We start from the raw sequence: 115,343 nt of genomic DNA on the forward strand, positions 1-115,343 counted from the left end.
CAAAGCACTTCTCGATACAATTTTTCTGCATTTTATTCCGAAAAATCACTCGAAATGACGTCAAGAACTCCAAAATACAAAGGGGAAAAGACTTTTGATTACAAATCAAATTCCAATCTATTACTTCATAGCAGTAAGCAATAATTTAAAATTCAACATATAACATTTAAAATAGCAAAAATCTAAAAAGCAAAACACATCTAACTTTCAAAGCACTTCTCGATACAATTTTTCTGCATTTTATTCCGAAAAATCACTCGAAATGACGTCAAGAACTCCAAAATATAAAAGGGAAAAGACTTTTGATTATAAATCAAATTCCAGTCTATTACTTCATAGCAGTAAGCAATAATTTAAAATTCAACATGTAACATTTAAAATAGCAAAAATCTAATAGCGAAAGCGTTCTAAGAGGCAAAGCCGATCTAAAAGCGATAGCGTTCTAAAAGCGAAGCGCTCTAACAATCCAAAAACCATTCAGCAAAAAAAACAAACAGTTCAGAAATAAAACCAAAAAAAATAGTGGTTCACCAATGACTTTTGTAGCGTAAAACACAAAATTCAAATTATGAACTCACGATTACTCTCAGTATTCCTAGTATGCTGTTCTATTGCATTCGGACAAATTCCCACAAATGGTCTGCAACGTGCGTACGACTTCACAAATGGAAGTCTTACCGAAGCAGCCAATGGCGAAAACTTCACACAAAACGGAACCACACTTGCAACAGCAAACGACCGATTTACAAACGCTAATAACAGTATTTCCCTAAATGGTGACTATTTATCAAGTTCCAACTTCGGATTTACAGACTTAACCATTTCTTTCTGGATAAAAACAGATATCATTGACGGAAACGAACGTACTATATTTGATAAAAGTACCCGACCAGGAGCAAATTTTAATATCAACGGGCCAGGATCAGGATTCTTTATTTTCCTAAAAGATGGTAAAATTAGTGTCAAAACATCACGACGTGTCGTAGCAAATAACAACACAGGTGCACAAGGTTACAGTATTTCAAACCTTGAGTTTGCAGAATTTATAGCAAATGATTCTTGGCGACATGTAACGATTACCATCAAAAAAGAAGCAACACAATTCAATACCGCTTCTGGACGAAATACCTATCCGTTCACCTATAACTATTATGTAGACGACGTTTTAGAACAAACACGTGTTGAAAACGTTCAAGTTGGTGGAATTTTTACCAGTCAAGGACTCAACACAGCAGCAAATTTTATGGTTGCTAACAATCAATCAGGAAGTTTAGCAGCAACCAATATTTTTGATCAAACGGTAGATGATATATACATTTACAACAGAGTATTAACAGCTTCCGAAGTATCACAAATTACAACGGATAACAGTTATACGGTTTGTGAAACACCAGACATTGCAGATTTTAGCACTTCAAACATCTCAGAAAACTCAGCAACTTTAGTATTGCCACAAACAGCTACTTTTGATGTTGCTTACGGACTGTCGTCACAACCGTTCAACTCACATACAATCGTAACTGATGTAAACGGAAATGTATTCATAAACAACTTAGATTTTTCATCAGAATATACAGTTCGTTATCGTAAAAAATGTACTGGAAACATAACGTACAATCCAGCTTCTGGATGGTCATTTCCTGCTACATTCCGTACAAAAGGACCTTTATTCGTAAATGTAAACGCAACAGGTTTAAACGATGGTTCATCATGGACAAACGCATACACTTCGTTACAAGATGCATTAGCGACCGTAAATGCAGGAGAAGAAATTTGGGTGGCGAGCGGAACCTACAAAGCGAGTACAACCGACAGAACACAATCGTTTACCGTAAATGTTGATGATGTAAAATTATATGGTGGATTTGCAGGAACAGAAACATCGCTTTCGCAAAGAAATATTGCCAATAACGAAACCATTCTTTCAGGAGATTTAATGAGCAACGATAATAGCGTAATTGAATTTACCGAATCAACGCGTTCAGATAATACACAACATATCATCAGATTGAATGCACAGAATACGACCATTGATGGTTTTACCATTAGTGACGGACATACAATGGGCGCTTCAAACGAATCTGGTGCAGCAATTTATGTTACAGTTTTAAATCCGTTAGGTTTCAACGTAAACAACTGTATCATAAAAAATAATGTAGCAGATAATGGTGCATTTTTTAGATTTTCAAGTCTAGGTGCATACTCGAGTGGAACTCGAAATGTGAACGTTACAAATACAGTTGTGGAAAATAACTTGAGTCGTATTGGAACTATCTATCTCCGTGACGCCAACGCTGAAGATACAAACGTTACGCTTTATAATTGTTTATTTAAAGACAATGTGGTAAAAGATAGAACAGGTGGACCAGCAGGTTTTGCCGGAAGTGTTGTTTGGGCAGTTTCAAATAGTGTTCCTGCACGATTGACAATTACTTTAAATATTATTAACTGTACAGTCGTTAACAACCAAGATTTAGGAACGAATGGCGGCTTAAATAACTTTACACGTTCGCCAATTGTATTTGGAGATAATGGATCTACCATGGTTACAGATATTTCAAATACAATTGTATGGAACAATACCACAACTGGCGGAAACACATCAAGAGCAGTTTCTATAGGAAATATTGCAAATACAGGAACAGTTTTAATTTCTGATAGTATTTCAAACGACGATTTTTCAAATATTGCTTCAGGAAGTAAAGTAAATACAAGCAATGCAGATCCGTTGTTTACGAGTACAACCGATTTTACACTACAACCGACGTCGCCAGCAAAAGATTTTGGAGACAATTCAAAATTACCTGCACCACTTAATGTTGATTTAGCTGGAAATAGTAGAATTTTCAATGTCGCTGTTGATATGGGCGCTTACGAATTTGGCGCAACTACCTTCAGACCTGTATTAAATATATTGGCAACAGATGGAAGTGTGACTACAAATCCAAATCCAACAAATGGCGCGTATGATTTTCTAGAAACAGTATCGCTAACGCCTGTACCAAATGCAGGATTTGAATTTACAGGCTGGTCAGGTGCTCTTTCAGGGAATGCTGCCAACGAACAACTTTTAATGGACAGTAGCAAAGCACTTACTGCTACATTTACGCCAATTCAACGTACATTAACTATAAATTCTACTGGTGGAACTTTTACAACCAATCCAAATCCTGTAAACGGAACGTACGATAACGGAACAGTCGTTACGATTACAATCACTCCAAATACAGGTTTTATGTTTGATAGTTGGAGTGGTGATGCAACAGGAAATGCAAATCCCTTAACTATTACGATGGATGGTGATAAAGTGATTACGGCAAATTATTTGAAAAATATTGTATACGTAGATTTAGATGCAACTGGAGCAAACGATGGAACTAGTTGGACAGATGCATATACTTCGCTACAAAATGCATTGGACAACAATCCAATTTCAGATTTTTGGATCAAAGCAGGAACATACGTGCCAGGTACTACTAGAGGAGCTATTTTTACGCTTATGGCAGATCAGTCTTTATACGGAGGTTTTAACGGAACAGAAACTATGTTGAGTCAACGCGATCCAGCAGTAAATGTCACTGTCTTATCAGGTGATATTTTAGGAAATGATGATGGCGTATTGACACATGGAAATACTACTTATTCTGAGAATTCATATCGAATTTTACAGATACTTGAAGATAATGCACTTGTGGACGGACTTACTTTTTCAGGCGGAAATGCTAATAATACAGGAGATACTTCTTTAAAATTTGGTGCAGCAGTAAGAATCATAGAATCGTGTAAAAGTGCTACCTTCAACAAGGTTATATTTACGGACAACCGAGTAGAAAATGCAGGAGTTGTATACTATCAGCATACAACTTCACAGACAGGAAATTATGATTATGTCTTTACCAATTGTACATTTAAAAATAACTTAGGACGTTTTGCTACGCTATTATACAGTGTAAATCCACGAACAAGCGGAACACTCACAGTAAGTTTAACTAATTGTTCGTTGACAGATAATATTGTTGCTAATATTTCAAATAGTCTTACTGCTCGTAATTCTTTAGTATGGTTTAGAACAGATGTTGCCACAACACATAACGCTATACTTACCAATTGTACAATAACTAACAATTCTTTAAACGGAACTAGTACTTCGCTTGTTGGTGTAATCTCAGCTTCAAGAGTTGGTGGAACATGTAACTTAGAAGTTAATAATACAATTATTTGGAATAATAAATTGTCTAATGGAAACGAGCAGACAAGCGTGCGTCGTTGGGAAACACAAACATCTCCAAATACAGTAACGATTAGGAATAGTTTGGCACCAGATGGATTTTCAAATTGGACAACTATTTCTAACATTCAAACAACCAATCCGATGTTTGTAGATCCTAATGCAGAAGATTATACCTTAATGATGGGCTCACCAGCAATTGATGTAGGAGATAATGCATTGTTTCCAACAAGTATTCTAGAAGATATTAAAGGAAATACCAGAGTTGTAGGCGGAACAATTGATATGGGCGCTTACGAGTTTGATCCTACATTGAGTACGGACGAAGTTTCTATTATTCCACTAGATTTTGCGATCTATCCAAACCCAGCAAAAACTATATTAAATATTCAAACAACTGAAAATATTGAAACTGTAAGCATTTTTGATATGACAGGAAAGCAGATTTTGAAAACGAATCAAACTACAATTGACGTTCGTAGATTGCAATCGGGAATGTACATACTTCAAGTTACATCAAATCAAAAAAATAGCACAAAACGATTTATCAAACAGTAATTTGTTCATAATTCATTTACCCCAAGTCAACTTGTGTTTAGCAAAAGCCTTATCTGTATTAGATAAGGCTTTTATGCAGTTTATAAATCGCTGAATATCCTTCAAATTCTCTACTAAAAGTTCGAACTTTGAAGGTTTTTATTTCTGCAATTACTTTATGATTTTGATTAAATTCTGTTTATACACATTTCCAATGGGAATGGTAGTTTCCCCAATTTTTAATCGATTCCCTTCGATGGTTTGTATTTTTTTTAGCGCAATGATGAACGACTTATGAACGCGAAGAAATTGATTTGAAGGAAGTGTCTTTTCAAAATTAGTCAAACGATCTAATGTCGTAATGGTTTCACTTTCTAAATGAATTTTTACATAACTTCCCAAGCTTTCTAGATAAAGAATATCGTCTAACTGTATTTGGTGTATTTTTTTATCTCCTTTAATAAAAATTCGTTCAATAGTAGTTTCTGGAATTGTAGCTTGAATGGTTTGTGGTTTGGAATTTCCTGTTGCTGATAAATCCAATAATTTTTTATGATCTTGTGCTTTTTGTATGGCTTTTAAAAAACGCTCAAAACTGAAAGGTTTCAACAAATAATCAATCACATTCAATTCATAACCTTCCATAGCATATTCTTGATACGCAGTCGTAATAATAACCAATGGCGGATTTTTAAGCGTACGTAAAAAATCCAATCCTTTTAGTTTTGGCATATTAATGTCCAAAAAAATCAAATCAACTTCATGTTCGTGTAAATAATTAATGGCTTCAAAAGCAGAATGACACTCACTTTCGATGGTTAAAAACGAAAGATTGTCACAATAATTCTTTATAATTTTGTGCGCTAATGGTTCGTCATCTATTGTAATACAGTTCATTACAGCTGCAATTTTAAATCCACACGAAATACAGGAGCTGAATTGGTAATATGTAATTCATGTGTGTTTGGATAAATTAAAGATAATCTTCTTTTTACATTTTCAAGTCCTATACCGACTGAATTATTTTGGTCTTCTTCATTAAAATTATTCTCAATAAAAAAATGGAGGAAACTTTCTTTTACGGTCAGTTTACTATTTAAAAAAGCATCTTTCTCAAGCAAATCAAAGCCATGTTTAAAAGCATTTTCTAAAAATACAATCAAAATCATGGGCGCTACTTGCAATCGATCATTCGTAATTTCTTTTTCAAAACGAATTTGACCGCGATTGTGATGTCGCATTTTTTGTAACGTAATAAAATTTTCTAAGTACGATACTTCACTCGTAATCGCAACGGTATTTTCTTTACAATCATAAATAGTATAGCGCATCATTTCAGAAAGTTTTAAAATAACTTCTGAAGTTTGATCTGATTTTTCCAGCGAAAGCGCATATAAATTATTTAAGGTGTTGAAAAAGAAATGTGGATTAATTTGATTTCGCAACAGAGATAATTCTAATTGTAATCGATCGTTTTCAATCTGTTTTATTTTGGAAAGTTGAGTGAACCAACGATAGGAAAGGTTTAACAGTGTTGTAACCAACATGATAAACGCCATGGCAAAAACGCCATTAAAAGGAGTGGTTTTTTTCTCATCAATTTCATGAAACCAATGTTCGTCAATCCAAGGTTCTACAGTTCCGATAAACAATCCCCAAACAACGACCAACAAGACTAAAAAGATGGTGTATTGAATATATTTCTTAGGAACAAGATAGGTCGGAATCAACCAATATACTTTTAAATAGATAGCAGGAGCTAATAACAAAATAATACTTGAAGAAGCCTGCAAAAAGTAGATTAAAAAAGTGGTAATTGATAAAGTCTCCCAAGTAGCAATTGAGAATCCCATGGCAATACAAACAGAAATGCTAACTAATATAAAAGCATGTATGAGTATTGTTTTTTTGATTGATATTGTTTCCATAATTCGTACGGATATAAAAGTATCAAAAGTAATAGCAATGTCCTATTTTATTTAATGAACTCATACAAATATCACACAAACAATTGGTTTTTATCAATAAACAACGTTAACGTATGGCAGATTGTTTTTTATGTTTAGAAATAGGCAGTTGGATAAAAAAAGTTGATAAGCGGTTTTTATAGTTTTTCTTTTGAAGGAAGATTTTAAAAACATTCATCACATGAAACTCACAATACAAAATTTAAACAAAACCTATGCAAATGGAGTAAAAGCGTTAAACAATCTTTCTTTAGAAATAGAAACAGGAATGTTTGGGCTATTAGGACCTAATGGCGCAGGAAAATCTTCTCTAATGAGAACTTTGGCAACACTTCAAGAAGCGGATCATGGAACAGCGCATTTAGGAGAGATTGATATTCTGAAAAACCCCAAAGAACTTCGAAAAGTATTGGGCTATTTACCACAAGAATTTGGCGTATATCCTAAAATTACAGCAAAACAATTACTAGATCATTTGGCAATATTAAAAGGAGTTTCGCAACGAAAAGAACGCAAAGAATTGGTGAGTTATCTACTGCAAAAAGTAAACTTATACGAAAAGCGAAACAAAGCTGTCAAAAGTTTTTCGGGTGGAATGAAACAACGTGTAGGTATTGCGCAAGCTTTAATTGGAAACCCGAAACTCATTATTGTCGATGAACCTACGGCAGGGTTAGATCCTGGAGAACGCAACCGATTTCACAATCTACTAGCAGATGTAGCCGAAAATGTCATCGTAATTCTATCCACACATATTGTGGAAGATGTTAGAGAATTATGTCAAAACATGGCAATCATGAATCGTGGAGAATTGATTTGCAAAGGAAAACCACAACAGGTCATTGAAGAATTACAACATAAAGTGTGGCAAAAAATGATAGAACGCAATGAATTGGAAAATTATACCAACAATTACAAAGTGATTTCTAACAAAATGGTAGGAGGGAAGCCTTTAATTCATGTATTACACGATGAAAATCCAGGAGCAGGATTTCAGCAAGTACAACCTACGTTGGAAGATGTTTTTTTCTCAAAAATCAATTCGGTTCCACAAGCTAACTAATCAAAAAAACGCAACATTATGTTTAAAACATTCTTTTTCAAAGAAATAAAAACTGGATTTAAAAGTCCGATGCTATACATTTTCTTCTTCCTATTTACGATCATAACGGTTATTGGAGTTGTCAATGAAAGCATTACGCTTGGTGGATCTGTTGGAAATACATATAAAAACGCACCACATATTATGTCGGTTTACATAGGTAGATTGTCATTATTTGCGGTATTAATTGCAACGGCATTTTTTAATAATGCAGCGTTAAGAGATCACCAACATAATTTTAGCAATATCATTTTTAGTACTGCAATTGATAAAAAAAGTTACTTTTTCGGACGCTTCTTTGGTGCTTTAATCATAGCGATCATTCCATTAGTAGGTGTGTTTTTTGGGTTTGTCATAGGAACAAATATGAGTGTCGAAACAGGCATGATTTCTCCACATAGAATGGGCGTTTTACATACGGAAGCATTTATCAATAACTTTTTGCTATTCATTCTACCCAACATGTTTATTGTAGGTGCGCTCATTTTTGCCATAGCAAATAAGTGGAAAAGTACCATTGTTTCTTTTATTGGAACCATTATAATTATTGTGGGATATTTAATTTCTGGAGCATTCTTAAATGATGTAAGTACAGAAAGTTGGGCTGCAATAACCGATGCTTTAGGAATCAATGCATATACGATTGATACAAAATATTTTACAAGTCTTGAGAAGAATACTGAAATTGTATCATTCAACGGATTATTACTATGGAATAGAATGGTTTGGATTGGTATTGCAAGTGTATTATTGATCGTTTCATACCTGTCATTTTCATTCACACAAAAAAATCAAAAAGTCAAAAAAGAGAAAAAAGCGATACGGACAGAAACTACACAACTGTTCAGCTTTCCAACGGTGAAAAATAAGTTTGATTTTAAAGCACAAAAAGCGCAATTCATCAGCTTGTTTAAGATTAATTTCTACACACTATTTAAAAGCAATACCTTCAAAATTATGCTCATTATTGGTGCGTTAATTTTATTGAATAAACTCATCAATGGACTTGAATACTACGGACTGCAATCGTATCCGGTGACACATAAAATGTTAGACTTTAGTCGTCCCATAAGTATGATTGTTGGAATGATCATGTTAGTATTCTTTAGTGGAGAACTCATTTGGCGAGAACGTACAAATCATATCAGCGAAGTCATTGACGGAACGCCACACAATTCACTAACGATGCTAATCGCCAAAATTGTTGCATTGATAAGTATCAACGTCGTATTTGATATCTTTTTAATGATGGTGGCTATACTATATCAATTCGCTAACGGATATACACATATCGAACTTGGCGTGTATGTTTTAGACTTTTTATATTCAGGATTGCCGTTATACATTACATGGTCGTGTATTTTTATTGCAATTCAAATTGCTGTAAATCATAAATATGTAGCGTATTTCATTGCAGTCTTATTATTATTTCTGTTTGAATTTGTAATTGTAGATGCGCTTGGAATTCAATCTTATATGATGAATCTTGGCTTTACACCAACCTATACGTATTCTGATATGAATGGTTTTAGCAGTGCTGTCATTGCTAAAAACTGGTTCAATTTGTATTGGATTTTATTTGGGATAGTTCTCATCGTCATTACAAGCGTTTTTTTGATCAGAGGAAACTTAAAAGGAATAAAAAACAGATGGAAATCTGCTAAAAAACAGTGGTCAACAAGTTATGTAACAAGCTTAGCAGTTGTTGTGATATTATTTATAGGAACCTCAAGTTTTGTGTATTACAATACGCAAGTGGTAAACTCGTATCATTCTGTAGACGAAATTAAAGACATGCAAGAATTGTATGAGAAAAAATACAAACAATATGAAGGCATTTTGCAACCGAAAATTACAGCTATTGTGTATGATGTTGCTATATATCCTGCGAAACGAAATGTAGTAGCAAAAGCGAAACTGACCATACAAAATAAAGGAAATCAAACTATAGATTCGCTACATTATTCGTTGCTAAACTTTGTAAGTTTTGGGAATGAAGGAATCACGCTAAAAAAGTCCGATTGGAAAAAAACGGTCACAATTCCGAACGCAACATTAGTTCATAATGATGAAACATTGGGTTATCAAATTTTCAAATTGAACACACCATTATTGCCAACTGAAACTATGGAAATTCAATTAGAAACTACCTATACAAGTCAAGGTTTTGAAAATTCGGTATCAAACATTCGTGTCGTTAACAACGGAACATTTTTCGACAGTACCGATATTTTACCAACTTTTGGATATGAACTCTATAATGAGATTTCGGATGCAAACGATCGTAAAAATAGAGGTTTGGAAAAGCATAAAGGAATGAAATTATTAACAGACGAACATGCAAAAACAGAAAATTACATTACCAGAAACATGTCCGATTGGGTTCAAATATCAACGACGTTATCTACGGCAAGCGATCAAATTGCAGTTTCTCCGGGAACATTAGAAAAACAATGGACTGAAAATGGGCGTTCGTATTTCAGCTATAAAAATGATCATGCTTCTCTAAACTTTACCAATTTTATGTCGGCCAAATATGAAGTAGCTCGTAAAAAATGGAATGGAATTGATATTGAAGTGTATTATCATCAAGCACACGATTATAATATAGAGATCATGCTTGCTGCGGTAGAAAAATCATTAACCTATTATACAGAGAATTTTGGGCCATATTTTCACAAGCAAGCAAGAATTGTAGAGATTCCTAGATATTACAATTTTGCACAGGCATTTCCCGGAACAATGCCCTATACAGAAGGCGGAGGATTCATTACAAATCTTTCAGATGTAGAAGATTACAATATCATTTATTCCACCATAGCACACGAAATAGCACACCAATATTGGGCGCATCAAGTAATTGGAGCCAATGTGCAAGGCGCGACAATGTTGTCAGAGAGTTTCGCAGAATATTCAGCGTTAATGGTCATGAAAAAGGAATTGAAAGATTCTATCAAAATGAAAAAATTATTAGCGTATGATTTTGAACGATATCTTAAAGGAAGAAGTGCAGAAAGTGGAGAAGAAAAGCCATTATACACTGTAGAAGATCAAGGATATATTCACTATGGAAAAGGAAGTTTAGTATTATATGCGTTACAAGAATACATAGGAGAAGAGAAGGTAAATGAAGCGTTGAGGAATTTTTTAAAAGCGTATGCGTATAAAGAAGTACCATATCCAACCACATTAGACTTTATAAGGTATTTAGAACCGCAAATTCCGGCTGATCTAGAGTATGTATTAACGGATTGGTTTAAGAAAGTTACATTATATGATTACAGTATAAAGGAAGCGAGGTATAAAGCAAAACCAAACAAAAAATATGAAGTTACAATGACTATTAAAGCTATGAAATTTGCTATTGATACTACTGGAAAACCACAAGAAGTAGCACAAAACGATTGGGTTGAAATTGGTGTGTATGCAGACAATGAAGAAAAAGAATTATTATTTGTAAAACGTGTATTGATCACTGAAAAAGAAATGAATTTTACGTTTGAAGTAGCCGAAATTCCTGCAAAAGCTGCTATTGATCCCAAACGTTTATTAATAGAGCGTGTTATTGATGATAATGTGAAAATTGTAGTAGAAGAGTAGTGCCATTTCAAATAATCAATAGTATAAGATAATTTTCAAGCTCAAAGAGCCTATCTAATATCGATCTGAGGAAATTAAAAAAAGACTGTCTGAAAAGACAGTTTTTTTTCTTATTTATGACTAAATCGATCTTTATTTGAGTCACTATATAAAGTTTATAATTAAAATAGAATATTATTTTTTATTCTGTAAATAGCCTCATTAATTAGATTGCTAAAACTTCCTGTAAGTGCTTTTTTCAGGAGTTCTTCTTTATGATTAGGATTCCAAGAAGCATTAAAAATATAGACAATAGGATCTTCTTTGTCTTCATCCAAAAAGAAAATACTATATTGACTATCAAGTTTATCGAATACAAAAAATGGGCGTTTCAATTTATTTCCCCAATATTCAATATCATCTTCGCAATCTTCTCTAAGATCATCCCAATCTTCATAGACTACTCCTGTTCCGCCATAATCTCCAGCTAAGAATAAGTATTCCCTAAATGCCTGTGGAAATGGTCGTCCTTCATTATATTTTGTTTCTAACGCAACTATTTTTGACTCTTCCCAACCTACTCTAGGAGAAATTGCTATATTCAAATTTGGATTATCTCTTAACTGTTGTAAATACTTTATCTCAATCATTTTTTGAAAGCTATTCCGAGATTTGTCATTTTCTCCAAGGTCTTTTTCGAGTAATCCTAATCTTGTGGTCAATAACTATTTTATCACTTAAAACCATTAATTTTGTTTTTTCTTCATCTGTTAGCGTTGTATTGTACATCATGACACTATTTTCAATAATGAATAATTCTGATAGTTCTGGGCAATATTTAAATAATTTTGTGTAAAGCTCTAATTCAATTTCATCTAGTGGATATGCTTTTTTTACATTATCATAATGAACATTTCTTAGTGGTTGGTAATTAATCATTCTTTTTTGCCATCTTAGAATAGATCGAACTAAACTGACCAATATATCTTCTCCAAACTCTTCCTCCGCTCTTTTTAAATATTTAAGAGTATACGGCTCTTCATGATAATCTATATAACTAACTAATTCCTGTATCAATTCTAGTTTTTTCATATCTAATTTTTTAAACGTATTTAATCAGGCTTAAAATTTTAATAAGCTTAAATAAAATTTGATTTCCATATCTTCTACGTTCACCCAAGTTGTGTAAGTTTTAGAATAACTGTAAAATAAAAAAATATAGTTGATTGCGTGACCTAAATTATTCAATTGTTGGATAATTTACATTACCAAATTCCACGTTCTGTAATATCGTATGCTCTATCAATTGCTTTGTCAATTACCTGACTAAATGTAAATTCAGATTTTGTAACGGTTTGTTTTTCATCATTTTGATAATCATAATCTACTCTGTATATATATGGGTCATCACCATCATCTAAATAGAAAAAAGCAAATTGCTCACAACCATTGCTTTCAGCATACAACCAAAAAGGTCTGTCTAACACTGTACCATATTCTGTCATTGTTTCTTTCATGATTTCTTGATGCCAATCAGAAGATAATTCTTCTAAACTAGCTGTGTCGTACAAAGGTAATGCACCACAATACGCTCCAGCTAGATGTAAAAATTCGCGATATGCCACAGGAAATCGGATATCAAATTTCTTTTCAACTGACACTATTTTTTCTTCACTCACTCCTCTTATAGTAGATTTACCAATTGTAGAGTTCTCTAACAGTTTTCTTAAATATATTATTTCCATGTTATTATTTTATGAGATTCATTTCTATTAAATCTTTATTGCCTTGCGCAAACTTACCCTCTTTAACACTCCATGCAGCTTTTACTTTAACTTCTTTCATTTTGTAAATCTGTTGTCTTAATATTATTTGTTTTTTACAAGATGCACATGGTTCATAAAGTGTTTTTACTTCCATTCCTAAAACTTCAACTTGCTCAGCTCCATATTTAGTTTCAAGCCTCTTCACTGCATCATCAAAAGTATCTAAAACTTTGACTTCGCTATCAAAAAAACGATTGATAAGTTTCCCTTCATCATTATAAGCTTTAAAATGGTCTATTAAGTCCTCTATTTTGTCGAAGCCATGAAGTTTAATATTGATACTACTGGAAAACCACAAGAAGTTATACAAAACGTTTGGTTTGAAATTGGTGCATATACAGACAATGAAGAAAAAGAGTTATTATTTGTAAAGCGTGTGTTTATCAAACAAAATTGAACATAGAAGATTCAGGATCGAAACAAGGAAGAAATCACGTCAAATAGAAGTGTTTTTTGTTTTTATAAAAAGAAAGATGGAAACCACTCCATCTTTCAACCATAATAAAATAAACTAACCATCAATTCTATCTAAATTGTTCAATTAGATGCTATTAAAAGTAGTCTCTTTTCAATATTTTACTCGATTATCTAGAAGTAAATGTTTTATAATACTATCTAGATAACTTTTTTATTTCATTTAATTATTACTTCCTTTTAGTAAGACATTAAAAAGAGTGAACACCCTATTTTTAAATTATTTTTTATTTATCGAGACAATGACAGAAAAATTATAAAACACAACGTTACTTTATCTTTTGGATAATAAAACTGCAAATACGTCCCATAAACATACAGTGTAATATTTTTTTTAAAAAAAATATTTTTCTTGTTTCACATATTATTTTTTTATGTAATTTGGTTTTAGCAATTAGCCAAGCATCATGAAACGTGTTTTTAGTTTCGGGCTTTTGGAAATTAGGGAGTCAAATCCAACAGCAGCTTATGGGATAAGTAACCGAAATGTAGAGCTAACTTCCGTTAAAAACTACATATTAAAATATATTGACGCAGTACTTGTCGTCACCTTGCTGTCCAGACCAATACGAGTCTGACATTTCTCTTTACATAGACTAGCAACTTTAAAGTTATTACTTTAAAGAGATACTCTTATACACATATTTTAACTTACTGTAAGGATCACATATGAAAACAAAATATATTGATCTTGTGGATCAAACTTATTATTTTCCACAAGACGAATATGCTTTACATGAAGGGAATTTACACTTTCATGATATTGATATGATGGAGTTAATTAAAACTTATGGAACTCCATTAAAATTTACATACTTACCACAAATCTCCCACAATATTCAACGAGCAAAAAAGTGGTTTGAAAAAGCAATGAATACGCATAATTATCAAGGGAAGTATCATTATTGTTACTGCACAAAAAGTTCTCATTTTAATTATGTTATTGAAGAAGCTTTAAAAAATAATGTTCATATAGAAACGTCATCGGCGTTTGATATTGACATTGTAAATCATTTTAAAAAACAAGGTAAAATATCAAATGCTACTTATATCATTTGCAATGGATTTAAGCGTGATTTATACATTCATAATATTACTCAGCTGATAAATAATGGACATTACAATTGCATTCCTGTGGTTGATAATTATGAAGAATTAAAATTACTTTCAGAACAAATTCAACCAAAATTTAACATTGGTATTCGAATTGCTTCAGAAGAAGAACCAAAATTTGAATTTTACACAAGCAGACTCGGAATAGGCTATAAAAATATTGTCAAGTTTTATAAAGAACAAATTGCCGATAAGCCAAATGTTTCCCTAAAAATGCTGCACTTTTTTATCAATACAGGCATTCGCGATACAGCTTATTATTGGAACGAATTGCATAAATGCTTAAAAGTTTATGTAAAGCTAAAAAAGATTTGTCCAACACTCAATGCTTTAAACATTGGCGGAGGTTTTCCGATAAAAAACTCATTAGCCTTTACATATGATTATCAATATATGGTGGATGAAATTATCAATCAAGTCAATATAGTTTGTCAAGAAGCTAGAGTAGATGTGCCAGATATTTTTACTGAATTTGGAAGCTTTACAGTTGGTGAAAGTAGTGGAGCTATTTATGAAGTATTATATCAAAAACAACAAAACGATCGTGAAAAATGGAACATGATCAATTCATCATTCATTACCACATTACCTGACACTTGGGCAATTAATAAGCGTTTTATCATGCTGCCAATCAATCGTTGGTATGACGAATATGAACGTGTGCTTTTGGGAGGACTCACTTGTGATAGCGATGATTATTACAATAGTGAACAACATGTAAACGCTATCTATCTTCCAAAATACGATAAAGACAAGCCGCTTTACATAGGTTTTTTCAATACAGGTGCTTATCAAGAAACGATAGGCGGTTATGGAGGTTTGCAACATTGCTTAATTCCACAACCCAAACGAATACTCATTCAAAAAGATAACGAAGGAAACATAACAACACAGCTTTTTGCTGAACAACAAAAGGCAGAAGAATTTTTAAAAATTTTAGGATACAATGACAACGAATAAAACTTATGCAGGAATTCCTGAATCATATGCAAAACTAGATACTTCAAAAATTGTACTCATACCAGTTCCATACGACGGTACAAGTACTTGGCAAAAAGGAGCTGATAAAGGTCCAGAGGCTTTTTTAGAGGCTTCTGAAAATATGGAATTATACGATATAGAAACAGGCTCTGAAGTATATAAAAAAGGAATTTACTTAGCAGAATCTGTCACCGAAAATAGTTCTCCTGAAGCCATGGTAGAAGCAGTTCATAAAACCACCAAGCATTACATCAATAAGAACAAGTTTGTGACTTTATTTGGCGGAGAACACTCTATCTCAATTGGTAGCATAAGAGCATTTAATGAATGTTTTAACAGTCTTACGGTATTGCATATTGATGCACATGCCGATTTGCGCAAAGAATATGAGGGAAGTAGTTGTAATCATGCTTGTGCAGTATATGAAGCCAACCAAACGACCAATTTAATACAAGTTGGAATTCGAAGCATGGATGTTTCAGAAACACGTGTCATGAATGCCGAAAAAGTATTTTTTGCACACGATATGGCAACCAACGAATATTGGATGGACAATGTGGTTGATTTACTGACCCATAATGTATTTATCACCTTTGATTTAGATGCTTTAGATCCTTCTATTATGCCAGGAACAGGAACGCCAGAACCTGGCGGATTATTATGGTATGAAACCTTAGAATTCTTAAAGACAGTATTTGAAGAAAAAAATGTAGTCGGATTTGATATTGTTGAGTTATGTCCAGAAAAAAACAACAAACGTTCCGAGTTTTTAGCAGCCAAATTGTATTACAAAATGCTTTCCTATAAGTTTTCAGAAACACAAGACGATGAAAATGTAGATGATTTTAAAGAGAACTCACCTTTTTCTAAAATTTCAAAATTTAAAGATACAGATGACTATGAATAAAGGCGCAATATCAAACTTTATAGAAAACCACTTTTTACACTTCAATGCTGCAGCTTTAGTAGATGCTGCCAAAGGATATGAAGCACAGTTAGAGCAAGGCTCTAAGATGTTAGTTTCGATGGCAGGAGCAATGAGTACAGCTGAAATAGGGAAAGTATTCGCTGAAATTATTAGACAAGATAAAGTGCACATCATTTCATGCACAGGAGCTAATTTGGAGGAAGATATTATGAATTTGGTGGCGCATTCTCATTACAAAAGAGTGCCAAATTATAGAGACTTAACACCATCAGACGAGTGGGAACTTTTATTAAAAGGACTCAATAGAGTAACTGACACCTGCATTCCTGAAGAAGAAGCTTTTCGACGTTTACAAAAACATATTTTCAAAATTTGGAAAGAAGCCGAGGAAAATGAAGAACGTTTTTTCCCTCATGAATTTATGTATAAACTTTTACTATCTGGTGTATTAGAAGAATATTATGAAATTGATTTAAAAGATTCTTGGATGTATGCTGCGGCAGAGAAAAACCTGCCAATGGTAGTTCCTGGCTGGGAAGACAGCACTATGGGAAATATATTTGCTTCATATGTCATGAAAGGAGAATTAAAAGCATCTACGATGAAATCAGGAATTGAGTATATGACTTTTTTAGCAGATTGGTATACGGACAATTCTGAAAAAGGCATTGGTTTCTTTCAAATTGGAGGTGGTATTGCAGGTGACTTTCCTATCTGTGTGGTGCCGATGCTTTATCAAGATTTAGAACGAGAAGACACACCTTTTTGGAGTTACTTCTGTCAAATATCCGATTCAACAACAAGTTATGGTTCCTATTCTGGAGCTGTTCCTAATGAGAAAATTACTTGGGGAAAACTTGATGTAGATACCCCCAAATTTATTATAGAAAGTGATGCTACCATTGTGGTGCCGCTCATCTTTGCCTATTTATTAAACATGTAAAACCTACTGAAAAATGAAAAGAGTTATTGTTGATTATCAAAAATTGACACAAAATATATTAGATCTTCTAGTAGAAAAATATCCTGATGGATATGATGATATAGATATTATCAAATTTAAAAATGCTAAAAATGAAAGTATAGAAGCTGTTGAAGTTAGGACAGACGATACTATTTACCTAGTAAAAGTAAGCAAACGACTAGCAGATTCTATAGAAAACTATGAAGATGATAAGAATACTGATTTAGACAGCAGTGGAAATGATTTCATAGATGACTTGGATTAAAAATGAAAAAGAAACATAAAGAAAAATCAAGATTACTTATTGTAAGTAATTTGGAAGTATTGGTCCTACGAAAAAATAGAGATAAGAAAGAATATGGACTTATTGGAGGTTTTTCTAAAAAAGGAGAAACTCCTGAATCGTGTTTAATTAGGGAAACTTTTGAAGAAGTTGGAGTACACTTAGATTATGATGATTTTCAATATGTCTCAACATCTTGTAACGTAGTCAATAAAAAACCAATACTAACAAGACATTACTTTCTTTTAAAAAATATAAGAAAAACGTTTTTATTGCGTGAGCCTCATAAATTCACAGCATTAGAATGGGTGAATTGGATGGACGCTTGTCAATATTTAGGAGCATCCGATAAAAACGCTTTGGAACGTTTTTTCTTTATACAACGTGGAAGTGCTAATTAAAATTTGTTGCTTATGAGCTATTATGAAACACAACAAACCAAGAGTGAAGAAGGTGTTTTTATTAATTACAGTAATGGATATTACACCTTTGTTTTTTCTTTTGAAGAAAAAATAATTTTTGAAGAAATTTCAAAAAGTGTGCTAGAAGAATACAACTTGCAAGATGGTTCTATGCTACATAAAACATTTGATGTTACTTATGAAGAAGTCATAAATGATTTAGATGATGATGATTTTATCATCTTTAGATTGTTAAAGTTAGAGTTGTTGGATGCATATTGATGATTGATATATGTTTCAATTAGGAGATACTTATTAGAAAAATAGTTAACCAATCTTCTTTTAAAGGAAAAGCGCAACAAATTTAAACTTGTTGCGCTTTTTTGGCTTTTACATATTTTAATATGTGATATAGATTAAGACTCTAAATCACATTTGATATATTTTGTCCCTCTCAAAATATACCCACAGCTGACATCGCCAGCAAAAGTACCCATTCCTCCACCACAAGTAAGACTTACAGTAGGACCATTTCCAGAGTGTTGACATACGCCTCCAGTTCCTCCTAAAATCTCATTTGTTTCGGAATTTAATTTAGAAATAATAAGTTTCTTTAAATCTAAACTTGTTTTTTCTTCTTTTTTCATGTGTAAAAGTTTTAATGTTACACTCAAATATAGACAAACTGAATTACTCTATCCATGATAAATCAAAGTTTTTTGGGTTTAAGGGATATATTTTATCTTTCATGTATCCATACACAATATCTAGGTTTTCTTTGTTGATATTTTCTTTGTGTAAACTATGAATCCATAATTTTATAAAAGTAGCATCAGGAAAAGGCGCTAAGTTGTATTTTTCTAAGTATTCTTTATTGGTCAGAATGTTCTCTATTTTAGTATCAAACGGAAAAAGCTCCACATTTAAAATAGCAGCATAATAATCCAATGATAACTTCATGAACATAACATAATTTAAAACAAAAAACGGAGAGTCGATATCAGTTTTATTTAAATAAGTATACCTGCTATAAAGTGAATACATCATTGATTTCAATTCTTCATCAGCGATGTTTTTTTTCAAAAAAGGTTGCGAATAATAATAGGAAGCAATTTCTTTTAAGGAAGTTAGTTCATTGTTTTTTTGGTATAGAATTCTCCCAATATGTATTGATTTTGCTTCAAGTTTTGACGTAGAAAAGAAATCTGAATTAAACTTTCGCTTGATCGCTTCTTCAGTTCTACCGATATATGAAAAAGAAAATCCATCTATTTCACAGAGTCCTTTGATGCTTTTCTTTTGCGTGGGACTTACTATTAATTTTATATCAACATCCGAATGTTGATTTGCTGCATTTACAGCAAAACTCCCAGTTAGTAATATTCCGACAATCTCGTCTCTATCTTTCCATAGATTGACAAATTGCGTAAGCGCTTTTTCCATCTTTATCAAATCAACAGACATTCTTTCCAAGTATTTAGTTTATGATTTTTAGAAGCCATTATTGTCAGAGCAATTCCCGATAAACCATCCCAAATTCCATGAGATATAGTAGCAATACCTTCTAAGTCTAATTGGTGCATTCCATTGCGCAACCATTCTTTTTTTAAATCCAGAAAATCATGATTTCCTGTAGTTTTGTAGATGAAATCATAAAAAATACTGATTCTAAAACAATCACTTGCAGCATGATTTCCTTTGGAAAAATGATTGCTTTTAAAAATGTTTTCTTGTATTTCTTTTACAGAATTTTGACCTAAAATAATCGCAGATTTCCATAAAGAAAAAGCAATTTCAGGATGTGTAATATCAGTTGTTTTCTGAATATCGTATAGTAGATTGCTAAATTCTTCAAGCATAGGTTTTGCTATGGCATCAAAGGATTTTAACGCTACTACTTTGATAAGAAACCTACACATATTTGCAATATAAATTGCGAAATCTAAATCTCTAGAAATCGGATGATTGGAGTATTGAATACGAAAACGTTCTAAATGAAAAAGTAAATCTATGATGTGTTTTTTGTACTTCTTTTTCAGTGTGTCAGAAGTTGTATGTGTATATCGATGTATAAAATAAAAACCGTTGCCTAAAGCTCCATCATAAAAGTTTCTGTTGCCATTATACAAATACTTTAGCATGGTGTCGTATAAATATTCATCAAGTGCATTTTCAAGCAAAGCATCTGCATCTAAATCAATTATTTTACTTGCAGTAAGATGATCTATAACCCAACCTAGTCCGGCAATTCCGCTAGATAAACTCGGTGTGCTTGTTTGATTATTTACATTGCTCACAAGAACTTCTAATAAATGTGTAGCTTTTGTATAATATTTTTTATCTCCTGTATACACATAGTAATGAAAATAGAACAACATGATTCCTGCATTACCATCAAGCATTGAATTATTTTCTTGATAACGAATCGTATTGGAAATCGTATGTAATAAACGTTCTTCTTCTGTCATTAGCTAATCATTAAGCATTCGTCCCAATTGGAGTTCAAATTCGTTAAGCAATCCAACATGACCAATCCTATTCCTGCGACGCCATTAACAATGGAAAAATTATCTTGGATAGAAGCATTATAATCTTGCGCCCATTCATTCGTAGTTTTTTCAGATTCCGAAAGTGGCGACATGACATCAATTCCTATTTGTAACCAAAACTCAAAAGCTTCTTTAAAAACATCGATGTTGGTTTCTTTATAAATTCGATGAAAAATTTGAGCATTTCCAAAAGTACCATGACAAACAAAAGGATCTTTTACCCAAGTTTCTTCAGGAGTTTTTCTTTTTGCGGCATGCATAAGTATGTCAATGCTGGTTTGTTTTAATGTGTTGTCATTTAGTTGTTTGCCAGCGTTGTATAATGCAATTCCAATTCCTAAATCACCATAACACCAACCCAATCTACTTTTACGGATGATCTTATCAGCATTAAAAATAGTATTCGGAAATATAGAAAATGTTTCTTCTTGACCATTTCTTACACTTAATAAATAATTGATAGCTTTTCGTAGCATATCATCCGTTGATGGTTTAAAATCATCGTAAGCGTTTAACTTAGTTAAAATAGAAATAATACTAGCTGTTCCATGTGCTAATCCCAAATCATAAGTAGCTTCATCAAAATTATTATTAGTACTTTTCCATTTCAAGGTTTCACCTTCTTCCTCAGCAGTTGATAATAATAAAACTATAAACTCACGAAGTACTTTTGCATACCGTTCTTTATCACTTTCAGTTTCAGAATCTCTATATCGATTTAAAAAGTAATAAGCAGAACCAATAGCTCCATGCATATAATCGTAGAAATTAATTTCAAAGGAGTATTGCATAAAAGAATAAATGTCAGAATCAAAAGCTTTGAGAAAAGAGTTATCATTTTCAACAATGCCTTCTATGTTGAGATGATCCAAGAGCCAACCAAAACCGGCAATTCCATTGCAAAAAGTATAATTGTTAAAACCATTGTTAATTTGATCAATACAACGGTTTAAGATTTCTGGACCTAGGTTTTTATGATTTTTATCTTTTAAATACTTGGCATAGTGAAATTGAAAAAGAGAAACTCCTGCTAAACCATTGAGAACTCCAATAGGTTGTTCTGCTTCTAAACTCTCTTTAATTATAGTATGAATCTTTTTTAATTCAGATTCAAAAAAGGGTACATTCATGTGTTGAATTAAAATATATTTTGGAAGTAACTAATATAGAAATATCTTTCATATATTACACAATTATTCTGTATACATTAAAACTCATATAAATGAAATCAATACCAGATTTTACTGATAATCACTTATTACCTCCGAGCAAAGGCGATGAAAAAAACATGGATTTTATAAGTCCTTATAAATGTACCACATTAGAAGTTTGTGAGCGTTTTGCTACCTCTGAAATTAGGATTGAAATACTCAAAGGTTTATTAGCTTTTAGAAAACGAATTAACGAAGAAAAGATTACGTTTGGATTTCAATGGTTGTACGGAAGTTTTACAGAAAGAATAGAGATTAGAGAAGGCAGACCTCCAAGAGATTTAGATGTTACTACGTTTTTTCAAGGGATTTCTAACGAACAAAAAGAAGGCTTTAAAGAAACATTTCCTGAATTTGTGAATTTTAAAAAGTCTAAGAACAGATTTTATGTAGATCATACGGCTTTTGATATTTCAATTTCTGCAGATCATACGTTTAATATTGTAGGTTCTTTAATGCAACTTTTTTCGCATACGCGCGAATGGGAATGGAAAGGAATACTGCGAATAGAATTAAACACTCCTGAGATAGATGAACAAGCTTTAGAATATTTAAATAACTTAAAACTTTGAAGGTTTGTAATCACAAATAATTAAATAAAAAGCAAGCTAAAATCATAGCTTGCTTTTTATTTTGTACTCTAAAGACTGTAAAAAATCCTGTGGAGTTCGTTTAAATTTATAATTGCTTATCGTGTCATTTTTGTATGCATTTTTTAATTAAAATCGACGACAATTGAATCTCCATATCTTCCATTGTGATATATATTTACTCTTGTAGGTCTTGGTGAAGATTGCCCTACCCAAGAAGGAAACATTCCTGGATTAATTGTCATTGGAAATGTTAAACTTGTTTGATTTGAATTCACAGATACATACGAGCTATTGTACTGATAAACATTAGCGTTTGCAGGTATTCTTAAGCCTGGAAGTAAATTATTTCCACTTAAAATTAAGGTGTCATTATAAGAATACGAGAGTTGATTTGCAGAAGTTATTTCTGGAGCATTTTCCTTTAAAACATCTATTTCATAAGGAGTTTCAGCTTCAGTCAATCCGTTAATTTTAAACCTTAATTTATAATCAAGCGCAGTTTCTATATTTTCATCAAAATAAAAATAGAAATTAGTTGTAGGAACACCATTATTCACCCAAGTTTCTGTATCAAAGTAATTTAAAAGATAACTGTTGGTGTCATTTTCTAGATACAACTGATAGTTTTGACTTAAATCTAAATAGGTCACTCTACCAAATGAAGTAGCTCTAACATAACACTTTCGGATAGTTGAATTGATTTCACGTTTTGAAACATTTACGGTGTAAATATTACTAGTTCCATCTTGAGCAGTAACAGTATAGTAAACAGGACTGTTGAAATCTTGCGCTTCATCAGAATTAGGGGAAATCGTGGCATTTTCTGAAATTTCAATAATAGGCGCAACACTAGATACGTCTTTATCAGTTATAAGAAATATTGTTAAATTATCATGATTAATAACTCCTTCAAAAATTTCATTATCAATATCAAATTGAAAACTTAAAATCTTTTTCTCGTCTGAAAACAACGTATTGTTCGTAATTACAGCATACGTAGTTTGAGCTCCATTTTGAGCAGTTACGGTGTATTCAATATCTTGACTAAAATCTTGTGCATCAGATGCATTAGGTGAAATTGTAGCGTTTTGAGAAAATTCAATTTGTGGAACTAACGTGCTATTTTGCTCCAGTCCAACGGTTTCAATTGTTATTGTATGATTAGATTCATCAATTACTCCAGAAAACGTTGTTTCGTGAGGAGTAATACTAAAAGCCGTTATTTTGTTGTCTGAACTATTTACAGTAACAGTGTAAATAGCTTTATCTCCATTTTCTGCTGTAACTGTATATTGCACATTTTGACTAAAGTTTTGAGCTGTAGAAGCAGAAGGCGAAATACTTGCGTTATTTGATATTTCAATTGTTGGTACTATCGAATTGGATAAATCAATATCACTTGTGGTAACATTTATAGTCTTTGTGGATTGATTGATAATTCCATCAAAATCTTGCCCGTTTTGACTTATTTTAAATGAAATAATTTTGTTTTCGGAGCTGAGTTGAGGTCCATCATCATCTGAACAGCTCATAAATGTTAAACTAAATAGTAGTAGGAGTAATAAACTTTTTCCTTTCATTATGTATCGGTTTTAATTAAATATAGTATAGCTATGTGTGTTGCATTGATTGGAATAGTTACACTTTATTTTAACTTTTTGTTTAGCGAGGAAACTTCGCTCTAATACTTTCTAAACATAAATTATGAATGCTTCCAATATGTGAATGCTTTTTGGATGTTTCGGCAGTATATGTTCCTTTTTGGACTTGCGAGCCTATTTTTTGATACGCTTCTCTAAAAGAAACACCGTCCATCACCAAATTATTAATACTATCAACGGTAGAAAGATATTTGTATTTTTCATCGTTAAAGTCAATTTTCTTTACATGAACTTGTTTGATGGAATGATTGAAAATCTCCAATACATTTTTTATATCAGTAAAAGCCGAAATCATAGGTTCTTTTAACAGTTGAAAATCTCTGTGATAACCACTTGGCAAATTAGTAGTGATCAGTACTATTTCTGTCTGTAAAGCTTGAATCTTATTGCATTTTCCACGAATCAATTCAAAGACATCCGGATTTTTTTTATGTGGCATAATGCTACTTCCTGTAGTCAAAGCATCCGGAAACGAAATAAAATCAAAATTCTGACTCATATACAAGCAAATATCCATCGCAAAACGCGCCAAGGTATTGCTCAAACTTCCCAATGCCATAGAAACCGTACGTTCACTTTTTCCTCTACTCATTTGAGCAGCAACTACATTATATTTCAACGTATGAAAGCCTAATTCTTTGGTGGTAAAAGCTCTGTCAATAGGAAATGAACTTCCATATCCTGCCGCCGAACCCAAAGGATTCTGATCTACAGTTTTTAAGGCAGCTTGCAACAAATACACATCATCGATCAACAATTCTGCATATGCAGAAAACCACAAACCAAAAGAAGAAGGCATGGCAACTTGTAAGTGTGTGTATCCAGGTAATAAAGCTTCTTTATGTGTGTCAGCTACTTGCAGAAGTGTTTCAAATAACACCTGTACTTGTTCTATAATAAAGTTTAAATGATCCTTATAAAATAATTGCAAAGCCACCAATACTTGATCGTTTCTAGAACGCGCCGTATGAATCTTTTTTCCAACTTCGCCATAGGTTTGCGTTAGTTCATATTCAATTTTAGAATGTACGTCTTCAAATTGCGACTCTATCACAAAAGTGCGATTGTGTATTTGAGTAAGTAAGGTTTCCAAACCTTCTGTAAGTTGCTGTAACTCTTCAGCAGTAATAATGTTGATTTTCTGTAACATTTTTGCGTGTGCTAAGGAAGCCAAAACGTCGTACTTAGCAATATGTAAATCAATTTCTCGATCGTTTCCAATCGTAAATGCTTCTATCTTTTTATCAATAGTAATTCCTTTGTCCCAAAGTTTCATTTGTTCTTTCTTTTGTCATTCCTTTATGTCACATCGAGCGCAGTCGAGATGTAACTAGGAATCTATTTTTTTATAATATCTTCTTTAATAATTCTATATAAATTTGAATACCTTCTTCTATTTCTGCTACATAGATAAACTCGTCCGCGGTATGTGAACGTGTACTATCTCCAGGACCTAATTTTAAGGACGGACAAGACAATACTGCTTGATCGGATAGCGTAGGAGAGCCATAAGTTTTTCTGCCCAAAGCAATTCCAGCTTGTACCAATGGATGTTTCTCAGGAATAGAAGAGGAGTTTAAACGCAAACTTCTTGGAATGATTTCCGTACAAGGCGCTTCTTGTTGTAAAATATCAACGATTTCTTTATTTGTATACGCATCATTTACACGGACATCTACGACTAAATGTACATTGGCAGGAACGGCATTGTGTTGTTTTCCCGCATTGATCTGTGTTACGGTCATTTTTACTTCACCCAACACGGCAGATGTTTTCTCAAATGTATAGGCTTGAAACCATTGTAAAACGTCAATTGTATTATAAATAGCGTTGTCTGTATTTGGATGTGCGGCGTGACTTGGCGTTCCTGTGACAGAAGCATCAAAAACGAGCAATCCTTTTTCGGCAATGGCCAATTGCATCAATGTTGGTTCGCCCACAATAGCAACAGCTACTTTTGGAATGATGGACAACATACTGTTCAACCCATTTTCTCCGCTGCTTTCTTCTTCTGCGGAAGCGACAATGACAAGATTATAATTCAAGTCAGGTTGTTTATAAAAATAGGTAAACGTTGCAATTAATGATACCAAACAACCGCCAGCATCATTGCTTCCCAAACCATACAATTTTCCGTTTTCTACAATGGCTTCAAACGGATTTTTGGTATACCCATTGTTTGGTTTTACCGTGTCGTGATGAGAATTTAAAAGTAGTGTAGGTTTCTTTTCATCAAAATGTAAATTCGTTGCCCAAATATTATTATTGGTTCGTTTAAAAGGAATCTCATGCTCTTGAAACCAGTCTTCTATATGCGTTGCTGTCCCTTCTTCTTCCGAGGAAAATGAAGGTGTTTCAATAAGCTTTTTAAGCAAAGCAATGGCTTTATCTGTTAATTCTGTATGATTCATTTTTGAATGGTTGTGTGTTTTAATTTTTTATTTAAAAGCATTTCAGAAGTGCCAATATGAACTTTTTGCACTTTGTGATTAATCGCATGGAAACAATTGGTGAGTTTGGGTAACATTCCATCCACAATGATGTTTTTTTCAAGTAAAGATTGATAGTTTTTAGTATCAATCGTTTCAATCACAGAATTGTCATCATGGATATTTTCTAAAACGCCATTTTTTTCAAAGCAATAGTATAATTCGGTTGTATAATCATTCGCGAAAGCAATCGCCAATTCGGAAGCGACGGTGTCTGCATTTGTATTTAATAATTGTCCGTTTTCATCATGTGTGATGGCGCAAAATATAGGCGTAATAGTATGATCGAGTAGGAGTTGTAAGTGTTCAATATTTACTTTTTCAATATCGCCTACAAATCCATAATCAATAGCAGTTACAGGACGTTTTTTAGCAATAATACTATTGCCGTCGGCTCCCGAAAATCCAATAGCATTGGTGTTTTTTGCTTGTAATATTGCCACAATTTTTTTGTTGATCTTTCCTGCATATACCATGGTAATAATGTCTAAAGTTTCTGCATTTGTAATGCGTCTTCCGTTGATCATTTGTACGTCAATGTCCATTTGCTGCGCCAATTGCGTGGCTGATTTTCCTCCTCCGTGGACTAAAATTTTAGGAGCTTCTAACTGCGCAAAATCATCCAAAAACAAATGCAATGCCTTTTCATCATTAATGATATGACCGCCAATTTTTACAATTTTTAAAGTTTGCATAACTATTGTTTTTTTATATTTGAATTATGTATGAATATTTAATTGAACCTATTTTAAAATTCTTATTTCGCCCATTTTTAAACTTGTTAGAACAATTATTTCAACTGTTTGGAGATCTTTTTAGTTCTCGAAAAAAGAAGAAATAACTACAGATTTTCTAACATTTTCTTCAAGACTATTTGTGCCGAAAACACTCTATTAAGCGCTTGTTGAATCACAATAGAATTTTCGCCATCCAAGACAGCATCTTCCACAACAACGTTTCTTCTCACAGGCAAACAATGCATGAATTTTGCTTCCTTTAGTGTATCTTTTGTAAGCATCCAATTAGAATCCTGATGTAGCACTTTTCCATACGATTCGTAACTGCTCCAGTTTTTTGCATACACAAAATCAGCATCTTGTAAAGCTTCTTTTTGATCATAATAAACAGGAACATTTTTAGTGATTTCTGAATCGAGCTCATAACCTTCCGGATGTGTAATACTGAAATCGATATTAAGCGATTGCATCATTTTTACAAACGAATTTGCAACTGCTTGTGGCAATGCTTTTGGATGTGGCGCCCAAGACAAAACGACTTTAGGTTGCTGCTTTTTTTGCAACTCCGTAATGGTGATGGCGTCTGCCAATGCTTGCAACGGATGCATAGTGGCACTTTCCATATTTACAATGGGGACAGTGGCATGTTTTGTAAAACTGTTCAAAATCCATTCAGAAGTATCTTTTTCTTTATCTTCTAAACTTGGAAAAGCTCTAATCGCTATGATATCTGCGTATTGCGAAATGACCTGTGCCGCTTCTTTGACATGTTCAGAGGAATTTAAATTCATAATCGTACCTTCTTCAAATTCTAAATTCCAAGCGTCATTTACGTTTAAAATCATGACGTCCATTCCTAAATTTTTAGCTGCTTTTTCGGTGCTCAATCGCGTTCGTAAACTTGCATTAAAAAAGAGCATGACCAATGTTTTATTAGTACCTAAAGCTTTGTGTGCAAATGGATTTTCCTTTAATAAAATTGCTTCCTGGATCGTTTCAGGGATATTGTCTATATCATAAATTGTGGTATACTTTTTCATGCTAAAACCTTTTTTAATGCTTCAAAAAATACATTGATATGTTGTTTGGTAATCGTCAATGGCGGAAGGATTCTCAATACATTCGGATTGGCAGCACTTCCTGTAAAAATTTGATGCTTATGAATCAGTGTTTTTCGAATTTCTGTTACAGGAAAATCAAATTCCAATCCGAGCATCAATCCTCTTCCTTTTGTGTTTTTGACTTTGGAAATTTTGGCAGCTTCCGCTAGAAAGTACTCAGAAACTTCCGTAGCATTTTGCATTAACTGTTGTGTTTCAATCACCTCTAAAACGGCTAAAGAAGCACTACAAGCCAAGTGATTTCCGCCAAAAGTGGTGCCCAATAAACCATGCGAAGCTTTGATTTTTGGGTGAATCAAAATACCGCCAATCGGGAATCCATTTCCCATCCCTTTTGCCATTGAAATAATATCGGGCGTAATAAGATGTTTTTGAAACGAAAAGAAATCGCCCGTTCTTCCAAAACCTGCTTGGACTTCATCGGCAATGAGCAGTGTATTGTATTGTTTGCATAGAATATCAAGTCCTTGATAGAATGCAGTTGTACTTTCATCCAATCCGCCAACACCTTGAATACATTCAATAATCACAGCACAAGTATTGTCTTCTTTTAGTACAGTTTCGACCGCGTTTAAATCTCCCAAATCGACAAAATCAACTTTTTGTTGTGCGTTTATGGGCGCTACAATCTTAGCATTATCGGTAGCTGCAACTGCTGCTGAGGTTCTTCCGTGAAACGCCTTTTTAAAAGCCAATACATTTGTTTTGTGTGTGTGAAAAGATGCTAGTTTTAATGCATTTTCGTTGGCTTCTGCGCCAGAATTACACAAAAACAATTCATAACCTTTACAATTGGATAGATGGGTTAGTTTGCTTGCTAATTTTTCTTGAAGCGGATTTTGAACGGAATTGCTATAAAACCCTATTTTTCGCAACTGATTTGAAATAGCCGTTACATATGTTGGATGCGAATGTCCAATGGAAATCACAGCATGGCCGCCATACAAATCAAGATATTTGGTACTGTTTTGATCGTACACATATACATCTTTGGCCGAAACAGGCGTGATATTGAATAGTGGATATACGTTAAATAAACTCATAATGATGTGTTGTTAAAAAAAGGTAGCTTTCAATTGAAGTCCTTCCGTTTCTTCAAAGCCAAACATCAAATTCATATTCTGAATTGCTTGACCAGAAGCACCTTTTAAAAGATTGTCAATACTACTTGTGATTAATAATTTGTTTTCGTGTTTGTGAAGATGTAGTAAACATTTATTCGTATTTACTACTTGCTTTAAATGCACTTGTTGAGTGCTTACAAACGTAAATGCGGCATCCTTATAGAAATCCTTATAAAGTATTTCAGCTTCTTCTAAACTGCCTTCAAACTTGGTGTATACTGTTGCAAAAATGCCTCTGCTAAAGTTTCCTCTGTTCGGCATAAAATTAATTTCAGCATTAAAATCATTTTGCAACTGTTGCATTGTTTGATGAATTTCACCTAAATGCTGATGTGTAAAAGGTTTGTAATAAGAAAAATTATTGTCTCTCCATGCAAAATGTGTTGTTTTTGACAATGAAGTTCCTGCGCCAGTAGCACCAGTAACCGCATTGATATGTACATCATTTTGTAACAATCTATGATGCGCTAAAGGAAGTAATGCCAATTGTAAAGCAGTGGCAAAACAACCTGGATTGGCAATATTCTGAGCTTTTTTGATGGCTTCTTTTTGTAATTCTGGCAATCCGTATACAAAAGATAACTCTTCAAACTTTTGATCGTCTTTCAATCTAAAGTCATTACTCAAGTCTATAATTTTAGTGTTTGCTGAGAATTTATGTGCTGCTAAAAATGCTTTTGAGTTTCCGTGTCCCAAACACAAAAACACCAAATCGACTTCCGTATTAATAGTACTCGTAAATGACATCTCTGTAGTACCAATTAAATCTTGATGAACAGCACTGATTTTATTTTCAGCATTGGAAGTACTATACACAAAATTGATATTGACTTTCCCATGATGTATCAATAACCTGATAAGTTCGCCTGCGGTATAACCTGCGCCGCCTATGATGCCTACTTCTATCATATTGCTGAGTTTATATGTTGATATATTTTGTTTTGATTGCCCAAAATTTTGATAAAACCTTTAGCTTCATTGGCAGTCCAACCAGAGTTCATTTCGCCGTAACTGCCAAACTTTGCATTCATCAAATCATGTGCTGATTGAATGCCATCTAAAGTAAAATGATACGGTTTGAGCGTGATAAAAACGTCTCCAGAAACCTTAGTTTGACTGCTTTCGAGATAACTTTCGATGTCTCGCATCACAGGATCTAAGTATTGTCCTTCATGTAAATGCATGCCGTAAAAATTGGAGAGATATTCTTTGTGTTGCAATTGCCATTTGGTCAATGTGTGTTTCTCCAATAAATGATGCGCTTTGATGCAAATAATTGCTGCTGCCGCTTCAAATCCGACTCTTCCTTTTATACCAACAATGGTATCACCAACATGAATATCTCTTCCAATTGCATAAGCAGCTGCTAGTGTGTTTAGGGTTTCGATGTTGATTTCTGGTGCATTTTGTTGTCCATTTACAGCAACCAATTCACCTTGTAAAAATGTAAGTTGAACTTTTTCTGCTTCTTGTTTTTGTAGTTGAGAAGGATAAGCTTCTTCGGGTAATGATTTATGAGAAGTCAAAGTTTCATCGCCACCAACACTCGTTCCCCAAAGCCCTTTGTTAATGGAGTATTTTGCTTTCTCCCAAGATAAATCGACACCATTCACTTTTAAATACTGAATTTCTTCTTCACGCGTTAATTTCTGATCTCTGATTGGTGTTATGATCTCAATTTCTGGAGCTAAGATTTGAAAAATCATGTCAAAACGCACTTGATCATTTCCTGCACCTGTACTTCCATGCGCAATATAGTTGGCATCAATACTTTTTGCATATTCAATAATTTCAATGGCTTGCACAATACGTTCGGCACTTACAGAAAGCGGATAGGTATTGTTTTTCAATACATTTCCGAAAATTAAATACTTCACTACTTTTTCATAAAAAGTTTTAATAGCGTCAATATTTTTATAGGTTGAAACGCCCATTTGATATGCGTTTTCTTCAATTGTTTTAATTTCTTTTTGTGTAAAACCGCCCGTATTTACACTGACTGCATGTACTTCAAAATGTTGCTCTTTGGTGAGATGTATGGCGCAATACGACGTGTCCAATCCGCCACTATACGCAAGGACTAATTTCTTTGGAGTTTTCATTTTTTATCTTTTTTTAAAAACAAGGCTTGTTTGATGCTTTTTAATCTTTTAAAAACCTGTTCTTTTACTCGATAATCGAGATTTAAATTTTCTGAGGTTTGCTCAACTTGGTTCTTATTTGTTTTTTGTGTTGAATCATTTGAATTTGGATCGTACAACATGCCTGTACATAAGCACATTTTTTGCTTTGTACGTTTTAAAACATCAAAGTTTTTGCAGGTTTGACAGCCATTCCAAAAGGATTGATCTTCTGTGAGTTCTGAAAATGTTACAGGTTTATAACCCAATTCGCTGTTGAGTTTCATCACAGCTAATCCTGTAGTGATGCTGAATACTTTTGCATTGGGAAACTTGGTTCTGGAGTGTTCAAAAATCTTTTTCTTGATTTGTTTGGCAATGCCTTTTCCTCTGTAGTCAGGATGTACAATGAGTCCAGAGTTTGCGACAAATTTTCCATGACTCCAAGCTTCGATATAGCAGAAGCCTACAAATGTTTCGCCATCTAAGGCAATGACAGCATTTCCTTGCTCCATTTTTGAGATGATGTATGCTGGCTTTCGCTTTGCGATTCCTGTGCCTCTTACTTGTGCAGCTTGTAAAATAGTTTCACAAATAGTTTCAGCGTAAACGCGATGTGAATTGTTTGCAATGACAATTTCCATGGTGTTTCATTAAAAATGATTAAAATATTGTTTGATGTATGTTGGAAAGAAGAACCGGACTCACCTAAGTTCCCATAATAGAAGTACACCCTTACGGGCGGCGAATGAAAAAGCGGCGTACGGGAACATTGTTATTCGTTAAAATAACACAATTTTGATAAAATACTATGGATATAAAATGATTCAAGAAATAATAAATAAAACTATATAAATACTAAAGTGTTGCTAGATCGAAGAATTAGCAGCGGCGGCGTCGGAAACGCATCTCGGGTAGTATCGTGTATGTTTTATTTGGTGAAATCATCACTACAAATCTACAAATTATAGTTTTATGTGAGACATTAAATTTGATTTTCTAGTAAATTTTATGAATATCTTAAAAAATGATTTTCAATTTTGAGATTATGAAAATTATTTATGGTTTTAAATGATAATTTGCTAGTATACAGTATTTGCAGAATGTTGTGTTAAAAACTGTCTTTGTTTTATTGGATGAACAGCTATTAAAATAAAAACCACACGAATTTGATACATTCGTGTGGTTTTTTTATAAAATTTTAAAAAGTTATTGGCTAGGCTTTATCTTTAATAAAAGGTCCTGCAATTCCCATGATACATCCAATTGCACCAATCCAAAGTCCCATACCAGCAGTTGCTAGTCCTGAACCAGAAGCCTCAGATATCCATATGATATCCATAATTAAAGCTAGAATAGCCGCAATGACAGCAACTATATTAGCCCATTTTTGTTTTTGGCCCATATATGAACATACTGCAACGGCAATACCAAATGCCATGAATACATAAATAATAGGATTAGCACTAGCTCCAGCCCATAAGCTTACAGAGATAGGTCCTACAGAAACAGAAGGTAAAAAAACAGAAATAAAGATTAAGATTCCTCCAATAACTCCAATGAATTTTTTCATAATTAGTTTGTTTTGAATTAGATAGTTAGTTTTGAATTAATTGATATTAGTGTGGTTTACTTGGGTTGTAAAGGTGTTTTACAACAACCTTTTTTAGGCTATTTAATTAATTGAGGAGATGTTTTTTTGATATATCGAATATGTTATGTCTATTTGAATTATGTCTACAATTTATGTTTTTTATTTAAGAATTTGCAAATAATTTTAAGTAAAAATTAATAATTATTGATTTTTTTAAGACAAATATTGTTAAATGTAATGATTTGGTGGCTGTAAAAAATGATGCTTTATTAGTGAGTTGCTATCTTTAACGAAGTGAAGCAATTAAGTCAGAAAATACAGTGATACATTTTTGTTTTAATTGCTTTTCATGGAGCTCTTCGGGAAGTTGAACGTATTGTACGGGCAATTGATGATATTGTTTTTTTTGTAATGTCTGAAGTTTATTGGTAGAAAGTAAAATAGCGCCGTCCACACTTCCGTCACTGATACTTTGTAAGCATTCTTTTTCACGTTCTAATGCAGAAAAGGATTGAAACAATACAATTCGATATCCAAATTTGGAAGCGGCTTTTTCAATATGGTATAAAAAACAACTGTAAATTCCAGTATTGATTTGCGGAATGATAATCGCAATAGCATTGGTTTGTTTTTTACGCAATGCTACCGCGTAATTATTAGCTACATAATTATGTTTTGAAGCTATCTTCTGAATTACTTTTCGGGTAGTAGGACTGATGTCAAATTTGTTATTTAAAGCTTTGGAAACCGTAGAAATCGAAAACCCCGATAGTTGTGATAATTCTTTTAATGTGATGGCAGATTGTGTTAAGTTCATGTTTTTAATGCTTTTATGATTTGAAGCGCTTCTTTGGTTAAACTTTCTATTTTTTGTAAATCAAATTCACCGTTTTCTTCCTTTTTAATCAGTTTTGAACCCATTCCAACACAAGTTGCGCCCGCGTTAAACCAGCCTTCTAAGTTTTCTTTTGTTGGAGCAACGCCACCAGTAGGCATAATACTTGTCCAAGGTTGCGGTCCTTTGATGGCCTTAATAAAGTTAGGTCCATAAATCCCACCTGGGAATAATTTTACAATTTCGCAGCCTAATTCTTCAGCTTTGGCAATTTCAGTTAATGAGCCACAACCTGGCGACCACAATACTTTTCGTCGGTTACAAACAAGAGCAATGTCTTCTCGTAAAACAGGAGTTACAATAAAATTTGCGCCAAGCGACATATACAAAGAAGCGGCAGCAGCATCAGTTACAGAACCAACTCCCATAATCATTCCTGGTAGTTCTGCAACTGCATATTTTGTTAATTCTCCAAAAACTTCATGTGCAAAATCGCCACGAGCTGTAAATTCTAGTAAGCGCGCACCGCCATTGTAACATGCTTTTAATACTTTTTTGCTTACTTCTATATTGTTATTGAAAAATAGCGGAACCAATCCAGTTTCCTGCATTACTCGAGCTACTTCTATTCTTGAATATTGTGCCATTATATAATTTATTTTTTATTCCCGTTTTCACGGGAATTTTTTGAATATTAAATTAAAGTTCTACAGATTATCTTGCAACTCTTCCAGAAGCATCTCCACCCATTAATTTTTCTACTTCAGCGATGGTTGATAAGTTGGCATCACCTTTTATGGTATGTTTTAAACAAGATGCTGCAACTGCAAAATCTAAGGCATTTTGGTCATCTTCTGGATATTTTAGTAATCCATAAATTAATCCTCCCATAAATGAATCTCCGCCACCAACTCTGTCTACGATATCCGTAATTTGATATTGACGTGTTTCATACATTTTTGAACCATCATATAAAACACCAGCCCATGTATTGTGTGAAGCTGATATAGAGCCTCTTAACGTAGTAATTACCTTTTTTGCCCTTGGAAATTTTTCCATCATTTGTTTACAAACAGATAAGAATGCTTCTGCTTTTACATCGTGTCCGTGTTTGTGTACATCTAATCCTTCAGGGTGAATTCCGAAGTGTTTTTCTGCATCTTCTTCATTCCCTAAAATAATATCACAATATGACGTGAGTTCTGTCATAATTGCTTCACGATCTCCACCGTATTTCCAAAGTTTGGCTCTGTAATTTAAATCTGTAGAAATAGTTATTCCTTTGGCGCTAGCTGCTTTTACTGCTTCTAAACAAACATCTGCAGCTCCTTGTGATATGGCAGGCGTAATTCCTGTCCAGTGAAACCATGCTACACCATCAAATACAGCATCCCAATCAATCATTCCTGATTTTACTTCTGCAATTGCAGAATGTGCTCTGTCATACACAACTTTGCTTCCTCTACTTACGGCACCAGTTTCTAAAAAATAGATTCCTAAGCGATCACCGCCCCAAACAATTTTATTGACTCCAACACCACGTTTTCTCATTTCCATCATAGCACAATGTCCAATATCGTTGTCGGGTAATCGTGTTACAAAATCTACATCAACTCCATAATTTGCTAAAGAAACGGCTACATTAGATTCTCCGCCACCGTATACTACATCGAAGCTATTTGTTTGAGAAAATCTTAAAAATCCAGGAGGTGCTAAACGAAGCATAATTTCTCCAAAAGTGACTACTTTACTCATTTTTATATCGTCTTAAATTGTTAAAATATGTTTTTTGCTTAAACGTTTAAGCAGTTTGTTAAAAATAAATCAAAACTAACTAAGTTTTGATTATCTGACATAAAAAGCTACTTTTGCTTAAACGTTTAAGCAAATATATAAAAACTAAGTGAAAAAAAAAAGAACTACAATAAAAGACATTGCCAATGTTTTGAATATTTCACCTGCGGCTGTATCGAAAGCACTTCATGACGATTCTAGAATTAGTGCAAAAACGAAAGCAGCTGTTAAACGTGTTGCCAAAGAATTAAATTATCAGCCAAATCATTTAGCCAGTGCGCTGCGAAAAGGGAAAAGTAATTTAGTGGGCGTTATTGTCCCGAGAACGAGTAGTAACTTTTTTTCTTCCGTGATTCAAAATATTGAAGAAGTACTGAATAGGGAAGGTTACAATATTATTATTACACAGTCTAACGAGTCTTTTAAGAAAGAATGCAGTAATATAGACACACTACTTTTTACCCAAGTTGATGGAATTATCGCTTCGATGGCGAATGAAACCGTAGATTTATCGTACTACGAAAAGATAAAATCGAAAGGAATTCCTTTAATTTTGTTTGATAGGGGAGAGAATGATTTGAATGTGGATTATATTGGAATTAACGATTATGATAGTAGTTTTATGATTGTGGAACACCTTATTTCAAAAGGGTGCAAGCGGATAGCTCATATTGGTGGTTTTAGACATACGCGAATTTTTAATAATAGAATCAGAGGCTATATTGATGCTATACATAGGTATAATTTGCCTCATGATGATGATTTACTCATAGAAAGTAGCTTAACGATGGAAGATGGAAGACTAAAAATGCAAGAATTATTAGCATTGGAAAATCCTCCTGACGCGGTGTATATTGCTGGAGATTACGCAGCTTTGGGCGCATTGCAATTGTTGAAAGAAAAGAATATAGATGTACCAAATGATATTTGCTTAGTAGGCTTTGGAAACGAACCTTTTACTTCGCTAGTTACACCAACAATTACAAGTATTAATCAACATAGTGAACAAATAGGGCAGTTGGCTGCCAAAACTTTTTTGGAACGTGTGAAGATGGATCCGTTAAAACAAACACTGAATAAAATTATTTTAGACGCAGCATTGATTGAACGCGATTCTTCTTAAAAAAATAAGCGCTATTGCTAAAAAACAATAACGCTTATTCATTTTGAAAATAAAATTTTCACTCAATAATCGAGATTTAAAATGCTCCGACGCTTGCGTCGAAATGTTTTAATGGTCTCAACTGAATGCTTCGTGGGCTTGCCCCGAAGTAGTTGACTATATGTTAGATTCCTAAAGCTTGTCCACCACCAATTTGGATTGTTTCCGCAGTAATGAAAGAAGCATCTTTGCTTGCTAGGAATGAAATAACACCTGCAACATCTTCTGGTTGTCCTAAGCGTCCTAACATGATATTGTTTGCCCAAGAAGCAAATACCTCTGGCTTTGTTGATTTTATTTGTGCATGAAATGGTGTATCAATAGTACCTGGCGATACAGCATTAGATCGAATACCATATTCAGCTAAATCTTTTGCTAATGCTCTTGTAATTGCATGAACACCTGCTTTTGAGGTTCCGTAGATTCCAGCTCCTGGTCCACCAGCAGTCCATCCTGCATTTGACGTATAGTTAATAATGGATGGATGTTCTCCTTTTTTTAAGAATGGAATTGCTGCTCTGGAAGCAAAAAATACAGAATCAAGATTTAGCGCCATCACAAAACGGTAGAATTCAGTAGTCATTTCTTCAAAACGAGAACGTCCGCCTAATCCACCAGCGTTGTTCACAAGTACATCTATTTTACCATATTTTTCACCTATTTTAGTGATGTTTTCAGTTACTTGAGCTTCTTGAGTAACATCAAAACCATAATATTCAGCGGTAATTCCTGCATCGGTTAGTTCTTTTAGTCTTTCAGCACCAGCTACATCATCAATACCGTTCATAATAACTGTATATCCATCGGTTCCTAGTCTTTTAGCTACTTCAAAACCAATGCCGCCAGTGGCTCCTGTAATGATTGCTACTTTTCCGTTGTTTGTATTCATTGTATATATTTTTATGTATTGTTTTTAATTATTTTTTGGTTTTAGGGGTTCAATTTTTGGAATTAAAAACCAAACGCTTGCTATTACTATAAAAGCTAAGATTGCTCCAATGATAAAGGCAGGTGCATAGTTACCACCATCTGTTAAAATTGGTACCAAGGCTACTAACCCTGCACCAGATAATTTTGCAGCTGTACCCGCAAAACCAGAAAGTGTACCCACCGTTTTCTTACCATATAAATCACTAGGTAAAGTTTGTACATTACCAATGGCGGTTTGAAAACCAAAAAGGACAACTGCCATGATCAACACTGCTGCAAATGGCGAACCTGGATTAGATAAGGCTATTAAGGCAGGAAGCATTATAACGCATCCAAGGATGATAACTACTTTACGCGTTTTATTGACATTCCAACCCGCTTTTAATCTATTTTGAGCATATAAGCCACCAAACCAAGCACCAAACATAGCACCTACATAAGGAACCCAGCCGTAAATACCAATTGCTTTTACGTCCATACCATATACTTCTGATAGGTATATTGGAATCCAAAATACAAATAGCCACCAGATTGGATCTATTGCTGCAGAAGCAATAATAACTCCCCAACTTTGTTTGCGGGATAGTAATTCTTGTGTAGATGGATTGTATTCAGCTACGTCTTGAGTATCTTCTTTTAGTTCTTTTGCTTTTTGACCACTAAGTATGTATGTTTTTTCCTTTTCAGTTAACCAAGGATGGCTTTTTGGAGGAGCTTTTACAACGATTAGCCAAGGTATTAACCATAGTAAACCAATAAGACCTACGATGACAAATATCATTTGCCAACTAAAATAGACTGTTAAAAAAGCAATGGTTGGTATTGCAATAATACCACCTATCGCCGCACCAGAATTGAATATTCCTTGTGCAAAAGCTCTTTCAGTGGTTGGAAACCATTCTGCATTTCCTTTAGCTGCTCCAGGCCAGTTACCAGCTTCAGATATTCCTAATAAGGATCTAAATATGGAAAAACTTAATACTCCTTTTGCCAATGCATGCAATGCTGTAGATATTGACCATACACCAATTGATAAAACAAAGCCTAAACGTGTTCCGATTTTGTCAAATATTTTTCCAAAAATAGATTGTCCAAAAGCATAGGAGAACATGAATACTACAGAAATTAAAGCATAAATTTCTTTTCTTTCTGTGGTTGATTTATCTGGATATAAATCTTCTGATATGCTTGGCCATAATACTACCAGCGCTTGCCTATCTATATAATTAATAATGGTTGCTAAGGCTATTAAACCTATAACCCACCAACGTAAACCTTTTATTTTCATAATAATATGTATGAACCATACAAACCTTTGCAACGACAAGTATTTGTGTGTTGATTAGTAAAGCAATGTTGCTTTATATTTTGTTCTGAGTAATTGTATTGTGAAGAAATGTATGCTACGTTTCTATCGATAAAATTACGTTCCCTCCTTACTTTTTTGACATTATTGAAGTCGTGCATCTTCAAAATTGTCTATACTTTTTTAAATGTTATAACAGTATTGATAGAGCATTTTAAAGTGTTCTTTCATTTTTTGTTTAGCCAATTGTGGTTTTTGATCCCTAATTGCATTAAAAATATTTTGATGTTCTATAATTCCAGATTCTGCTAGATCTTTATCACAGACATGATATTTTTCAAAATTTGTAATGATTTCTGGTGTTATAATCAACATGAAAGTATTCATGGTACTGTTGCCAGAAGCTTTTGCTATAGCTAAGTGAAATAGTAAGTCTTCTTGTACAGCATCTTCACCATTCAGTACTTTTTCCTTAAACGCATCCAACGCTTCTTTCATTTTGTAAAGATCTTCATCAGTTCTTCGCAATGCAGCTAAGCGTGCTGTTTTTAATTCTAATAAAATTCTGGTTTCTACAAGTGATTTGAAATCTGGTTCTTCTAGTCGTAAAATATCTTCAATCATACCATTCATGGCAATGACTCCAATATTAGCTACAAAGGTTCCACTTTGTGGAATTGATTTTAACAGACCATAGAATTCAAGTTTTTGAATGGCTTCTCTAACATTGCTACGTGTTACCCCAAACTTTTCAGAAAGCATGCGTTCTGATGGAAGTTTGTCACCAGGTTCTAAATTCTTTGCATTAATTAAATCGCGAATTTTTGCAATAATTGTATTTTGAACATCTGCTGTTTCTGTTCTTGTAACTATGTCTAATTTCATACGCTAGTGACTGTAATTGGTTAACCAGATTTAGTATGTTAAATTTAAAAATAAATCAACAATATACATTAACATTTATAGAAATCTTTAATTGAATCTTACTGACCTATTTTAGATCAGTAAAATCCAATAAAAAGCTCAATCCAAATTAAATTAACTTCATTATTAATGTGTTACTTCTAAAGTGTAATAGCGAACTTTTGCATATGAGCCTTCATCACGAGATTGAAAATAGTTGCCGGCTTTGAAATAATTTTCAAAGATTCCCCATTTTCTCATGTGAACGTTTTCATAGGTTTTGAATTCGTTATTATTTAGAACTATTGTCATTTTTCCTTCACTGACTCTTACTTCGAGTCTAAATTTTTTAAAGCCTACTTTTTCTTTGAATGTAAATCCTTTGTCATTTCCCCAAGCATCTTCATGAAGCATTTCTTCATCGGTAGCATTCAAATTTTTTAGGACTTTTGTTTTGACACGTATTTTACCATCTTGCCAGTATATTTTTAACATTGGCGGGGCATTGTTGTCTTTTTGACCTATAAGATCACGTTGTTCATTAGTAAGACGACCATGAATTTGCATGATAATTACCTTGTGATATTTTCCATTTTTATCACGAGAGACTTCATCCATTGCCAGTTTCCCTTTCATAATTCCACCTTGCTTGAATGTCCAATTGACACTATTGTTTCCAGGTTCCATTTGCTCTCGCAACTCCGAACGCGAATACTTGGTATTTGCCGTTGTTGCTTTACTTGGATATGCATAGAAAACAATTGCACCACGAACCGAATCATTGTACATGTACGGTTTTAAATCTTCATTGGTGGCATACTCTAGTATTTCTGGTGGTGACACTTCCTGCGGTTTCTTTCCGTTCCCCGCAGGTGTTGTCACTTTCCAATGCGATAAATCAATTTTAGGTAATTTATACTTCTTCTTACGTTTTTTTCTTTTACGTTTTTTCTCCTTTTTTACTTCAGCTTTGGTAGTCTCATGTGACTGTGCAAAACCAATGCTAAGGTGAAAAGCAAAGAATAGTATGAATAACGTTCTTAATTTCATATTAGTTTACAGCAGTAATTGTTACAATATCAGCTCTAATTTCCTCATCTCCACCTGTGTAGTTGTAATCTCCTATGCTATCGCCTCCAATACCTCTAATGAAGAGTGCAACACTATCATTAGCTCCAGCATTGAATGAGTAAGTATATGAGAAATAACTATCGTCAGATGGGTTAGATTGTACTTCTACTAACAGATTGTTTGCAGGATCTTCTACTTGTGCTACAGTTCTGTAACCCCAAGTACCTGTATCGCTATTACCTTGCGGCATTAAAACCGTATCTGTATAATATGTTGGTGTATATCCAGCTTCGTATCCTGAACCAGCTAAAACTCTTAATTCAAGCATGCTAGGGAATGCTCCACCAGTTGGCGCTTTGAAAGAAGTTACAATGGTAATTGTATAATCAGCATTTGGTGTTACAGCAAATTCTTGATATACATGATCAGGTTCGTTGTTGTCAAATTTTACAACATTGTCAGAACCTCCATTACCAGAACTCGATTCTCCTTGTTCTCCAATTTCTTTGTTAATCCAACCAGCACATGAGCAATCAGATCCTGATGATTTTGGCAGTTTGTTAAAGTCAAAGTTAACTAAAACAGGATCTGCCACTAACGGAGCTTCTGGTTCTACTACTTCGACGGTTTGTGTAAATGTACTTGTTACACCTAATGCATCAGAAGCTGTTAAGGTTACCGTATATGTTCCTTCTCCTGGATATGTGTTTGCTCCATCAATATCTGTAGAGGTATTTCCATCTCCAAAATCCCACGCATACATAGTAGCACTTGTAGATAGGTTGGCAAATGTATAATCTTTCCATTCTTCTGCAGCTCCTTGTCCTTGTGTAAACGAGAAGTCTGCTTGCGGAGGTGTTGCATCTGCAATTGAGTTTTCTCCTAGTGGCTCAAATTTATCAATGTCACAAGACTGATATACAAGCCCACCTATAAGCAGGAATGCGATACCAAATATTTTTATTGTTTTTTTCATAATATATATCTTTTTAAATTTTAATAGCCTGGATTTTGAGTCATTACACCATTACTAAGATTTATTTCACGCTGTGGAATAGGTAATAATAAATCTGTTGCAGTAAATGAATAATTGTTGGCAGCAGATAAGTCTGATAATACTGCTTGTGCTTCTCCAAAACGCATTAAATCAAATAAACGTTGGTTTTCAAAAGCTAACTCAGCACGTCTTTCGTCTAGTAATTCTTGTTTTGTAATAGAAGTTACAGCAGCGGTTAAACCTGCTCTGTTTCGTACCGTTTGGAACGATGTTATTGCCGCAGTATTTGTTGTTTCTTGGTTTCCAGCTAAGATTGCTTCTGCATGCATTAATAATACATCAGCATATCTTATTACAACCCAGTCGTTCCCAGATAAAGTAGCATCTGATGCAAATACATTTCCATTATCGCCACCATCTTCACCGTTTGGTAGATACTTTACAACTTGTCTTTGTGTTGGTTGTAACGGATCAATACGGTATGAAAAAGGCGTTCTGTCTCCACCATTAGTATCTAAAAATGCAGCAGCATCTTCGGTAACGTAGTTTACACCAACCGTACGTCCAACACCATTCATAAATTCCGCAGAGAAATCTTGACTATCTGCTTCTATACCTTGTGTATAAGCAATTGAAAAGATAACTTCGTTGTTTCCTTCATTATAAAAGATATCATTGAAGTTAGGTTCTAAACTATATCCGTAAGTCATTACGTTTTCACAAAGAACTTGTGCTTCCAAATAGTTTCCAAGTGTCAAATGCACTTTTGCTAGTAATGCTTCTGCAGATGCTTTTGAAGCTCTTGTGTATTCACCGTTGCTTAAGTTAGCAGCAGCAGTTTCTAAATCGCTTACGATTAAATTGTAAATAGTAGCCGTAGCAACTCTTGTGAAAGCAATTTCATCTTCTTGTGGCGTAATCGTTCTGTCTACTAAAGGCACATCTCCAAAAAGACGTACTAAGTTAAAGTAACTATACGCTCTAGCAAATTTTGCTTCTCCTTCAAAAATTGGAGACATTCCGCTAGATGCATTTCCAAGATTTTCTAATACCAAATTGGCTCTGAAAATAGTACTGTAGCAACTTCTATAGTAGTTTTCTACAATACCGTTGTTTGGAGTGATAGCATAGCTTTCAAACTGTGCAGCTTCTCCTTCTTGATTCTTCGTTCTGGTATTATCACTACGCATTTCTGTGACATAAAACTCTTGTTGTACACCACGATTGTCATTTAGACTCGTAGAGTTTACTCCTTGTATTGCATCATAAATGGCAACAACACCTGTTTCAATTTGGTCATCATTTAAAAAGTAATTTTCACTACTTACTGCCGCTTCTGGTACTGGTTCAAGGAGGTCTTTATGACAAGACTGAAAGCCTATCACTAACATCAATAAACCTATATATTTTAATTGTTTCATAATTAAATGTTTTTATAAATCTTACTATTTTAAAATTGTACGTTTAAACCAAAAGATACAGTACTAAATATAGGTGAACCAGCACGCTGATATCCATAAGTAGTTGCACTTGTGTTATTAATTGACTCTGGATTAAATCCAGTATAATCGCTCGCGGTAAGATACATTAGATTTTGTCCTGTTGCATATATTCTGAATGTAGACACGCCAAATCTGTTCGCGATGTCACTAGGAAGATTGTACCCTAATGTTACATTACGAAGTGCAATGTAGCTTGCGTCTTGTATGATAGCATCTGTAAAGATTTTTTCTTTGATGAAACCTTGGTCTGGTGTCGTCGTTGTATTGAAATCTTGTGCACTGTTAAAGTGGTTGAATAAGTATTGATCTCCCATGTTACGAATTTCGGCACCATGACTTCCTTGAAACATAAAGCTTAAGTCAAAATCTTTGTATCTGAAATTGTTTGAAATACTCCATACTAAGTCTGGATATGGACTTCCTAAGATTGTTTTATCGTCGTCATCGATAAGTCCATCACCATTTAAATCTTTTACATATACATCTTGTGCTTGTCCACCTGCTGGGTGATAAGGATCGTTGATAAATTCGATAGGAATTTCACGATCTACAACCCAACCATAATATGATGAAATTGGATTTCCTACTAAGTTGATCCATTCTGCAGCTCTTTTACTATCTACATTTTGAATTTGTCCGTTAGAATCAGCAAAATCTAATAGTTCATTTTTATTGTGAGAAGCAACTACGGTTGTTGACCATCTAAAGTCTTCAGTAGAAATGTTTCGAGATGTAATTTCTAATTCAATACCTGAGTTTCTAACTTCTCCTAAATTTTCTAACGCGGCAGAAAAACCTGTGGATGAAGGCACTGGGTTGAATAGTAAAAGTTGATCACTGGTTCTCGTATAGTAATCTAAAGAACCAATAATTCTGTTGTTAAAGAGTCCAAAGTCAATTCCTGGGTTGAATTCTATCAATCTTTCCCATTGTAATTCAGGGTTTGCAATGTTAAGCGCTACAAAGGCAGCTTGAGAGTTGTAATTGTCTGTTCCTAATAATGAGATTGAAGGATATAAATCTGTAAGGTTGTTTCCAGTATCAATATCTTTGTTTCCAGTAACACCATAACTCGCTCTTAGTTTTAAAGTGCTTAAAAATTCACTTTCATTTAAGAAATCTTCTTCAGAAACTACCCAACCAACAGAAGCAGATGGGAAATCTCCATATTTATTGTCAACTCCAAAAATAGAACTACCATCTCGTCTGTAACTTAATGAAGCTAAGTATTTGTCTTCATAAGCATAATTTACTCTTGCAAAGAACGAAGAGAAACCTTCTTCATATCTATAAGATTGTATTTCATTTAAAACAGTAGCTGCACTTAATGTCTGTACTAAATCTGATGTGTATCCAGATCCAAGAGCGCTGTCTCCTTGCCATTCCCATCTTTCAGCAGATGCTCCTAAAACGGCATTTAATTCATGTCCTCCAAAAGCTTTGTCGTACGTAAAATATCCTTCAGACAATGTGTGGATTCTGTTTTCATTAGATTCAAAATAGCTTGCTGCTGCTGCACCATTTCTGTTCGATTGAACTCCTTGCCATCTATTTCTAAATGTGTTTTGATAGTCACCACCAAGCGTTGCTCTAAATCTTAAACCATTAGTGATTTTGTATTCACCGTAGAAAAGACCTGCTAATTTGAATTTATAATCATTTCTATCACGCTCTAATACTTTTGCTGCTGGGTTTGTGTTCGATGTATTACTAATATCTTGTAAAACTGAACCATCGCCAAATAAATCGTAGTTGTCAAAATGTCTTTGAATTGCATAATCTCCAACTTGAACATTTGGATAGGTATTGAAATCTACGAACTGAATAGAATTAGCATCATGATATAATGGTAACCATGGCGTTTGTCTTAAAATATCGTGTGTTGAACCGTCAAAACGTCTTCTTCTAGTATATGATGGAGCAAAGTTAACTCCGATCTTTATTTTATCACTCAGTTTTGTGTCCAATTTTAATCTGGCATTGTAACGCTTATAATCATCTGTTAACAATACTCCTTCATCATGATTGTATCCTAATGAAGCACTAAATTTTGTGTTTTTATTTCCTCCACGTGCATTGAATGAGTGTGTAGTAATAGTTCCACCTTCAAAGATGACATCTTGCCAATCTCTGTCAATACCAGTAGTTTGTGTAAGTAATTGTTTGTAAGCAGTTCTGTTGGAAAGTGTTCCTGTTGCAGCTTGTTCAGCAGCTACGGTTTCTGCTACAGTAAAGTAGTAATCGTCACTTTGTCTCGCTTCTTTAAAACCAAAAAAGGTATTGTAAGAAAATGAGGTTTTTCCATCTTTACCTTGTTTTGTTGTAATCTGTATTACACCATTGGCACCACGAGAACCATAAATTGCTGTAGAAGCAGCATCTTTAAGAACATCGAAGGTTTCAACTTCATTCATGTCTAAATTTCCAAGGAAATCACTGTCTACTACCAATCCATCAATAACAATTAAAGGAGCAGAATCTCCATTAAGAGAACCGACACCACGTACACGAATAGTTGGGTCCGAACCAGCTTCTCCTTCTGTAGCTGCAACATTTAAACCTGCAACTTGTCCCACAAGGGCATCATCTAGTCTTGATACTGCAATTTTATCTAAACCTTTATCTTTTACGCTTAAAGTAGACATTGCACCTGTTAAGTGTTTCTTTTTTCTCGTACCGTAACCAACAACAACAACTTCATCTAATGCATTTGCATCTTCTACTAAGGCAACATCTAAAGTTTTCTGAGCATCAATAATCACTGTTTGAGAAGTATAACCAACATAGGAAAATTGTAATATATCACCTTTTTTTACTTCAATTTGATAATTACCATCAAAATTGGTAGAGGTACCTTTTGATGTTTTAACCACCTGAATATTTGCACCAGGAATAGGTTGGTTGTCTGATTTGTCAACTACTTTTCCCTTGAGAAGATAGGATTCCTGCGCATATATTGAAATGCAAAAGAGGAGCATTACAATACAGGTAAGCTTAGTTTTTAAATTCATAATTAGGTTTTTTTAATTAGTTAATATTCAACTAATCACTTAAAGCCTTGTTTCTACTGCTAAAATTTTTCGTATTTTTGCAATATGCATGTTACAATAAGTAATTATGTATAATTTTACTTCCCTCCGAAAGAAGTAATACACCAAAAAGGATAGGCGTGCACCTGTCCTTTTTTTGTGGTTAAAAAACTGGTTAACCAGATTGGTTTACCAAATATATATTAATTATTTGTTAAATAAAAATTAATTTTGATTATTCCATAAAGTCTTCACGGATAGGACTAAAAACATCTATTAATATTCCTTCTTCAGTACAAACGGCACCGTGTAATACATGAGGTGGTATGTAAACTGTGTCTCCACCTTTTACAACTTTAGTTTCTTCTCCGATAGAGAATTCAAACGTACCGCTTTCCACATAGGTAACTTGGCTGTGGTAGTGTTCGTGTTTATATCCGATGCCTCCTTTATCGAAGTGTACTTTTACAAGCATGATTTTATCATCATAACCCATAATTTTTCTTTTTACACCTTCGCCAACGGTTTCCCATTCAAGGTCTTTGTCTAAAATAAATTCTTTACTTGCTCCAAATGTTTTCATATTAGTATCTTTTTATGTTTTTTAATCGATTTATTTTGGTAGTGTTCCAGGACCTACGGTTGCTTCTCTAAACCATACTTCAGTATAGCAGCCGTTTTCGTATTGTTTGGCAATGTCACCTCCATAAGTTTCTGCTCCAGCACACCAAACCATATTTTTTTCAGGACTTTTTCCGTTGGTTTGATTGTATGCACCTTGCTTGAAATAATTTAATTCTCCGCTATACGCGATAGAGCGTTCAGTACCATCTTGTCCTATAGGAACAAATAATTTTTTGACTTGCGCTGGCAAATCTGATTTATCTACGTATTCAGATTTGATTAGATTTTTGGTAAATGTTTTTGTTTCATGACCTTCACTTGTAAAGGTGAGGTACATAATTCCTTTGTATACATTTACTTCATAGCTAAATTCTTCTCCTAATGCGATTCCATCTTCAGGTTCAGCAGGAAAATCTGTTTTACTGGTTCCAATGACAGACATATCATGTCCCCAAATAGCACTTGAAAAATCCCATCTTCCAGAGTTGTCATCGCCTGCGGTATTGATTTCATAATTCCAAAAAACAGATCCCTTGGTATGTCCTGGGAATTTTTTGTAGAATATTTTTAGTGGTTCATTTTCGTGTCCTTCACCACTGTGAATTTGTCCAACTACTGTTGAATAAGATGCTGCAACTCTTGGATCTCCAGAAGTGGAAACTTGCATTACTTTACAGGTTCCAGTTAGTTTGCCGCCTTCTTCTGGTGTCCATTCTCTTTTTTCTTGTAATTCTGTTCGGGTATTGCTTGAGTTTTTTGAAGTAACTCCCGAATTAGGTGTTTTGTAAACTACCCAACGTCTGGTACCATCAATAACAGTATAGAAGAAATCTTTATGTTCAACGTTGATAAGATTGTCCACATTTGTTCCATCTCCCATTAAAATTTTAAATTTATCCATAAAAGGAATTACCTCACTTGGATAAACTACTTTTTTGCTCAATCCGTCATTTGCTGTGAAATATCCTGCATTAGAGATAGCATTATCACTGATTTCGATATTGGCAGATTTAAACCAAACCTCAGCGTAATTTCCATCGGCATATTGTTTTGCAATGTCACCACCATGCGTTTCTGCACCCGAACACCAAACTTTATTTACTTTAGGTGCTTTTCCATTGGTTTGATTGTAGCAACCGAGCTTAAAAAAGAGACCTTCTTCTGCATATGCTTTTTCGCGTTCTACACCGTCTTGACCTATGGGAATAAAGAGATTTTGTACCTGTTCTGGCGTATCTGATTGTTTTGTATATTCAGAAACGATCAAGTTTTTAGTAAATGTTTTAGTTTCATGTCCTTCGCTCGTGAAGGTTAAATGCATCATTCCGTCTTTAATTTCTACGTTATAGCTGAACTCTTCGCCTAATGCAATTCCATCTTTTGGTTCAGGTGGATAGGTGTTTTTATCCGTTCCAACTACTGAAAAGTCATAACCCCAAATAGGATAGGAGTAATCCCATCTTCCAGAGTTATCATCGCCTGCGGTATTAATTTCGTAATTCCAAAATACAGAACCTTTAGTGTGTCCTGGGAATTTTTTGTAGAATATTTTTAAAGGTTCATTTTCATGTCCATCCGCACTGTGAATTTGTCCTACAACTACTGAATACGTTGCTGCAACTCGCGCATCACCTGTGGTAGCAACATTCATTACTTTTAGTGTTGCATTCATGGTAGCTTCTGTCATTGGTGTCCACTTTTTTAGTTGCGCCAGTTCCGTTCTTGTATTGTTGGAAGTTCCATGCGTGTTTCCTGCATTTGGTGATTTAAATACAACCCAATTTTCATTGTTATCGTTTGCAGTATAGAAGAATTTTTTGTGCTCATAATCAGTTGCCTTTCCTATATTAGAACCATCACCTAAGATTAAATTCCAATGTTGAAAAAATGGGATGACATCTTGTGCTTTCACGCTTTTTGCTACATTTTCATTTTTGCTAGTAGCATTTTGTTTTTTATTATCAGCACAGCAAGTCAATAGCAACATAGCACTCATCATTAACGGATAAAAGACATAAGCTGATTTGGATATTTTGAACCTCATATTATTTATTTTGTTTGGTAATCATTGTAATGGTTATGCTTTTTAATTTAATCAGCATACATTCCATAAAATAACCCTTTATTATGATTGAAAAATTACTCTTTGATTATTTTTTTAGTGATACTTCCATTATTCGTTTCTATTTTAACTAGATACATTCCGTTGTTAAGACTAGAAATATCAATAGTATTCGTCACTTTATCAGCATTTAATACTTCTCTTCCTAACATACTGTAGATACGTACTGAAATGGCATCATTCGTATTTGTTTGAATATTTAAAGTGCCTTTGCTTGGATTTGGATATAATCTGAAAACGGAAGTTTCAGTTTCGTCTAGACTTAAAGTAGCATCAGAAACTACAATTTCGTTTGAATAGTTGAAAGCTTTGTCAACAGCGTAAATCTTATAGTGATTTCCTGTAGCATAGATATCTGTAAAACTTGTGTCTGTACCGATATAAATTACAGTGCCAGTAAGTGCTCCTGTTCCGTTGGTCGTTGTATTTCCGTATTCGTAAATACCATTTTGACTTGGATCATTGTCTGGATTTGGTGCTGAGGTGTATTTAATTACAACATAACCACCATTGTCAACACCGCTCGAAGGAGCTGTCCAGCCAATAGCAGCCGTACCAGAATTATTAGCGTACGTACCTGCCGTTGGATCGTTTGGTGGAGTGTTATCATACGCTCCAGAATACACTACAAAATCATCAACTCTTACTTGCGTTAAATTACTACCACTCATTCTAGCTACTGCCCAATGAGATGCATTAAAGTTTGCGCCAGTTGTAACTGTTCCATACGTTTTTACCCAAGTATTAGCTACAAAAGCTGGATCGTCAGTTTTGTTTGTTGTATTTGAACCAGATGTGTTGTTTAGATAGATTCCAGGATCTAAATCATTTCCTGGATCGGCACTAGCGTTATAAAAAAACTGCACGGTATATTCAGTGCCAGTTTGCAATAAGTTTGGTGTCTGTGTTGAAGGACTTTGTAATCTTAAATTTGTAGCTCCAGCATCAATTCCGAATGCTGCTGAGAAATCTCCTGTTCTTGCTAACATAGCATCATTTGTCATATCTCTAACTGCAGAATTACCTGTTGATGATACTGTCCATGCAGTTTGAGCCGTACCTGTTTGACCACTTCCTGCAGAACTCATATTCCCTGCTGTTTGTGATTCCATACCACCGTCCATTATAGGAAATTCTCCAATTACTTGACCTGTTGTTGGTCCTGTAGTTGATCCGCTATATACAATTTGTGTATTTACACGTTGTGCTTTTCTATTGGTTAATGTCGTTGGTGCCGATGAAGATCCTGCTCTGTAATTAAGAGATTGATGCGTTGTATTGCTCCAATGCCAATTTAATGAACCATCACCTGAGAATAATACATTTGGTTGTCCAGCATCTAAAGGAACTAGATTAGAACTATCCCAATCGACAGCAATTTCTAAAGCTCCACCTGTATAATTAAATCCTGTAGATAAAACAAAACTCATAAATCCTTCCGTGCCAGGAAAATTGTTTGTGGTATTAAAAGTATATGTACCAACAATTGTAGCTCCATTTATTGCATCTGTCCAAGAACTACCGTCTGCAACTACTTCTGTAGCGCTTGAGTTTTTCATGTATATGGTCATCGTAGCATCACCAGAAGCTGTTATGATATTTGTAGAACCCAAATCAAAATTTATTTGAGATATGGTTGCAGAAGGAGATAAAGATGCCAATTCTGTGGCAGTATATAAGATACTGGCACGAGAATATACAGAACTTGAGCCGCTATTAGAACGTTGAAAAGGACCTCTAGTTGCCGAAGATGCAGTATCTGTACCTAAAGTAAGTGTTGTTTGTGAATGCGCAAAACTCGCAAAAAGTATTGATATAAATAGTAGTCTTAGTTTCATATTTCTCTGTGTTTAATGCGTTATATATAAATTATAGTATTTGATATATGAGAATGCATTTGCATCTGTAGTAATCAAATAATTGCCTGCTTTGAAATAGTTTTCAAAAGGCCATTTATCTAAACTTACATCTTCATATACATAAGGTGTTTCGTTATTGAGTTGGACGCTTAATCGTGCATTGGAAGCGATAATTTCGAAATCGAAAGCATCATATCCAACGTATCCAAGGTTGCGTTTGATGTCTGTCCAAATTGTATTAGAAGTCGTTAATAGCGCATCTCCTGAAGTAGATTCGTCAACCAACGATTTTTTGTGTGACCATATATATCCATCCTTCCAGTAAATTTTTAATAATGGTGGACCGTTATTTCCAGAAAAACCATGTATTGCCATATCTTCTTCTGAAATGATTCCGTGAATTTGCATGATAATTACGTCATGAAATTCGTCGCTGGAATTAGTGTCTTGAGATACGGAAGCAACTTTTAAACGGCCTTTCATGGTGCCGCCTTCAGCCAAAGTCCAATTTTCTCGTGCATTTGATGGATTGATCAATTCGCGCAATTCTGTACGCGAATACGAACTATTTGTAGTAGATGATTCAGGATAGGTATAAAAAACAAGCGATTCATCTTCTGTATCATCATACATAAAAGGTTGTACAGGAGTTAATGTTTGGTATCCAAAATTGACCAACTCATCAGGTTGATATTCGTCAGGTTTTCCATTATTATTTTCATCTACCGGAAGTGTAACTTTCCAATTTGAAAAGTTAATATCAGCATAGTTTATTGTTGTTGGGGTCTCGTTAGGAGTTTCATTAGATGGAGTTTCTGTCGAAGTAGAAGTTGGACGATCTAGTTCGTCATTACTAGAGCAATTAGCCATAATTAGTGCTATTGACAACAGAAAAAGGATCTTTCCTAAACGGTTTTTATAAGGTGGTTTTTTGCGCATTTCAAAATTGGTTAACCAGATTGGTTTACCAAATATAGTCATATTTCTGAATGTTGCAAATTTTTGTGGTGTAGGATTGTAAGAAATGAATACATCACACATTAGAAGTTATAAAAGCATCGACAGTTTTAAAACCCTAATTTTTGGGCTTTAGTTTTGAACGTTTTCACCCTTGTTTTAGGAAAAGATGTACGGTAAGACGCAACTATTTAACATATTAATCATCTGTATAGGTAAACACGATTATGAAATTACCCGTTACCACACTATTCTTACTTACTTTTTCATTTACACTAGCACAAGGAGAAGCCAATATTTGGTACTTTGGCAGAAATGCAGGATTAGATTTTAATTCAGGAGTTCCTGTTGCTATAAATGATGGACAATTGAATACTGGAGAAGGATGTGCAACAATGGCTGATGCAAATGGCCAACTCTTGTTTTATACGGATGGAATTACTGTGTGGGATAAAAATCACAGTATTATGCCTAATGGAACTGAGTTACTAGGAGATAGTTCTAGTACGCAATCGGCAGTGATAGTGCCTAAACCTGGTGATTCTGATATTTATTACGTTTTTACCGTTGATGATTTTGCGGGAGTTAATGGACTTCGTTTTTCTGAAGTAGACTTAACACTTAATGGCGGAAATGGAGATGTTACAAGCGTAAAAAATGTTCTGCTGCGTACACCAACGACCGAAAAGGTGACAGCGGTTCGACATTGTAACGGAGTTGATTTTTGGATTGTGAGTCATGATTTGAATACTAATTTTTTGAGTTATGAAGTAACGAATGCAGGAGTTAATACCAGTCCAGTAATATCAACTCTAGGATCAACGCATGTAAATCCTTTTGGGTATTTAAAAATTTCACCCAATGGTAAAAAGATTGTGTCTGCAATTGCCAGAGCAAGTATAGATGTGAGTTATATGGAGATTTTTGACTTTGATACCGCAACAGGTATTATTTCCAATCCAATACAGATTGGAGATATTTTTCATAATGATTATGGAGGTGCTTATGGAGTAGATTTTTCACCAAATAGTCAACTGTTATATGTGAGTGATTTTAATCTTTTTGGGATGTCCAAAATGTATCAATTTGATCTTTCTTTTGACAATGCAATAGATATTATTAATTCCAGTACAATATTATATGAGGGTTTCAGTAATTTAGGAGCTGTACAGTTAGGTCCTGACAATAAAGTTTATATAGCAAATGCCGGTACTACATTTTTAGATGTTATAGAAAATCCCAATATTGTAGGAATGGGAGCTGGCTATACTAATTCAGGTGTGTCATTAAATGGAAATCAAGTCTCTTTAGGATTACCTACATTTATACAATCAATATTTGAAACTGAAGTAAGTCTTAATACAACAAATGTTTGTTTGGGAGAAGTGGCAACTTTTTCGTTTACTACAAGTACAAATGTTTCATCATACTTATGGAGTTTTGGAGATGGAACTACCGCAACAACAGAGTTTCCTGAACATATATATGAAGCGCCAGGTACGTATACCGTTTTTTTAGATATCGATTCAGAATGTCAAGGATTACAAACATTTTCTCAAGAAATTACAGTTTTCGAAGTTCCCATAATTCCACCAATTTCTGATGTTACTTTATGTGAAGTTGAAAATCAGGAAATTAATCTATCTCAATTCAATACTGATGTATTAGGGAATCAAACCAATTCAAATTTTGTGGTTTCGTATCATGAAAATCAAGAAGATGCCGAAAATGGAAGCAATCCATTGGACACTAACTATACATCTTTTTCTAATCAAGTAACAATGTATGCCAGACTTGAAAACAGTAATTCAAGTTTGTGTTATGATATTAAAGAATTCAATATTGAAATCAATGAAAATTGTATCATTCCACGAGGGATTTCCCCAAATAACGATGGACTCAATGATACTTTCGATATTTCTTGGTTAAAAGCTACGAGCGTAAAAATCTTTAACAGAAATGGAGTAGAAGTATTCCAAGCGCGCAATTATAAAAACGAATGGAGCGGACAAGATAAAAACGGAAATATTGTGCCAACAGGAACTTATTTTTATGTAATTACTGATGAAAATCAAGAAGTATACAATGGTTGGGTTTATGTAAAAAGGTAAATTTAGTATTTGTGTTTTTCTAATGTTTGTTTATCCGCAAAGAAGTAAATCGTTTCTTCTTCGTTTTTGAGTTTTTTGTACACATCAAAACCTACATGTTTGTAAAAACGAAGCAAGCGAATATCAGAAGTTTCAAAAAGAATAGGCAGTTTGTTTGTCTCTGAAAGTCTAAAAAGCATTTTATTAATTTCATTTAATCCTTCTAGACTTCCATAACCTTCTTCCTGCGCAATGAACCAAACATAAATATAATTGTCTAGTTTCAGTTTGTGTTTTTTGACTTCTTTTTCATGCTGCAATACTTTTTTTATGTTCGTCAATGGAATGCCTTTTACTACGTTGAGATATCTGCAGAAATCACCAAAAGTTTTTTTTAATTTTTGATGCTCATAAAACAACACGATCGTTTTTTTATTTTCGGCAACATACACGCCATTGTTGTTCAATGCTACACGAAAACAATAGTTGACAGCGTTAAAAACATTTTTTTGAAAGCTTTTTTTGTTTTTGTTGAACAATAACGCCATTCTCGGATTTTTCAAGAATCGATTGCTGATAAGTTGTATATAATGCAATTGTGCGGCTTTAGATAGTAGTTGCTTGTTTTCCATTGTTTTTTAATAGATTGAAATGTGATAAATACGCGTGAAAAACACTGCTTTCATGATGATATGGCAAATCGTATTTTTTTGCCAACTGTTTGATGATCGGTGTGATATTCGGATAATGAATATGTGAAACCTTTGGAAATAGATGATGCGCCACATGATGATTAAAACCGCCAAGCAACCAAGTTGTCAATGAATTATTGGTGGCAAAATCGGTAGTAGTAATGAGTTGATGATGTGCCCAAGAATACGGCATTTTTCCATCACTATTTGGTGTTACAAAAACAGAGTGTTCCGAAACATGTGATGGTACGAGTGCTAAGGTTAAAAAGTAACTTGCAGCAATATGCAATATCAAATGTCCCATCAAAACTTGAACGATGGTGGCTGATGAAAATAAGATAGGAAGCAATATAAAAATTGTGAGGTAGCATCCTTTAAAAAGGATCAGTTTTAGATATTCTTTAGCAGGAATCTTTTTAAGCAATGAATTTTTAGCAAAAAAGTCTGTAAAATCCCGAATGTAAATCCAGTTGATTGTATAAAAAGCATACAAAAATGGCACATAAATGTATTGAAATTTATGATAGGATTTGTGTGTGGCTTTCGGTAAAATTTTCACAATATCAGTTTGCGTAATATCAGGATCTTTCCCTAACGTATTTGGAAATGTATGATGTCCAAATTGATGTCGTTTTTTCCAAGTATATGAGTTTGCTCCAATGAAATCTAACTGCATGCTAAAATAGGAATTAATCCACGTGTTGGAATGTGCTACTCCATGAATAGCTTCATGTGCTATATTGATTGCTAAAACGATGCCCAACACGCCAAGAATACCAAAAAGTAAAAATATAAGATTGCTTTGCTGAACGTAAAAAATGAGCAAATAGGTTAAAAGAAACAAGCCTTTTAAAATGATATACTTTTTCACGAGGAATCTATTTCCATACTTGTCTGTAGCATTCTTTTCAAAATACAATTGCACTTCTTGACAGAGTTCTTTGTAAAAGAAATCGGGTTCTTTCGGAAATGTTACTTTTGTGTTCATGCCATATGTTTTTGAAATACCTTATCATACGACGCTAACGTGTGGCGTACATCTGCTTCTGTATGCAAACAGGTTGGAGTTAGACGGAAAATAACAGTTCCTTTAGGCACAACCGGATAAATAATTACCGAGCAATACACGCCAAAATTGTGAACGAGTTCTCTTTGAAGGTGAAACACATCTTCCATTTGTATCTTAAAATAAATTGGTGTAATGTGACTGTCTACATGATCTGAAAGCAGATTTCGTTCTTGTAAACCTTGTTGCAGCAACTTTGTAATTGAAAATAATTTTTCTCGCTGATGTGTTGCTTTTGCAATAATTTTTAGGCGTTCGTTCAAACCATATACAATGGGCATTGGCAACGATTTTGAAAACATTTGCGAACGCAGATTGTATTTAAAGTAATTGATAACTTCTTTTTTACCAGCGATGATAGCACCAAAAGAAGCCATAGATTTGGTGAAAGTGGTAAAGTATAAATCAACCTTATCTTCTAAGTTGTGTTCGCAAACAGTTCCGTTTCCTTTGGGTCCTAACACGCCAAAACCATGTGCATCATCTACCAGAAGTCTAAAGTTGTATGTTTCTTTTAAATCACAAATTTCTTTAAGTTTTCCTTGCGCGCCCGACATGCTAAACACACCTTCGGTAATTACTAGAATGCCTCCTTTTGTTTTTTTTGTGTGTTTTGTGGCAATCTGTAATTGTTCTTTCAGACTTTGAATGTCGTTATGTTTGAAGATTAGTTTTTCTCCGCGATGCAATCGGATGCCATCAATTGTACATGCATGACATTGTTCGTCGGAAATCACGATATCTTTTGGAGACAATAAAGCATCCACAATAGAAACCATTCCTTGATATCCAAAGTTGAGAAGTAAGGCTTTTTCCATATGAACAAAATCAGCGATATTCTGTTCAAACTCATCATGTAAAAGTGTATCGCCAGTCATCATTCGAGAACCCATCGGATACGTAATTCCCCATTTTTTTTGCGCAAAAGCATCAATCTTATCGACTTCTTTTGAGCCTGCCAAGCCTAAATAATTATTGTAACTCCAGCAGATAAGTTCTTTGTTTTTAAAGAAAATATGATTGGAGATTTTCCCTTCGAGTTTCGGAAAAGCAAAGTCGCCTTCTATAAGATGTTGCAGTTTTCCTATCGGTCCGTTGTGGTGTTGTATTCTTTCAAAAATATCCATGGTAATGTCGTTTTATAATGTAATGACATAAAAGTACATGGACAGTTTTTAGCGGATGTCTAGAATCCTCATTCGGTGATAAATTAGGACAGATTATCGTATGGTTTACAGAAGAATCTTTTCATTTCGTAAAAAGAAAAGAAGTATTTCAATATATTAAAAAAACCAGCAAAGTTCAGTTTGCTGGTTTTACATAGTTTTTAAAAACTGTGTTTTATATACGTAGAAATAATGGTAAGTACTACCGTCTTTTTATTTCTTTTTAATCAATGTCAAAATCTCTTTTTGACCAGATCTACTCATTACAAATTGCAGCGTATCATTCTCTAATTTGCTGATTTCAACTCCAATTTCTAATTTATTTTCTGGTGTAGAATATAACAATCCGTTTTCAATTCTATACACTCCAGATTCTTCTAGTCCCGTCACTTTTGAGCTGTAGGTTTTGTCTGCTTTAAAATTAAAATATACATTATTATTACATCTGTCTTTTCCTGAAGATTCTATGATCCATTCAGAACAATTCCATTCTCCGACAATTTTTTCATACTGTTCAGCATTCGTACATGATATTAGTAACAATGCAAAAGCTACTACAATGATTTTTTTCATAAGATTTTTTATTTTTTAGTGGGTTTGTTATAGTCAATGCTTATGTGTGTAGTATTTCTTTTAAATGTTACAATAATGCGTAACGAATATATCTGAAGCTATTTTTAACAACTCAAACCAGCGAGATGATCACTGGTTTGATGAAGCTTTTTTATACTGATATCATTTATTTTTAATCAGGACAACCATCATTATCTGAATCATCATCACCTGCTGATGTGTACGGACAATCATCTTCAATATTTACAACTCCATCATGATCATAATCAATTGGTGTGCCGCCTACTGAATTATTACAAAATGTATAAAATGAGTTTGAAATACTTCCAGAAGTTGGAACAGTTTCATACGTGTTAATTTCTGCTCCATCATAATATACTTTTCTAATTTTCATTATAATTTTAGTATCAAGTCCAGGACAGGTAAACATATCATACGCAGAAACATTATACAGTTTATTAGACCTTTGTTCATTTGGTTTAATTATAAATTCTTGAGGAACAAAAACCATCTGGTTACCTGCATGATAATAGTCAACAATAACCTTTATTTCTTTATCATGAATGCGTTCTGATGTAAACTGTATTCCTGCATATTCTGTATTATCGACAATGCTTTCCTCGTCAAAATACATTTTCAATTTTACATCATCTGCGCCGAATACAGGAAGTGTACCAATATATCTTTTAGTTAATGAAGTGTCATTTGATGCTTCGGTAGGTTCGTTTAATTCGTCTGTTGAACAACTTATAATAAGAATGCTCAATAATAAGTAAAGTGTTTTTTTCATAATCTGATTATATTTTGAATTAATAATACTCCAAAACAACAGCGAAATAAACTCGAAAACAATCAACATAAGTCGTGTTTTAGTAAAATACGACTAGTTGTAAAAACTTACGATATAGTTTGGATCATACCATGAACTTCCTATATTTAAACTTTAATGTTGAATTCGATCTATGTTCCGATTTTTTTTATGTCTATGCTTCTGCTTCCTTGTCCAAATTCCAAATGTCCAAGCACAAAAACTCACAATTCCTAAATACCAAGCTTTAAAAGCATTAAGTTATGATAGCTTACAAACGGCTTTTTATACTTTTATACCTAACAATTCCGAATTAGCGAAAGTATACGCAAATGCTTATTATAGAAACGCTTTAGAAAAAAAAGACGTCAAAGAAATTTATATTGGAGAACATCAATATGCATTGGCGTATAGGTTTTTAGGGCAAAAAGATAGTGCGCTGTATTTTGTGAATAGTGCTTTAAATAAAGCCAAACAAGTAAATGATAAGCAGCATTATGCGAGTAGCCTTTATTTGAAAGGAATTATTTATTATGAGGCATCCATGTATAAGGAAGCTATAACAAATTATACAGAAGCCTATAATTTGATTAAAAAAGATAATGACTCTATCAAGTTAGCGTTAATTGCAAATTCTATTTCGCTTGTAAAAAATCAAATTGGAGAAACAAAGCAAGCATTAAATTTAGCAAAAACAAACCTGTTGTTTTATGAGAGACTCCATAAAAAAAAGGATCCTCGCTTGAATGATTTTGACTATATAAATGCCTTGTTAAATATTAGTAATGCATACACTAGTTTGGCAGAAGAATATCCAAAAGAAAAAGTAGCCTATGCAGACTCAGCATCGGTTTATTGTTTACAAGGGATTGATAAAAGTATAAAAGCTAAGGATAATGGCGCCTACCTTATGTTTCTTACGATAAAAGGAATTATTAGTCAAACAAAAGGGAACTATAAAGAATCTATCAACGATCTCAAAAAAGCGGAAGATAAAATAATAGATTTAGATGCTTCAGATGAGTTGCCTAACTTGTATTTCTACCAAGGGAAAAATTATTTCTTACAACAAGATATCGATAATGCGCTTGTATATTTTTTAAAAGTAGATTCTTTAGTTATTAAAAAAAATATCAATTCTATTTTATCACGAGAAAATTATATTCTTTTAGCACAATGTTTTGAGCAAAAAAAGGATGTCAAAAAAGAACTGTACTATCTTAAAATGTTTAGAGATAAAGATGCTGAAATTGATAAAATAATTAAAGAATCTTCAAAAAATATATATGAGAAATACGACGTTCCTTCATTTACGGCTAAAATAAAGCAGCTTGAAAAAAACACAGATATCGTAAATGAAAAGAATTTGTTTTTAAAGAAGATTAGTCTTTTTTTGGTTGGAATCATTATTCTAGGAATTATCTATTATTATCTGGTAAGACGGAAAAATAAAAGAAGATTTGAAACCATTGTAAAAGAGCTGAATTCTACCAAGGAAAAAACAGTAAAAGAACAAGTCAAAGAAACCGTTTCTTCCAAATCAAAAGAGTACAAAATAAGTGATGATAATATTCAAAAAATATTGAAAGGATTAGAGCAGTTTGAGCAAGAAAAAATGTTTCTCCAGCAAAAATGTAGTATTAATTTTTTAGCAAAGGAAATTGATACAAACGCTACGTATTTATCCAAGACATTACAATCGCATAAAAACAAAAAATTCACCCAATACATTACAGATTTAAGAATTGATTATGCATTGATTCAATTAAAAGAAAACAAAAAATTCAGAGCGTATGATATTAAATCGATCGCTTCAGAATTAGGCTTTAATACAGCAGAATCTTTTTCTAAAGCATTTAAAAAGCAAACAGGAATTTATCCTTCGTTTTATATCAAAAAACTAAATTTATTAGAGAGTTAGTACTCGTATTTAACGTAAATACGACTTACTTTCCTTTGTAAACACTGAGTTCATACTACATTTGTATGATAGTAACCCTTAAATTATAAAATGATGAAAAAGGAAAGAAAAATAAAACTTTCGAAACTGAAAATTGCAAAAGTAAATCACATAGCAGCAAAAGGAGGAGTAAATTCCAATGCTTGTGCAACTGTGGAAGTTGAATGTTTTACAAATGAATGCAATACGGATGAAACAGATTGTAGGACAACTGTAGGTACACGTAATGGTAATTCGTTATAATTAGATCTCTAATTCTTTACAGATAAAAAGCGCAACAAATACTGTTGCGCTTTTTTTATGATACATCTGTAGTATGAATTTTTAATGTTCTTGATGAATATAAGCATTTGCATCTTCGTCAGAATGAAATGCTGGCGTTGTGTTTTGTGTTCCAGTATCTCTATTTTTTTTATCCGTAATTGCAGCTGCTTGCGCTCTTACAATTTGTGACGCATGATTCGGAATTTTCACAGAAGCATCTGCAACAGGTGGTTCAATACCTTCTAAAGGATTGTCTTTTCGTGGTTCTGTTCTTGTCAGTACATCCAATACGTCAGAAGCTGCTTTATCACGATTGGTCAAAGCTGGTAAATCAAACAAAACTTCGATCGTTTTTAATAAAGAAGTATGATCTAAAGGAACATCACCTTTAGTTCTATACACCGTTCCAGCTTCAATCCAAGGAGAAATTAAAACACAAGGAACTCGTACACCAAAACGGTCAAAATTGAATCCATTTTTATTTTTAGTTGTAGGTGATGGAGGTGTTGCGCCTCCTGGTGGCGTAATATGATCGTAACAACCTCCGTGTTCATCATAATTAATCACTAAAAGCGTGTCTTCCCAATATTTTGATTCTCTTAAGGCATTGTAAATATCTAACATATACTTTTCACCCGCAGCGACATCATAGTTTGGATGTTGACTGTTTCCGTAGCTTCCCCAAGAAGGTTCTAAAAATGTATAATCAGGAAGTTTTGCTCCATTCTTTCCTTGTAAAACTAATTTGAAATCGTCATAACTTCCCCAAAAGCAACCTGCAGGTGTTGGATTGTCAGCTACATCTTGGCAAAAGCTGTAGGTATATGGTTTTTGTAATTTATCAGCAAAAATTCCCCAACTATGTTTGTGATCAGAAAGGTTTTTGAAAATACTTTTGGCACTGTACGACTTTATTTCATCATACAAATTACCTTCTGAAGTTGCCATGTGCATAAATGCTCTATTGGGAAGTGTTTCTGAAGGAACCGAACAGTAATAATGATCGCAAACGGCATATCCTTTGGCTAAATTTGATAAAATTGGTAATGTGTCTGGTGTGTACATTCCCATAATATCTGAAGGTTTTGTGCCAGGAAACTTACTTACAATTTCAATACCCGATTTTGGTGGCGCATGATGTTGCAACCAATTCTTATAGTTGTCATTTTTATAATCTTTGGAATGATCATAATCTTTATCATACACTTTTTTAGTAGTATGTGTAGTATCGTTTGAATCGTTGGTTGTTTTCTTTTTCTTATGAACTGGCGGATCTCCAAAATATTTATTCCCAATCTTATTCTGAAAATCACGTACAAAACCTTGATTTGGTGCAATTCCAGGTTGATACGGCGGATTCAAACTACCAAACAATTGAAAATTAGTATTCATGAATCCTTCTCCAGGATCCATTTTTGGCATATAATACGTGTATTTATCATTTGGATCAATAGGATACACTTTAATAGCATTTCCTTCATTGTCAGGATTCGTCTCATGCCCTGTAAGTCCTGAGTACGGATGTCCAAGCGGCGATACATTAATATCCTTTTTATCTATGTTCTTATTCTTATAACGATCATTATATAAATAACCCAACATATGGTCAAACGATCGATTTTCGAACATCACAACAATCACATGTTTTATTTTCTTCTTTTGGGAATCTTTTTTGTTTTCGGTGGTAGCCATTTTATAGTTTTGAAGGGTTTAGACATTCAATTTATGAGATAATGTGCTGTAATCCAAATGAAAACATTCAGATATCAAAAATCAGGTAATTTTACCTTTTTATAAAAGTCGTGTATTCTTACGTTGATGATTTATAAAAATAACTCTCAGGGTATTTTTATGCATTAATATTCATCATTCATGACATTTTCTTAATCGTTCACAACATTTTTTCAAGTCACTCACTCTATATTTCTCAAATTTGAACAATAAATGAAAGAAAATATCTTATTAAATGGATGCTTTTTTCTTTAATTGTTTAGGTGGAATCTGAAAAGCCTGTTTTTAATAGAGTAGGAATAATTAATATAAGATTTATTATGAGTGACATATTTATTATAGAAGGTCATGGATTGGTTAGAAATGCCAAAAATATTGAAGTTAATTTAATCAATAAGATGAGACAAAGCGGTGATGTATCTTTTTATAATGTTGGGAGACCAGCAGAAAAGATAACTGCTGATGTGGCTAGCGAATCAATTATAAACTTAGTAATAGGGAAGGAAATACCAAGTGATTTTTATCATGAAGGCACTTTTAGTAAGAATAGAGATCGTGATTATATTACTACAAGTATTCAAGACAAATACCTAGCAAGACTTACAAGTGAAGAATGGTCCATTGAAAGTTTTATTAAAAATAGATTTGATCTAATATTAATTAAAAATGATATTGAATTTTATAAAAATAAAACTAAAAGGAATATTTATTATATAAAGCTAATCACAGACTCACCTGAGGTAGCATTCTTTTCAGAAATATTGAGAATCATTTATTTAAATAAAGCCTTTAAAGGAAATAGTAGAAAGTTTGTTTGGGCTAGTTGTAGAGGTAATTAAGCCAAGCGAAATACATAAAAATGTTTATACAGTAGTCTACAATTTAAACATTTCTATTTCAACTAAATCTTTTCTAATCTTTTCAACATTCAAAATTTGATTTTAAACCTACCCAATGAATATGATACATGTTTTTCTAATTAAAGAAACACTTGAAGAAGCCACAGTTCTTAAAGAAATACTTGAATCACATTCTTGTAAAGTAATTGATATTGCGACAAGTTATCAAGAAGCAATAATAGCTTATAAAAAGCTTTCGGTCGATATTATTATCACAGATATGTTTTTGAATGGAAAGCCAGAAGGAATTGCCTTCATAGAAAATATTTCTTTGTCTAAAAAACAAGTATGTCCATTTATATATTTAACAGGATTTGAAAATCGAGACTTTTATCAAAGAGCAAAATTGACTAGACCTTTTGCAATGCTACATAAGCCTTTTAATGAGATAGAAATACTCTACACATTAGAAAACATTTTCACAAAAACTCAACAACAAATAGTTGACGTTTCAAGTGAATATCAAACTAAGAAAAAAAACATTAAAAGCTTATTCATTAAAAAGAAGAACGCTTTACACAGTGTACCATTTAAGAGTATCTTATTTATCGAAGTTGAAAATCGGTATTGCAATATCATCACGGAAAAAGAAAAGTTTGTGGTATTAATCTCTTTAGGTAAAATAAAAGAATTTTTACATTCATATACATTTCTACAAGTACATCGAAAGTATATTGTGAATACACTAGCCATAACGCAAATTATTCCAAAAGACAACCTAATAATACTCAAAGGAGATTATAAAATTACACTAGGTGTAAAGTATAAGACCATCTTAAAAGACCTTGTTATTTTAAGGTAATTGTCTGAAAATAAATGGTTAAAATCGTTTGTGGCTAAAAAGACTTCACTCACTACATAAAAAGCTTCATTCACTACATTTTTTTTATTTCACGCAAATGTAAACTGTAGTTTTGAGTAAGAAAATTAATAAGAAAAAAGCTGTAAGAGCGCTAATTATATAAGAAATTAATCGAAAATGAAAACACAAACGACGGTTATAGAAACACTATCAGGAATTGATAAGCTTTGGGCAAAAACAGAAGGAGATCCTACGATTACGATTGCAGTATTAGATGGTCCTGTCGATTTGCAACACGAGACATTAAAAGACGCTTCTATTACATCTTTGGACGTTCCTGTGTTGAAAAAAGTAAAATCTAAACACGGAACGTTTGTAAGTAGTTTAATTTTTGCGAATCATGCTAGTGGTATTTCAGGAATTGCTCCAAACTGTTCAGGGTTGGTAAAGAGTATTTATCCAGAAAACGGACATGGTAAATTGCTAAGTAGCTCACAAGCAGATATTGAACAAGGAATTCGTATCGCTTTAGAACATAATGCAGATATTATTAATATTAGTGGTGGCGAAAAACTAAACGAAGGTGAAACAATTATTTCTTCATTAGCTGCCGCATTGGAATTGTGTGAAGAGAAAGGCGTACTAGTCATTGCAGCTACAGGAAACGAAGGTGATGACAATATGCATGTACCTGCAAGTTATCCAACAGTGTTGGCAGTAGGTTCCATAAAAAACAACGGATTGCCCTCTACTTTTAGTAATTGGAGTAATGCAACCAAAGCAAAAGGTATTGTAGCGCCTGGAGAAAATATTGTAGGAGCTGTGCCTAACAATGAACATACAAAAGCAATTTCTAGAGGAACTAGTTTTTCAACGGCTTTGGTTAGTGGTATTGCAGGATTGTTAGCCAGTTTGCAAAAACAACAAGGTATGGAAAAGGATCTTTTAGCCATACGACAAATTTTACTCAGCAGTGTTACACCTTGTACTCTCGATGAAAAAATTAACTGCGATCGTATCATGACAGGTCGTTTGCATATTGGCAATGCGCTGGAAAGTATTTTAAAAACTACTGCCCAAAAAAGTGAACATACTCTTGCAAAAACATCGAGTTGTACGTGTACAACAAAACCTCAAAATTTTTTAACTATAAATAATACAAACATGGAAAACCAAACAGAAACCACGCCGTCAGCGGCTACTAATGATCTAACTAACACAACAGTTACTCAAGTAACTCCAGTAGAACAACAAACATCTTCTGCTCAGCCAGATAATACTGCCGTAACAGCATCAGAAGTGCAAGTGTCATCTCATAGTTACACAACAGGCGTATTGCCATCTCAAGAAGAAGCTAATTCGTTTAATCCAGCCATTAATCCAGGAGGATATCCAACCTTTAAAAATTGTCAATTGGTTAATGCAATTGGACAACCTTCATATGACTTTGGAACGCGCAACAACTTAGATACGTTTACGGCATTGATGAAAACATGGTATGATAATCTGCCAAAAATAGAAGATAATGGAAAAAGGGAACAGTGTGCATTAGCAAAAGCATTAACAGATTCTCCTCATGATCATAAATCAATGGCTGCATTTTTATTATACATAGATGCTACAGGAGGTAAGCCTAACATATTTATGATAAGTCAGTTAATTTGGTTGTTAAATGTGAATGCATCACCAATGTATACGATTAGTCCAAGATTGGCAACTTTTAGCGATCCTATTTATTTAATAATGACTCATTTTTTAGCAGATAATGTTGGAATTAATTATACAAGTTATAGTAAATATCTAATGAAGTTGAATGATTATAAAAATGATCCTGACAAACAAGCGCAATATAAAAAAGAACTCAAAAACTTGCCAAAGGATTTATTCACAAAAGATGACAATAAAGATGATGTAATGCGAATGTCATTACCAGGCTATATTTCAGGGCGCTCAAAATTGATTAATGGAAACTATATACAAGCAGTAACGCCAGTAGCCTATGGATTAAAAGACTGGACTTTAGAAGCATTGCTCAAGAGTATGGGTATTAAAAAGGAAAGTGAAGATAAAAAAGGTTTGGTGTCTGTGTTAAATCGATTGTATGTGGAAGCATTAAACAAAGGGCAATCACCAGATGACCGTGCCTTAAATTACTGTCTCTATAACATTTTAGAAATATCAACAATTGTAAAGGAAACTGTTAAACAAAAACAACAATTTAGCAGTTATAAAATAGTCCCATCAAAAGTAACGCGTCAAAATTCGATTGTAAGAGAAGTACAACTGACATTTTTTGATCCAAAGAATACTAATAAAGCAGCAACAACCTATTCCATGGAAGTTGATGTTAGTGGTATCACACCAGTATTGATTGGTAGAATAGAAGAATGGTATGCACCAGTTAGTACAACAATAATTAATTCATAACTAGAATTACATCCATAACATAGTAAATGAAATAAGTAAGCAACATTTTGGTAAAATGATTTGTTGTCTCTTAAGATTGCTTATTTGATTTAGTATCAGTGCTTTAATTGGTTGAGCCAAAGTCGAAACACTTATTGTTTTATTATTTACAAACGCTTATAACCTTATTAAAGTGAAACAACAGGGAACCAATATTCCCAACAATTTAATTATTAACCTTTAATTTTTTTATTATGAAATTACCAGTTCAAACAAAAAGAGTAGAACACAAAACCTATGATGCTAATGCAGTTACTGAAGGAGTAAATGCTTCCTTTTGGGGATCGTTAGTGCCAATTTTAGCAAAAGCAGCTAAAGGTGCTATTGGTGCTTTTAGCTAAAAAGTAAGTTTTTGGATAGCGTTTGACATGCGCTATCCAAAATACTTTGTCATTATTAATTTTAAAAACACACATATTATGAGATTACCAAATCAAACAAAGACAGTAGCATATAAAACATATAATGCAAATGCAGTTAAAATAGGCGCAAATGCCTCAGCAGCATTGACACCTATGATGAAAGATATATTGTTTTCACAATTTAATTTATAATTTTTCCTTAGATATTTAAAAAAGATAAACCGTCAAGTTTTTGGGCAAATTTGATATAGGTTCAGAGACTATCATAGCAATATATGATAGTCTCTTTTTTATTAAAAACTAAATTTTAAATACAATATGGAACTGGAAAAGCATTCGGATCTCCATAAGCATAACAGCCAGGATTGTTGCAAGGATCGTAACAATGAGTTGTTGGATTACAGCAGGCACTAAGATCGCGATCACCATTGACTTTTCTTTACTCAGATTTGGTTAACTCTGAACCTAAATTTAAAATTAATTTTAACATATTATAGAGTTGTTGGTTAATAATTAAAAAGACAAAGTACATGTAATTAGTTAGTTACGGGAATGTTGTAAATTTTTGGAAAGAATTATTATTATTTCAGTTGAAATAATAATAAAAAAACAACTTGGATTGTACGAATAAAATTTTATTAAATCAGCATGTATTTTTATGTTGATTTTTTAGGCAACATCAAATCACTTTCACTTAACGTATATTTCATGGTAGGATATTCAAAATCCATACTTCTGTTTTCTTCGCCACGTGTCATATAAAAATTTCTTCGTTGTTCCTCATTAGCCAATTCTAGTAAGGTTCCATCAGAAAAATAAGGTAATTCATCTTTAAAATGAACAAAGGTTTTTGAAGTTCGAAAAGTGATTCCTAACCAACGATTGTCTGGAACAATTTCCTGTTTTCCGTGAACAGGCTCCAAAACAATTTTATGTTGAAATTTTGAATTGGTCGCCACCGAAAAAAATACCACGGAATTATTTTCAAGTAAAAACTCAAACTCTTTAAGCGTTGTTTTGTCTCTTACTTTTAACTTTCGCAACACTTGTTTTGACACTTCATTTGGTTGCTCATAACAAGAAAATAAGGCAATAAAAGAAGTTGGTGCAATATCCAAACATTGATCGGAATGATACTTCATTTTGGTATATTCATGAGTGTAAATCTCAATCAAAGCATTGTTGAACGAAATTTCAGAAAAAGGAATTTCGTCAGTATTTTTTACCGTATTTTCTATCTGTCCAGCAATTGTATTATGAATGCTAGAAAAATCATGTGCAGGAATCGTATACTTTGTCGTAGTTCGTACAAGCGGAATACCATCATCACTTATCTTTACCAAATGATTGCCTTTTCTGCCTTTTCCAACAGCTTCAAAGTCAACAGAATTTGACAACGATTCAAACAGCGTTTCTTCCAGCGAAAGCGAAAACTGATAAAAACCATTTTTTTCAATCATAACTAATAGATTGGTTTTTGGTAATCGCCCGAATTCATGCTAAAATGTACTTTTCCATACGAGACTTTATGCTCAGATACATTCTCTTTATAATACGTGTCGCGCAACTCAGACAAGGTTTCTTTGGTCATTTCCTCCAACTTTATAAGCGCGCCTTTTTCCTTGATATACGTTTCATTATTGACAAACACAGCTTCCATATTTGAGCAACGAACCACATAACCCATTCGAGTTGGAATGCGTTCTATATTTAAGTGCGAAGGTCTAATTTCATGCGTGTACAACCTGTTGGTCGAAAGCGGAATGATAAAGACAGAGTTTGGATACAAAGTCACACTAAATTCTTTTTCTAAACTATCATCTGTAACAGATTTTTTTAGTTTGAAATGAAGCTTTGTCAATCCAGAACTTTTTCCATAACACCAATCGTAGCAATCGGTTTTGGAAGCTTGTAAATGTTCAAATTGTGTGTGATCATAGAAAGTGCAAAAAGCAATCAATCCGCTTTTGTCCATATCTTTTGTCTTATCGGAATGCGCTTTGATTTTTGCTTTGCGTTCTTTGGCTCTTTCATCCGTATCTTTTCGATTCTGGTAAATCTGCGCTAAGACATGATTCAGATCGGTTATATCTTCAAAAACAGCTTCCGCAGCTCTATTTAATTTGGTAATAATGCTTTGATCCGTTTTCCGGAAATTATCGGTCGGACCAGATAGATTACTCGAACAGCGCAACAAGTGAAAATGTAATTGTTCTTCCTGATCGTTGTTGGCTTCTTTTGAAACCTGACTCAAATAAATTCCCTTTCGCAAAGCATTTGATTGTTTGTTAGATTCTGTCAAATGCTGAAACTCATGTTCTGACTTGATGCGATGAAAATAATCATCAAATTCTGTAAAGAAATCTCTAAAATATACACCTGCATTGTGGACAATCACTGGAACTTCTCCCAAACGTATAACTTGAATGTTTTCATTAGAAAGTTGTTCGTAATTCCTCGAAAGTTCACGAATTACAAATACTGTTCGATCAATTTTTTCAATTTTTGAAATGTTTCCAAAGGCATAAATATGTTCGTGATGCTCTTTGATTTCAGAAGCACTTTCCGCCACAGCGCCAGAAAAATTTCGAATTAAATAGTTTAATTCATCCGTCTGTTTTTCATGATCTGTAAGAACTAATAAGATGTTTTTTGCTTTGGTAATTTTATTTTCGATGTACATTTTACGAATTCGTTATGCTTAGTTTGTTAAAGATATCTTTTCAAAAAAGCATATCAAAATATTTTGGGAAGCTATTAACATCCATAACGCAATAGAAAATGTAAGGATTATAAACTACTTTAAGAGTTTTCTTAGAATTTTAACCCACAAATTCCAAGTAGTTGTTTTGTTAGAATGTGTTACATAATTTTCTACTTTGTCAAAAGCATCTTCTAGCAAAGCATCGTGCAACCACCGAATGGCAAAAATCCATAATAGAGTCGCAAATCCTTTGGTCTTCATAGAAATCATGTGCTTAATCTCCGTACTATTTGTATCCAAAGCAGTGATCTCAAACGAATGTGTGCCAATGAAACCTGTTGGTTTTTGAAACTCAAACACTACATGTCCATTTGCATCATGCTCAAGCACTTTGTAGCGAACAGGTCCGTGTCCGCCTTCAGCATTTTTAACCAATCCTTTTTTAAAACGCATGGATGGCCATTTTTCTTTTGGCCAAATACGATCGTCTTTTTCAGATAAGGTTGCAAATAACGGAAGCAACTTGTCTTTTGAAACCTTAATAGTTCTGGTATGAATATTTATGACCTTCATGAAGTGAGTCTTTTATCTAATTGAAATAAGCGTTCTAACTGTATTCTGTTTATTTTTTTTGGAGTCATACGTAGCAATCCATTTCGTAAAAATACTGCAATAGGATGTTTCCAATGTGAAATTTTACCTATTTGCCAACTTTGATGCACTACTTTTTTTGCATTTGGCATTCTTGAATTTTGAAATGAAGCAAAAGCTTTTTCAGAATCATATTGCGCTATATACTTCGCAATTTCATACGCATCTTCAATGGCTTGACAAGCGCCTTGTCCCATATTTGGAGTGGTTGCATGTGCGGCATCTCCCAGAAGGCAAGCAAACTCGTCATGCCAATTTGGAATAGGTTTCAAATCTTCCATAACTGTAGTATGGATACTCTCTACGGGAGTTTGTTGAATGATTTCTGTCACGATCGAAGCATATTCTTTAAAATATGTTGCCAAATGCTTTGATGAAAACTCATGATTATTTTGTGTAAATGTTTTTACAGCATACCAATACATTTGATGCGCATTGAGTTGAACAAAAGCAAAACGATCGCCAGTTCCCCAAGCTTCATTCAATTCATTTTGATAGATTTTAGGCAACGTAAAATTAGCCATACCACGCCAACATACTTGATTTGTAGTGCGTATTTGACTCTCTGGAAAAAGTACTTTTCTTACTTGTGAATGAATACCATCTGCGCCAAGGAGTAATGAAGATTGTAGTGTCTTTCCATTTTCAAATTCTATAAGATAACCTCCTTTTTTCTTTGTCAGATTTTTTAATTGATGATCCAAGTAAATGTTGGTGGTTTTTAAATGATCAAGAAGTATTTGCTGTAGTTTTCCTCTATGAATGGAGATACTTTGTAAGTCGTAGGTATGTTTAAAATATTGTAAATCTATTTTAGAAAAAGCCTTTAAATCTTTATTCGTAATATTCATAGCATGCAATGGAGCAGCATTCGCAATTAACAGTTCTTCAATACCTAAATTACGATACACTTGCATGGCATTACTTGCCAACATAATCCCAGCACCAAGTGGTTTAATCGTTTTTGCTTGCTCGTAAATAGAAACTTTAATTCCTTTTTTTTCCAACGCTAGAGCCGTAGTCAAACCACCAATTCCAGCACCAATAATAGTGACTTCTTTCATAGTATCATTATATATAGTACAAGTGTACTAATACAAAAATAGTACATTTGTACTAAATGATGTTGGTTTAAATGAAAAATACAAAAGAAAAGATTCTTGAATGTGCGCTGCGATTATTCAATACGCAAGGAATTTCAAAGGTTTCACTGCGAACCATTGCGAATGATATGGACATTAGTTTAGGAAATCTGACCTATCATTTTAAGAAACGAGATGATATTGTGGAGTCTTTATATTTGGAACTGGTTGCCAAAATGGATGCCATGACGCTTCAAAATGTAAACGATACTAATTTGTTAGAAAGCTTTTTTAAGATTTCGGATCTGATTGCAGAAAGTTTCTACGAATATCGTTTTATCATGCTCGATTTTGTGCAGATTACTCGCAATTATCCAACAATACAATCGCATTACAGAGAACTTATTAAAGTAAGAGAACAGCAGTTTCAACTACTAATAGCAGCATTGATACGCGTCGATCTCATCAGAGAAGAAATCATCAAGGATGAATATGTATATTTGTTCAAAGAACTTAAAATTTTAAGTGACTTTTGGCTTCCAGCATTATCAATTGAACAGGATATCATCACAAAAGAAGATATTGTAAAACATGCCACATTACTCAAAACAAAAATATTTCCATACCTAACCGAAAATGGAAGAACTACATTTCAAAAAATGAATTTAACCACAAAAAACCATGAGTGAAAGAGAACTAATTCCACCACATATACTTGATAGAAAAGGACCAAGAAGTTTAAAAGATCTCAATCCTGAAGTCGTTGAATACCTAAATAAAGGCTTGGTAGAAACCAAAAATCTAATGGAATGGTTGGCAACCGATCAATTGGGATTATTAAAATTGGTTTTGGAAATGCTTGACAAATCTGCTTGGTATGAAGATTTTGAAGTGGCTGTAAACGCTCAGAAAAAGCCAACCGCCAACAGCAACACAAAAGTGATTGGAGAAACCTTAGGTTTGCTTACTTCTGATGAAAAAATATATAATAGACTCAATGCACATACTTCAGATTTGGTGCGTTGTTGGGCATGTTGGGCGCAAAGTACACATCATGATTCAGTTCCAGAATTACTAAAAGCCATAAAGCCATATGCTGCCGATACACATTTTGGCGTACGCGAAGTAGTCATTTTTGCCACTAAAGAACGTATGATGACCGATTTGGACACTTCCGTGGAATTGTTAACGGAATGGACAACGAGTAACGATGAAAATGTACGTCGTTTTGCCGCAGAATCAATGCGACCAATTGGTGTTTGGACGAAAAAAATACCAGCCTTTCAAGAAGATCCAGCGAAAGCGTTGTCAATTCTAAATCCGCTAAAATCTGATGCTTCAAAATATGTACGTGATGCCGTTGCAAATTGGCTAAACGATGCCAGCAAATCACAACCAGATTGGGTTACGGCACAATGTACACAATGGAAAAAAGAATCAGACACTAAAGAAACAGCATACATCATAAAACGAGGCATGCGTACGATTTTGAAAAAGTAGATTAAATTCTTTATTTATTCTTTAATATGTCATATTTAACAAGCAAAATTCTAAGCTTTAATGATCTATAAATATGATGATGATGAAAAGAAAAGCGAACCGAAGTTCGCCATTAATAAATTTTTTAAATAAAAACTCTAGTTATCTAGATGGGCAAGCATAAGGAGATCGTGACTCAGGGCACTCAAAGACTTTATGTGAGCAATAATTAGAGCAGTGTTCGGTTTTTAGTCCTCCTCCAGAAATATTATTTATTAAAAACTTAGAAATAGTTTTTCTATTAAGATTCAATGATTTAAAATTTCTTTTTTTCATGATAAAAATATTTAGTGTTAATAAAGAATAAACTTACAAAAATAAAATAGCAACTATTTACGGGAAAGCCGTAAATAACATTAAAACAGTAATATAAAAGCTTAGAGGAAAGAAAAGCGAACAGAAGTTCGCTAAGAATCATATTCCATTACACCAATTTGCTTCTTGACTGACACAATATTGACCATCGTCATGACAATTGAATATAAATCTTAAGACTTAAAGTTTTTAGGTTCTTTTTTTCATAATAAATGATTTTTAAAATTAAACATGAAGTCAAGTAACCATAAAAAGCAAAAGGACTAACTAACCGTTTTAGCAAACGAAAGCGCCTTTTCATATTTAAAAGAAATTGACTTTGATTCAAGTAGAGTAAGTATCCAGTAGTATGTGGGGCGAATAAAGCTACTGGTAGAAAAAGTAGTTGTAAATTAAAATCAATATGTATATTAGTAAGCATAATTCAAAATAAGGACTTCAAATCTTGATTTACTTATAAAACCAACCAATTATGACCGATGACAAGCAAAAACGCGCAAAAGCATACTGGAAAGAAAATATAAAATACCTAGCCATTCTGCTATCTATATGGTTTGTAGTTTCATATGGTTGCGGAATTTTATTCAGAGAAGAACTCAATCAATTCAGACTTGGCGGATTCAAATTAGGTTTCTGGTTTGCACAACAAGGATCTATCTACGTATTTGTAATTCTCATCTTCGTATATGTACGATTGATGAATAAACTAGATAAAAAATACGGTTTCGACGAATAATCTTATCACAACTTAAAAGCAAAAAAACATGAGTGTACAAACATGGACTTGGATCTTAGTTGGGGTAACATTTGCCCTGTATTTCGGAATTGCAATTTGGGCGCGAGCTGGTTCAACCAAAGAATTTTATGTCGCTGGCGGAGGTGTTTCTCCTTTGGCTAATGGTATGGCAACTGCAGCCGATTGGATGAGTGCCGCTTCCTTTATAAGCATGGCCGGATTGATCTCTTTTATGGGATATGATGGCTCCGTATTTTTAATGGGATGGACAGGCGGATATGTATTACTCGCATTACTCTTAGCGCCATATCTACGGAAGTTTGGGAAATTTACCGTGCCCGATTTTATTGGAGATCGCTATTATTCAAATACGGCCAGAACAGTCGCAGTAATTTGTGCCTTAATTGTATCGTTTACGTATGTTGCAGGACAAATGCGCGGTGTAGGAATTGTATTTTCACAGTTCTTACAAGTAGATATTAATGTTGGAGTTATCATTGGAATGTCTGTAGTATTAATTTTTGCCTTTTTAGGTGGAATGAAAGGAATCACATATACACAAGTGGCACAATACTGTGTGCTTATCTTCGCTTTTATGGTGCCTGCATTTTTTATCTCTATGCAAATGACGGGAAACATCATTCCGCAAATAGGAATGGGCGGAGAAGTAGAATCTGGAACCTTTCTGTTGGATAAACTCGATGCACTCCATACCGAATTGGGTTTTAATGAATATACCAGCGGAACCAAATCCACTTGGGATGTATTTGCAATTACCCTGGCATTAATGGTAGGAACGGCAGGATTACCACATGTAATTGTGCGTTTCTTTACCGTACCCAAAGTAAAGGATGCGCGTAAATCTGCCGGATTGGCGTTATTATTCATTGCTATCTTATACACAACAGCGCCAGCAATTGCGGTTTTCTCAAGAACAAATCTAATAGAAACGGTAAGTAATAAAGAATATGAGCAAATTCCGGAATGGTTTAAAAACTGGGAAAATACAGGACTCATTGCTTGGTCAGATAAAAATGGAGATGGAAAAATTCAATATGTAGCAGGAGATGCTTTAACAGGAAAACCAGAATATACGGAACAAAGAGGAACGTATGGAGAACGTTTGGTTTCCAATGCAACCATGCAAAAAAACGAATTGTATGTAGATAGAGACATTATGGTATTGGCAAATCCGGAAATTGCAAATTTGCCTAATTGGGTGATTGCTTTAGTAGCCGCAGGTGGATTGGCAGCAGCATTATCTACTGCCGCAGGATTGTTATTAGTAATCTCAACATCCATCTCTCACGATTTAATCAAAAAGCAATTAAAACCAGATATTTCAGATAAAGGTGAATTATTGGCAGCACGTATTTCAATTTTTGTAGCCATCATCATTGCAGGATTATTTGGGATTTATCCACCAGGATTTGTCGCCGCCGTCGTCGCCTTGGCATTTGGTTTGGCGGCAGCATCATTCTTTCCAGCGATTATTTTAGGAATCTTTGACAAACGAATGAACAAGCAAGGTGCTGTAGCAGGAATGATCGTCGGAATTGTATTAATGCTCTTTTATATGATTCGTTACAAAACAGGACTCATCGGTGTTATGGAACCGCTACCAAAAAGTGAATGGTGGTTTGGTACATCGCCCGAAGGTTTCGGAACTATTGCAATGACCGTAAACGTTGTAGTTTCTATAGTAGTTTCAAGATTGACTGCAGCGCCACCAAAAGAAGTACAAGAGCTGGTAGAAAACATTAGAATACCTTCTGGAGCAGGAGAAGCGTCAAGTCATTAAAAATCATATAATATTTTTTAATTCAACTTTAAAAAGAGGAAAAAAACTCCGTAAATTACTACCGAATACAATCAACCAGAAAACCATGAGTAATTATCATATAAAACACTTAGAAGAATACTACCAAGTATATAGAAAATCCGTTCGAAACCCAGAAGTTTTTTGGGAAGAAATTGCCGAAGAACATTTTATGTGGCGCAAAAAGTGGGACAATGTACTGAGTTGGGACTTTACAAAGCCAGAAGTGAAATGGTTTGAAGGTGGACAGCTAAATATTACCGAAAACTGTATTGATCGTCATTTGCACATTCGTGGCGATAAAACAGCGATTATTTTTGAACCGAATAATCCAGAAGAAGAAGCACAACACATATCGTATCACGATTTGCATGAGAAAGTATGTCGTTTTGCCAATGTATTGAAAGAACAAGGAATTCAAAAAGGAGATCGTGTATGTATCTATTTACCGATGATTCCAGAATTAGCGATTTCTGTGTTAGCGTGCGCGCGAATTGGAGCGATTCATTCTGTAGTATTTGCAGGATTTTCATCTACGGCTTTATCAACGCGTATCAATGATGCAACTTGTAAAATGGTGATCACAAGTGACGGATCGTATCGTGGTGCAAAAACTATTGATTTAAAAGGAATTGTAGACGAAGCTTTGAAAGATTGTACTTGTGTAGAATCAGTGTTGGTAGCCAAAAGAATCAATACCGAAATTCACATGGAAAAAGGACGCGATCATTGGTTGCAGCCTTTACTCGATGAAGCGTATACCGATTGTGTTCCTGAGATTATGAATGCCGAAGATCCATTATTTATTTTATACACTTCGGGTTCTACAGGAAAGCCAAAAGGAATGGTGCATTCTACAGCAGGATATATGGTATATACCGCATATACGTTTAAAAATGTATTCCAATATCTAGAAAATGATGTGTATTGGTGTACGGCAGATATCGGTTGGATTACAGGACATAGTTATATTGTGTATGGTCCGTTGTGTAATGGTGCTACGACAGTGATGTTTGAAGGTGTTCCAAGTTATCCAGATTATGGACGTTTTTGGGAAATTGTAGAAAAACACAAGGTGAATCAATTTTACACAGCGCCAACGGCCATTCGTGCCTTAGCAAAAGAAGGTGTAGAACATTTAGAAAAATATGATTTATCCTCTATAAAAGTATTAGGAACCGTTGGAGAACCGATTAATGAAGAAGCATGGCATTGGTATGATGATAACGTTGGAAAACGAAAAGCGCCTATTGTAGATACGTGGTGGCAAACTGAAACTGGCGGAATGATGATTACACCAATTCCATTTGCAACGCCTACAAAACCAACCTATGCAACGTTACCTTTTATCGGAATTCAACCTGCGTTGATGGATGAAAATGGTCATGAAATCAAAGGAAATCAAGTGGATGGACGATTGTGTATTAAGTTTCCATGGCCAAGTATGGCGAGAACTATTTGGGGAAATCATCAACGATATAAAGACACGTATTTTTCAGCATACGAAAACAAATACTTTACAGGTGATGGCGCTTTGCGTGATGAAGTTGGCTATTACCGAATTACTGGTAGAGTAGATGATGTTATTATTGTTTCTGGACATAATTTAGGAACGGCACCTATTGAAGATGCTATCAACGAACATCCAGCGGTGGCGGAATCTGCTATTGTTGGATTTCCACACGACATCAAAGGAAATGCATTGTATGGATATGTAACCTTGAAAGAATCTGGAGAAGGACGAAATCATGATAATCTTCGCAAAGAAATTAATCAAATCATTACAGAACAAATAGGACCAATTGCCAAGTTGGATAAAGTTCAATTTACCAACGGATTGCCAAAAACACGTTCTGGGAAAATCATGCGACGTATTTTACGAAAAATTGCAGGAAAAGATATCAGTAATTTAGGAGATACGAGTACATTATTAAATCCGGAAGTAGTTCAGGATATTATTGATAATGCTTTGTAGCAGCAACAATCTTATAATTATTAAAAAAGCTCCTTGATACAGTTTCAAGGAGCTTTTTTAATAAAAAACGTCATTCTGAACTTGATTCAGAATCTCAATCAATATGTTTTACTTATTCAACTTTTTCATAAAAGCACGCATCTTTTGCATGATATCAATGCCATCTTCTTCCAATGCAAAATGTCCAGTGTCATACACATGATACTCAATATTTTTAGCATCTTTTTTAAATGCTTCTGCGCCATTTTCATTAAAAAAGGCATCATTCTTTCCCCAAACAACTAATATTGGCGGTTGCTGCTCTCGTATATACTGTTGCCATGTTGGATATAGTTTAATATTGTTCTGATAATCATAAAACAAATCGAGATTCATTTTGAGTGCATTCGGTCGTTGCATGCGGTAATAATCCAAATGCCAATTATCTGGATTTACCAACTCAGGATTTCGGGTTCCGTGTGTGTATTGCCATTCCAAACCTTCTAATGAAAATACAGGATGCAAAGCTTTTTCGGTCTCTTCATTTCTATTCGCCCATAAATGATCAATTTTTTCCCAGCCCTTAGCAAGACCTTCTTCATACGCATTTCCGTTTTGTGTAATAATTGCTGTGACTCTTTCCGGATGTGCTGTTGCAATTCTAAAACCAACAGGCGCGCCATAATCTTGCATCATAATGGCATACGAGTTAATATTTTTTTCTTCCAAGAAAGTATCAATCGTAGCGGCAATATTGTCAAAAGTATAGGTGAATTCATCGCGAGAAGGAAAATCACTATTTCCAAAACCTGGATAATCGGGCGCAATCAAATGAAATTCATCAGATAAGGTATGCAGTACTTTTCGATATTGATGAGAAGATGCAGGAAAACCATGTAGCAAGACAATTGTCGGATTTTCAGGGTTTCCAGCTTCCCGATATGCAATGTTTATATTGTTGATTTTGATCGTTTTATAATTCACATTTTGAGTGTTCGTAGTATGTGCTATTTGTGTCATTTTTGTGTGTTTTTGTGTTGAATTTTTTTGTTCTGTGGTACAACTTGTAACTAGTACCAAAGTTGCGAGTAGTGTGTTAAATAGATATTTCATGTTGTTATAATTTTCGTTCAGATGCTTCTATGGCGAGATCATTAATACTTGCGAAACGTTTTTGCATCAAGCCGTTTTCGTCAAATTCCCAATTTTCATTTCCGTACGCTCGAAACCATTGTCCAGCGTCGTTTCTATATTCATATTCAAAGCGAACGGCAATACGATTTTCATGGAATGCCCAAAGTTCTTTTTTCAATGTATACTCCAATTCTTTGGTCCATTTATCGGCAAGAAAGGCTTGCACTGCAGCTCTTCCATTGATAAATTGATTGCGATTTCGCCATTCGGTATCTATAGAATACGCTTTTGAAATCTTGATAGGATCTTTACTATTCCAAGCATCTTCTGCCATTTGAATTTTTTGTATTGCCGTTTCTTTTGTAAAAGGTGGTAACGGATATTTTTTTTCTTCTGTCATTATTTTTGTATTTTAACAAACGTTCGGTAAATAAATTAATTAAATTTTTTTAAGTGTTGAGATAGCGATTTTCAATATTTTTCAAGGTATTTTCAAACACAGAAATATTGTCCATTCCTTTTGTAACAATCAGACTTCCTTGTACTTCAATTAGGGTTTGCAAAGCATGTTGCGCAGCTTCGGTAGGAGTGAAGTCTAAAACAATTCCGATTTCAGTAAACTCTGCAATCCACTGTGTCATGCCACTGTTGATTTGCTGTTCAAATAATTCCAAACCTGTTTGCATGGATAAAGCTCTAAAAATGCAAACTTCTTTTCCGTTATCATACAATCTTCGAATGCCATCCAAACCATTTTGCAAACGGACTTCAGGTGTATGTTGTTCATTTTGAAGCGCTTGAAATATATTTTCTTGAACCCACGTATTGATATAAGTAAACACAGCTTCAGCCATTTCTTGTTTCCCGTTTGGAAAGCGATGGTACAAACTCGCTTTTTTTAAGCCAGTTGCTTCTGCCAATTCTTTCAAACTAGTACCTTCATATCCATTGGAACGAAAAACTTTGGTCAAGCCGATTAAAATATCGTTATCTAATACTTTTTGTGGTCTCATAGTGCAAATGTATATCAAAATTTAATATTTACCAAACGATTGGTAAAAAACTAAATTGTTTGCAAATTTATATAAAGCATTAACAAAGTGAAGTACATACTAAAAAAGCGGTCAAACATTAATGTTAAGACCGCTTTTTAATAGGTGTTGATGGTGAATTAAAGTGCTAAAGCTCCTGCTTCTGCAACTGTATGATCGTTTTCTACAGAACTTCCACTAACTCCAATAGCACCAATAATCTCGCCTGCAGCGTTTTTAATTGGCACGCCACCAGGAAATGTGATTAATCCATTATTAGAGTGTTCAATATTGTAAAGTGCTCCACCAGGTTGCGATAATTCTCCAATAATTCCGGTATTCATATCAAAATAACGTGCTGTCTTTGCTTTTTTGATAGAAATATCTAAGGAACCTAACCAAGCGCCATCCATACGTACAAAGGCTACTAAATTTGCTCCTGCATCAACTATTGCAATATTCATCTTTGTATCTATTTCGATAGATTTTTCTTTTGCTCCTGAAATTATTTTTTCTGCTTGTTTTAATGTAATATTCATAACTCGCTGTTTTTTTTATTAAAAATTAATACTGCAAAATAACAGAAGAAACCGCGCGTATGTATTACCAAAAAAGGTCAATGATTTATGAAAAAAGGTCATAATTTTGAATCAGAATTATGAAAGAAGCGTTTTTAAGAAACTTTACTAGGGCTAAATCCGAACTTATTTTTAAACGCAATGCTAAAGTTTGAAAGGTTGTTGTAGCCAAAATCTAAATAAATATCAGAAGGTTTACAATCTCCTTGTTCTAACATTTCTTTTGCCTTTTGAAGTCGTTTGTTTTGCAACCATTTTCCAGGAGAAACGCTATATTCTTTGATAAAATGACGTTTAAACGTAGACAAACTCATATTGCATAAAAACGCAATTTCTTCCAGTTTTAAGTTAGAATGTATCTTACTTTCTACAATCTTTTTAAAGGAAGAAGTTTCTTGGACGATTAAAGATTGTAAATACAGTTTAAAAGTGCTTCCATATTTATTGATGAGGTAGAGTAGGAGTTCTTCAAATTTTACAGAAAGTAAGTTTTCCATAAAAATTGCAGGCGCTTCACTAATCGTTACCAAAGAGTTTAAATACGAAGTGATATACGCATCATTCTGAATTACAAAATACGGAATTTCATCTTTTGGAGTTTGTGTAGTTTTTGTGTGTTTTTCTATAAATTCTTTGAGTACTTTTTCGGAAAAAAATAAAAGTTTGCAATAATAGACAGTTTCTGTTTCTAACAATTCTGTCCACAACCAATTTCCTTTTTTCAGCAGTAATGATTGATCTTTATTGACGGCAATCGAATTTCCAGCAAAGTGAACTTGTTTCTTTCCAACTTGTAAAAAGCTAAACATATTCATGCTCAAATTGACTTTACTTTTCACGACATCATTCGTCATTTTAAAATCATAGACAAATACATCGGGCTTGTTTTTAATGTCTTTCAGATAGATTTCCGGAATGTTTTCTATTGCCATTGAGCTTTGCTTGTGATGAATGCGAATACATACGAAGTTCTTATTTATTTTTTGGTAAGACTAATTTTTAGGTGAAATAATTCTAAATTCTCCGTTCAAACTTTACTTTTCGAACTCCGTGATCTGTGTCCCACTGTTTCACTTCTTTGAAACCAAACTTTCGGTATAATGTAGTTGCAGGGCCATTTTCTACGCCAGTTTCAACCATAAAGATATCAGAATCATAACTGTCGAAAACAAATTTTATTAACTGTGATGCAATTCCTTGTCGGAAGAATTTTGGAGCAACGACCAAACTCTGAATGTGTGTATGTTTTGTAGTATGATGAATTTCAACAACTGCTGCCAGTTCATTTTTTTTTATGTATCCAAAAAAATGATTGTCACTATTTAGAAAGCTTTCCAATGGTCTTTTTAACGGAGGAAAATCTACAGCTTTTAACAATTTGGCTTCAACTGCATACGAAACTTGAAAAACGGAACGGATTTCGGTAGCGATTTCTTTGCTGGTATGTTGTAGTTTTTTGATCATGTATTGAGCTGGTTTATCTTTCCTTTATTCACATGATCATATTTACCAATTACTACATCAGAAATTTTCCAAAAAGATTTTTGATAAACAAAATCTGCCCAAACTTTTAAAGCAACATCCAACCGTATAGACAAAATATCATTTTCAAGAAAAGTCAATTCTGTATCAAAACACTTTCTGTTATTCAATTCAAATTGAATATTAATAATTGTATTTTTCAGCTCAATTTTACGCAGTTTATGAAGCTCAGAAAATTTTATCATTTCATCAATTTTTGCGTCATATTCTTCTTGAGAAATATTTTTAAATTCTTCAGGAATATTGATTTGACCAATGATTTTATAAGATCGTATTGGTTGCTTTTTTGAGCGTCTTTTTAAAACCCAATCAATGTCACTTTCTTGTAAATCGTCATTGCAAGAACACAATAAAAAATCATTTTCGAATTTGCACATTATTCCTTATTCTAATTGTTTTTTTACGTCCATTTTCTCATGTAGAATCCTAACGACTTCTACGATATCATCTTCAACTTTTCTATAAAAAATTAAATGCGATTTGATTTTAGTCACGCGATAGTTTTTACGAATTTGTTCCACCGATTTACCCGTTAAATAATTCTCGGAAATAAATTCAATTTCGTTTATCAAAAGACTGTAGTATCTGTCAGCTTGCTTTTTAGACCATTTCTGTAGTGTATACAACCAAATAGCATTCAAGTCTTCAACGGCTTGCTTACTTATTCGGTATTTGCGCGTATTCATGAATATTTACGGTGCAATTCAGTTAAATTTTGTGTAGGATCGAAATCATCAATAAATCCACTTTGTTCTCCAGTTTCAAGTGCTTTTATCAATTCTCTATCTTTCTTTTCTTCTCGTTCAAAAAGGCGAAGTGCGGCACGAATCACTTCACTAGCAGAATTATATCTTCCAGATTTCACTTCATCATTAATGAATTCTTCAAAGTGGTTCCCAAGTGAAATTGATGTGTTTTTCCCCATTTCAATAATATTTTTAATAAAAGTACCAAATCTTGGTAACTTGAGCAAATAAAAAATTGCAGCTGTTTTTTTCGGAAATACATAGAGCTTTTCAATTGTTTTTGAGATGTCAATTTTCTACTATATAATACAATTCCTTAATTACTTCTTTTAATGTTTTGATTATTTTCTTTTTCTCAAAAGTTAATTTTTTATTCCCTCTCAAGTATCTAGCATTAACTCTTAACTCAGCAAGTTGATTAAAAATAATTCTTTTATTTTTTTCGAATTCATCTAATGTACTTTTCGAATATCTATTGTACTGAGTTTTTATTTTATTATGGCTTGCTTTAATTTCTAAGCCAGACATAGGTTTTAATAATAGTTCAGATTTAGCTAACAATTCCATTGAACTAAATGCATTATCAATAAATGCATTTAGCAGATTCCTTTTAGCAGCATATTTTGCAACTTTATAAAACTCTTTTGCAGAATTTATATGAGTCTTTACAATAGCTTTATTTCTATTAAAATCAAAAGAACAATGGACTAATTCATCATCATTAAAAATAAAAGTTGCGTGTCCGCAATTTTCAAATTTTTTCTCATTCAGAGTCAGTTTTTGAACAGAATATTTTTTTTCTCCATTATCACAAACAATATCTTTTACATTTGCTGAAACTTCATTATTCAACCTAATGAGAGGTTGAGTATCATCAGGAAAGAAAATTACTTGACCAGTTATTAATTTAAAGTTTGAATCTATAGTTTTCTCTCTTTTTCTTTTTTCAATCTCTGGTGTGAAAAATAATCGTTTAAAGTTAGTCACTAAATTGTGAGAGAATTTTTCTGGATTTTTTATCATTCTATTCAGTTTTTAAGTGATAAATTCGATTAAAGTGGAATATAAGAAATTTCTTCCAATCTAAGTTGAGCTAACTCACTCCAAAAATCACACTAGACCGCAACTTTGCATTCACCAATACTTTCCGCAAAATACACTGCACATCTATATTGTCTTTTTGTTTGATTAAATGATAGCATAAAACCTTATGATTTTACACAAACTAAATTTCTTTTTGGTAATTATAATAATTAAGTGCTTCCTGTCTAACAAGATTGGTGAAATTATCATTTTCAGCGATGGACTTGAGGATATTTAAGCATTCCGCTTGCGCTATTTTGTCTAAAGAATTTATGTGCCTGTTTAATAATAGTATGGATGTTATTGTTCCATTTTCTTTAGCAAACTTTACCAATTCAGTTTCGTATATTTTATAATTAGGCGTATCAATATTTTCTATTAGATGAATAAAAGAAAAGTTTTCTTCCATTTCTGGATTTTGATTTTTAATGAATTTAAAAAGTACCTTAATTAATTTCTCTTTTTGGCTACTATCTGAAATATCTAATTTGTGTATTTCTTCACCAATTTGATCAAAAAATGTAGTTATTTCAAAATCTTCAGTCTTGTTTTCTACTTTATAATGAAGTATTTGTTGGCAAATAGTATCTAAATCCATATCAAAAATTAAATTTTAAACTCCAAAAACCACACTAGACTGCAATTTCGTATTCACCAACACTTTCCGTAAAATACGCTGCACATCCATATTGTCTTTTTGTTTGATTAAATGATGTTCGAGTTCGTCAGTATGACTGATTTGTAAATCGTTGTCAATAAAGCCATATCCGAGATACAATCCGTTTTTGACAATGATAAACGCCTCTTCATGCACGTTTCTGCCTTTTTGCTTGATGACAATATTTTGAGAAGATTTTTTAGAATGATCAATGGCTTGTTGCACACGTTCGTTGTAGGTTTCAACGGTTTCTTCATTCTTGCAAATTCCTAAACACGATTGAATCATAAAGTGTGAACATTCTTGAACGTTTTCTTGCAAGTGACAGTATTTCGGACACAATTCAAACTGCATACATAAACGTTCCAAATAGGTTCTGCAATCGCGAATATTATAGAAAACCAACAACGGATTCTGAATTACTTTGGCATCGTTAATGGCCAAATGTCGTACGCCGCGACGATCTGCATATTCAAAAATGGCAAAGCGTTTTGGTGCGCGTTTAGAAGCCACATTGTAACGCGGATAATGATGTTTTATAGCAGCATCTTCCATTAACAAAGCAACGAGTTCACTTCCAGATAATTCGTGATCAATATCAGCAGTTTCTCTGCATAAATCCAGTTCTTTTTTAGACTTGTTGTAGAAATGACTCAACACCCGTTTTTGAATATTTTTTGCCTTTCCAACATAAATGATTTTACCCTTTTTATTCTTAAAATAATAAATGCCGGGTTGCGTAGGTAAATCGTCAAAAATCTTACTCGGTAAATGTGGTGGCAAGGTCGCTTCTTTCGATTCTTTTTTTAAGAATTGCTTAAAGGTTGCTTCGGCGTCTTCTTTTGTCAATAATAGTTGAAATAGAACAACCGTTGCAGCTGCATCGCCGCGTGCTCTATGACGATCTGAAATATGAATGCTGAGCGATTTGCATAATTTCCCCAAACTATACGAGCGCAATCCTGGAATTAATGCACGCGATAAACGAACCGTGCAGAGTTTCTTCCGACGAAAGTCAACATCAAGTGCTTTAAATTCATTGCGAATTACGTTGTAATCAAAATTGACATTATGCGCTACAAAAATGCTATCTTTTGTAATGCTCAACACATCTGCGGCAATTTCTGCAAAAGTTGGCGCATTGGCAACCATGGCATTGTCAATTCCTGTCAAAGCAGTAATATGTGTTGGAATCAACGCGTTCGGATTTACCAAAGATGTAAATTCATCCACAATAGTATCGCCGTCAAATTTAAAGATAGAAATCTCTGTAATCTTATTACTGCGTCCTGTCGTTTCGACATCAATGATGGTATAGATTTGGTTTTCTGGCATGATTACGACATTCTTTTCACAGCTTCCAATTCCACTTGCAATTCACGAAACATCGCCATAATACTGCTTAATTTCAATTCTTTTTCGTCATATTCTTGCGTATTGATGCAACAGGTAAATTCCCAAAGTTCTAGTACATCTTCCATCTGAACATGATACGGCTCGTAGGCTTTATTATCGCTACTCAACAGCAAACCTTGTCCTGTAAAATGTTTAGAAATACGCTTGTAAACCAAACCGTCATTTTTTGTCAACACAATATATGTCCGACCATCTTTGACATCGTTGATATCATCGACAAACTTAGCTACGATATACGAACCATCTTTTACAGGCAGCATGGAATCTCCTTTTATGGGAAAGGCTCTGTGCGTTCCTGTGGGCAAAAACGGTAATTTTATTTTTTCTAATTGTTCAATATATTCAGGATCTGCGTAACCCGCTAAATATCCAGCAGACGCTTTCGTTGGAATAATTTCGATGAGTTCTTCATCACTTTCATTGACCGTAATCGGAAATAACAAACGCTGATTTCCCACTTGCATAAACGAACTGTCTTTGGCTTGCGTGAGATCGTTTTTAACCAAAATATCAATCGGTAACTTAAAATAGTCCGACAAGTCAATTAAGCGATCAATAGGCGGCTCCGATCTTCCTTCTTCATACGATCCTACCATAGAGCGCGACCAGTTTAAAGCTTCGGCAAAACGTTCTTGTGAAAGACCTTTGAGCGTTCGCAAATGCTTGATGTTTTTTTGAATATTTCGCATAACGTTTGGGTTTAAAATCTACGTTACTTATGAAATTTTAAAATGTGTGAAATATAATTTGAATTATATCGTGTATGGACGAATCATAAAATCTAAACATAACATGGCTACGGTTCTATTTTAGGATGAAGCATGTGCGCGATAGAAACTAATTATTCACTCTATTTTAGAGTTTTATAAGTAATACTACAAATATAAGCAATAGATGCTACAAATAAAAGCTAATTGCAGAAACTACAGATTTATGATTTGAAGATTGCTTCGTTTTTAGACTTTTTTGACAATGTTATTCTTCTTGCAATGCTTCTAGAAAGCTTAGTAAATGGAAGGTGCGTTCTCGAAACTGATTTTTTTCATGAGTCGCAACTGCTGCCATCGTCATCGTGCCGCCTTCGTATAATTTGTGGTAAAACGCTTGGTAATATGCTAAGTCTGCTTTTTGAAATTTAACCCAATGCGTTTGTGAATCGAATAGTAATTGTACAGATGACTTTTTAGGATTTGCTTTTAATTGTAGCAATACTTCATCCATTAGTTTTTGCCATGAAGCCAACGCTTCTTGTTCACATTTTACAGTACTAATAGTAGCTGGTGTTACACTTTCCAGACATTTTCGATTTTCTTGATCGATGATGGTGGCGGTTTGCTGACCAAAACAGAAATTGGTCAGTAGTATTGCAAAAAAGAGAACGATTTTTTTCATACCTAAAAGATACTAATTTTTGTAATGTGACAGATTGTATTTTTAGAGTGAGATATATTCTGATATCAAACAATTAACGACGTTTGTTCTTATTTCTACGGTTGTAATTTTTATCGCCTCTCGTTTTTGGCTTTTTGTATTTTTTTGCGATTTCTCTTCGATACGATCCACCTTGATTGGTTTTCTTGTTTTTGTCTTTCTTTTCGTGAAAACCTTTGGCCAATCCTTCTGTTTTAGACGGATTGTTATGTTCGCGAATATGCGTTTGTTCTTCTGGCGCTAATTCATTGGAGATAGTAACTTCTTCTGGAAATTCGAGTTGCGGAATTTCGTAGTTCATCAACGTTTCAATCGCTTCTTTGAATTCCTTTTCTTTTTCTTTATAAAATAAAACTGCATTTCCTTTGGCTTGGGCTCTACCAGCTCTACCAATTCGGTGCATGTAATTTTCAGGATAGTTTGGTGTATTAAAATTGAATACGTGCGTAATCATGTCTAAATCCAAACCACGCGCCATGACATCGGTTGCGACTAAGATTCTGTTTTCTCCAGCATTGAAATTTTCAATCGAACGAATTCTGTAATTCTGTGTTTTATTGGAATGAATCACCGCAACATCATCTCCAAAATCGCTTCGTAACGAGTCAAACAATCGATCTGCCAAACGCTTATTCGTAATAAAAACCAAGACTTTACTATAGGTTTCTGCATCTTTTAATAAATGCGTCAATAAATTGACTTTGGTATAAAAGTTTTGAACCGCATAACAGGTTTGCGAAATATTGTCTAACGGCGTTCCGCTGACAGCGATAGAAATGGTATGTGGAGAAACAAAGAAATCATCAATTAGCATTTTTACATCATCGGTCATCGTTGCCGAAAACATAATATTTTGACGTTGCTCTGGAAGTAATTCAAAGATGTTGGTAATCTGAAAACGAAATCCTAAATCTAACATGACATCTACCTCATCAATCACTAACTTTTTGATCGCTTTTAGTTGCAAAGCTCTGCTCAATACCAAATCGTATAAACGTCCAGGAGTTGCGACTACGATATCTGCGCCTTGTTGCAAACTTTGCGCTTGTGTATTCATGTTTACGCCACCATATACACCAACAATTCGTACATTGATATATTTGGCAAACAATTCAATTTGTTCTACCACCTGAATCACCAATTCACGTGTAGGAACTAAGACTAAAATTCGCGGATTGACTTGCTTCGAGAATTTTAAATCACGCAACAACGGCAACATATAGGCAAAGGTTTTTCCTGTTCCTGTTTGTGCAATTCCAACCACATCTTTCCCAGAACGAATCACAGAGAATGATTGTTCTTGAATAGGCGTTGGCGTTGTAAAACCTAAGTCTTCAATTGCATAATGCAACTGTTTCGATAAGTCAAAATCCTGAAAAGTAGACATAACCGTGTAAATTTTGCGCAAATGTAGTGTATTTCATCACTTTAGCGCGATGAAAGTAGATTATTTTATACAAGATACAATTTGTTAGTCTATAAATTCAATATAAGAAGAGGTTCCGCCAGATAGATCGCCATTCAACCAGTGCCAATCAAAGTTTAGAAGTAATTTACCATCAGCAGCTTTTGAGATGATTCCTTTGGAAGCTCCAGCTTTTAAATCGCCACTTGTGGTAATACATTGAAATAGTAATTCAATACGATTTTCAGCAACTTGTTTTCCAACCACAAAGCCTTCTTTAATTTCGCCACCTTTGTACGTACCTGTAATGATTGTTCCTTCTTGATAATACTGAAAAATGGTTTCGTTAGAAGAAAGCCCGTTTTTATTTTCAGTCGTGATAAATTTTTTATGGTGTAGTGTCAAGAGTTTTCTTTTTTTCTTTTTCTGTTTGATTGTAAAGTGCAGGAGATAGTTTTTTAAAACCTTCTTTGGTCAAATACTTGGTTAAAATTCCACCTTTTATATTGTTAACATCAAATTCTATGATAAACGCATTTGGGTCAATTTTATCAATTAACGTATATGTTCTGCGAATATCAATTCGGTTGATAACTGTATGAATGATATCTTTTTCGGCTTGTGCACCGCGTTTTCCATAACCACGAGCGCCTTTGTACAATGTAGTTCCTGCGCCAACAATGCTAATAAGTTTTTCGTCAATTTCTTGAGAATGTTCTGAGACAATCATCAATCCGACATAATCTTCAAAACCTTCAATCATGAGGTCAATCACTTTTCCTGTGACCAGAAATGTCAAAATAGAATACATGGCAATTTCTACCGAAAGGAGCAAAGCAGTTGCACTGAATAGAATGGCATTAAAGCCTAAAATTACTTTTCCAATGCTGATACCTAAACGTTCGTTGATGAAGATGCCTAGAATTTCTGAACCGTCTAATACGGCACCATTTTTAATACTGAGTCCAATGCCTGCACCAAGAAACAATCCGCCAAAAATGGCGATGAGCAATTTATCATCGGTGACTGCAGAAAAATTTTCAAAGTGAATAAAAATGGCCAATCCTACAATGGCAAAAATTGATTTGAGAAAGATGCGTTTTGTTAGTGTAAACCAGGCTAAAGCTAAAAAAGGAACACTGACAATGAGGAGCACGACTGAGATATTTACAGGAAATAATTCGCTTAGTAAAATGGCAATTCCAGTAACGCCACCATCTAGAAATCCGTTGGGAAGCAAGAACATTTTGAGTCCAATACTTGCCAATAAAATTCCGATGATAATTTGAAAAATCTCTGAAATGAGTCGTTTCATAAGTAATTTACAAGTGTATTGGTTCTAATGTTTTCAAGATACAAAACTTCAAACCATTCGTAAGTAATACTCGTAGTAATTTTAAAAAGCGATCACTTGGATTGTTGAGTTGGGTAAAGATTCTGTATTCATCATTCTTTACCTGATTCAAACTCGAACTTTGGCGTCATGCAAGAAATTAGTTCTTTGTCGAGTGTTGTTGCGCCAATATATCCTTTCCCACGTAAGTAATAAAAAAGAAAAGCTTCATCTTTTAAGTCTGCTTTCATCACTAATAAATCTTCGTATTCGCAAAAGGGAGTTGTAAGTTTTCCTTGATAACTCATAATCGTGTAGGTTGTATTTCCATCAAGTGTTTTCCATGAATGTCCTACTTTAAATGACGAATCGTATCGAACCTGTTCTTTATTAAATTCTTCTCTGTAAGCGTATACCACACCTTTTTCAGTTCGTAAATACAGTACATCGCTATTGCCTCCTTTCCAAGTTTGTTTGAATTCAATATACGTTTTACCATTAAACTTCTTTTTCCCGATCTTCTTTTCTGTATAATAAGAAATTCCCCAAAAAAACTTTTTTACAGAGATATCAATCGGAAAGTAGCTTTCATTTTTTTTGGTTTCACAGAATCCTTCGCCTTCTTCCAATTGTGCGAAACAGTTGTATGAGAAAAACAAGAGTATGGGAATTAAAACTGTATGTTTCATGAGTTGTACAAATGTGAAATTATGATATAATTTTCAAGATACAGAAACTTTAAAGGATTCAACGGAAATACAAGTGGCTTTTTTAGTTTGCCTCTTTTTTGATGATGTTTTCGCCTTTTATAAAATCATAGAGCGTCAATTTTCGCAGTTCATAGTAAAGTTCCCAATATTCGCGAAGACTTTGATAATAGTTATAAATGGCGGTGTCTTTTTCACTTTGGGCAATATTTAAATCTGTGATAGAAACTTTTCCAATAGCAAAGCGTCTTTTTGAAGCATTGTATCGTTTGACCGCGATTTCTGAAGCTCTTTTTGTAATTTTTACCGACAGTTCAATTTGCTGCCATTCCAAGTATTTTAAACTCAATTCGCGTCGTGCAGTTAAGAGTTCTTGTTCGTTGGTGCTTCGAATTAAATCGAGGTTTGCTCTGGCAATTTTTCGTTCAGCTTTTCGTTTTCCCCAAGAAAATATAGGAGCTCTAAAAGTAAGTGCAAAGTTTTGTTGAACCAATAAATCTGAGTACGCACGATTTAATAATTCGTCTTGTTGAGTAAGCCCAAAGTTTCCTGTAATTCCCAAAGTAAAACCTTCACTTTTGGTTTTGGCAATTTCTTGTTCGGCTTCGGCAATTTTTCGTTGATGATTAATGCGTAATTTTCTGTTTTCAAATGCTTTTTCAAAGAGTTGTAGCGAGTCAATTTTAATAAAAATTAGTTCTTCAGGAATGATCAATTCAATGTTTGATTCGCCTTGAATTCCTAGTTGATCCAACAAAGCTTGTTTGGTGAGTTTTAATTCGTTTTTAGAAATGATCAGTTCTTTTTCGGCGTTTAATAAGCTGAGTTCAGATTGTAACAAATCATTTTCATAGAGCTTTCCAATATTGAAACGTCCTTCGGAAATTTTATAAATAGTATCTTGACTTTTCTTGTTGATCGTAGCATTATCTGACTTGATTTTAGCCAAGATGTAATCAAAAAATCGACTTGTTGTATTGTATGAGATGTCTTCTAATTGTTCTACCAATTCACGTTTAGATTCTTCAAAAATAAGCGGTTGAATTTTCTTTTCCCAACGAAAAGGATTGTAGAATAATGATTCTTGAAAATAGCTAATTGTCAATGGAGTAGAAGAGTATGTGGTAAAGTTGGGATTGGAAAAAATATCGATTCGGTTCAATGAAGATGATACACTAAATTCTCCACCTGTAAACGGTACAATTTGATTCACATCTAAAGAAATAGAAGAAAATGCCTGATTCTGACCAATAAAAATATCGGTTCCATCATCGGCAGTAATTCGGTTGATAGAACGTTGATAGTTTGGCAGTGTTCCTCTTATATTTAACGATGGAAAAAATCCTGCTTTATAAGATTGATATTGCCAATAGTTGACTTCGGCATTGTTTTTTGCGGTTAAATATTCAATCGATTTACTTTTAGAAAGTTCAATGGCATCTTCTAAAGTAAGCACTGTTTTTGTTTCCTGTGCCATGAGTTGCCAACAGACACCAAAGAATAGTATATATGTGATGTATTTTTTCATGACGTTTTTTGTTTTGTGAGCAACCAATACAGCATTGGTAACATATAGAGACTAACAAAAGTTCCGATGCACATGGAAATAATGACAACCAATGCTAGTGGTTTTTGCAAATCGGCGCCAATTCCAGAAGTAAAAAGCACAGGAACCATGGCCAAAATTGTAGTAAAACTGGTCATTAAAATAGCATTTAATCGTCTGTTTCCTGCTTGATGAATGGCTTCTAGAAGTGTTGTGTTTTCTTGGTCTCTTAGTTTGTTTATAGTATCTATTTTTAAAATGGAATCGTTGATGACAATTCCGAGCATGATAATCATTCCGATCATTGACATAATATTGAGCGAAATACCAAATACATACATGATAATGATGGTTCCGCCAACTGTAATTGGAATTTCGCAAAGAATAATTAATGGCTGTAATAAAGATTCAAATTGTGCTGCCAATACAAAGTATAAGAGCAATACAACAATACACATGATGATTAGCAATTCGTTGACAAATGTTTTTTCTTCAAAATAGGTTCCATCAAAGGTAATTTCGTGACTACTGTTTGTTTTTACAAAATCGATGATTTCTTGGTGGTTATTCGTTGTAATATGGATTGGAATGTAATTTTCGTTGAAGTCAGCATATATCTTTTCAAAATCGCTTATTTCTTTTGTATTGATGAGGTTTGCAATTGGAATTTGAACATTGTCTTTATTCGTGATAAATGAACTCTTGATAATGGTAGCAAAGTCTTTGGTTGTCTTTTTGAGAACAATCGGGATGTATTCATTGGTACTTTTTAGCACACTAATTTCATTGGAACTGAATAACGATTTTAAATGGCGAATTAATTCACTGTTTTCAATCTTGTACGTTGCAATTTTTCGCAGATCAATAGCTAGTTGTAACACTTGTTTCTGCTTTTCAGTACTGACAATACTTTTTGGAAACTGTGTGGAGATTTTTTCTGCAATTGCTTGAACTTCGTTAGCTCGTTTTGCAGGAATTTTTAGAACAAAATCAGCTTTGTTTGAAGAAAATAATTGTTCAAATAAGTTGTCAGATTTTTGTACTTCAAATGTTGCATTTGGAAAATGTTGGATGCTATACTCACGAAGTTGTTGCTTGTATTTTTGAGCTTCATTAGCAGAAGTTGTTTGTACATATAATTGAACGCCTGTATTCGCTATTTTACGTTTTGAGAGTAAAAAATCTTGTTCACCAATAAACGAACTGAATACCGTATTTTTTAGTTGTTTTTCTAGCATGGAAGTTCTACGTTCACTTTCCGCCAAAGCGATATTTTCATTCCAATTCATGACGAAATTAAAGTCGTGATATTGAATTTCGGGAAGTTTTTCTTTATTCGTTTTTGTAAATACAAATCCGCCAACAATTACCAATGCAATTCCACAAATAATCACAAGAATTTTTTGCTTAAATAAAAGATCGAACGAACGGATGTAGATTTTTGAGAGCCTGTTTTTCTGTGATTTTTCTTTGACTTTTATGTTGAAAGCTACATACAGCGTTGGCAATAAAATAATAGAGACAATATACGAAATGCTTAAGCTAATAATGATGGCCAATGCTTGATCAAAGAATAAAATTCCTGCAATGCCACTTAAATAAATCAACGGAATAAATACGGCACAAGTTGTGAGTAAAGAAGATAATAACGGACGCAGAATTTCATAGGTTCCTTTTGCACAAGATGTAATGATATGATGTCCTTTGATGCGATATTGCGAAATATTATCAATCACAATAATCGAATTGTCAATCATCATTCCAATCCCAACAATTAGTCCTGAAAGCGAAACAATATTGATGGAAATATGTAAGAGATATAAAAAGAGAAAACTGATGACTAACGAAAACGGAATGACCAATGCAATGATGAGCGATACTTTATAATTTCGTATAAAAATATATACCATTAAAATGGCAAGCAATGCGCCAATTATAAGACTGTTTTGTAAGTTATTGATGGCAATATGTAATAAATCTGATTGATCTTGTTGAATGCTAAACGAAAAATCAGCATTGCTGCTTTGAAGTTGATGTAAGTAGCTTAGTATTTCTGTTTTGACCTTTGATACTTTTGCATCTGCTTTACTGACAATTGCCAGACTGATGGCTTTTTCTCCTTGGTTTGTAAATATGCCTTTTTGTTCTTTTTTGACCAAGGTAACTTCCGCTAGATCTTTGATTTGAATGCGTGTATTATTTGCAATTAAATATAGATTTTTGATGTCTTCAATACTTTGTAATGAAGGTTCAAACAATACATTATACACATAATGTCCATTTTTAATTTTAAAGTTGCCAATTTGTGTATTGTTACTTCGTATAACATTTTCTATATCTGCAATAGAAAGCTGAAGTTGCGCAAGTTTACTTGGGTTCAGTTGAATGCTGATTTCAGGTAAAACCGTTCCGGTCATATCTACAAAAGCCACCGATTCGTTTTGTTCCAAACGTTTTCTGACACTATTTTTGATATAGTTTGAAAATGCTATCTGCGAACTATTTTTGGGATATGGAATGTGTACATAACACAACGGAATGTCTGACGGATTTGACTTGATCAGTTTAGGACGACTGATTTCTTTAGGTAATGCTGAAAGAATACGATCAATTTTTTCATTGACTTCAATAAATGCATAATCTACGTCAGTTCCATATGCAAAATATAAATCAATAAAGGCGTTTCCATTATACGTACTGCTTTGAATGTCTTCTAGGTTGCCCACTTGCACAAGTTGTCTTCGTATGGGCTGTACAACAAGTTTTTCTAATTCATTAGCGGTATAATTTGGTTCATCGAGTTGTACTTTTAAATAAGGAACATCAATTTCGGGCATTAACGAAACAGGCATTAGGTTTAATGACGTAATACCAAGTAGCACAAATGCTAAAAATGTCATGAAGACAGCTATGGGACGTTTGACTAAAAATTCAACCATGGCGCTTCAATTTTAGAGATAAAGATAAAGGCAATACTATAATGAGTACAAGCATGGAAAATAGCAATCCGCCAATATTTCCATACGCAAAAGACGTCCAGAAAAAGTCGTTTCCAGAGACAATCACAAAAGGTAATAATCCTAAAATGGTCGATAAAATCGTCAGAATTATAGGAATGATTTTCGCATTGAACGATTTTATATACTTGATTATAGGATCTTTTCGTTTTGTTTCTTGATTATTGTATTGATTGATGATATAAATTGCTGCATTCACTACAATTCCACTAAGCATAATAAAAGAAGCCAATCCGCCTTGATCAAACGGAAGATCAAACCAGCTAAAAGTGAGAAAGATGCCAATAAATGAAGTCGGAATCATCACAATTACAGCAATTGGTTGTCGTAAAGATTCAAACAGGATTGCGCAAATAAAGTAAATAATCAACATAATAATCAGCGCAACTTTTACTACCAGATATTCTTCTTTTTCATATTCATAATCCGCATCCGGATGCATCGCACGGAAACCAACAGGCAGTTGCGAATTTATTTTTTGGAGCAATTCTTTTAAAACGATTTTATTGTATTCGAAGGTTCCTGCAAAACTATAATCTAGAAAAAGTTGATATTCACTGTTTTTCTTTACCACATTATTAAATACACGTTGCTTTTTTACAGAAGCTATTTTGTTTGTGCTGAAGCTTGTAGAATCAATTTCAATTTTTTGATGTTTCAGCGTCCATTCGGTCATAAAATCATTTTGCTCTTTTATGATTACGGGAAGTGCATTGAAACGTGCAATATAATTTTCATTCCCCGACAGCCATTGCAGTTTTTCCAGTAACTGATATTTACCAATATTGGCTATAGCGGCACTATTTTCAATATTTAATGCGTATTCAAATTTATCTTTCAATATCCACGAGCGTTCACTGTTTATTTTTACATTGGAAATGTTTTTATGTGCTAATAATATGTTTTTTTGAATGTGCGCTGCATGTGCTACTAATTCATCCAAATTATAACCTTTCAATTTTATAGAAGCATCTGAAATGGTATTTCCGCTGTTGCTAAAACCTTGCCCAATACCTGAAATAGCACAATCAATTCCTCCAATTTTTGTTGCCGCAGATTGCAGTTTGTTTTTCAACACATACGGAACATCAGAGCCTTCAGCTTCTTCCGTAAAGTAAATTTGAATCATACCATTATTGGTGTCGAAAATTTCAGCGAAGAACATATCAATGCCTTGTTGATTGTTTAGAAGGTTTTCAAAATTTTGAATCGTAGCATCCAATTGTTCAATAGTTGCTCCTTCCGGATTACGGAGATGAACTTTGAGCGAAATACGTTCGGGACTGCTGATAAACGAACCTTTTTCTATACTTTTTAGAAACGACTGTAATGAACCGCCAACATAGGCAAATGAAGGCTGAATATTTTCTTGATAAAATTCACTTTCCAATACTGAATTGATGAGTTCTTTGCCCATAAAATTTCCTGTCGCTTTTTGGGGAATAAGAAATAATGGCAAACCAAAAAGCATGATGAACACTAAGAACACGAGCCTTTTTCGTTTTATAAAAAGCTTTAAGGTTTTATAATAGATGTTTGAAAAAATAACAATTCTACGTTTTCTTCGGAAAGAAGTTTTTTTGAAGTTTTTTGAGAATTTGAGTTTATCGTTTAAAGCTGGAATCAGGAAAAAAGTGATGAATAAAGAAACGATTAGGTTGATACAAATGATCCATGAAAAATCTAGTAAATACAATTGATACGCTTTTTTGATAAAGAAGATAATAGCAAGTGAACCAATAGTTGTTAAGGTTGCAGCAAGAATGGAAATGAATACTTTTTTGTTTTTATGATGACGTAAATGATCAATCATAATGATAGAATTATCCATGATGATTCCTAGAGAAATGGTTAATCCTGCAAAAGAGTATATGTGTAAATCGACCGAAAATATATGATATAAAATTACCGCTAAGAGTACATTCAGCAACAGCGAAATAAAGATTAGAAATACATATTTAAAACTTCTGCTAATGATGATGATAAACACAAACAAAACGATGATGGAAAAAAACACTCTGTACGAAACCTTGAGAAGTTCATCGGTAAGTTTTTGAGTAGCATCATATAATGTATGAATCTTTATATTTTCAAGACTTTTGGAGTGTTGAAATTCGGCGATAGTTTTATACACATTTTGAATGACATCTAACTGATTTACATCTTTGTCGGAAGTAATTATAACAGAGACGGCATTGGATCCATTGAAGCGTTTGTACCCTTGAATTTGTTCTTCAACTAGTTCAATTTGAATGATGTCTTTTAGTAAAACAATATTGTTGTCTTTAGTCGCAATGGGCGTTTTTAAAAGAATATTTTCGAGCGTGCCGTTTTCTTCAGAATAAAGAATAATGTCTTTTTCTGCATTGTTATAAAGCGTAGTGCCGAAGCTTTGTTTGGACAATACAGTAGTAATAGTTGCTTTTACAGATTCGAGATCAACTTTGTACCTTTTCAAAGTGGCATCGTCGCAGAGAATGACATATTTGTATGTGGGCACACCGACCAATTGTACATTGTTGACACCTTTGATGCGCGCTAGTTTTGGCTGAATGATTTCAGTTGCTTTTTGTTGTAACGTTGCTACAGATGCTTCGCTGCTTAACGCTAAAGAAATTAGGATTTCTGCACGTTCATTGTCAATTCCGTGTGTGGTGACTGTAGGATACGAAACACCTTTTGGGAAATCGTTATATAATTGCCTTAAAATTGCATTGATATATAATTGACTCTTATCGAGATTGGTGTTTTCAGAAAATTCAAGATCTATTTTTCCAGAACCTTTGGATGAAACAGAATTGATATTGAGTACACCATCTAACGTGGCTAACGATTGTTCAATAGGATTTGTGACTTCACTTTCTAGAATTCTTGGATGTGCATCTTGCCAAGTATATGCAATGGTAATTACGGGAATATTTTGTTTGGGTTTGAGACGAATGGAGAGTGAAAAAATAAACGCAGTGCCTACAATGCCTAAGAGTACAAAAATGATGATTTTTGTAAATGAAGACATTATTTTTTTGTCGCCATTCATCTTATTTTATGTTCGTTACCGAAGCATTATGTGCTAAGTTGGCATTTCCTTCATAGATAATAAGATCTCCTTTTTTGAGTCCTTTTTCAATGACAATATGCGTGGTGTTTTCGAACGAAGTTTCTACATAGTTCCAAAAAGCTTTTCCATTTTTATAGGTAAACACTACTTTTTTATTGTCGCGCAATACAACACTTTCTTTGGGAACAAATAATTTATTAGGAACTACTTTTTTGATGGTTACATTCACGTTCATTCCATCTAAAATACCTGCATCGCTGTTGGCAAACGTACCACGTACTTTGATAAGTCCATTTTCATCTACACTAGGATTGATTTCTGTGAGTTCTCCATTAAATATTTTTTCAGAGAAATTCGTTGAAATCTCAATAGCTTGTCCTTTTTGTAGAAAAATAAAATTCTCTTCCAAAATGCTAAATTCAACTTCAAAAATATCATTGTTTATAATGATACAAAATGGTTTTGTAGTATCAGGATAACTATATTTTTTGGTTTCCAAATTTGCAATCACGCCACTAATGGGCGCTCTTAAGCTTGTAGAAGCAAGTTTTGATCTGGCATCATTTAAGTCTGAAATAGAAGTATTATAATTTCCTCTATTCTTTGCCATGTTTAAAGTACTTTTTGGAATGTTGGTAGAATCTTTTAAACTATGATTAAATCCAATAAGAATATCTTCTACATCAATTTTGGCGCGTGCTAATTGTTCTTTTGCTTTGATGACCTTATTGCGGTAGCTGTCATTATTTTGTTGTGCAATTACCTGTCCTTTGCTTACTTTTTGTCCATTTTTCACACGAATAGCATTGATTTTTTCATTCAAGATGAATTTTACTTCTGCTTTTTGTTTGGCAAAGGCTTTTCCTGATGTTTGCAATTCCAAATTAAAATCACCTTTTTGGATGGTATCAAAGGCTACTTTTTCTACAAAATCAGTTGTTTTAGGAGTTGATGGTACCGTAGTTTTTTTTGTTTCTGTTTTATTGTCACAAGAAATCAGTAGTATTCCAAAAAAGAATAAGAAGGTAATGGAAGATATGTAGGTATATTTAGATTTCAATTTTTGTTATTTAAAATTCTCTAATAATACAGGAGAACCAACTTTAATTACTTTATTATCTTGTACTTGAAAAGAGTGATATGCTTTGTAATTTGACAATTCATTGAGTTGATTAAATCCATCAAATTCATCATAATAAACTGGATGTTTAAAAAACAATACATCATTTATCATGTAATCGACTTTTATTTTTTCAGAACCAGATATAATAAATATAGCTTTTTTCTGGTTGTTTTTTAAGTATTTCTCCCATAATGTTAAATCATCTATACATACAGAACAATCTGCATCCAAATAATTTATAATTAGAGACTCTTTTGTATTAATTGAAGTATTAAATACTATTTCTGTATTTATAGGAACCAACTCATCTGGATAGACTAATTGTTTATTCTTCCATGTTGATTGCATTTCGGTATCTATCTTAGATAATTCGTCAGTAAGTGTATCATTTTTTGAGGAATTAAACTTTAGCAAGAATATAATTATTGCTCCAATAAGAAAAGAAGAAATAAGTAATGGATATATATACTTTTTCATTGCTTGTATTGATATTAGAGTTTGTATTGAACTATATTGGCATTACCATATTCTATTACAAATAGGTTTTTATCATTCGTGTCAACTTCGATTGCGGTTGATTTTTTCTCAATTTCAAGAACATTTACCAAGTTACCTTCCCAATCAAATACATGAATTTCTGTGCCAAAAGGGAAAGGGCTATCATCTCTTGTTTTTCCAGAATATAACGCATAAATTTTATTGTCGGATACTGATAAGTCTATATAACCAAACTTAGTATCTCCAGCTTGTCCCATTACGACACGACTTCCGTTGTTTGAAAGTTCATATTTTGGTAAAAAGTCTAAATCAGTTTTAATTTTCATATAATCACTTCCGTCTTGATTATAAATTTCAATTAAATCACAATATAAATTGGCAAGTGCAATTTTGCTGTTGTCTGGTTTCACTTTTAACGTTGCCATCAATGACTGCTTATGAACTGCAATAGGAACTTCACTCTTTGGCAATGGAGGTAATGTTCCTGTAGTTGTTGTTTGTTTTGTATTTGTGTTATAAATAGAAAGCCTGTTGTCTATTTCCGAAAAATCTAACCCTACAATCGTTTCTGAATCTAACCAACCTAGTTCATAGAAGAAACTTTTTGATTCTAAGAATAATTCATGATCTGTTGGTTTGTAATCATTTGAAGAAACACTATCCTTATGAAAACCTAGGTATTTATTTTGCGAACTATCAAAAACCCAAAGTTTATTGTCATGAAAATCTAATGATCCAAAAGGAGCTAACAATTCTCCAGGTCCTTTTCCTTTAATTCCTATATTCCCTTTATAGTTACTATTCTCATCAAATACTACGATAACTTTTTTTGATTTTAAATCATTGATATAAATATTTTGACCTTCCTTTTTTAACTTAAAAGGGTTAAATAAACTATCAGATAAAGTCCAATTATTTACTTTTTTAATTTTTTTGGCAGGAGTTAAATTTACTTTTTTATACCAACTGGTTTCTGTTTGTGTACAGGAAACGAAAGTGATAATTAAAAATAAGATAAATAGGTTGTTTCTTTTTATCATAGAATTTTTTTAAATAATTAAGAGAATTGTAGTTATAAATCAACTACAATTCTCTTTTTTAACTTTTTAATATATAATGAATGCTTAAAGTGAAGTAAATTCTTCGACCTCTTTAATTTTAGCATCACATGGTTTTCCATCAGATCGCCACCAGTGAACATTGACATGTGTTCCATTACCTGGATAACAAATTCCTGTTCCTGGGCAACAAGTTCCTGCAGCTAGGGCTTCATTGACAGTAATTTCTTTTTGTGTATTTGTAGTTAACATTAATGCTGCTGCAAAAAGAAAAGCAGAAGCACCTAAAATGATTTTTTTCATATTTTGATAATTTTTTTGAAAGTATTTAATAATACATGTAAGGGTTAAAAACCATAAGCATCATGAAAATTGTCCTTCTGGATTTATTTTTCTGTATGCTTATTGTAGATTAGTTTCCTCCTAATGTTTGTAGAGAAAGGTCTTTTCCACTACATGATTTACCATCAATTCTCAACCAATAATTAGGTATGAAAGTCCCATTACTAGAAATGTAACAAGAGCCCACGCCTGGGCAGCAAGTGCCTCCAGCTAATGCTTCATTTACAGTAATTTCTTGTTGGGTGTTGACATTCAATGTTAATGCGGCAGCAAAAAGAAGCGCTGAAGCACCTAAAATGATTTTTTTCATAATACTGGTTTTGTTAAAAGTAATATTTCACTTTGATAAAAGTTATGAACCCAAAAAGATAAAAAAAGCTATATTTTTGGTTTCATATTTTTCACTAGTTAATACCAGCAATAGTTTCGAGTTTAGCATTACATGGTTTTCCATCAGATCTCCACCAAGCATTTGTAGTCATACCACCATTAGTTGGGTAACAAGTTCCAACTCCTGGACAGCAAGTTCCTCCGGCTAATGCTTCATTCACAGTAATTTCTTGTTGGGTGTTGGCATTCAATGTTAATGCAGCAGCAAAAAGAAGTGCTGAAGCACCTAAAATGATTTTTTTCATAAATAATAGTTTTAATGATTAATAGTTTTTCAATATAGATATATAGAACTAAAAAATAATAATAATATTATTAAAAATATGTTAAAAATATACGGATTATAAGTGAAATAATACCTGCGTAAATGCGAAAAACCTTCATCTTCAATAAGTTAATTAGTGATAACTTCTTGTAGTTTTTCGATGTAGAATTCGCCACGAATTGGCGATCCTACAAAAACTATTTTGTTGTCTTTTATGAGGAATGTTTGATAGGCTTTTAAGTCACTTATTTTATTGATAGGTTTGAACGTATTGGATTTATCCCATAAAAAAATAAAACTAGATTTTGCCTGATCGTACACTTGATACTTTAGTAACTCAATATCACCGCTTGTTATTAAAAATTCGATATCGAGTTTTTCTTCAAATGTAGGATGTTTCTTTACCAATGCTTCCCATTTTTTTAAGTCATGAACACAGCTCGAACATTCTCCGTCTAAATAGGAAATAAGTGTGTATTTTTTTTTACTATTTTGTATTTTAGAGAGTAAATCCACTTTTTCATTCGTCATGGTATTGTATAACTCCGTAGGAAGTTGCAAAGATTTCCCTTTCCATGCTTCTTGAATTTTAGTATGTGCATCTTCGTATTTTTGTTGTTCAGCCGTAACGAATTCATTTTTAGAAAGAGTACTAACTATCAAAATAAAAGATCCTAAGATAGAGATAGCAAACATGAGTGTATATGCAGAATTCTTAGTCATAGGTAGTGTATTTTTTAAGTAAAAATTCTCCTCGAGAATCTAATTCAATAACAAAAAATTCATGATCGTTTTTTAATTCAATAGCAATTGCTCTGTTTTCTATTTTATAGGAAGTAATAAAATTTCCTTCCCAATCAAATACACAAACAACATCTGCAAAGTTTGCATTTCCTTGACCACGCGTTCTACCAGAGTACAATGTGTAAATTTTTTCATCAGAAGCACTTATATAAATATGACCAAAGCGTGTATCTTCTCCTTGTCCCATCACTGCATTTCCATCGACATTCATAACTTCATATATAGGATTGAAATTGCTATGTGTTTTAATACGTTTCATAGTATTATTTTTTAAATCATAGATTTCTAATAAATCAGCATATCTGCTAATAATAGCAACTTTTGATTGGTCTGGTTTTACTTTTAAGATACTTTGATATGATATGTTGTGAATTGTTTGTGGAATATTGCTTGATGGAGGTGAAAACATTGGAAATTTTTCATCAATAATAGTACCTTCAGTATTTGTGAAAATCAATCGGTTTCCTGATTCAGAAAAGGTTGTGCTGACAATAGTTTTTTCTTTTTCTATCCAATTTGGACTAAAGTTTTGATTTGCGTTTCCTTGAAAATAAATTTCAGTGTCATATGTATATGTTGGGAAAGCTAACGAATCTAAATGAAAAGAAACAAGCTTTGAAATGGTAAGATCATACGCCCAAAGTTTACCATTGCTAATATCAAGAGAAGATAAACTCAATAATTCTCCTGGTCCTTTTCCTGCAATACCAATATTAGCAACATAGGTATTATTTAAAATGTCAATAACATGAATTCGTTTCAACGCTCTGGAATCTCCTAAATAGAGATATGGCTCTTTATAAATCATTTTACTAGGATTGACTAACTCGGTAAATAGTAGTTTTTCACCTTTTATTGGTTTTGGAGTTTCTTCAATAGCTAGGGTATGGAAATTTGGTGTGTTTTTATCACTTTTACAGCTAATAATGGCAATTAAAAGAAATAATACGAGTACTTTTCTAATCATTATAAGGACTGGTTTAGTTAATTAAACATAGAATATATTTTGCAACAGAAGCTTATGATTTTCATAAAAAAATCAGCCAAAATGAACTTGACTGATTTTATATCCTATATAAGATAAATAGATGTTAATTATTTACAGGTGTGGCTCCTACAGGAATCGCATCAACTGGCTTTACTTCGAAACATGATCCACCATCTCTCTTCTTGTAAGAGTCTTCAACTTTTACACCGTCAATGATACAAGTCGATGTTAGTTCAGAACAGCAGGTTCCATCGGCAAAAGCTTGTTCGCCAAAAGTTACTGTTGAGGTGTTCATACTAAATACTAAAGCTAACATGAATAGCCCCGAAGCGATTGTTGTTAAAATTACTTTTTTCATAATATTAAAGGTTTTTTTGGTTATTGATAACAAATATGCAGAGTAGTTGCGCGCAGGTGTATTTCTGCATATTTGTCTTACTTAAATGTAGGATAAATAAAATGTGTATCAAAAAATCTTACATTGATTTTTTAAATAACTGGCAATTAGTAAGTTAAATTGATAAATAAGGTAAGGTGAATCCGTAATATTTATCTTAAAAGGTGGATTTAAGAAGTAAAGTTTTTATGTAAGTATTTTGTAAACAGTGTTTTATGTGAATTGTAGTTTATTAAAAACTAAACCACAATTTCCCTTGTATTGTGTACTCAGGTACAAAACCAATAGCTCTAGAATCGTTAGAGAAGTGTCGATTATCTCCCATCACGAAAAAGTAGTTAAAAAGAAATGTATAACTGTTAATTTTTTCATTATCTAAATAAATGATGTCGTTTTGTATGGAGATTGTTTTTTGAGTTTCCAAAGCAATGGCTTCTTCATAGAAAATGATATTTTCCATAGTAAGTTGTATGGTATTTCCTTTTTTTGGAATCGTTATAGGTCCGTAAAAATCTCTAGTCCAATCAAAAACCTTCTCTTTAGGAAATATATTTTCAACGATTGTTTTTGGCAAATGAATATTTCGTGTAATCTTTTGTTGCACCTGTAAAGGGAGTTTTTTATACTCTGTGTTTGAGTATGTTTTTCCCGCAATAAAACCTTTCGTATCTTTTGTAATATAGTCAAAAACATACGTAGAAAGTTCTTCTTGTTGTTGTTCATTAATAGAAACGTTACTGTTTACAATCTGGATTGTTTCACCAGGTAAACCAATAATTCTTTTGATGAATTTTTTAGAGGAATTCTTCTTAAAGCTTTTAAAAACAATAATATCATTGCGTTCAATTTTTTCAAAACCACTTAAGCGATTATATGTTGTATCATTTGTTTTTTCAGATGAAAATAGACTACCAAAAGGAACTTCAGTAATTGAATTTGGCATTTTAGGACCATAATCCAATTTATTAATCACAATCATCTCTCCTTTTGATAATATACGTTCCATAGAGCTAGAGGGAATGGAATAAATTTCAAAAATGAAGATTCTAAAAAATATAGCCAATCCAATCGGGAAAATGAGATAAGTACTATATTTAATAATTGTATAGGTGTTTTTAGTAAGTTTTCTCTTTAAGAATTTATATAAAAATTGTGTACTAATACAATCTATAAAAAGAACCAAGAGTAGTGAAACTATAAAAAGTCTTGACCAAATGAAAAAGCATATAATAAGTCCGAAAAACAGTATGAATACTATTTTAGAAATATTACTTTTCAAAGATTTTGACATATATGCGAAGTTTTACTTTTGTGTTAAGATATCAATTTTTACAAGAAATAGAAGGTGGTTGTTGAAAATTTAAGAGAAAATTTTACCTCTTTAAATATAAGTATCAACCCAATTCAAAAGTGGTAATTCCAAATATTTTATTTAAGTCTACTTTTGGTGGATTTCCATAATACATTCGTGCGCATTCAAAAATATAAGTAGCTTCATATTTATCCACAAGTGCTTTGGCAGCTTCATTTACCATAGGAATATCCAAACATAAAGATTCGCCTTGAACCGAATTTAAACAGGCTTTGTATAAAGTTTCTGCAATAGCAGGATTGTCAGCAAACAAAGGACATATTTTGTTTCCAGTAATTGTTTTTCGAACAATGGCGAAACCTTTTAATAGATTGTCTTCAACATATTTGAATGTTTTAATATCAGTAAGTTGTAACCAAGGTTGTAAAAATTGCGGACGCGAAACTCCAAAACATTGTGCATCATACGCAAGAATAGCTTCGAAATCAGTATTTTCAATGGCAGAAATATTTGCATCAACCGTAAAAGCGCATCCAATTTTTTCATAACGAACATCTCTAAAAGCAATTTCAAAGCCGCCTTCTTGGTAAAAAGGTTGCATTGCTACAACGCCGTCCATGCCAATAGCTGCATTTTTCTTCAGTCGAGACAATAGTTTATCGCGTCTTAAATACCATAACTTTCTTCCAATTCCGTGTGATCGGTAGGCAGGTTTTACAATAAAGAATCCCATAAATCCAAATGCGCCATCATACGAAACAATAGATCCGCCAGCTATGAGTTCGCCTTCGTAATGAAAACCATAAAAACCATCAGGATCGGTGGCAAAATATACATCAGCATCGTACGGGCCTGTATTCCAACCTTCTTGTTGTGCCCAATTGGCTAAGGTATTTACGCCGTTCAAGTCTAGTTTTTCAAATTGTAAATCGTCTATATTCATGGTAGGTATTACGTAAAAAAATGATTCACAACGAAGTTTCATTATGAATCATATGAAAGTATATATTTTAAAGCAGTTTAACAACCACAACCACCAAAGATATTGATGTCCGTGTTTACTTTTCCATCTTTAGAAGTTAAGTGCATGGTTCCAGTATATTCTGGTCCGCCACCATCATTTTGTCCGTCTTTTGTCAACGAAAATTTTAAATCGTATTGATCGTTGTAATAATGTCTAAAATGATCTCCCTTTTTAGGATCAGGATTTTCAGGTTTTTTACTTTTTAAGATCACATTCTTCCCGTTGATTTTAATAATTGCCTTGGCTTTTGGTGCGTCTTCATAGGTTCCCATTACAAGTAAGGTATCATAATCATCAGGATGTGTACGGAATGAACAACTGCAACCATCTCTAAATTCGTCTGGCAAGCTATTGATGCTAGTGATTATCTGCATAGGTCTTGCAAAAGATGTCTTTTTATCAAGTGCACTTTCTTCAACAGCTGGTGCAATTTCTTCGGTAGCAGAAGTGGTTTCTTGTAGCGTAGTTTCTTTCCAAGCTCCGTTGACCATTTCTGGCTTTGCATTGAGTTGCATGAAGTGTTTTTTAATGCTTTGTGAACGCGTATATTCTTTTTTAGCGGTATAATCCTTCACGGTTTCAGTGAGTTCCATTTTTGGACTAGAATCGCCCATTTCAACAGTATAACTAAACTTACGTTCTTTTTGAAGATTTCTTTTGGCGTCCATGAGTTTGAACGTATAATAATATCCGTGTTCGCCAACTTCGGTTCTTTCAATTTCTATAATTTGATTGTCTTTTAAGTAGCTATAATTTACCGTTTCGGCATCACCACTTTCACTTTTTGTAATTCCTAAATCGGTCCATGATGAAATGTCAAATTTTCCAAAGTGGGCAAAGTCAAATTGCTTATCAGTAATGATCCCGTTACCTTTTTCATCGCCTTTCTGTTGTACTGCACCACCATAAACCCAGCCTTCTTTGTTGTCTTTTGTGGTTACTTTCATCCAGTAATCGTCGTATGCAACCCCGCGAAGTACAATAATTTCTTTTGTGTCAGATTTGGTACCTGTAAATTCCAAAGCATCTTCCGAAGTATACGTGCCTACAACTTTTCCTTTCGTATTTGCAGCATCTCGCACATTGATATTATCAACCCAAGCGTAATACGAATTGTCAACTTTAGGTGCTTCTTCAGTTTTTTTGACTTCTTCAGGGACAGTTTCTGTGCTTGTTTTTGATTTTTCTTTGGAATCACTTCCGCAGGAAATCATTAAAACTGTTATACAAAGCATGCACAGTTTTGAGGTAAAAGAATACATTTTCATTTGATCGTTAGTTGGTTAAAATTGGGATTCAATTTAAGAAATAATAGAGGACTTAAAAAAAATCCTAGTTTAAAAAAGGTTTACATCAAAAAAGAAAACATTCACTATACAAAAACTTCCATTCACTCATATTTTTTCTTTTTGAGTTGACAATCAGTCATTTTTGAGTTGAAAATTAACCTAAAAGCATAGAAATCATGAGAGTAAACTTTTTTATTGTAAGCATGTTACTACTATTTGTAGGAACTGTATTTGCACAAGACTATGTACGCATTAAAAACCGCAATACAATTAATGGTGATGTGTACGGAATACATATTGAAAATACGAGTGTAGAAGCTGGAACTATACAACCCAATTGGTGGTCTGCACAATGGGTTTTTGAAAAAATACCAGGATCCAAATATTACAAAATAAGGAATCGTTGGAAAAAGAATGGACGTGATGACTATTATTTACATCTTGTAAAAGGAAAATTAGAAGCTAGTAAACTGGTGAGACCAAATTTAAAGTGGGCACAATGGGCATTGGAAAAAGTAAGAGGAACTCCGTATTATAGAATCAGAAACCGTTATCATCTGATGCATTATATCTGGATTAGAATAGATAAAGGAATAGAGTTGACTGCTGGTAAAGTGAGTCCGTTTGAAAAATTAGCGCATTGGGAATTGGAAGGTTTTAATGAAAAAGCCGCTACAGTTGCACCCAAACAAAAAAAAGAAACGACAAGTGTTAGTACTGCAAGAAAAAATAACACTAAAAAATCCAATGTTAGCGCAACTCCCACAAAGAAGAAGAAACGAAAAAAAATGACAAAAATACGCGTAAAACTACTAAAACTGGTTTGTGAAGTGTCTGATGATGAAGGTATCAATAATAACGCAGATATGAGTCATTTTAAAATGGAAGCAAAATTATTTCAGAAAAATTGTAAAGAAGATAATGTGAATTCATTAATAGGTAAAGGTATTGTATACAATTGGAAAGGTCGTCCAGATAAGGAAGTAGCTGAAGGAGATGTCATATATGGAGGAAAAAAAGATTATGTGGATTTATTGCTAGATGAAAGTTGTGGAACTAAATACAGTGTGAAGTTTGATGCAAGTGCTGTGGAACGAGATACTTCTAGTGCTGATGAAAAAGCACATAATTCAAAAACATTAATAGATACTAACGCAGAAGGAACTCACCAAATCCGATTGGTTTCTAGCGATTTTACCTATAGAGTAGAATTTGAAATTAGTAAAATAGACTATTATGAAAATAAAAAGTAGTCGAAATTAAAATCATTATAATCAATCATTTATCTTAATTTTTGCTAAATTAAAACGATAAAAACTTATTGTTGATTTATCAAGAATTAAGGTATTCAAAAACAACAACAAATTATGTTAATTAGATCATCAAGTATAATAACAGAAAAAATTTCATTTACGGTTCAAACGAAACTTCTATTAGAAGCCATAAACAATACTGATATTGGATTAGGAACTTCTGCGAATCCCATTTTAATAGATGGTTTTGTGTCTATTAACGATGCAAATTTATACGAATTCTTTAGTGGAGAAACTATTGCCTTTCAATTGGAATCCGATTATGGAAAAGAAAAGGAATTTGACTTATTACCACTAGAATTGGTAGGTTGTCATATTCATAATGTTGGACAAGATTTTAATAGAAGATTTGTCTCACTTCCGAATCCTTGGGAAAACATTTTTGATACGGCACCCAAATCTATTATTAAACTTCCTGACGGTTCATTAAGCATTGAACCTATTGATAAGATATGTGCTATTACTGTCGCAAAAGGATTGGATGATAAAGTTTTAGATACGTACGTTTCTTATAGAGTCGTCCTTAAATCAACAACTACGGTGAAAAATGCAGAAGGAAGAGAAATCCTGCGAACTTTTTATTTTGTAATTGATCCATTAATTAAAATTACATCTGGTCGCAAAGGTGGAGGAAAACTTTAGAAATAAATATCTAAAAACGTATATGACTTTCAATAAACAGCTATTATTTTCTATAGGATTTCTAATGTTATCTCTTTCTTGCTTTGCACAAAACGCACAGCAAACAGATAGCTTGTTGAAAGTGCTCGAAACTCAAAAGTTACCCAAAAATGAGAAAGCTACTTTGCTGAGAATCATTGCGAATGACCACCCAAATACAGATGAAGGAATCCGTTATGCAAAACAATCATTGCAAATAGCTATTGAAATTAATGATTTAGTATTGCAAGGAGAAGCATGGGAAGAAATTGGTACTATTGAACAACGATTGGGAAATAAAAATAATGCCTTAGATGCAACATTTAAGGCATTACATATTTATGATTCGTTAAATCTGAAAGACAAACAAGGAGCATCGTATGCGCAAATTGCGAGTCATCATGTGGGAGAGAAAGAATATGATTTGGCAATTATATATTTTCAAAAAGCAGAAAAAATTTTTTCAGAAATTGGAGATGATTTTTATTTAGCTTATGTGCTTACAAACTTAGGAGAATCCTATCGTTTTGCGGAACAACTGGAAGACGCAACAACATCACTAACAAAAGCTCTGGAGTTAAATAAATCGTTTAAAAATGAAACCATTGAAAGTTATTCGCTGGGAAATTTAGGAATGGTATATGCTGCAGAAGGTAAATTCGCGAAAGCAAAAATATTTTTGATCAAAGCAATTGCAATTACCAATAGATTGGGAGATGTGTATGCTACCTCTATTTTTGTAGCAGCATTAGGAAGTGTTTATGAGAAGGAAGGTGATTTTTCACTTTCAGAAAGTAAATATAATGAAGCCTTTGCAATGGCAAAGAGTGCTGGACTCAAAGAACAAATTAGAGATTTTAGCGCAGTGCTTACAGGTTTTTATGAAGAACAAAACGATTATAAAAAAGCCTTAAAATTTCAAAAAGTATATCAGCAGTACCAAGACAGTTTAGTGAATAAAGAAAATATTCAAAAAAACGAACAACTCAAAGCTGATTATGAAGTATCGAAACGCGAATCTGAAATTTCACTTTTAAATATTACCAATTCCAATCAAAAAAAGTGGGTTTTCGGATTGATTACCGGACTTTTAGTTGTATTGCTTTTGACCTATTTATTATATCGAGGAAATCAAAAAATAAAGAAAACAAACACTATTTTATCCGATCAAAAAGAACTGATTAGCAAACGTGAGCAAGAAAAAGCGTTGTTGTTGCAGGAACTAAATCATCGTGTGAAGAACAATTTGCAAATGATTTCTAGTTTACTCAATCTGCAAAGTAGAGAGCTCACAGGACATCCTGCGCAAGAAGCTATTTTGTCAGGGAAATATAGAGTAGAAGCATTGTCGTTAGTGCATCGTAAACTATACCAAGAAGGGGTAGATACTAAAATTCCATTGAAAGATTATATTCAGGAATTGGTGTTAGGATTGTTTGAAGGATATAATGTCAAGTTCTCGCCAAGTTTTGTCATTGCAGATATTAGTATTGGAATTGATGTGGCAATTCCGCTTGCGTTAATTATCAATGAAATGGTGATTAATTCCTTAAAATACGCATATCAAGGAGTTGATGAACCATTATTGAAGATTGTCATGATGCAGGAAACGACAGAATATTTACACATTCAAGTCATTGACAATGGCGTTGGTTTTACTCAAGATACAAATGAAAAAGACAATTCGTTCGGACTCAAATTGATTACTTCTTTAATCCAACAACTAGAAGGAACGATGGAACAAATCAATACGAAAGGAACACATTGGGAAATGAAAATAAAACTTTCCTAAACACACTAGAAACCATGAGCACTACCATAAAAATTTTAGTCGTAGAAGATGAAATTATCTTAGCGCAAGATATCAGTGGACGATTGACTGATATGCATTACGAAGTTGTTGGAATTGCACCTTCTGTAGCAAAAGCAGTTGCCATACTTGAAACCAGAAAAGATATCGATATTATAATGATTGATATTATTTTGAAAGGTGATAAAGATGGTATTGAATTGGCCAAAATTGTGAATGAAAAGTATCAAATTCCATTCATTTTTTTAACATCACATGCAGATGCTTCATTGGTTGAACGTGCAAAAAAAGTGCATCCGTATGCATATATTTTAAAACCATTCAACGACAGACAAGTAAAGGTCGCTATTGAACTCGCTTTGATAAATTTTTCAAACAAAACACCAGGGAAAGATGTGTTTGAAAATAAAGAAACGATTGCCGAAGAATTGCAGGTGTTTCAAATAAAAGACAGTTTATTCCTAAAAAAAAATCAACACTTTGTTCGCGTGCCTTTGGTAGATATTTTATGTATCAAAGCAGATAATAATTACTGTACAGTGTTCACAAAATCAGAACGTTTTGTATATGCCGTAGTAATGAAAAAAATAGAATCGCAATTGCCTACCGAAAGCTTTGTGAGAACACATCGAAGTTATATTGTCAACATCAATCAAGTACACGGTTTTGAAGGAAATTTATTGTTTGTAGGAACACATAAAATTCCGGTAAGCAAATCGCAAAAAGAATATGTATTCAAGCGTTTTAAAACGATTTAAAAAAGGGAAACCCATAAAAAAACGCTTGTCAGCAATGAGCTAACTAGCGTTTTTTTAAATAAAGTAGTAATTACTTTTTATACGTAATTGTTTTTTTAACCATATTGATGACATTGTTGCCTTCGTCGGTATGATTTCCGTATTCATCTGGAGAATCTTGAAAAGCAAGAATACGCGTTTTACCATCTTTCATAGGAATTGATAAGAAATCTTGTATCAATCGTTCGCCCATTAAATTCACATTAATTCGCTTTCCATACAACTCTCTTCCTCCAAGTTTCATAGATGTTTTTTCTATTTTACAATTTTGTTTTCCATAACGGCCTGCAATTTCATTAACAAAACTGTCAAAGCTATTTTCTTGTGTAATTTCAAAATACATGATCACAAAATTATTTCCATCAAACATCCAGTTTTTGTATCCGAAATCTTCTTCATATTCAAATCCTAAATTAGAAGGATAATCAAAAGAAATTGTACCATTACTAAAAGAACGAGAATCTGCAATCTTAACAGAAACTGTCGTACCGTTTTGTGTAACGATTTCACCTTCTGGAACAGTGTGTTTTTTACCATTAATAGTTATGATTAAACCCGCTTTTGGTTCTTTGGAAGCATCTCTTTGCGCGTGTGCAAGAAATAAATTCCCAACAAAAAGCAACGAAAATAATGTCAATGAAAGTTTCATATATGTATAATTAAGTTGAATGTAAATCTACAATTTTTTACAAACTTTAAAAGTGAAATGTCATTCTATTCTATAAATTACGTATGCGATAAGAGCTGTTTTTTGTGTAAAGTTTTAAAGAAGTTGATTAACCTTTACAAGGAATAATTGAATTTCACAACATTGAATGAATAATCAGATTCATCTATACAATCATGGTCGCAGTTAATTTTGATAAATTTTTCTTTTGTTGCGCCTGTGACAGTTATATAAGTAAATGTAGTCACAGCTTTTTCTACCATACTGTCATATCCAACAATACAAGTTAAAATACCAAAAGTGTCTCTTTCTGATTGTTTCGATAGACATTGTATAACTCTCATATATCTGAAAAGGTACGATTTTAAATATGCTAGTTTATTCATAGAAATTCCAAGAATATCGTAAAAAAAGTGTAGATTCATCACGTCAGGAGCGCCAGCATACGCTTTTATTGGATTAAATGAAGCTGTTTGTTCCATCCCTTTTATGGAATTCAAAACTTTAGCCATTTCTTCCTCATTAAGAAAATAAAGCCCTTGAATAAAACAAGGTTTTTTAGGGATTGTATGTATTGTCTTCTTGATATTAGTAAATACTGTAAGTGCATTTTGAAATGCGCTTATAATAATCTTTCTTTCTTTTTCTGTAAGTTCATTAGAGATTGAAGACAACAAAAAATCTTCACTACAAGTATGCAACCATACACCATTTTTAGTTGGAGTGCTGCAATGAGGTATATTTTTAGTCATAGATGTGTTTTTTAATTATGGATAAAATATGAGCTTTTAATACGAGAAATATATTTTGTTTCTGTATTTGCAGACGATCAATCAAAAATCAAAACTGAGTGTAAAAAGAAACACCCAATTTTGATTTCATGAATGTAAACAGTACTGTTTTGATTTTTGTTTCAATCAATTAAACAGGTTCTTGATAAGAATAACCAACTTTTGTATAGTCAACATTATAAGAAAACCTTGTTGTATTGTTCGAACATTTATGCTTAATTAGTACTGCCGCTGAAGTAGCAGTAGAAACTGCATATACTACAGAAGTCAGTGCAATATTAAGGCCTGGTACCAATGATAAAAGTGTAATGGTTGTCCCAAGATGTTGTGCAGTTGTATTTCCTGCAGCAGTTGCTTGAGTTGCTGCCATGGCTCTATTTAAATAATCGCGCATTGGATTTACAGTGCCGCCCACGCCAGATAAAATATCATTGAATAGTTGAGCATTTGCATCTTGTATTGTTCCGTTGCCAATTAATTGCCTTTTGACCGCATTGGTTTGTGACATACCTGTAATGGTATTTAAAGCTTTAATCATGGCTTGAGAATTTGATGTATACAAACCATTGACAACTTCTTCTCCAGAAGTTTCCTTTACAGCTTCCTTTATTTTATTTGGTACTTGTAATGCACGTATAAAAGCACTTCGCATAACCTCTTTTTGCTCTTCATTCCAAGAATCAAATCTATAGTAGAAAATATAATCACTTCCTTCACTATGTATCCATGTACCATCATTATTGATACCTCGCGTTTCAATAATAATAGGCCTCTGTTC

108 protein-coding genes (1 of these 108 running past the window's edge) are annotated in these 115,343 nt (G+C 33.4%); 28 read left to right on the forward strand and 80 right to left on the reverse strand.

Going from position 1 to position 115,343, the window contains the following annotated elements:
* Positions 1–568: 568 nt before the first annotated feature.
* Positions 569–4,786: a choice-of-anchor Q domain-containing protein gene (locus tag Q0845_RS09150; RefSeq protein WP_298511994.1), complete on the forward strand. Its 4,218-nt coding sequence runs from the start codon at positions 569–571 to the stop codon at positions 4,784–4,786.
* Positions 4,787–4,936: 150 nt separating this feature from the next.
* Here Q0845_RS09150 and Q0845_RS09155 read toward each other — a convergent pair whose 3' ends face one another.
* Positions 4,937–5,662 carry a LytTR family DNA-binding domain-containing protein gene (locus Q0845_RS09155; protein ID WP_298511997.1) on the reverse strand — a complete coding sequence of 242 codons (726 nt, stop codon included), beginning with the start codon at positions 5,660–5,662 and terminating at the stop codon, positions 4,937–4,939.
* A complete protein-coding gene (locus Q0845_RS09160; protein ID WP_298511999.1) occupies positions 5,662–6,693 on the reverse strand; it encodes a sensor histidine kinase in 1,032 nt (343 codons plus the stop codon). Before Q0845_RS09160 ends, Q0845_RS09155 begins: the two co-directional genes overlap by 1 nt.
* Before the next feature lie 220 nt (positions 6,694–6,913).
* On the opposite strand from Q0845_RS09160, the gene Q0845_RS09165 reads away from it, so the two are divergent.
* On the forward strand, positions 6,914–7,795 hold the full coding sequence (locus tag Q0845_RS09165) for an ABC transporter ATP-binding protein (RefSeq protein WP_298512001.1): 882 nt from the start codon (positions 6,914–6,916) through the stop codon (positions 7,793–7,795).
* An 18-nt stretch (positions 7,796–7,813) separates the two neighbouring features.
* On the forward strand, positions 7,814–11,434 hold the full coding sequence (locus Q0845_RS09170) for a M1 family aminopeptidase (protein ID WP_298512004.1): 3,621 nt from the start codon (positions 7,814–7,816) through the stop codon (positions 11,432–11,434).
* A 161-nt stretch (positions 11,435–11,595) separates the two neighbouring features.
* Here the strand turns inward: Q0845_RS09170 and Q0845_RS09175 are convergent, their stop codons facing one another.
* From Q0845_RS09175 to Q0845_RS09190, 4 genes are all read right to left on the reverse strand, one after another.
* Positions 11,596–12,063: a hypothetical protein gene (locus Q0845_RS09175; protein WP_298512006.1), complete on the reverse strand. Its 468-nt coding sequence runs from the start codon at positions 12,061–12,063 to the stop codon at positions 11,596–11,598.
* 25 nt (positions 12,064–12,088) lie between these two features.
* Complete coding sequence (locus Q0845_RS09180) at positions 12,089–12,505, reverse strand: hypothetical protein (protein WP_298512008.1); 417 nt, start codon at positions 12,503–12,505, stop codon at positions 12,089–12,091.
* 173 nt (positions 12,506–12,678) lie between these two features.
* Positions 12,679–13,158 carry an SMI1/KNR4 family protein gene (locus Q0845_RS09185; RefSeq protein WP_298512010.1) on the reverse strand — a complete coding sequence of 160 codons (480 nt, stop codon included), beginning with the start codon at positions 13,156–13,158 and terminating at the stop codon, positions 12,679–12,681.
* Positions 13,159–13,162: 4 nt separating this feature from the next.
* A complete protein-coding gene (locus tag Q0845_RS09190) occupies positions 13,163–13,549 on the reverse strand; it encodes a hypothetical protein (protein ID WP_298512012.1) in 387 nt (128 codons plus the stop codon).
* Between the two features lie 833 nt (positions 13,550–14,382).
* On the opposite strand from Q0845_RS09190, the gene Q0845_RS09195 reads away from it, so the two are divergent.
* Genes Q0845_RS09195 through Q0845_RS09220 form a run of 6 tightly spaced genes read left to right on the forward strand, consistent with a single transcriptional unit; the run spans position 14,383 to position 18,665 of the window.
* Positions 14,383–15,786 (forward strand): arginine decarboxylase, encoded by a 1,404-nt coding sequence (locus Q0845_RS09195; protein ID WP_298512014.1) that lies wholly within the window; start codon positions 14,383–14,385, stop codon positions 15,784–15,786.
* Positions 15,773–16,714 carry an agmatinase gene (gene speB, locus Q0845_RS09200; RefSeq protein ID WP_298512016.1) on the forward strand — a complete coding sequence of 314 codons (942 nt, stop codon included), beginning with the start codon at positions 15,773–15,775 and terminating at the stop codon, positions 16,712–16,714. The genes Q0845_RS09195 and speB overlap by 14 nt, the downstream gene beginning before the upstream one ends.
* Positions 16,707–17,678, forward strand: a complete 972-nt coding sequence (locus Q0845_RS09205; protein ID WP_298512615.1) for a deoxyhypusine synthase family protein — start codon at positions 16,707–16,709, stop codon at positions 17,676–17,678. Before speB ends, Q0845_RS09205 begins: the two co-directional genes overlap by 8 nt.
* A gap of 13 nt (positions 17,679–17,691) precedes the next feature.
* On the forward strand, positions 17,692–17,964 hold the full coding sequence (locus Q0845_RS09210; protein WP_298512018.1) for a hypothetical protein: 273 nt from the start codon (positions 17,692–17,694) through the stop codon (positions 17,962–17,964).
* A gap of 2 nt (positions 17,965–17,966) precedes the next feature.
* Positions 17,967–18,383 (forward strand): NUDIX hydrolase, encoded by a 417-nt coding sequence (locus tag Q0845_RS09215; protein ID WP_298512021.1) that lies wholly within the window; start codon positions 17,967–17,969, stop codon positions 18,381–18,383.
* A gap of 12 nt (positions 18,384–18,395) precedes the next feature.
* On the forward strand, positions 18,396–18,665 hold the full coding sequence (locus Q0845_RS09220) for a hypothetical protein (protein ID WP_298512023.1): 270 nt from the start codon (positions 18,396–18,398) through the stop codon (positions 18,663–18,665).
* A gap of 134 nt (positions 18,666–18,799) precedes the next feature.
* Here Q0845_RS09220 and Q0845_RS09225 read toward each other — a convergent pair whose 3' ends face one another.
* The 4 genes from Q0845_RS09225 to Q0845_RS09240 are packed head-to-tail and all read right to left on the reverse strand — an operon-like array spanning position 18,800 to position 22,062.
* On the reverse strand, positions 18,800–19,030 hold the full coding sequence (locus Q0845_RS09225; protein ID WP_298512024.1) for a hypothetical protein: 231 nt from the start codon (positions 19,028–19,030) through the stop codon (positions 18,800–18,802).
* 43 nt (positions 19,031–19,073) lie between these two features.
* On the reverse strand, positions 19,074–19,826 hold the full coding sequence (locus Q0845_RS09230) for a hypothetical protein (RefSeq protein ID WP_298512026.1): 753 nt from the start codon (positions 19,824–19,826) through the stop codon (positions 19,074–19,076).
* Between the two features lie 5 nt (positions 19,827–19,831).
* A complete protein-coding gene (locus tag Q0845_RS09235; RefSeq protein ID WP_298512028.1) occupies positions 19,832–20,851 on the reverse strand; it encodes a lanthionine synthetase LanC family protein in 1,020 nt (339 codons plus the stop codon).
* Entirely contained in the window at positions 20,851–22,062 is a 1,212-nt protein-coding gene (locus tag Q0845_RS09240; RefSeq protein ID WP_298512030.1) for a lanthionine synthetase C family protein, read from the reverse strand. Before Q0845_RS09240 ends, Q0845_RS09235 begins: the two co-directional genes overlap by 1 nt.
* A gap of 92 nt (positions 22,063–22,154) precedes the next feature.
* On the opposite strand from Q0845_RS09240, the gene Q0845_RS09245 reads away from it, so the two are divergent.
* Entirely contained in the window at positions 22,155–22,715 is a 561-nt protein-coding gene (locus Q0845_RS09245; RefSeq protein WP_298512032.1) for a hypothetical protein, read from the forward strand.
* Positions 22,716–22,858: 143 nt separating this feature from the next.
* Here the strand turns inward: Q0845_RS09245 and Q0845_RS09250 are convergent, their stop codons facing one another.
* From Q0845_RS09250 to Q0845_RS09310, 13 genes are all read right to left on the reverse strand, one after another.
* Positions 22,859–24,316 carry a DUF5018 domain-containing protein gene (locus Q0845_RS09250; RefSeq protein ID WP_298512034.1) on the reverse strand — a complete coding sequence of 486 codons (1,458 nt, stop codon included), beginning with the start codon at positions 24,314–24,316 and terminating at the stop codon, positions 22,859–22,861.
* A gap of 82 nt (positions 24,317–24,398) precedes the next feature.
* The gene (gene argH / locus Q0845_RS09255; protein ID WP_298512037.1) at positions 24,399–25,673 is read right to left on the reverse strand and encodes an argininosuccinate lyase; all 1,275 of its coding nucleotides are present in this window, start codon (positions 25,671–25,673) and stop codon (positions 24,399–24,401) included.
* Positions 25,674–25,743: 70 nt separating this feature from the next.
* Positions 25,744–26,808, reverse strand: coding sequence for a M20 family metallo-hydrolase (locus Q0845_RS09260; RefSeq protein WP_298512039.1), 1,065 nt, complete (start codon positions 26,806–26,808; stop codon positions 25,744–25,746).
* A complete protein-coding gene (gene argB / locus Q0845_RS09265; protein WP_298512041.1) occupies positions 26,805–27,581 on the reverse strand; it encodes an acetylglutamate kinase in 777 nt (258 codons plus the stop codon). The genes Q0845_RS09260 and argB overlap by 4 nt, the downstream gene beginning before the upstream one ends.
* Positions 27,582–27,727: 146 nt before the next feature.
* Positions 27,728–28,663 (reverse strand): acetylornithine carbamoyltransferase, encoded by a 936-nt coding sequence (locus tag Q0845_RS09270; protein ID WP_298512043.1) that lies wholly within the window; start codon positions 28,661–28,663, stop codon positions 27,728–27,730.
* Complete coding sequence (locus Q0845_RS09275; RefSeq protein WP_298512045.1) at positions 28,660–29,787, reverse strand: aminotransferase class III-fold pyridoxal phosphate-dependent enzyme; 1,128 nt, start codon at positions 29,785–29,787, stop codon at positions 28,660–28,662. Before Q0845_RS09275 ends, Q0845_RS09270 begins: the two co-directional genes overlap by 4 nt.
* A 12-nt stretch (positions 29,788–29,799) precedes the next feature.
* On the reverse strand, positions 29,800–30,777 hold the full coding sequence (gene argC / locus Q0845_RS09280) for an N-acetyl-gamma-glutamyl-phosphate reductase (RefSeq protein WP_298512047.1): 978 nt from the start codon (positions 30,775–30,777) through the stop codon (positions 29,800–29,802).
* On the reverse strand, positions 30,774–31,970 hold the full coding sequence (locus Q0845_RS09285; RefSeq protein ID WP_298512049.1) for an argininosuccinate synthase domain-containing protein: 1,197 nt from the start codon (positions 31,968–31,970) through the stop codon (positions 30,774–30,776). Before Q0845_RS09285 ends, argC begins: the two co-directional genes overlap by 4 nt.
* A complete protein-coding gene (locus tag Q0845_RS09290) occupies positions 31,967–32,632 on the reverse strand; it encodes a GNAT family N-acetyltransferase (protein ID WP_298512051.1) in 666 nt (221 codons plus the stop codon). The genes Q0845_RS09285 and Q0845_RS09290 overlap by 4 nt, the downstream gene beginning before the upstream one ends.
* Before the next feature lie 572 nt (positions 32,633–33,204).
* Complete coding sequence (locus tag Q0845_RS09295; protein ID WP_298512053.1) at positions 33,205–33,561, reverse strand: hypothetical protein; 357 nt, start codon at positions 33,559–33,561, stop codon at positions 33,205–33,207.
* Between the two features lie 307 nt (positions 33,562–33,868).
* The gene (locus Q0845_RS09300) at positions 33,869–34,399 is read right to left on the reverse strand and encodes a LacI family DNA-binding transcriptional regulator (protein WP_298512055.1); all 531 of its coding nucleotides are present in this window, start codon (positions 34,397–34,399) and stop codon (positions 33,869–33,871) included.
* Positions 34,396–35,064 carry a bifunctional 4-hydroxy-2-oxoglutarate aldolase/2-dehydro-3-deoxy-phosphogluconate aldolase gene (locus Q0845_RS09305; RefSeq protein WP_298512057.1) on the reverse strand — a complete coding sequence of 223 codons (669 nt, stop codon included), beginning with the start codon at positions 35,062–35,064 and terminating at the stop codon, positions 34,396–34,398. The genes Q0845_RS09300 and Q0845_RS09305 overlap by 4 nt, the downstream gene beginning before the upstream one ends.
* Before the next feature lie 67 nt (positions 35,065–35,131).
* Complete coding sequence (locus Q0845_RS09310; RefSeq protein WP_298512059.1) at positions 35,132–36,172, reverse strand: sugar kinase; 1,041 nt, start codon at positions 36,170–36,172, stop codon at positions 35,132–35,134.
* Positions 36,173–36,320: 148 nt separating this feature from the next.
* Between Q0845_RS09310 and Q0845_RS09315 the strand changes: the two genes are divergently transcribed.
* Positions 36,321–37,334, forward strand: coding sequence for a LacI family DNA-binding transcriptional regulator (locus Q0845_RS09315; protein WP_298512061.1), 1,014 nt, complete (start codon positions 36,321–36,323; stop codon positions 37,332–37,334).
* Between the two features lie 163 nt (positions 37,335–37,497).
* On the opposite strand, the gene Q0845_RS09320 is transcribed toward Q0845_RS09315, so the two are convergent.
* The 11 genes from Q0845_RS09320 to Q0845_RS09375 all read right to left on the reverse strand — a co-directional run bounded on the left by Q0845_RS09320 (position 37,498) and on the right by Q0845_RS09375 (position 52,586).
* Positions 37,498–38,262, reverse strand: a complete 765-nt coding sequence (locus tag Q0845_RS09320; RefSeq protein WP_298512063.1) for an SDR family NAD(P)-dependent oxidoreductase — start codon at positions 38,260–38,262, stop codon at positions 37,498–37,500.
* A gap of 24 nt (positions 38,263–38,286) precedes the next feature.
* Positions 38,287–39,591 (reverse strand): MFS transporter, encoded by a 1,305-nt coding sequence (locus Q0845_RS09325; RefSeq protein WP_298512065.1) that lies wholly within the window; start codon positions 39,589–39,591, stop codon positions 38,287–38,289.
* Positions 39,592–39,792: 201 nt separating this feature from the next.
* On the reverse strand, positions 39,793–40,494 hold the full coding sequence (locus tag Q0845_RS09330) for a FadR/GntR family transcriptional regulator (protein ID WP_298512068.1): 702 nt from the start codon (positions 40,492–40,494) through the stop codon (positions 39,793–39,795).
* Positions 40,495–40,659: 165 nt separating this feature from the next.
* Positions 40,660–41,562 carry a polysaccharide lyase family 7 protein gene (locus tag Q0845_RS09335; RefSeq protein WP_298512070.1) on the reverse strand — a complete coding sequence of 301 codons (903 nt, stop codon included), beginning with the start codon at positions 41,560–41,562 and terminating at the stop codon, positions 40,660–40,662.
* 1 nt (position 41,563) lies between these two features.
* Entirely contained in the window at positions 41,564–42,559 is a 996-nt protein-coding gene (locus Q0845_RS09340; protein WP_298512073.1) for a PKD domain-containing protein, read from the reverse strand.
* A 20-nt stretch (positions 42,560–42,579) separates the two neighbouring features.
* Positions 42,580–44,001, reverse strand: a complete 1,422-nt coding sequence (locus Q0845_RS09345) for a RagB/SusD family nutrient uptake outer membrane protein (protein ID WP_298512076.1) — start codon at positions 43,999–44,001, stop codon at positions 42,580–42,582.
* 29 nt (positions 44,002–44,030) lie between these two features.
* Positions 44,031–47,093, reverse strand: coding sequence for a TonB-dependent receptor (locus Q0845_RS09350; RefSeq protein WP_298512079.1), 3,063 nt, complete (start codon positions 47,091–47,093; stop codon positions 44,031–44,033).
* A gap of 253 nt (positions 47,094–47,346) precedes the next feature.
* A complete protein-coding gene (locus Q0845_RS09355) occupies positions 47,347–47,694 on the reverse strand; it encodes a cupin domain-containing protein (RefSeq protein ID WP_298512081.1) in 348 nt (115 codons plus the stop codon).
* A gap of 30 nt (positions 47,695–47,724) precedes the next feature.
* Positions 47,725–49,779 (reverse strand): polysaccharide lyase family 7 protein, encoded by a 2,055-nt coding sequence (locus tag Q0845_RS27895; protein WP_367180653.1) that lies wholly within the window; start codon positions 49,777–49,779, stop codon positions 47,725–47,727.
* A 95-nt stretch (positions 49,780–49,874) separates the two neighbouring features.
* A complete protein-coding gene (locus Q0845_RS09370; protein WP_298512083.1) occupies positions 49,875–51,695 on the reverse strand; it encodes a T9SS type A sorting domain-containing protein in 1,821 nt (606 codons plus the stop codon).
* A 12-nt stretch (positions 51,696–51,707) separates the two neighbouring features.
* Positions 51,708–52,586 carry a polysaccharide lyase family 7 protein gene (locus Q0845_RS09375; protein ID WP_298512084.1) on the reverse strand — a complete coding sequence of 293 codons (879 nt, stop codon included), beginning with the start codon at positions 52,584–52,586 and terminating at the stop codon, positions 51,708–51,710.
* Between the two features lie 314 nt (positions 52,587–52,900).
* Between Q0845_RS09375 and Q0845_RS09380 the strand changes: the two genes are divergently transcribed.
* On the forward strand, positions 52,901–54,784 hold the full coding sequence (locus tag Q0845_RS09380; protein ID WP_298512086.1) for a gliding motility-associated C-terminal domain-containing protein: 1,884 nt from the start codon (positions 52,901–52,903) through the stop codon (positions 54,782–54,784).
* Positions 54,785–54,786: 2 nt separating this feature from the next.
* Here Q0845_RS09380 and Q0845_RS09385 read toward each other — a convergent pair whose 3' ends face one another.
* The 5 genes from Q0845_RS09385 to Q0845_RS09405 form a co-directional block, all read right to left on the reverse strand.
* Positions 54,787–55,395: a hypothetical protein gene (locus Q0845_RS09385; protein ID WP_298512088.1), complete on the reverse strand. Its 609-nt coding sequence runs from the start codon at positions 55,393–55,395 to the stop codon at positions 54,787–54,789.
* Positions 55,370–56,443 (reverse strand): acyl-CoA desaturase, encoded by a 1,074-nt coding sequence (locus tag Q0845_RS09390; protein WP_298512091.1) that lies wholly within the window; start codon positions 56,441–56,443, stop codon positions 55,370–55,372. The genes Q0845_RS09385 and Q0845_RS09390 overlap by 26 nt, the downstream gene beginning before the upstream one ends.
* Positions 56,440–57,648: an aminotransferase class I/II-fold pyridoxal phosphate-dependent enzyme gene (locus Q0845_RS09395; protein ID WP_298512093.1), complete on the reverse strand. Its 1,209-nt coding sequence runs from the start codon at positions 57,646–57,648 to the stop codon at positions 56,440–56,442. The genes Q0845_RS09390 and Q0845_RS09395 overlap by 4 nt, the downstream gene beginning before the upstream one ends.
* 252 nt (positions 57,649–57,900) lie before the next feature.
* Positions 57,901–58,260: a lipocalin family protein gene (locus Q0845_RS09400; RefSeq protein WP_298512095.1), complete on the reverse strand. Its 360-nt coding sequence runs from the start codon at positions 58,258–58,260 to the stop codon at positions 57,901–57,903.
* 172 nt (positions 58,261–58,432) lie between these two features.
* Positions 58,433–59,050, reverse strand: coding sequence for a hypothetical protein (locus Q0845_RS09405; protein ID WP_298512097.1), 618 nt, complete (start codon positions 59,048–59,050; stop codon positions 58,433–58,435).
* 172 nt (positions 59,051–59,222) lie between these two features.
* Between Q0845_RS09405 and Q0845_RS09410 the strand changes: the two genes are divergently transcribed.
* The gene (locus tag Q0845_RS09410; RefSeq protein WP_298512099.1) at positions 59,223–60,989 is read left to right on the forward strand and encodes an AraC family transcriptional regulator; all 1,767 of its coding nucleotides are present in this window, start codon (positions 59,223–59,225) and stop codon (positions 60,987–60,989) included.
* A 90-nt stretch (positions 60,990–61,079) separates the two neighbouring features.
* Positions 61,080–61,271, forward strand: a complete 192-nt coding sequence (locus tag Q0845_RS09415; RefSeq protein WP_298512102.1) for a hypothetical protein — start codon at positions 61,080–61,082, stop codon at positions 61,269–61,271.
* Between the two features lie 81 nt (positions 61,272–61,352).
* Here Q0845_RS09415 and Q0845_RS09420 read toward each other — a convergent pair whose 3' ends face one another.
* On the reverse strand, positions 61,353–62,984 hold the full coding sequence (locus Q0845_RS09420; protein ID WP_298512104.1) for an alkaline phosphatase family protein: 1,632 nt from the start codon (positions 62,982–62,984) through the stop codon (positions 61,353–61,355).
* A gap of 359 nt (positions 62,985–63,343) precedes the next feature.
* Between Q0845_RS09420 and Q0845_RS09425 the strand changes: the two genes are divergently transcribed.
* The 5 genes from Q0845_RS09425 (at position 63,344) to Q0845_RS09445 (ending at position 67,744) form a co-directional block, all read left to right on the forward strand.
* Complete coding sequence (locus Q0845_RS09425) at positions 63,344–63,862, forward strand: hypothetical protein (protein WP_298512106.1); 519 nt, start codon at positions 63,344–63,346, stop codon at positions 63,860–63,862.
* 115 nt (positions 63,863–63,977) lie between these two features.
* Positions 63,978–64,724, forward strand: coding sequence for a LytTR family DNA-binding domain-containing protein (locus Q0845_RS09430; RefSeq protein WP_298512110.1), 747 nt, complete (start codon positions 63,978–63,980; stop codon positions 64,722–64,724).
* Positions 64,725–64,901: 177 nt separating this feature from the next.
* Positions 64,902–67,151, forward strand: coding sequence for a S8 family serine peptidase (locus Q0845_RS09435; RefSeq protein WP_298512112.1), 2,250 nt, complete (start codon positions 64,902–64,904; stop codon positions 67,149–67,151).
* A gap of 233 nt (positions 67,152–67,384) precedes the next feature.
* On the forward strand, positions 67,385–67,531 hold the full coding sequence (locus Q0845_RS09440; protein WP_298512114.1) for a hypothetical protein: 147 nt from the start codon (positions 67,385–67,387) through the stop codon (positions 67,529–67,531).
* Positions 67,532–67,609: 78 nt separating this feature from the next.
* Positions 67,610–67,744 (forward strand): hypothetical protein, encoded by a 135-nt coding sequence (locus tag Q0845_RS09445; protein WP_298512116.1) that lies wholly within the window; start codon positions 67,610–67,612, stop codon positions 67,742–67,744.
* A gap of 464 nt (positions 67,745–68,208) precedes the next feature.
* Here the strand turns inward: Q0845_RS09445 and Q0845_RS09450 are convergent, their stop codons facing one another.
* The 4 genes from Q0845_RS09450 to Q0845_RS09465 form a co-directional block, all read right to left on the reverse strand.
* Complete coding sequence (locus tag Q0845_RS09450) at positions 68,209–69,012, reverse strand: alpha-ketoglutarate-dependent dioxygenase AlkB (RefSeq protein WP_298512118.1); 804 nt, start codon at positions 69,010–69,012, stop codon at positions 68,209–68,211.
* A gap of 2 nt (positions 69,013–69,014) precedes the next feature.
* Complete coding sequence (locus Q0845_RS09455) at positions 69,015–70,235, reverse strand: hypothetical protein (RefSeq protein ID WP_298512121.1); 1,221 nt, start codon at positions 70,233–70,235, stop codon at positions 69,015–69,017.
* A gap of 114 nt (positions 70,236–70,349) precedes the next feature.
* Positions 70,350–70,829, reverse strand: coding sequence for a hypothetical protein (locus Q0845_RS09460; RefSeq protein WP_298512123.1), 480 nt, complete (start codon positions 70,827–70,829; stop codon positions 70,350–70,352).
* Positions 70,826–71,971 carry an FAD-dependent monooxygenase gene (locus tag Q0845_RS09465; protein ID WP_298512124.1) on the reverse strand — a complete coding sequence of 382 codons (1,146 nt, stop codon included), beginning with the start codon at positions 71,969–71,971 and terminating at the stop codon, positions 70,826–70,828. The genes Q0845_RS09460 and Q0845_RS09465 overlap by 4 nt, the downstream gene beginning before the upstream one ends.
* A 71-nt stretch (positions 71,972–72,042) precedes the next feature.
* Here Q0845_RS09465 and Q0845_RS09470 point away from each other — a divergent pair, with 71 nt between their 5' ends.
* The 5 genes from Q0845_RS09470 (at position 72,043) to acs (ending at position 78,373) form a co-directional block, all read left to right on the forward strand.
* Positions 72,043–72,678, forward strand: a complete 636-nt coding sequence (locus Q0845_RS09470; protein ID WP_298512127.1) for a TetR/AcrR family transcriptional regulator — start codon at positions 72,043–72,045, stop codon at positions 72,676–72,678.
* The gene (locus Q0845_RS09475; protein ID WP_298512129.1) at positions 72,671–73,489 is read left to right on the forward strand and encodes a DNA alkylation repair protein; all 819 of its coding nucleotides are present in this window, start codon (positions 72,671–72,673) and stop codon (positions 73,487–73,489) included. Before Q0845_RS09470 ends, Q0845_RS09475 begins: the two co-directional genes overlap by 8 nt.
* Before the next feature lie 826 nt (positions 73,490–74,315).
* The gene (locus tag Q0845_RS09480; RefSeq protein WP_298512131.1) at positions 74,316–74,579 is read left to right on the forward strand and encodes a DUF4212 domain-containing protein; all 264 of its coding nucleotides are present in this window, start codon (positions 74,316–74,318) and stop codon (positions 74,577–74,579) included.
* Between the two features lie 28 nt (positions 74,580–74,607).
* Positions 74,608–76,380 carry a sodium:solute symporter family protein gene (locus tag Q0845_RS09485; protein ID WP_298512134.1) on the forward strand — a complete coding sequence of 591 codons (1,773 nt, stop codon included), beginning with the start codon at positions 74,608–74,610 and terminating at the stop codon, positions 76,378–76,380.
* An 85-nt stretch (positions 76,381–76,465) separates the two neighbouring features.
* Positions 76,466–78,373: an acetate--CoA ligase gene (gene acs, locus Q0845_RS09490; protein WP_298512136.1), complete on the forward strand. Its 1,908-nt coding sequence runs from the start codon at positions 76,466–76,468 to the stop codon at positions 78,371–78,373.
* Positions 78,374–78,481: 108 nt separating this feature from the next.
* Here acs and Q0845_RS09495 read toward each other — a convergent pair whose 3' ends face one another.
* From Q0845_RS09495 to Q0845_RS09655, 33 genes are all read right to left on the reverse strand, one after another.
* Positions 78,482–79,465 carry an alpha/beta hydrolase gene (locus Q0845_RS09495; RefSeq protein ID WP_298512138.1) on the reverse strand — a complete coding sequence of 328 codons (984 nt, stop codon included), beginning with the start codon at positions 79,463–79,465 and terminating at the stop codon, positions 78,482–78,484.
* A 4-nt stretch (positions 79,466–79,469) separates the two neighbouring features.
* Positions 79,470–79,886, reverse strand: coding sequence for a nuclear transport factor 2 family protein (locus Q0845_RS09500; RefSeq protein ID WP_298512141.1), 417 nt, complete (start codon positions 79,884–79,886; stop codon positions 79,470–79,472).
* Between the two features lie 49 nt (positions 79,887–79,935).
* Entirely contained in the window at positions 79,936–80,499 is a 564-nt protein-coding gene (locus Q0845_RS09505) for a TetR/AcrR family transcriptional regulator (RefSeq protein ID WP_298512143.1), read from the reverse strand.
* A 158-nt stretch (positions 80,500–80,657) separates the two neighbouring features.
* The gene (locus Q0845_RS09510; RefSeq protein ID WP_298512145.1) at positions 80,658–81,056 is read right to left on the reverse strand and encodes a heme-binding protein; all 399 of its coding nucleotides are present in this window, start codon (positions 81,054–81,056) and stop codon (positions 80,658–80,660) included.
* A 134-nt stretch (positions 81,057–81,190) separates the two neighbouring features.
* A complete protein-coding gene (locus Q0845_RS09515; RefSeq protein ID WP_298512147.1) occupies positions 81,191–82,027 on the reverse strand; it encodes a helix-turn-helix domain-containing protein in 837 nt (278 codons plus the stop codon).
* 82 nt (positions 82,028–82,109) lie between these two features.
* Positions 82,110–82,559: an N-acetyltransferase gene (locus tag Q0845_RS09520; protein WP_298512149.1), complete on the reverse strand. Its 450-nt coding sequence runs from the start codon at positions 82,557–82,559 to the stop codon at positions 82,110–82,112.
* Positions 82,556–83,014 (reverse strand): hypothetical protein, encoded by a 459-nt coding sequence (locus Q0845_RS09525; RefSeq protein WP_298512151.1) that lies wholly within the window; start codon positions 83,012–83,014, stop codon positions 82,556–82,558. Before Q0845_RS09525 ends, Q0845_RS09520 begins: the two co-directional genes overlap by 4 nt.
* A gap of 6 nt (positions 83,015–83,020) precedes the next feature.
* Positions 83,021–83,323: a type II toxin-antitoxin system RelE/ParE family toxin gene (locus Q0845_RS09530; RefSeq protein WP_298512153.1), complete on the reverse strand. Its 303-nt coding sequence runs from the start codon at positions 83,321–83,323 to the stop codon at positions 83,021–83,023.
* On the reverse strand, positions 83,320–83,562 hold the full coding sequence (locus Q0845_RS09535; protein WP_298512155.1) for a type II toxin-antitoxin system ParD family antitoxin: 243 nt from the start codon (positions 83,560–83,562) through the stop codon (positions 83,320–83,322). The genes Q0845_RS09530 and Q0845_RS09535 overlap by 4 nt, the downstream gene beginning before the upstream one ends.
* A gap of 109 nt (positions 83,563–83,671) precedes the next feature.
* Complete coding sequence (locus tag Q0845_RS09540; RefSeq protein ID WP_298512157.1) at positions 83,672–84,406, reverse strand: HEPN domain-containing protein; 735 nt, start codon at positions 84,404–84,406, stop codon at positions 83,672–83,674.
* A 202-nt stretch (positions 84,407–84,608) separates the two neighbouring features.
* Positions 84,609–85,064, reverse strand: coding sequence for a hypothetical protein (locus Q0845_RS09545; RefSeq protein ID WP_298512159.1), 456 nt, complete (start codon positions 85,062–85,064; stop codon positions 84,609–84,611).
* A gap of 15 nt (positions 85,065–85,079) precedes the next feature.
* Positions 85,080–86,459: an exonuclease domain-containing protein gene (locus tag Q0845_RS09550; RefSeq protein ID WP_298512174.1), complete on the reverse strand. Its 1,380-nt coding sequence runs from the start codon at positions 86,457–86,459 to the stop codon at positions 85,080–85,082.
* 2 nt (positions 86,460–86,461) lie between these two features.
* Positions 86,462–87,229 carry a LexA family transcriptional regulator gene (locus Q0845_RS09555; protein ID WP_298512177.1) on the reverse strand — a complete coding sequence of 256 codons (768 nt, stop codon included), beginning with the start codon at positions 87,227–87,229 and terminating at the stop codon, positions 86,462–86,464.
* Positions 87,230–87,515: 286 nt separating this feature from the next.
* The gene (locus Q0845_RS09560; RefSeq protein ID WP_298512180.1) at positions 87,516–87,932 is read right to left on the reverse strand and encodes a lysozyme inhibitor LprI family protein; all 417 of its coding nucleotides are present in this window, start codon (positions 87,930–87,932) and stop codon (positions 87,516–87,518) included.
* Between the two features lie 73 nt (positions 87,933–88,005).
* The gene (locus tag Q0845_RS09565; protein ID WP_298512182.1) at positions 88,006–89,358 is read right to left on the reverse strand and encodes a DEAD/DEAH box helicase; all 1,353 of its coding nucleotides are present in this window, start codon (positions 89,356–89,358) and stop codon (positions 88,006–88,008) included.
* An 84-nt stretch (positions 89,359–89,442) separates the two neighbouring features.
* Complete coding sequence (locus Q0845_RS09570; protein ID WP_298512184.1) at positions 89,443–89,781, reverse strand: hypothetical protein; 339 nt, start codon at positions 89,779–89,781, stop codon at positions 89,443–89,445.
* A complete protein-coding gene (locus tag Q0845_RS09575; RefSeq protein ID WP_298512185.1) occupies positions 89,765–90,691 on the reverse strand; it encodes a YitT family protein in 927 nt (308 codons plus the stop codon). Before Q0845_RS09575 ends, Q0845_RS09570 begins: the two co-directional genes overlap by 17 nt.
* A 131-nt stretch (positions 90,692–90,822) precedes the next feature.
* Positions 90,823–91,398, reverse strand: a complete 576-nt coding sequence (locus Q0845_RS09580) for a hypothetical protein (protein ID WP_298512189.1) — start codon at positions 91,396–91,398, stop codon at positions 90,823–90,825.
* 82 nt (positions 91,399–91,480) lie between these two features.
* Positions 91,481–92,944 carry a TolC family protein gene (locus Q0845_RS09585; protein WP_298512191.1) on the reverse strand — a complete coding sequence of 488 codons (1,464 nt, stop codon included), beginning with the start codon at positions 92,942–92,944 and terminating at the stop codon, positions 91,481–91,483.
* Positions 92,941–95,901, reverse strand: a complete 2,961-nt coding sequence (locus Q0845_RS09590; protein WP_298512193.1) for an efflux RND transporter permease subunit — start codon at positions 95,899–95,901, stop codon at positions 92,941–92,943. The genes Q0845_RS09585 and Q0845_RS09590 overlap by 4 nt, the downstream gene beginning before the upstream one ends.
* Entirely contained in the window at positions 95,894–98,995 is a 3,102-nt protein-coding gene (locus Q0845_RS09595; protein ID WP_298512195.1) for an efflux RND transporter permease subunit, read from the reverse strand. Before Q0845_RS09595 ends, Q0845_RS09590 begins: the two co-directional genes overlap by 8 nt.
* Before the next feature lie 22 nt (positions 98,996–99,017).
* Positions 99,018–100,097: an efflux RND transporter periplasmic adaptor subunit gene (locus Q0845_RS09600; RefSeq protein WP_298512197.1), complete on the reverse strand. Its 1,080-nt coding sequence runs from the start codon at positions 100,095–100,097 to the stop codon at positions 99,018–99,020.
* Between the two features lie 6 nt (positions 100,098–100,103).
* Positions 100,104–100,637 (reverse strand): hypothetical protein, encoded by a 534-nt coding sequence (locus Q0845_RS09605; protein ID WP_298512200.1) that lies wholly within the window; start codon positions 100,635–100,637, stop codon positions 100,104–100,106.
* Positions 100,638–100,651: 14 nt separating this feature from the next.
* Entirely contained in the window at positions 100,652–101,698 is a 1,047-nt protein-coding gene (locus Q0845_RS09610) for a BF3164 family lipoprotein (protein ID WP_298512202.1), read from the reverse strand.
* An 84-nt stretch (positions 101,699–101,782) separates the two neighbouring features.
* Positions 101,783–102,019, reverse strand: coding sequence for a hypothetical protein (locus Q0845_RS09615; protein WP_298512205.1), 237 nt, complete (start codon positions 102,017–102,019; stop codon positions 101,783–101,785).
* 109 nt (positions 102,020–102,128) lie between these two features.
* Entirely contained in the window at positions 102,129–102,368 is a 240-nt protein-coding gene (locus Q0845_RS09620) for a hypothetical protein (RefSeq protein ID WP_298512207.1), read from the reverse strand.
* Between the two features lie 94 nt (positions 102,369–102,462).
* Positions 102,463–102,693, reverse strand: a complete 231-nt coding sequence (locus tag Q0845_RS09625; RefSeq protein ID WP_298512209.1) for a hypothetical protein — start codon at positions 102,691–102,693, stop codon at positions 102,463–102,465.
* A 149-nt stretch (positions 102,694–102,842) separates the two neighbouring features.
* Positions 102,843–103,436, reverse strand: coding sequence for a hypothetical protein (locus Q0845_RS09630; protein ID WP_298512211.1), 594 nt, complete (start codon positions 103,434–103,436; stop codon positions 102,843–102,845).
* A complete protein-coding gene (locus tag Q0845_RS09635) occupies positions 103,429–104,484 on the reverse strand; it encodes a BF3164 family lipoprotein (RefSeq protein ID WP_298512213.1) in 1,056 nt (351 codons plus the stop codon). The genes Q0845_RS09630 and Q0845_RS09635 overlap by 8 nt, the downstream gene beginning before the upstream one ends.
* A gap of 124 nt (positions 104,485–104,608) precedes the next feature.
* On the reverse strand, positions 104,609–104,800 hold the full coding sequence (locus tag Q0845_RS09640; RefSeq protein ID WP_298512215.1) for a hypothetical protein: 192 nt from the start codon (positions 104,798–104,800) through the stop codon (positions 104,609–104,611).
* A gap of 334 nt (positions 104,801–105,134) precedes the next feature.
* Positions 105,135–106,193, reverse strand: coding sequence for a signal peptidase I (gene lepB, locus Q0845_RS09645; protein WP_298512217.1), 1,059 nt, complete (start codon positions 106,191–106,193; stop codon positions 105,135–105,137).
* Between the two features lie 103 nt (positions 106,194–106,296).
* Positions 106,297–107,157: a GNAT family N-acetyltransferase gene (locus Q0845_RS09650; RefSeq protein WP_298512219.1), complete on the reverse strand. Its 861-nt coding sequence runs from the start codon at positions 107,155–107,157 to the stop codon at positions 106,297–106,299.
* Between the two features lie 77 nt (positions 107,158–107,234).
* A complete protein-coding gene (locus Q0845_RS09655; RefSeq protein WP_298512221.1) occupies positions 107,235–108,473 on the reverse strand; it encodes an SH3 domain-containing protein in 1,239 nt (412 codons plus the stop codon).
* A 230-nt stretch (positions 108,474–108,703) separates the two neighbouring features.
* Here Q0845_RS09655 and Q0845_RS09660 point away from each other — a divergent pair, with 230 nt between their 5' ends.
* From Q0845_RS09660 to Q0845_RS09675, 4 genes are all read left to right on the forward strand, one after another.
* A complete protein-coding gene (locus tag Q0845_RS09660) occupies positions 108,704–109,780 on the forward strand; it encodes a hypothetical protein (protein ID WP_298512223.1) in 1,077 nt (358 codons plus the stop codon).
* A gap of 114 nt (positions 109,781–109,894) precedes the next feature.
* Positions 109,895–110,482 carry a hypothetical protein gene (locus Q0845_RS09665; RefSeq protein WP_298512225.1) on the forward strand — a complete coding sequence of 196 codons (588 nt, stop codon included), beginning with the start codon at positions 109,895–109,897 and terminating at the stop codon, positions 110,480–110,482.
* A gap of 22 nt (positions 110,483–110,504) precedes the next feature.
* Positions 110,505–112,292 carry a histidine kinase dimerization/phosphoacceptor domain -containing protein gene (locus Q0845_RS09670; RefSeq protein ID WP_298512228.1) on the forward strand — a complete coding sequence of 596 codons (1,788 nt, stop codon included), beginning with the start codon at positions 110,505–110,507 and terminating at the stop codon, positions 112,290–112,292.
* A 14-nt stretch (positions 112,293–112,306) separates the two neighbouring features.
* Positions 112,307–113,068: a LytTR family transcriptional regulator DNA-binding domain-containing protein gene (locus tag Q0845_RS09675; RefSeq protein ID WP_298512230.1), complete on the forward strand. Its 762-nt coding sequence runs from the start codon at positions 112,307–112,309 to the stop codon at positions 113,066–113,068.
* 70 nt (positions 113,069–113,138) lie between these two features.
* Here Q0845_RS09675 and Q0845_RS09680 read toward each other — a convergent pair whose 3' ends face one another.
* The 3 genes from Q0845_RS09680 to Q0845_RS09690 all read right to left on the reverse strand — a co-directional run.
* Complete coding sequence (locus Q0845_RS09680; RefSeq protein WP_298512232.1) at positions 113,139–113,756, reverse strand: hypothetical protein; 618 nt, start codon at positions 113,754–113,756, stop codon at positions 113,139–113,141.
* A gap of 134 nt (positions 113,757–113,890) precedes the next feature.
* Positions 113,891–114,526 (reverse strand): hypothetical protein, encoded by a 636-nt coding sequence (locus Q0845_RS09685; RefSeq protein ID WP_298512234.1) that lies wholly within the window; start codon positions 114,524–114,526, stop codon positions 113,891–113,893.
* Positions 114,527–114,695: 169 nt separating this feature from the next.
* Positions 114,696–115,343: the 3' portion of a hypothetical protein gene (locus Q0845_RS09690; RefSeq protein WP_298512236.1), read on the reverse strand. The gene runs 24 nt beyond the window's last position; 648 of the gene's 672 nt are visible here — the last part of the coding sequence; its start codon lies beyond the right edge, outside the window; the stop codon is at positions 114,696–114,698.

The sequence above is a fragment of the uncultured Kordia sp. genome (assembly GCF_947489565.1).
Taxonomy (GTDB): Bacteria; Bacteroidota; Bacteroidia; order Flavobacteriales; family Flavobacteriaceae; genus Kordia.

Coding starts and splice junctions, on each gene's coding strand:
- Q0845_RS09395 (WP_298512093.1), bottom strand. CDS start 57,648: ATGGATATTTTTGAAAGAATACAACACCACAACGGACCGATAGGAAAA.
- Q0845_RS09435 (WP_298512112.1), top strand. CDS start 64,902: ATGAAAACACAAACGACGGTTATAGAAACACTATCAGGAATTGATAAG.
- Q0845_RS09325 (WP_298512065.1), bottom strand. CDS start 39,591: ATGAAAATAAAAGGTTTACGTTGGTGGGTTATAGGTTTAATAGCCTTA.
- Q0845_RS09485 (WP_298512134.1), top strand. CDS start 74,608: ATGAGTGTACAAACATGGACTTGGATCTTAGTTGGGGTAACATTTGCC.
- Q0845_RS09195 (WP_298512014.1), top strand. CDS start 14,383: ATGAAAACAAAATATATTGATCTTGTGGATCAAACTTATTATTTTCCA.
- Q0845_RS27895 (WP_367180653.1), bottom strand. CDS start 49,779: ATGAGGTTCAAAATATCCAAATCAGCTTATGTCTTTTATCCGTTAATG.
- Q0845_RS09670 (WP_298512228.1), top strand. CDS start 110,505: ATGACTTTCAATAAACAGCTATTATTTTCTATAGGATTTCTAATGTTA.
- Q0845_RS09285 (WP_298512049.1), bottom strand. CDS start 31,970: ATGAAAACTCCAAAGAAATTAGTCCTTGCGTATAGTGGCGGATTGGAC.
- Q0845_RS09620 (WP_298512207.1), bottom strand. CDS start 102,368: ATGAAAAAAATCATTTTAGGTGCTTCAGCGCTTCTTTTTGCTGCCGCA.
- Q0845_RS09295 (WP_298512053.1), bottom strand. CDS start 33,561: ATGAAAAAATTCATTGGAGTTATTGGAGGAATCTTAATCTTTATTTCT.
- Q0845_RS09685 (WP_298512234.1), bottom strand. CDS start 114,526: ATGACTAAAAATATACCTCATTGCAGCACTCCAACTAAAAATGGTGTA.
- Q0845_RS09210 (WP_298512018.1), top strand. CDS start 17,692: ATGAAAAGAGTTATTGTTGATTATCAAAAATTGACACAAAATATATTA.
- Q0845_RS09235 (WP_298512028.1), bottom strand. CDS start 20,851: ATGACAGAAGAAGAACGTTTATTACATACGATTTCCAATACGATTCGT.
- Q0845_RS09180 (WP_298512008.1), bottom strand. CDS start 12,505: ATGAAAAAACTAGAATTGATACAGGAATTAGTTAGTTATATAGATTAT.
- Q0845_RS09310 (WP_298512059.1), bottom strand. CDS start 36,172: ATGAGTAAAGTAGTCACTTTTGGAGAAATTATGCTTCGTTTAGCACCT.
- acs (WP_298512136.1), top strand. CDS start 76,466: ATGAGTAATTATCATATAAAACACTTAGAAGAATACTACCAAGTATAT.
- Q0845_RS09420 (WP_298512104.1), bottom strand. CDS start 62,984: ATGGCTACCACCGAAAACAAAAAAGATTCCCAAAAGAAGAAAATAAAA.
- Q0845_RS09545 (WP_298512159.1), bottom strand. CDS start 85,064: ATGGATTTAGATACTATTTGCCAACAAATACTTCATTATAAAGTAGAA.
- Q0845_RS09630 (WP_298512211.1), bottom strand. CDS start 103,436: ATGACTAAGAATTCTGCATATACACTCATGTTTGCTATCTCTATCTTA.
- Q0845_RS09405 (WP_298512097.1), bottom strand. CDS start 59,050: ATGAAAAAAACACTTTACTTATTATTGAGCATTCTTATTATAAGTTGT.
- Q0845_RS09590 (WP_298512193.1), bottom strand. CDS start 95,901: ATGGTTGAATTTTTAGTCAAACGTCCCATAGCTGTCTTCATGACATTT.
- Q0845_RS09270 (WP_298512043.1), bottom strand. CDS start 28,663: ATGAAAAAGTATACCACAATTTATGATATAGACAATATCCCTGAAACG.
- Q0845_RS09675 (WP_298512230.1), top strand. CDS start 112,307: ATGAGCACTACCATAAAAATTTTAGTCGTAGAAGATGAAATTATCTTA.
- Q0845_RS09150 (WP_298511994.1), top strand. CDS start 569: ATGAACTCACGATTACTCTCAGTATTCCTAGTATGCTGTTCTATTGCA.
- Q0845_RS09425 (WP_298512106.1), top strand. CDS start 63,344: ATGAGTGACATATTTATTATAGAAGGTCATGGATTGGTTAGAAATGCC.
- Q0845_RS09330 (WP_298512068.1), bottom strand. CDS start 40,494: ATGAAATTAGACATAGTTACAAGAACAGAAACAGCAGATGTTCAAAAT.
- argB (WP_298512041.1), bottom strand. CDS start 27,581: ATGCAAACTTTAAAAATTGTAAAAATTGGCGGTCATATCATTAATGAT.
- Q0845_RS09340 (WP_298512073.1), bottom strand. CDS start 42,559: ATGAAAAAAACAATAAAAATATTTGGTATCGCATTCCTGCTTATAGGT.
- Q0845_RS09440 (WP_298512114.1), top strand. CDS start 67,385: ATGAAATTACCAGTTCAAACAAAAAGAGTAGAACACAAAACCTATGAT.
- Q0845_RS09615 (WP_298512205.1), bottom strand. CDS start 102,019: ATGAAAAAAATCATTTTAGGTGCTTCTGCTTTTCTTTTTGCAGCAGCA.
- Q0845_RS09250 (WP_298512034.1), bottom strand. CDS start 24,316: ATGAAAGGAAAAAGTTTATTACTCCTACTACTATTTAGTTTAACATTT.
- Q0845_RS09390 (WP_298512091.1), bottom strand. CDS start 56,443: ATGAACACAAAAGTAACATTTCCGAAAGAACCCGATTTCTTTTACAAA.
- Q0845_RS09230 (WP_298512026.1), bottom strand. CDS start 19,826: ATGGAAAAAGCGCTTACGCAATTTGTCAATCTATGGAAAGATAGAGAC.
- Q0845_RS09520 (WP_298512149.1), bottom strand. CDS start 82,559: ATGATCAAAAAACTACAACATACCAGCAAAGAAATCGCTACCGAAATC.
- Q0845_RS09155 (WP_298511997.1), bottom strand. CDS start 5,662: ATGAACTGTATTACAATAGATGACGAACCATTAGCGCACAAAATTATA.
- Q0845_RS09470 (WP_298512127.1), top strand. CDS start 72,043: ATGAAAAATACAAAAGAAAAGATTCTTGAATGTGCGCTGCGATTATTC.
- Q0845_RS09215 (WP_298512021.1), top strand. CDS start 17,967: ATGAAAAAGAAACATAAAGAAAAATCAAGATTACTTATTGTAAGTAAT.
- Q0845_RS09260 (WP_298512039.1), bottom strand. CDS start 26,808: ATGAATCATACAGAATTAACAGATAAAGCCATTGCTTTGCTTAAAAAG.
- Q0845_RS09430 (WP_298512110.1), top strand. CDS start 63,978: ATGAATATGATACATGTTTTTCTAATTAAAGAAACACTTGAAGAAGCC.
- Q0845_RS09175 (WP_298512006.1), bottom strand. CDS start 12,063: ATGATTGAGATAAAGTATTTACAACAGTTAAGAGATAATCCAAATTTG.
- argH (WP_298512037.1), bottom strand. CDS start 25,673: ATGAAACTTTGGGACAAAGGAATTACTATTGATAAAAAGATAGAAGCA.
- Q0845_RS09320 (WP_298512063.1), bottom strand. CDS start 38,262: ATGAATACAAACAACGGAAAAGTAGCAATCATTACAGGAGCCACTGGC.
- Q0845_RS09605 (WP_298512200.1), bottom strand. CDS start 100,637: ATGAAAAAGTATATATATCCATTACTTATTTCTTCTTTTCTTATTGGA.
- Q0845_RS09575 (WP_298512185.1), bottom strand. CDS start 90,691: ATGAAACGACTCATTTCAGAGATTTTTCAAATTATCATCGGAATTTTA.
- Q0845_RS09660 (WP_298512223.1), top strand. CDS start 108,704: ATGAGAGTAAACTTTTTTATTGTAAGCATGTTACTACTATTTGTAGGA.
- Q0845_RS09500 (WP_298512141.1), bottom strand. CDS start 79,886: ATGACAGAAGAAAAAAAATATCCGTTACCACCTTTTACAAAAGAAACG.
- Q0845_RS09345 (WP_298512076.1), bottom strand. CDS start 44,001: ATGAAACAATTAAAATATATAGGTTTATTGATGTTAGTGATAGGCTTT.
- Q0845_RS09225 (WP_298512024.1), bottom strand. CDS start 19,030: ATGAAAAAAGAAGAAAAAACAAGTTTAGATTTAAAGAAACTTATTATT.
- Q0845_RS09355 (WP_298512081.1), bottom strand. CDS start 47,694: ATGAAAACATTTGGAGCAAGTAAAGAATTTATTTTAGACAAAGACCTT.
- Q0845_RS09655 (WP_298512221.1), bottom strand. CDS start 108,473: ATGCTTTGTATAACAGTTTTAATGATTTCCTGCGGAAGTGATTCCAAA.
- Q0845_RS09305 (WP_298512057.1), bottom strand. CDS start 35,064: ATGGCACAATATTCAAGAATAGAAGTAGCTCGAGTAATGCAGGAAACT.
- Q0845_RS09525 (WP_298512151.1), bottom strand. CDS start 83,014: ATGTGCAAATTCGAAAATGATTTTTTATTGTGTTCTTGCAATGACGAT.
- Q0845_RS09170 (WP_298512004.1), top strand. CDS start 7,814: ATGTTTAAAACATTCTTTTTCAAAGAAATAAAAACTGGATTTAAAAGT.
- Q0845_RS09505 (WP_298512143.1), bottom strand. CDS start 80,499: ATGAGACCACAAAAAGTATTAGATAACGATATTTTAATCGGCTTGACC.
- Q0845_RS09580 (WP_298512189.1), bottom strand. CDS start 91,398: ATGAAACATACAGTTTTAATTCCCATACTCTTGTTTTTCTCATACAAC.
- Q0845_RS09515 (WP_298512147.1), bottom strand. CDS start 82,027: ATGGCAATAGAAAACATTCCGGAAATCTATCTGAAAGACATTAAAAAC.
- Q0845_RS09610 (WP_298512202.1), bottom strand. CDS start 101,698: ATGATAAAAAGAAACAACCTATTTATCTTATTTTTAATTATCACTTTC.
- Q0845_RS09585 (WP_298512191.1), bottom strand. CDS start 92,944: ATGAAAAAATACATCACATATATACTATTCTTTGGTGTCTGTTGGCAA.
- Q0845_RS09535 (WP_298512155.1), bottom strand. CDS start 83,562: ATGGGGAAAAACACATCAATTTCACTTGGGAACCACTTTGAAGAATTC.
- Q0845_RS09300 (WP_298512055.1), bottom strand. CDS start 34,399: ATGAACTTAACACAATCTGCCATCACATTAAAAGAATTATCACAACTA.
- Q0845_RS09240 (WP_298512030.1), bottom strand. CDS start 22,062: ATGAATGTACCCTTTTTTGAATCTGAATTAAAAAAGATTCATACTATA.
- Q0845_RS09415 (WP_298512102.1), top strand. CDS start 61,080: ATGATGAAAAAGGAAAGAAAAATAAAACTTTCGAAACTGAAAATTGCA.
- Q0845_RS09640 (WP_298512215.1), bottom strand. CDS start 104,800: ATGAACACCTCAACAGTAACTTTTGGCGAACAAGCTTTTGCCGATGGA.
- Q0845_RS09565 (WP_298512182.1), bottom strand. CDS start 89,358: ATGTCTACTTTTCAGGATTTTGACTTATCGAAACAGTTGCATTATGCA.
- Q0845_RS09465 (WP_298512124.1), bottom strand. CDS start 71,971: ATGAAAGAAGTCACTATTATTGGTGCTGGAATTGGTGGTTTGACTACG.
- Q0845_RS09555 (WP_298512177.1), bottom strand. CDS start 87,229: ATGCGAAATATTCAAAAAAACATCAAGCATTTGCGAACGCTCAAAGGT.
- Q0845_RS09680 (WP_298512232.1), bottom strand. CDS start 113,756: ATGAAACTTTCATTGACATTATTTTCGTTGCTTTTTGTTGGGAATTTA.
- Q0845_RS09375 (WP_298512084.1), bottom strand. CDS start 52,586: ATGGCTAATTGCTCTAGTAATGACGAACTAGATCGTCCAACTTCTACT.
- Q0845_RS09290 (WP_298512051.1), bottom strand. CDS start 32,632: ATGGAAATTGTCATTGCAAACAATTCACATCGCGTTTACGCTGAAACT.
- lepB (WP_298512217.1), bottom strand. CDS start 106,193: ATGTCAAAATCTTTGAAAAGTAATATTTCTAAAATAGTATTCATACTG.
- Q0845_RS09635 (WP_298512213.1), bottom strand. CDS start 104,484: ATGATTAGAAAAGTACTCGTATTATTTCTTTTAATTGCCATTATTAGC.
- Q0845_RS09560 (WP_298512180.1), bottom strand. CDS start 87,932: ATGAAAAAAATCGTTCTCTTTTTTGCAATACTACTGACCAATTTCTGT.
- Q0845_RS09275 (WP_298512045.1), bottom strand. CDS start 29,787: ATGAGTTTATTTAACGTATATCCACTATTCAATATCACGCCTGTTTCG.
- Q0845_RS09475 (WP_298512129.1), top strand. CDS start 72,671: ATGAGTGAAAGAGAACTAATTCCACCACATATACTTGATAGAAAAGGA.
- Q0845_RS09665 (WP_298512225.1), top strand. CDS start 109,895: ATGTTAATTAGATCATCAAGTATAATAACAGAAAAAATTTCATTTACG.
- Q0845_RS09595 (WP_298512195.1), bottom strand. CDS start 98,995: ATGTCTTCATTTACAAAAATCATCATTTTTGTACTCTTAGGCATTGTA.
- Q0845_RS09245 (WP_298512032.1), top strand. CDS start 22,155: ATGAAATCAATACCAGATTTTACTGATAATCACTTATTACCTCCGAGC.
- Q0845_RS09380 (WP_298512086.1), top strand. CDS start 52,901: ATGAAATTACCCGTTACCACACTATTCTTACTTACTTTTTCATTTACA.
- Q0845_RS09370 (WP_298512083.1), bottom strand. CDS start 51,695: ATGAAACTAAGACTACTATTTATATCAATACTTTTTGCGAGTTTTGCG.
- Q0845_RS09460 (WP_298512123.1), bottom strand. CDS start 70,829: ATGAAGGTCATAAATATTCATACCAGAACTATTAAGGTTTCAAAAGAC.
- Q0845_RS09350 (WP_298512079.1), bottom strand. CDS start 47,093: ATGAATTTAAAAACTAAGCTTACCTGTATTGTAATGCTCCTCTTTTGC.
- Q0845_RS09335 (WP_298512070.1), bottom strand. CDS start 41,562: ATGAAATTAAGAACGTTATTCATACTATTCTTTGCTTTTCACCTTAGC.
- Q0845_RS09165 (WP_298512001.1), top strand. CDS start 6,914: ATGAAACTCACAATACAAAATTTAAACAAAACCTATGCAAATGGAGTA.
- Q0845_RS09205 (WP_298512615.1), top strand. CDS start 16,707: ATGAATAAAGGCGCAATATCAAACTTTATAGAAAACCACTTTTTACAC.
- Q0845_RS09455 (WP_298512121.1), bottom strand. CDS start 70,235: ATGTACATCGAAAATAAAATTACCAAAGCAAAAAACATCTTATTAGTT.
- Q0845_RS09530 (WP_298512153.1), bottom strand. CDS start 83,323: ATGAATACGCGCAAATACCGAATAAGTAAGCAAGCCGTTGAAGACTTG.
- Q0845_RS09445 (WP_298512116.1), top strand. CDS start 67,610: ATGAGATTACCAAATCAAACAAAGACAGTAGCATATAAAACATATAAT.
- Q0845_RS09495 (WP_298512138.1), bottom strand. CDS start 79,465: ATGAAATATCTATTTAACACACTACTCGCAACTTTGGTACTAGTTACA.
- Q0845_RS09510 (WP_298512145.1), bottom strand. CDS start 81,056: ATGAATATTACATTAAAACAAGCAGAAAAAATAATTTCAGGAGCAAAA.
- Q0845_RS09400 (WP_298512095.1), bottom strand. CDS start 58,260: ATGAAAAAAATCATTGTAGTAGCTTTTGCATTGTTACTAATATCATGT.
- speB (WP_298512016.1), top strand. CDS start 15,773: ATGACAACGAATAAAACTTATGCAGGAATTCCTGAATCATATGCAAAA.
- Q0845_RS09160 (WP_298511999.1), bottom strand. CDS start 6,693: ATGGAAACAATATCAATCAAAAAAACAATACTCATACATGCTTTTATA.
- Q0845_RS09385 (WP_298512088.1), bottom strand. CDS start 55,395: ATGGAAAACAAGCAACTACTATCTAAAGCCGCACAATTGCATTATATA.
- Q0845_RS09550 (WP_298512174.1), bottom strand. CDS start 86,459: ATGCCAGAAAACCAAATCTATACCATCATTGATGTCGAAACGACAGGA.
- Q0845_RS09185 (WP_298512010.1), bottom strand. CDS start 13,158: ATGGAAATAATATATTTAAGAAAACTGTTAGAGAACTCTACAATTGGT.
- Q0845_RS09220 (WP_298512023.1), top strand. CDS start 18,396: ATGAGCTATTATGAAACACAACAAACCAAGAGTGAAGAAGGTGTTTTT.
- Q0845_RS09410 (WP_298512099.1), top strand. CDS start 59,223: ATGTTCCGATTTTTTTTATGTCTATGCTTCTGCTTCCTTGTCCAAATT.
- Q0845_RS09625 (WP_298512209.1), bottom strand. CDS start 102,693: ATGAAAAAAATCATTTTAGGTGCTTCAGCACTTCTTTTTGCTGCTGCA.
- Q0845_RS09540 (WP_298512157.1), bottom strand. CDS start 84,406: ATGATAAAAAATCCAGAAAAATTCTCTCACAATTTAGTGACTAACTTT.
- Q0845_RS09650 (WP_298512219.1), bottom strand. CDS start 107,157: ATGAATATAGACGATTTACAATTTGAAAAACTAGACTTGAACGGCGTA.
- Q0845_RS09480 (WP_298512131.1), top strand. CDS start 74,316: ATGACCGATGACAAGCAAAAACGCGCAAAAGCATACTGGAAAGAAAAT.
- Q0845_RS09450 (WP_298512118.1), bottom strand. CDS start 69,012: ATGATTGAAAAAAATGGTTTTTATCAGTTTTCGCTTTCGCTGGAAGAA.
- argC (WP_298512047.1), bottom strand. CDS start 30,777: ATGATAGAAGTAGGCATCATAGGCGGCGCAGGTTATACCGCAGGCGAA.